Origin of the sequence: Shinella yambaruensis (assembly GCF_022899355.1) — a bacterium.
Taxonomy (GTDB): Bacteria; Pseudomonadota; Alphaproteobacteria; order Rhizobiales; family Rhizobiaceae; genus Shinella; species Shinella yambaruensis.
The window spans coordinates 1-112,763 of sequence record NZ_JALJCK010000002.1 but is presented as its reverse complement, the minus strand read 5'-3'; the positions used below and the strand labels follow the sequence as shown (position 1 = coordinate 112,763).

The following is a 112,763-nucleotide window of genomic DNA, read 5'->3' as shown; positions in this document are numbered from 1 at the left end:
ACATTCTTGAAGTTCTCCATCTGGTCCGGCCGGGCTTCCTGCAGCAGGCCTTCCTTGATCCAGATCTGCACGTAGTTCGCCGAGGGCACGACGACATCGAAACCGTGGCCGCCGGCGCGGACCTTGGCGAGCGCCGTGTCGTTCGAATCGTAGTCGGTGACCGTGACCTTGACGTCGAACTTCTCCTCGAACTTCTTGATCAGTTCCGGATTCGTGTAGTCGCCCCAGTTGTAGATGTTGAGCTGGCCGGCCGCCGAAGCGGCATTCGCCGCGAACAGCATGGCAATCGCCGCCGTCGCTGTCGTCGTCATCCAATTCGTTTTCATTCTCTGTTCCTCTCTGTCGTTGTTCGTCGAGATGATCACTGTTTTTTCCGGTTGATGAAGAAGAAAACCACGACGAGCGCCGTCGAAAGCGCCAGGAAGACCGTGGCGATGGCATTGATCTCGGGTGTCGTCTCGCGCCGGAGCTGTCCCAGCATATAGGTCGGCAGGGTGTCCTGTCCGCCGGATTTCACGAATTCCGTGATGACGACGTCATCCAGCGAGATGACGAAAGCCAGCATGAAGCCGGCGATGACCGCCGGGCGCAGCAGGGGCAGGGTCACGTGCCGGAAGGTCTGCCAGCGCGTGGCGTAGAGGTCGGCCGCCGCCCGTTCCAGCGTCAGGTCCATGCTCTCCAGCCGGGCGCGGATGGGCAGGTAGGCGAAGGGGATGCAGAAGGCGGTGTGCGCGACGACCAGGTAGCCGAGGCCCGAATAGCCGGTCCAGACCTTGATGCGCGAGAAGACGATGAGCAGCGCCACGGCCGTGACGATCTCCGGCACCATGAGCGGCTGGTTGATCAGCGCATATTTGAAGGTAAGGCCGCGATAGGGCGTCGTGCGTGTCGTCGCAAGGGCCGCCATGGTGGCGGCGATCGTGGCGAGGAAGGCCGCCCAGATCGCGATGATCAGCGACCGGATGGCCGCGTCCTGAACGGCCGCGTTCTGCCAGGCCGCAACGAACCAGCGCGCGGAGAACCCATCCCAGCGCGACAGGGATTCCGCGCCGTTGAAGGAGTAGATGACCAGCGCGGCGATCGGCAGGTAGAGCGCGAAGAAGGTGAAGAGGGTGATGAACCCGAAGCCGGGCTGCGAGCGGATGTCGAAATGCGACTTAAACATGGCTCGAACCTCCGCGCGAGGCATTGCGCACGTAGAAGATCAGCGCGACCATCACCAGGGCCATCAGGGTGATCGACATGGCGGCGCCGAGCGGCCAGTTGCGGCCCGATCCGAACTGCATCTCGATGAGGTTGCCGAGCATCATGTTCTTGCCGCCGCCAAGCACGCGCGGAATGACATAGGCGCCGAGCGACGGGATGAAGACGAGGATGGAGCCGGCGATGATGCCGGGCTTGACCAGCGGGATCACGATGCGGCGCAGGACCTGCAGGCGGCTCGCATAGAGATCGTATCCCGCCTCCACCAGCCGGAAGTCGAGCTTCTCGATCGAGGCATAGAGCGGCAGCACCATGAGCGGCAGGTAGACATAGGTCATGCCGAGCAGGTTGGCCGTGTCCGTATACATGATCTGCAGGGGCGAATCGATCACGCCGAGCCAGATCAGGGCATTGTTCAGGAGGCCCTCGTTGCGGATGACCTGCTGCATGGCGAAGGTGCGGATGAGGAGGTTGGTCCAGAACGGGATCGTGACGAGGAAGACCCAGATCTCGCGGGTGTGCGGCGGACGCGTCGCGATGAAGTAGGCGGTCGGAAAACCGAGGATCAGGGTGAGGAGCGTCGTGAAGAACGACAGCTGGAGCGAGCGCCAGATGATCGACAGATGCGCATCCGCAAGGCCGAGCGTGTCGTCGAATATGTCGCGCTGGAAGAAGACCGAGACCCAGCCCTCGAGCGAGAACTCCCCGAACCTGACGTCGCCGTAGTCGCCCTTCGCCATGAAGGAGTAGAGCAGCATCACGAGCAGCGGGCCGACGGCCGCAAAGAAGATGATGAGCAGGGCCGGCGCGCTGAGCAGCCAGCGAGAGCGGATATCCTGTTTCTGCGCCGCCAGAGCGGCTTCCTGTGCGCCGCTCATCGTCAGTCCCTCAGGATCTGGGCGACGTCGTCGCTGAGGTTGATGCCGACCGCTTCATCCTTGGAAAAGCCGCAGGACCCGCTGCGGGCATTCTGCTGGCGCACGGTGAAGGTCGTGCCGTCCTCGAGGCGGATGTGGAAATGCGTGTCCGTGCCGAGATAGACGATCTCGCGGATGATGCCGCGCAGCACCGAGGCGGGCGAGGGGGCTCCGACCTGGGCATGTTCGGGACGGATGACGACCGTCACCTTGCCGCCCGGCGTCACGTCCGCCGGGAAGGTCGCCGGGATCTCCGCGCCGGAGGAGAGCCGCACGCGCGCCCGGTCGCCGGAAACCGCGACGACCTCGGCCTCCAGAAAATTCGTCTCGCCGATGAAGTCGGCCACGAAACGCTCGGCCGGGCGGTCGTAGATGTCCCAGGGCGAGCCCACCTGGCGCACCGTGCCCGTCGACATGACGGCGATGCGGTCGGACATGGTGAGCGCTTCCTCCTGGTCGTGCGTGACGAAGACGAAGGTGATGCCGGTTTCGGTCTGGAGGCGCTTCAGCTCCATCTGCATGGACTTGCGCAATTTCAGGTCGAGCGCGGAAAGCGGCTCGTCGAGCAGGAGCACCTTCGGCCGCGGCGCCAGTGCCCTGGCGAGCGCCACGCGCTGCTGCTGGCCGCCGGAAAGCTGCGTGACCGGGTTGCCGCCGCGTCCTTCCAGATGAACAAGCTTCAGCATGTCATTGACGACGCTGTCGATTTCCGACCGGGGCTTGCCGAGCATCTTGAGGCCGAAGCCGATGTTCTCGGCCACCGTCAGGTGCGGGAAGAGGGCGTAGTTCTGGAAGACCGTGTTGACCGGCCGCTGGTTCGGCAGAAGGCTGGAAATGTCCACCCCGTCGAGCAGGACCTGCCCTTCGGTCGGCAGCTCGAAGCCGGCGATCATGCGCAGGAGCGTGGTCTTGCCGCAGCCGGACGGGCCGAGAAGGGTGAAGAACTCGTTCGACCGGATATCCAGCGTCACGTCGTCGACGGCCTGGAAATTGCCGAACCATTTCTTGATGCCATGCATGCCGATGGCGCCGCCATGGGCCGCGGTCGTTCGGGTCTCAGTCATCGGTTCCCCGTTTATCGTCCGGCGTCCCGAGCTTCCTCCGCCCAGAGCGCCGGCTGTCCTCTGTCCGGCCGCTGATCACGGCTCTTATGTGATAGGCTTGACTTGCTTATGATCACAACAAATCATAATTTGATCAAATCTGTAAAGGGCCATTTTGAGCTTTGCGACTTTATCCGCCCTGCGTGCAAGGGCCGCAAAATTCAGCCCGGAGACGATAAGCCGGCATAGACCGGGTCGACAGACGGGAGGGTTTCAGCATGCTGGTTGCAGCCGGTCGCGAAGCGTCCGAATCCGCCAAGCAATGGGTCTACCGCGTGCTGCGGCGGGCCGTGATGACGGGCCAGTTCGAACCGGGCGATCCGGTGACGATCAACGGGTTGGCCGAAACCCTCGGCGTCAGCGCCATGCCGGTGCGCGAGGCGCTGCACAGGCTGGTCGCCGACGGGGCGCTGGAACTGCTCGACAATCGCCGCGTCCGCGTGCCGGATCTCGACCCGCAGCGCTTCGAGGAGGTGCTGGAGGCGCGGATCGCGCTCGAAACCCGCGCCGCCGAACGCGCCATGCCCTTCATCGACGAGGCACGGCTCGCCCGCCTCCGCGCCTTCGACCAGCAGGCCGACGAGGCGCTGGCGCGGCGCGATTTCGGCCGCCTCGTAGAGGCGAATTTCGACTTCCACCGCTGCCTCTACGAGGCACGGCCCGGCACGGTGATGCTGCCGCTGATCGAATCCCTCTGGCTGCGCCTTGCCCCCTTCATGCGCCGGGCGGGCGAGACCCTGTCGACCACCTACCAGATCGACCGCCACGCCGAGGCGCTCGCCGCCATCGTCGCGCGCAACCCCGAGGCGCTCAAGGCCGCGATCGCCGCGGACATCCGCGACGGCACGGGCCATCTCGGCCACAAGCATTTCGAGCAGATGGGCGTCGGGGGAAGGGCGGTGTGACCCCGCCGGACAACCCCATCCATGATCTTCCTCGGGGGCGCTTGCCGAAAGGGGCAAATCGCCGGTAAAGCTCTCGGCGACCGCCACGCCTGCGCACCGGAGGATGCCATGAACGAGAACAATGTTCTGAAATTCGAACGCCGGAAGCCGCAGCAGGACGACAAGAACAAGCCGCAGGCACCGCCACCGAAGAAGGGCCTGATCTGGATCGCCGTCCTCGTCGTGGTTGCGCTCGTGTGGGCCTACTACCAGTTCATCGCCCCGCAGTCCGTCTAGCATTTCCGCTTTTTTCCACTCGGCCGCGCCATTCTCGATCCCGCCCGGCAGCATATGGAAGTTGCATAAGCTGAATTATGGAACCATCGGCGCATATCCTTAGCCTCCGCGGCAACATGACCGGACGCTTGAGGAAGAGAGGCGGCGAACGATGCCGCCAAGGCAATCGTTCGCTGCCCCCTCATGCCGCTAGAAGCTGGCGCCGACCAGCTTTTCCGTCAGCGCATTGCGATCCTCGATGGATTGCAGGCGCACCGTCAGGGCCGTGCTCTTCACCGGAACCTGCGGCGGCAGGGAGAAGGCGATGCCCGGCAGGTTCTCGGCCGCCCATTGCTTGAAACGGGGCAGCTTGTTCGGGCCACTGATGGGAAATGTATGGCTGTATCGAAAGCGCATGTCTGGCTCTTTCCGAATAGGAGCAGGCGGCGGCGCAGGGATGCGGCCGGCCTTGCTCGACAGGTTTTCATCATGGGTCGGGAGGCGATATCCTGGCGCCGCTCTTGCATTCGCAGTCAGCAGCGCCAGGCCGTCAGCAGTCGGCGGCGGTCCTGCGCAAAGGACGTCGCGCAACGCGGCGGGCCGGGCGTGGCGAAACCATCGCGCTACCTCACCGTCCACCGGCCCGCGGTTCGCAGGGCGAATCTTTCCGCCCGCCAAACGAGCCGAACGGCCGCAGCGCCTCCGGCGCGCCATCGAGCGTCCTCACGAAGGCGGCAAGCTCCGCGTCGCCGAGCCGGTCGGCCGCCGCGGCGAGGGAGAACCAGCGGCGCTGCCTTTGCCCCTTCTCGCGCCAATGGCTCAGCGTGCCGCGCACCTTCATGCCGAACACCGGGACGTGGCAGGGAACTTCCGAGCCGTCGTCCAGCGCCTTCATGTAGCGGTAGAAGGTCACGGGCGAAGGCGAGATATCGCCGATGACGCCGGCCTCCTCGAAGGCCTCCCGGGACGCCGCGGCGACCGCCGAACGCCCCCGCATCGGCCATCCCTTGGGCACGATCCATCGCCCTCGCCTGCGCGAGGTGATGAGCAATATCTTCGGCTCGCCGTCGCGCCGAAGGCGCCAGGGAAGCACCCCGACCTGCTGCAATTCGTCGGGACCGCCGGCCTGCGCGGCAGGGGCGCCGGTGCACGTTGCGCCGCTCATCATCCCCTCCCCCCGCCGGGCCGCAAGAACGCTGCCGTGCGGCGGACGCCGGAGGCGGCACGCACGAGAACGGGCGCCCTGCACCAGGGGCAGCGGCTGGCCGCGCGCGGGAGATGCCGGTCGCAGGTGAGGCAGATTCTGGGGGAATGAGGCAAGGACATGGATATGCTCCATCGGAACGCCGCAAGGGCGAGACGACATGAACCGCACTGTTGGATCGTGTGGGTTCCCGGAGCGGCGGGATCTGCGGCGGCGTTACAGGGTCAAGACAGCCGGCTCCGGGTCAGGGAGCGCGCTTGATCGCGAAGCCTCGAAATTCTGACGGACGTTTCCATGCACATGACCTGCAATTGGCCGTTCAATGCGGCAATTTCAAGAGGGTGCGTCCTTCTGCTGCATGGTGCCGTTCGAGGCGCGGACGCTCCTGTCACCATGACAAGAACGGACATTCTCAAGCGTGCGGCGGCATTCTATGAAACGGGTACCGCATCAGCCGAAAGCCTGCTCCATGACATCCATCGAAATGATCGTCGCCGCCAGATCCCGCCTGCAGGGCCATGCCCGGCGGACGCCGCTCTTGTCCTCGCCCTTCCTGGACGAGATGGCGGGGCGGCGCGTCTTCGCGAAGGCGGAATGCCTGCAGCACACCGGCTCCTTCAAGTTCCGCGGCGGCTGGTCCGCCCTTTCGGGGCTGGCGCCGGAGGTGCGCACGCGCGGCGTGATCGCCTTCTCGTCGGGGAATCATGCCCAGGGCGTCGCCCTCGCCGCCACGCGGCACGGCGTTCCATCCGTCATCATCATGCCCTCCGACGCGCCGAAGCTGAAGATCGAGAACACCCGCGCCTTCGGGGCCGAGGTCGTTCTCTACGACCGCGGCACGGAAGACCGGGACGCCATTGGCGCGCGGCTGTCCGAAGAGCGCGGCCTGACGCTGATCCGGCCCTTCGACGAGCCGCTGGTCATCGCCGGCCAGGCCACGACCGGCCTCGAAATAGCGGAGCAGGCGGAAGAGGAAGGCATAACGACAGCCGACGTGCTGGTGCCCTGCGGCGGCGGCGGGCTGAGCTCGGGCATCGCCCTGGCCCTCGAGGCCACCGCGCCGGGCTTCACCGTGCGCCCCTGCGAGCCGGAAGGTTTCGACGACACCACGCGCTCGCTGGCCGCCGGAAAGATCGTGCGGAACGCCACGATGACGGGCTCGATCTGCGACGCGATCGTCACGCCGGAACCGGGCAGGATCACCTTTCCCATTCTGCAACGTCTGGCCGGGTCCGGCATCGCCGTGACGGAGGAGGAGGTGCTGCGCGCCATGGCGCTCGCCTTCAAGCGGCTGAAGATCGTCGTGGAGCCCGGCGGGGCCGTCGCCCTTGCGGCGGCGCTGTTCCACGGTGCCGCGATCGAAGGCGATGCCGTGATTGCCGTGACCTCCGGCGGCAATGTCGATACGGACCTGTTCGCCGCGGCACTTCGGCGCTTCGGCTGAGGCCGCGGCCGTCCTTCGGCTATACGCCGTCAGGGCCAGCCCTATCCACCTCAGCAAGGGGACGAACCCCGCTCAGAAGCACCTCCGGCAGGGGGCGGGCCTCCCGTCGCGCGAGGTCGAAATAGACCGAGACGACGACAAGCTCGGCACAAAGCTGGTCGTCCGCCTTGTTCGTCAGCCGGTGGCGGGTGGTGAGCGAGGTGCGCCCGACCTTCACGACGGCGCTGCGGACCTCGAACAGGCTGCCGACCGGCAGCTCCCGGCGGAAATCGATCTCGTAGCGGCGGTCCGCCCAGCCCTCCTGCCGCTCGGCAATCCACGTCGCCGAATAGCCGGCCGCGGCGATGAGATGCCAGAATGCCTGGTCGAAGGCGGCGATGTAGTATTGCACGTTCATATGCCCCATCGCATCGCACTGCGCGGGATAGACGACGCCCTGATAGGTCAGAAGCGGCACGGCGGATCTCCTTTGTCCGGTTGAACCCTTTGACGCCCGATAGGCGCATGCAATAGTTGCCGCCCGAAGCATAATTCCGGGGAATGCACATGGCGCGGCAAAGACGGCGTTTCGTCTGGGAAATCGACTGGAACCTGCTCAGGACCTTCATGGTGATCGTGCAGGAGCGCGGACTGACGGCGGCGGGCGAAAAGCTCTCCCTGAAACAGCCGACCGTCAGCAATGCGCTGAAGCGGCTGGAAACCCATATGGGCTGCCGGCTCGTCGAGCGGAACGCCTCGCATTTCGCCGTCACGCCGGCCGGGCAGCGGCTGTTCAGCGAGTGCATCGCGCTGTTCGAGATCGTTTCCGGCCTGCCGCAGCAGATGGAGGAGCAGCCCGGCGACCTTACCGGCCATATCGAGATCGCGCTGGCAAGCCATGTCGTCTGCCCGTTCCTCGACGAGGTGCTGGCCGGCTTCCATACGACCTTTCCGCAGGTCACGCTGTCGCTCTCCGTCGCCTCCAGCCAGGAGGTGATGGCCGCCGTGCTCAACCGCGATGCCGGTTTCGGCGTCTGCCTGATGCAGGAGCGGCATCCGAAGCTCGAATACGACGTGCTCTACCGGGAGAGTTTCGGCTATTTCTGCGGCGCGCGGCATCCGCTGTTCGGCGTGGCGGACCTGCCGTTGCAGGCGCTGCGCCAGGAGCCCTACGTCTCCTTCAAGACGGACCAGATGTCCGGCGCGCTCTGGCCCGTCGCGCTGCTGCGCCAGCAGGAGGGGTTCGAGGGCCAGACCGTCGGCACTTCCTCGCATCTGGAGGAGGTCAAGCGGCTGATCATCGCCGGATTCGGCTTCGGGCCGCTGCCGATCCATGTGGTGGAGGAGGACGTGCGCGCCGGCCGCCTCTGGCGCCTGCCGCCCTATGAGGATCCGCCGGTCATCGACGTGCACCTCGTCTATGACGGCACGGCCCGCCGCAGCCGGGCCGAGACGATCCTGCTTGCCGAACTGCGCCAGGCGATCGCCACGATACCCTTCGCGCAAAGGACCTATCCCGCATAGAGCATTTCCGCTTTTCCCCGAATCGGGAAAACGCTCTATCTGTTTGTTTTCACGCAATTCCGGACGCAAAACCGCTTCGCACTTTTGCTGGAATTGCCCTAGCCGTTTCTCGCACCGAAACCGGCAAGGAAGGCCGTCAGGTTGTCGCCAAGCGCGTCGCAGAGATAACCGCCCTCCTGCACGATGACTGTCGGCAGGCGCAGCGCCCCGATCACTTCCGCGATGCGCGCAAAACCCGGCGTCGAGACCGAGAGGCCACCGAACGGATCCTTTTCGAAGGCATCGAGGCCGAGCGCCACGACGAGCGCGTCGGGCGAGAAGGCCTCGACCCGGCGGATGGCGGCGGCCAGCGCCTCCAGATAGACGTCGTCGCCGGACTTGCGCTGCAGCGGCAGGTTGAGATTGTAGCCGAGGCCGAGCCCCTCCCCCCGCTCGTCGGCATGGCCCCAGAAGAAGGGGTAGAAGCGCACCGGATCGGCATGGATCGAGACCGTCAGCACGTCGGCGCGCTCGTAGAACATGCCCTGCGTGCCGTTGCCGTGGTGCAGGTCGACATCGAGGATGGCGACGCGTTTTGCCTGCCGCAGCAGGTGCTGGGCGGCGATGCCGGAATTGTTGAAGAAGCAGAAGCCGCCGGCGACATCCCGGAAGGCGTGGTGGCCCGGCGGGCGGCAGAGGGCATAGGACCACCTCTCGCCGGCCATGACGGCCTCGGCGGCGGAAACGGCGGTGGAGGCGCTCCAGCGCGCGCTCTCGAAGGTATGCTCGGAGATCGGGCAGGACGTATCGGCCATGTGATAGCCGGCCTGTCCGACCGCCGAGGCGGGGTAGCTGCCGGTGCGGGCGATCGGGTGGATGTTGGGGATGACCTCGGCCGAGGCGCCCTCGATGCGCTGCCAGCGCTCGTGGATGCGGCCCAGGAAATCGATGTATTCCGGCGTGTGCACGGCGGAGACCGGCGCGAGGCCGTGGTCCTTCGGCCGCACGATCTCCATGCCCGCCGCCCGCGCGCCGGCCAGCAGGCGCTCGACGCGTTCCGGCTGCTCCGGGTTCGGCTGCGGCGCGCCGCTGGAGAGGAAGAAGCTCGGATCGTGGCGTTTCTGTTCTTCGGCAAAAAAGGTCTTCATGGCTCTCCCTCGGCGAATGCGTCGAAATCCGCGCCTTTGATCATGTGGATCTGCTCGCTGCGGGAATGGCGGATCCCGAGGCGATTGTAGAGGCCTTGCGCGCGGACATTGTCCACGTCGACCGACAGGCGCATGTAATGGGCGCCGCGCGCCCGGCCGCGCCGCGCGGTGGCGCGCAAAAGCCGCTCGGCGATCCGCCGTCCGCGAAAGGCATCGGCGACGAAGAGGTCCTGAACATAGAGACCGGGCTCGCCTATCCAGGTGGAAAAGCTCGGAAACGCCAGGCACAGGCCGGCAAACGCCGCCCCCGCCTCGGCGATCAGCACCTCGAAGGCCGGCGTTTCGCCAAAACCATGGCGGCGCACGTCCTCGACGGTGGAGACGAACTTCGCCTCCGCGCCCATGTCCACGGCCATCGTCTTCAGGGCCGTGTGGATGGTCTCCGCGTCATCCGCGACGGCCGGCCGGATCGTGATGTCGTCCTGCATGTCCCCTCCTCAGAATGCGACTCGATCGCCGCCCTTGAGGCCGAGCATGGCGCGCGCCTCGTCCGGCGTCGCGACCTCCAGCGAAAGGCCCTCGAGGATCGCACGGATGCGTCGTACCTGATCGGCATTCGAGGCCGCAAGCGCGCGGCCGTCGAAAAGGCTGTCCTCCAGGCCGACGCGCACGCTGCCGCCCATGGTCGCCGCCATTGTGATCATCGGCATCTGCCTGCGCCCGGCGGCAAGCACCGAGAAACGGTAGTCCTCGCCGAACAGCTTGTCGGCGATGCGCTTCATATGGACGAGGTTTTCCGGATCCGCGCCGATGCCGCCGAGCACGCCGAAGACGAACTGCATGAAGGGCGTGCCGGGAACGAGCCCGCGGTCGCGGAAATGGGCGAGCGTGTAGAGATGCCCGACATCGTAGCATTCGAACTCGAAACGCGTGCCGCAGCCTTCGCCGAGGCGTTTGAGGACCGTCTCGATATCGGCGAAGGTGTTGCGGAAGATCGTGCCGCGCGTCGCCTCCAGGAGCTCGGGCTCCCAGGCATGTTTCCATGCCCGCGGCCGGTCGAGCATCGGGTAGAGCCCGAAATTCATCGAGCCCATGTTGAGCGAGCACATTTCCGGCTCGGCGGCGAGCGCCGCCGCCAGCCGGTCCTCCAGCGTCATGACGGAGGAGCCGCCGGTGGTGATGTTGATCACCGCATCGCTCGCCTGCTTGATGACCGGCAGGAAGCGCATGAAAACCTTCGGGTCGGCCGTCGGGCGACCGTCTTCCGGGGCGCGGGCGTGCAGGTGCAGGATAGAGGCGCCCGCCTCCGCCGCCGCGATCGCCTCGGACGCGATGTCCTCGGGCTTGTAGGGCAGATGGGGCGACATGGAGGGCGTGTGCACCGAGCCCGTCACCGCGCAGGTGATGATGACCTTGTTCGATTTCATGGCCGGCTCCTATCTGCCGACCGGCAGCGAAAGCTCGCCGGCAAGCTGCGCCAGCGTCGCATCGAGGATCGTCACGATCTCGCCGACCTGAGCCTCGGTGGTGATCATCGGCGGGCAGACGAGGAAATGGTCGCCCTCGACGCCGCCGCGCGTGCGGCGCGAATAGATGATGAGGCCGCGCTCATAGGCGATGTCGACGACGCGCTGGTGCGCCTCCAATGCCTTGGGCAACGGCGCCATGGTCTTGCGGTCGGAGACGAATTCGGCCGCGAGCAACAGGCCCTTGCCGCGCACGTCGCCGATGAACGGGTAGCGTTCGGCAAGGCCCTCCAGTTCGGCCTTCAGAAGCGCGCCGATGCGGGTGGCGTTGCCGAGCAGATCCTGCCGCTCGATCTCGTCGAGCACGGCAAGGCCTGCAGCGCAGGCAAGCGGGTTGCCGGCATAGGTGTAGCCATGGGCGAAGCCGCCGCGGTCGAGCACCGGCTTCACCAGCCGCGAATGGGCGATCATCGCGCCGAGCGGGCAATAGCCGGCGCCGAGGCCCTTGGAGAGGGCGACGATATCGGGCCGGCAATTCCAATGGTCGCCGCCGAGATAGCGGCCGGTGCGGCCGGCCCCGCTCATCACCTCGTCGTGGATCAGCAGGATGCCGTACTTGTCACAGATCTCGCGGATGCGCGGATAGTAGCTGTCGGGCGCGACGAGCGCACCGGTGGAAGCGCCGCCGATCGGCTCCATGATGAAGGCGAGCACGCTTTCCGCCCCCTCCTCCAGGATCTTCTCCTCCAGCATGTCGGCATAGCGGATGCCGCGCTCCTCCATCGAGAAGTTGTCGCGGTCGAGATAGGCGGTGGGTGCCTTGATGTGCGGCATGTCGCGCAGCATCGGCAGGAAGGGTTTCTTCAGCGCGTCATAACCGGTGACGGCGAGCGCGCCGAGGGTCGAGCCGTGATAGGAGGGGAAGCGCGAGATCACCTTCCAGCGCTCCGGCTGGTCGGTGGCGAGCGCCCATTGCCGGGCGAGCTTCAGGCAGGATTCCACCGCCTCCGAGCCGCCGGAAACGAAGAACACCCGGTCGAGGCCCTCCGGCATGTAGCCGTAAAGGCGGCGCGCCAGGTCTTCCGCCGGCTGGTTCTCGAAATGCAGGCGGTAGGCGAAGGTCGCCCTGTCCATCTGGCGCTTCATGGCGTCGAGCACGTTCCGGTTGGAATGGCCGATATTGACGACCATCGCCCCGCTGGACCCGTCGATGACCTTCCGGCCATGTTCGTCCCAGATGTAGATGCCCTCCGCCCGGTCGGCGAGCGGCCGGCGCATGCGGGACTGGTAGAAGAGGTGGGATGCCGGGCGTTCGCCCGTTGCGGTCAGGTGCTGGCTCATGATCGATCCATGACAGGAGGATGCGGTTTTCAGCGGCCGGGAAATCCTAGCCGTTGAGGAATTTCTTCAGGAAGCTGCGGGTGCGCTCCTGCTTCGGATTGCGGAAGAGCTCGGCCGGGCTGCCCTCCTCCACCACGGCGCCGTCTGCCATGAAGATCACCCGGTCGGCGACTTCGGCGGCAAAACGCATCTCGTGCGTGACGATGACCATGGTCATGTGCTCGCTCGCCAGCTGCTTCATGACGAGGTTGACCTCGTCCACCAGCTCCGGATCGAGCGCCGAGGTCGCCTCGTCGAAAAGCATGACCTTCGGCTGCATGGCGAGCGCCCGCGCGATCGCAACGCGCTGCTTCTGCCCGCCCGAAAGGCGCGCCGGGAAGGCGTCGATCTTGTCGGCAAGGCCCACCTTGTCGAGCATCTTCAGGGCGAGCGCCCGCGCCTCGGCCTTCGCCATGCCCTTCAGCTTGATCGGGGCGATGGTGATGTTTTCCGCGACGCTCAGGTGCGGGAAGAGGTTGAAGTGCTGGAACACCATGCCCATCTGCTGGCGCACGCCGTTGATGTGCCGCTCGAAGGAACGGCGGTCAAGCTTTTGATTTACCTGCACACCATCGAGCCAGACCTCGCCACCGTCGAGCGTTTCGAGATGGTTGATCGAGCGCAGCAGCGTGCTCTTGCCCGAACCGCTCGGGCCGATGACGGCGACGATCTGGCCGCGCGCCACGCTGAAATCGATGCCCTTCAGCACCTCCAGCGGCCCGAAGAACTTTCTGGCGCCGCGCACCTCGATCATCGGACGGGTATCGTTCATCGCGAAAGCTCCACTTTCCGTTCGATCCCCCTGAGGACCGCTTCGAGGATGAGATTGAGACCATAATAGAGGGCGGCGGCCGTCAGGTAGAATTCGAAGGGCCGGTAGGTCTCGCTGATGACGAGCTGGGCGCTGTGCACCAGTTCGGCGATGCCGATCATCGAGACGATGGAGGATTCCTTCAGGAGCGCGATCATCATGTTGCCGACGGCGGGCACCGTACCCCGCACCGCCTGCGGCACGACGATGTAGATCCGCGTCCGCCAGGCGCCGAAGCCGAGCGAGCGCGCCGCCTCCGTCTGCCCCTTGTCGAGCGAGGCGATGCCGGCGCGAAAGATGTCGGCATTGTAGACGGCGAAATGCAGGCTGAGGGCGACGATGCCCGACCAGATGGCCGGAATGTCGATGCCGATCTGCACGAGGCCGAAATAGATGAGGAAGAGCTGCAGGAGCAGCGGCGTGCCCATGAAGAGCCACATGAAGAGGCGCACCGGATAGCGCACGACGGGCGGAGCATAGAGCACGAGAAGGGCAAAGCCGATGCCGGCGAGAACGCTGAGCACGGCGGAGGCGGTGGAGATGACGACGGTCCACCACAGGCCCTTGCCGATCAGCGGCCAGTATTCGGGGACGATGCTGAAATCGAGACCCTGCATCTTCACGCCTCCCCGGCATAGGCGCGGTCGAGACGGTCGACGAGGAGCGTCAGGCCGTAGACCATGATCATGTAGAGCACCGCCGTCACCGCGAAGATCTCGAACGGCTTGTAGGTGGAGCCGATGAAGCGCTGCGCCGTATAGGTGAGTTCCACCACCGAGATGGTGGCGACGAGGGCCGTGCCCTTGACCAGCGCCACGGCATTGACGCCGAGCGGGCGGATCATCAGCTTGGCGGCCTGCGGCAGCACGATCCAGCGCATGGACTGGCCCTCGCCGAAACCGAGCGAGCGCGCCGCCTCCATCTGCCCGCGATCGACCGAGAGCACGCCGCCGCGGATCGATTCGGCCATATAGGCTGCGATGTTGAGGCCGAGCGCGATGGCGCCCGCGGCGAAGGGGTCGAGCTGGATGCCGACCTGCGGCCCGCCGAAATAGAGCAGGAAGATCTGGATGAGCGCCGGCGTGCCGCGAAAGACGCTGACATAGGCCGCGCCGGCAAAGCGCAGGGCCGCGACATGCGAGAGGCGGAGCATCGCGACAAGCGCCGCCACGGCAAGGCCGAGGGCAAGCGACAGCAGGGAGAGCTCGACGGTCGTCCAGGCCGCCTGGACGAAGACTGGGACAATGCGGCCGATGAGAGCGATATCCATTGCCGGATCCTCGGCGATCGGTCAGCCGGCCGGCAGTCTCCCGCCGGGCCGGCCCTTTCATGGGCGGGGAGAGATCAGCGGATGTCCGCGCCGACCCACTTCATGGCAATGGCCTCGTAGGTGCCGTCGGCCATCATGTCGTCCAGCGCCTTCTGCATGGCGGCCTTCAGCTCCGGATTGCCCTTGCGGATGGCGATGCCGATCTGGTCCTCGGTCCCGGCGAATTCCGGCACGTCGAGCTTGGCGACCTTCTCGCCCGTCTCCTTGACGGCGATCGACACCGGCACGGCATCGACGATCATCGCCTGGATGCGGCCGGCCTTCAGCTCGAGGAAGAGTTCCGGCAGGCCCTTGTAGGTGCGGATTTCCCAGCCGCCGCGCTCGCGCGCCCATTTCTCGTGGGTCTCGCCGAGCGTCACGCCGATGGTCTTGTCCTTCAGGTCGTCGATCGACTTGATCTCGGATCCCTCGGTGACGAAGACGCCGCGGCCCGACTTGTAATAGGGACCGACGAAATCGACGGCCTTTTCGCGCTCCGGGGTGATGGTCATGCTGCCGATGACGGAATCGTACTTGCCGGCAAGCAGGCCGGCGATGATGCCGTCCCAGGCGGTGCTGACGCCGGCGCCCTTCACCCCGAGGCGCTTGGCGATCTCGTTGCCGATATCGACGTCGAAGCCGACCGTCTGATTGCTGTCGTCGACGAAGCTGAAGGGCGGATAGGCGCCGCTGTTGGCGAACTTGAATTCGCCCGCGGCCTTGATGGTCTCGAGATCGTCGGCGCTCGCGGCAAGCGGCGTCCCGAGAACGGAAAAGGCAAGGCCCGTGGCCACGGCATAGGACAGGATGGTCTTCAACATGATTGTTCCCCTTGTTGGTGCAGGATCACCGCCGGAGCAATGACGCCCTCAAGGAAAATATGCCGGCAAGCCGATGCATTTCGCAAATAGATATATGAAATGCATTTCATAGAAACCAAGAATGATTCGATCGACATGCCGGTCGCGATAGCCTTGGCGCGGGCGCGCAGCAGGAACGGCCGCCCGTTCTAAGGCTCAGATGGATATGACGGCCTCGGCGCCGATGCCGCGGACAGTGCCGTTCGGCCGCGCCAGGGGGTCGGTGCCGGCGCAAGGCAGAAGACGGACGCTTCTCACGCCGCCCGGCGCCAGATGGAACCAGTTGTCGGCCGGCAGGAAGCCGTCGATCTCGATGGCGACCGACTGGGCGAAGCGGTCGGCCGAAAGGTCGAGCAGCCAGCCTTCCGCATCCTGCCGGAGGACTGCCGTCAGGACGGCGGGAGAGATGGCCTCCGCGCGGCCGCGGGGAAAATGGAAGGCTTCCGCGACGGTGGTCCCGCCCGCATCGACGAGCCGTCCCACCGTCACGTCATGGGACGGCGGGCCGAAGCGGAAGGCATAGGTCGTGTCGAAGAAGGCGCCGAAGAGCGCGGTTGCCGGCAGCGTCTCGGCGGAATGCGGGGAAAGCGTCATCTCCCTGCGGCCGGAGACGACCGGCTGCCGGCCGTGGCGCAGGCAGGAAAGCTCCAGCACCAGATGCCGTTCGTCCGGCCCGTCGTTCAGCACGTGTATGTCGAGCCCGTTCGTGCCTTCGTCGCTGAGCGTGATCTGCAATGGCCGGAAGGCGCGGCGCAGCGCGTGCCAGGCGGATTTCGGCAAGCCCGTCGCATCGATGATGCCCCAGCCGGCGCCGGGCAGGAGATCCTGGAAAGTCCAGACCAGCGCGCCGTTGCATGGGCTTTCCGCGCGGCGCCATTCTGCAAAGGTCGCCTCCATCACCTCGCCGACGACGGCGCGCGAAAGGTCGAGGTAGCGGGCCGGATCCTCGCGGCGCAGCCGCGCCGGTTCAAGGCCGTAGAGCAGGCCGAGATAGTGATCGCGCACATCCTCGAAATCCCAGGAGGCGCCGCGATCTCTCGGCACACGGGCTTTCCAGCGCGGGTCATGCACGGCGGGCACCGGCAGGTGTGCGTCGAGCGTCGCCTGTTCCGGCACATTGGCGAAGGCGAGGCTTTCGGCGGAAAAACGGACCGCCGCGCGGCGCGCGTCCTCCAGAGGCCGGCAATAGGCGCCGACGCCGTAATAGTGCGTGACGCCGGCATTCGGCGAGAAGGGCATGGCGCCGCCGCCCGGGGAGTTCTCCACATAAGGCACATCGGGCCGACGGGCCGCGGCGACGGAGGGCAGGATCTCCCGGGTCAGCGGCCCGGCCCAGGCCGCTTCCGGCAGGCCGAGCATCGCCGCCTGCTGGTCGATCTCGCTGCCGCCGCACAGAACGGCAAGCGACGGCGAGGCGGCTGTCGCCTCGAGGAACTGGACGGCTTCCTTCCGCACCTTGTCGGCAAAGGCCGGGTCGCCTACCGGGTAATCGAAATTGGCGAACTGGAAATCCTGCCAGACCATCAGGCCGAGTTCGTCGCAAAGCGCGAAGAAATCCGGCGTCTCATAGGCCATGGTGCCGCCGATGCGCAGCATGTTCATGCCGGCCTCGGCCGCCAGCCGCAGCAGCGGAGCGTATCGTGCGCGATCGCCCGGCAGGTCGACGATGTCGGCACTGGTCCACACCGCACCGCGGCAGAAAATCTTCACGCCGTTGACGGAGAGCGCGAAATCCCGGCCATCCGCGCCACGATCGATCGTGATGCGGCGGAAGCCGGTGCGGCCGACCGCATGGCGCTGTCCGCCCGCAATCAAGGCCACCTCATGCAGCGCCGGCCGGCCATGGCTGCGCGGCCACCAGGCCTCGACACGGGGAATGGCAAGGCTTGCGCGGAACCGGCCCTCGCCGTCGGGCACGGCCACGGCGGTGACCCCGGCGCATTCGAGGATGGGCGGAGCCGTTCCGTCGAGAGAAAAACGCACATCGAGCCGGCCGGCGCCGTCTTCGTCGAGGCGGGCGGCCAGCTGGACGTCGCCCGGCAAGGCCGGCACGGGCCGCGAGAGGCGGACGGGCCGCCAGGGGCCGGCGGCGTGGACTTCGGGGCACCAGCCCGGCATGCGGCCGAGCAGGGTGGTGCGCACGAGGCGCAGGCCCTGCGGCGTGATCATCTGTGGCCGCCAGCGCGCACGCGGACCGCGCTTCTCCAGATGCGGCTTCAGCGCGCGGAAGCAGAGCGCGAGGCGGTCGTTGCCGGCGAGCATGACAGGAAGGTCGTGGCGCACGAACATGCTGTCGGAGGACAGGACGAGCGCGCCGTTCCACCAGACTTCGGCGATCGTGGCGAGACCGTCGAAATGCAGCACAGCGTCGCCCGGTGCCTCGCCGGCGAGGTCGAGCACGTACCAGGCATCGAGATGGTCGAGCGGGTCGGGCGCCGTGCGGTCGAAGCGGCCGGCGCGCTCCAGCGCCCCGGCGACCGTGCCCGGCACGGTCGCCTCGATGAAACCGGAAAGGCTTTCGAGCGCCGCCGGGTCCGCGGCGGCGGCGGCCGGCGTCAGCACCATGCGCCAGCCGCCGGAGAGGGGCTTTCCGATCGCAGGCATCCGGTCCTCCATCAGCCGATGCGGGCGGCGAGCGTTGCCATCAGCCGGTCCCAGGCCTCGACAGCCGGATCGAGCGCGCTCGCCAGAGGATCGAACCTGCGGCGCGTCACGGCGCGGGCGAGCTGGAACTGCACGGACTTCGCCGTCTCGGAGATTTTCCGGGCCGCATCGGCGGCCTCCTCAAGCCTGCCGTCCGGGGCGATCCAGTCGAGATGGGAGCCGGCAAGCTCGAAATTGGCGCCGAGCTGGCGCAGCGTGTTGAAGGCATATTTGTGGAAGAAACCGAAGGGACGATCGGCCACCGCTTCCACCTGGCTCGGAAAGAGCGTCGCGAAGGCGGCCACCGGGTTTTCCGCCGGGCGGCGGGCAAAATGCGCGGCAAGCAGCCGTTTCGCCTCGCGGCGCAGATGGGTTTCGTCCGGCCGCTTTACCGGGAACTTGGCGAATTCCGTATAGGGCAGGAAAGGCAGGTCGTCGGGGCCGTCATTCAGATGGAACAGGCCGTCGAAGTCTTTCCCCTCCAGCCGGAAGAAGCCGGCATTGTGGAAATAATCGAGCCGCTTTCCTTCAGGGTCCAGCCGGTTGATCGCCACCGTCGTCTTGCCATGCTCCTGGCCATAGGCGACGCCGCGGGTGTCCGGCATGTAAAAGCTGTCCATCTCGACGAGGCAGAGGCGGCCGCGCGCGATCTGCGTTGCGACATGGGTCTCAACCTTGTCGAAGATGGCGAGTTCCGTGCAGCGGATGCCGTACAGGCTTTCGAGGTCTTCCAGCGGGACCTTGAAGAAGGTGAACTGGTCGCCCTCGAAATCCTGGGTCAGGGAGAAGCCGAGCATCGCCTCGGGTGCGGCGCCGAAGGCGTTCAGCACCTCGATCCAGAGGTCGACGTAGCAATTCGTCTCCGGCCACATGCGCTCGGCGTCGTGCAGCGCGTGCGGCCGCCAGGTCTCGGGGTCGGCCCCGGGGAAGACGGCGGCCATGCTCAGTCCCGATATCCGAGCGTCTTGCGGACGGCTTCCGGCCAGGCGGCGATGTCGAGGCCGTGGCGGGCGAAGAGGGCGAGCGCGATGCGCTCCAGGCCGAAGCCGACGCAGGCGGTGTGCGCGACGTCGCCGTTCTCGAGATTGAGACCCCATTTCGCGCCGAAGGCGTCCTGATGGTAGTTGAAGCTCATGCAGGCGGTCGGCTTGGCGGCCGAGGTCACCGGAATGAGCAGCTCGAACTTGAGGTTCTGGTCGCGCTGGTTGTTGGCGAGCATGCGGCCGGCGCGGCCGAAGAACGGGTCGTTGGCCACGTCGATCGTGACATCGAGGCCGACCTTTTCCATCATTTCGAGGCCACGGTCCATCCAGGTCTGGCGGAAGGTCGTCACATGTTCCTGCGTGCCCATGCAGACATATTCGCGCATGCGGAAGAGCTGCTGGCGGGCCGGGTCGTTCGAGGGCTCATGGCGGAAGCAGTAGGACTGGAGATCGTAAAGCCCGCCCTTGGCCGGCAGGCGGCCGCGCTTGGCGATCGTCGGATAGAGCGGATAGCACGCGGCCGGCGTCAGCACGATGTCGGTCGCCTTCTGGTCCTTCGTCCAGTCGCCGCCGACCTCCATGCATTGCAGGAGGCTCATATGGTCGAGTTCGCCGCCGCAGAAGCTGTGCACGGTGCCGGCGAGCTGCGGAAAGCTCTTCATGTAGCCGGAGGTCTCGAAATGCGCACGGTTCATGCCCGGCGGGAAGCGCATCGCTTCCGCGCCGTCGGCGCCGCCATAGGCGTCGATCAGCCGCTCGAAGCGGGCGATGACGTCCTCGAAGGCGCCGCTGCGGCCATAGAGGCCTTCGACGCCGGTATCGATGAGCAGGCCCGAATCGAAGAGCCGGTCGAGAAGAGAAGTCTGCATATCCATGGTGTCACCCGATCAGGCTGGTGTCCTGCTTGTGCACAAGCAGGAGGTTCGACGTGTTGCCGAGGATGCGGTCGTTGGAGATCATCAGCTGGGCGGAATGCGCGTCGCGCAGGTGCCGGCCGAGGCTGAAGGGCGTGCCGTTCTTGTAGCCCATGATGCCGCAGATCAGCATGGCCTGGTTGATGATCGCGAGGATCGTCTCGGAGGAGGCGATCTTCACATTGTTCATCGCGACGGCGAAGCCCATGGAGGAGAGCCGGTCCGGATCCGCCTTGGCGGCTTCGTATTCCTTGAGGCCGGCGATCGTGTTGGATTTCACGAGCTGGAGAAGGTTGGAGGCCTCCGCAAGACGCAGCGCGCCGGGCGGCGTCACGCCGGGGCTCTTGCGGGCGGCGGCGCGGACGAAGGCCTGCGCGCGGGCGACGGCGTTGACGGCGATGCCGTACCAGACGGCGCTCCAGAGAAGGTGCGAGGTTGCGAGCATCGACTGCGCGGCGATCTCGGCGAACGGCTTGGGCAGGATCTGCGCCTTCGGCGCCTCCCCCTTGAAGAGCCAGCCGTCCGAGCAGGTGCCGCGCATGCCGAGCGTGTCCCAGACATGGGTCTGCTCCAGCGTGTACTGGTCCCTGGTGAAGACGGTCATGACCTGGTCGGTCGAGGCGGCGTCCGCATGAGCGCGCGAGGTGATGAGGATCGCGTCTGCATGCGCGCCATAGGAGATGACGGTCGCGTCCTTGGTGAGGCGGCAGGTGTCGCCGTCGATCTCGATGGCGCAGATGCTGTTGCGCAGGTTCCCGCCGATGCCGCCCTCGGTCGTCGCGGAGGCAAGGAGAAGCTGTTCGTCGCAAATGCGGCGCATGAAGGCGCTGTGCCAGGCATCGCCGGCGCCGTGCGAGACGAGGCTCGACAGCTTGATGTGGTGCATGGCGAAGACCATGGCGGCGGCCGAGCAGGCCTGGCCGAGCACCGAACAGACCTCGGCGATCTCCGAGATCGAAGCATCCTCGCCGCCGAGCGCGACGGGCACCTGGATGGAGAGCAGCCGTTCGGCGATCATCGCCTCGACGGCCTCCCGCGGGAAACGACCCTTGGCGTCCACGTCGTCGGCATGCGCTGCGGCCACGGCGGAGACGCGCTCGGCGCGCTCCGCGAGCCCCTTCCCGACGGTGACGGTCATTCGGCCGCCTCCGCATTGCCGACAAGGCCGGCCACCGCCCGCGTGATCGCGTCGATGCTCTGGAAGGACTTGCGGTTCAGCAGATTGTCGGGGAATTCGACGTCGAAGGCATCCTCGATGCCGAGCATCACCTGCACGGAGGCGAAGGAGGAGAGACCGGCCGCGTAGAGATCGGCATCATCCGCGAGCTGGTCGACCGGCGTCGGCAGGCCGCCGTGTTTCGTCAGGATATCACGAATCTTCTGCTTCATGGTCTTCTCCGTCGTTTTTCAATGCCGGCCGGACAGCGGGCTCTTGGCTTATCGTTCCGAAGAGGCATAACCGACGGTTGATAAGATCGACTGAAAGGACATGGATAAGATTTCGTGAAGCCGGCGAGATGCATGGATCGAGACGGGACGTGCCATTGCGGCGCTTCATGAACAAGGCGAGAATAAGCCCGGTTTCTCAAGGCATTGCGGACAAATCCGGGTGTTTCGAAATGATGCGTCCGGGCACCGTAAAAGCTCCGCTAACCATAAACGCAGAACGTGCAGCCAAGAATGCCGAAGGAACCGAAAACATGCCGGAAGCACAGCCCGACGCCGGGCGTTGCCGGCAGGATCGTGCGGATGCGATGATGCCAAACGTCTTCGGCAGCGCGTCCTCCGCTCGACATCGCGCAATCACGTTTTGGACCGCCCTATCAAGCACCAAGCACAAGATGCCCCGGCCACCAATCATGCGTTGCAGACGGGGTGTGATCCCCTCCCCGCACGACAGGCGCTTTCCGAGGAGGTCGCGGGTGGGCTATACCCGTGTCCAGCATCGTTCAGGAGGAGCCGGATGGCCGTCACCGATTTCGCGACCCGCACCTACGACCACAATTTCCGGCTCGATCCCATCGTACGCAGCCTGCTCGACACGGATTTCTACAAGCTGCTGATGCTGCAGATGATCCGCCACCTGCATCCGGATGTCGAGGCGACCTTCTCGCTGATCAACCGGACGAAGACCGTGCGGCTTGCCGAGATCATCGACGAGGAGGAACTGCGGGCGCAACTCGACCATGCCCGCAGCCTGCGTTTCACCAAGAAGGAACTGATCTGGCTGGCAGGCAACAGTTTTTACGGCAAGGCGCGCATGTTCGGGCCGGATTTCATCGCCTGGCTGGCCGCCTTCCGCCTGCCCGACTATGATCTGCGCAAGGTGGACGGGCAGTATGAGCTGCATTTCGAGGGACCGTGGACGCACACCACCATGTGGGAGATCCCGGCGCTCGTCATCATCAACGAGCTGAAATCGCGCGCGGCAATGCGCGACAAGGGGCTTTTTGCGCTCGACGTGCTCTATGCCCGCGCCAAGGCCCGGCTGTGGGAGAAGGTGGAGCGGCTGCGGCACCTGCCGGATCTCGTCATCTCCGATTTCGGCACCCGCCGCCGGCATGGTTTCCTCTGGCAGCGCTGGTGCGTGGAAGCGCTGAAGGAAGGGCTCGGCGAGCGCTTCATCGGCACCTCCAACGTGCTGCTCGCCATGGATGCCGATCTCGAGGCGATCGGCACCAACGCGCACGAGCTGCCGATGGTGGCCGCCGCGCTGGCCGAGGGCGATGCGGCGCTCGCCGCCGCGCCCTACCAGGTGCTGGAGGAATGGCGGCAGCATTATAACGGCAATCTCCTCATCGCCCTGCCCGACGCCTTCGGCACCACCGCCTTCCTCGCCGAGGCGCCGGACTGGGTGGCGGACTGGACCGGTTTCCGCCCGGACAGCGCGCCGCCGATCGCCGGCGGCGAGCAGATCATCCGCTGGTGGCAGGACAAGGGCCGCGATCCGCGGGAAAAGCTGCTGATCTTCTCCGACGGCATGGATGTCGACACGATCGAGGAAACGTACCGGCACTTCCACGGCCGCGTGCGCATGAGCTTCGGCTGGGGCACCAACCTCACCAACGACTTCCGCGGCTGCGATCCGGATGGCGGGACGGGGCTCGACCCGATCTCGCTCGTCTGCAAGGTGACGAGCGCCAATGGCCGGCCGGCGGTCAAGCTTTCGGACAATCCCCTGAAAGCAACCGGCGATCCCGCCGAAATCGAGCGGTATCGCCGGGTTTTCGGTACGAAGGCCGAGCATGCCCGGCCGGTCGAGGTCTAGGGTTCAACGCAATTCCGCACGCAAAACCGCTGTGCACTTTTGCCGGAATGGATTCAGCTTTCCATCGCCTGCGGCGCGTCGCCGGCCTTGCTGATGAGGCCGATGATGCGTTCCACCGCCGAGGGGATCGGCCCGAGCACGGGCTGGTCGAAGCGCGGACGGAGCTTTTCGGCCGCCTGGCCGAGCGGGCCGCCGCCGATGATGACGGCTTCGGCGCCGTCCTCCTCGATGCAGGCCCGCACCGCCCCGGCCAGCGCCTCGCTGAGAAGCGCCGGATCGGCGGCAAGGGCGACGGGGTCGCCCTCGGTGCAGCGGATGCCCCGGTAGAGATGGGCAAGGCCGAGATCGTGCGCCCGCTGGTCGATGGCCTCGACCAGGTCGGGCGTCGAAGTGGCGACGGCGAATTTGCGGCCGCCCTGCGAGGCCTCGATCATCGAGGCCTCGCAGATGCCGACCACGGGAACGGCGACCTTGCGGCGAAGCTCGGCAAGGCCGGGATCACCGAAGGCGCTGACGATGATCCCCGCACAATCCCGCCCGTGCGCGGTGCCGAGCTCCACCACTTCGGCGGCGGAGGCGGCCAGTTGCCCGGGAGTGACGATCATGCCCGGCGCGCGGCGCGCGGTGACGGTCTTCACCACCAGCCGCCCCGCCGCGGAGGCCAGCGCGATGGCGTGCATCATCTCGCTTGTGGCCTCGGAGCTGTTGGGATTGATCAACAGGATATGCGGGGTCATGCTCTCTTCAAGCTCCTGCTTTGGCGGGCTCTGCGACGAGGTTGTCGCTTGCCGTGGCGGCGTCCGCCCGCTGCGTGATGTCTTCCATCGACATGCCGTAGGTTTCCGGCCCGAGGCGGATGCAGATGGCGAAGATGGCGTACATGGCCGCGGCAAGGCCGAACACGCCGCCCATGCCGTAGCTGTCGAACAGGGCGCCCGAAATGGTCGGCACGAAGGACCCGGCGGCCGAACCCGTCGCCAGGATGAAGGCGACGCCGAAGGCGCGGATGCGGGTCGGGAAGAGTTCCGGCGCATAGATCCAGATCGACGTGTTCAAGAGAAGCACGAAGAACTGGAAGAGCGCGCCGAAGAACAGCACCAGATGGATGGTGGTGCCGAGATACATGATGGCGAGCGCGGCAAGGCAGGCGCAGATGGCACCGACGGTCAGGACGCGCTTGCGCGGGAAGTAGTAGCCGAACATCGAGGCCGCGATGGCGCCGAGCACGCTGCCGCTCTGGATGATCATGCTGTAGAGCAGGCTGCCCTGCAGCGTGTAGCCCATAGAGACGAAGATGACCGGCATCAGCGTCAGGACGGAAAGCTGCGCGCCGTAGCTCATCAGGATGGCGATGGACACCGGCACGATGCGGCCGAGGAACGGCGCGCGGAACAGCTCCTTCCAGGCGCCCTTGGCGCTGGGCGCATCCTGTTCGTTCTCCTTCGAGAGATATTCGCGCACCACGAGGTTCTTCGGCCGGAGCGAGCCGGATTCCAGCACCGAGAGCACCTTGTTCGCCTCGTCGATCCGGCCCTGCGCGGCAAGGAAACGCGGCGTTTCCGGCACGTAGCGACGATAGAAGACGACCAGCAGCGCCGGCAGCGCCAGTGAGGCGAAGAGCCAGCGCCAGCTGTCCTCACCCGGGAAGATGCTGAAGATCATCAGGCCATAAACGGGGGCAAGGAAGTTGCCGAAACCGCCCGCGCCGACATTGACGAGCCCGGCCGCCGTTCCGCGGAACTTCGGCGAGCAGAATTCCGACAGCATGGTGACGGCGGTGGAAATCTCGCCGCCGACGCCGAAGCCGACGATGGCGCGCGCGATGCACAGGAACATGAAGTCCGGCGCCAGCGCGCAGGCCGCCGAACCCAGCGAGAACAGCAGCAGGTTGACGGTCAGCATGACGCGGCGGCCGTAGCGGTCGCCGAGGATGCCCGAAAGCAGCCGGCCGATGGCCGCACTGCCGAACGTGATCGTGTTCAGGAGGCCGATATCCGTACCCGTCAGGCCCCAATGCTCCCTCAGGAGCGGGCCGGACACGCCGATCGTGTTCTGTTCGAAACTGTCGAACAGGCAGCCGATCAGCACCAGCGCGATGATCTGCTTGTGCGCGCGCGTCACCCCGATGCGGGTGAGCGCGCCCTCCAGTTGCCGGATGGCCGGCGATGACGTGCCGGACTGCACCATACCTTCTGCTGCCATAGTCTCCTCCTCTTGGCATCAGCATGAAAATCAATTTTCTTATAATACACATATGAAATCTGTTTTTCAAGAAACTTTGCGCCGCATCCCGCACGGCATTCTTGCGAAGTCCGGCAAGTGCGTTACAAGCTTGATTTCGAAGTGAAAGGAATGGCTCAGATGGGCTCTACGGATCGTTCGTTCCTGTTTCGCGTGCGTGACGCGCTCGATGGCCTGCACCCGGCCGAACGACGGCTCGGCGAATTCGTCTGCGATTTCCCCGGCGAGCTCGCCAGCTATTCCGCCTCGGAACTGGCCAAGCTCGCGCAGGTCTCCAATGCAACCGTGACGCGTTTCGTCCGCCGCCTCGGCTATGAGAGCTACGAGGAGGCCCGCCGCCATGCGCGCGACGAGCGGGAGACCGGCTCGCGCCTGTTCCTGTCCACCTCCTCGGATGCCGCCGGCGCCCAATCCGTCGGCGCCCATGTCGCGCAAGGCATCGCCAATCTCGAAGGCACGTTTTCCACGATCACCGACGCGCAGGTAGATGCGATCGCCGATGCGATCCTTGGCGCACGCAAGACCTGGGTGCTGGGCTTTCGCAGCAGCCACGCCTTTGCCGAATACCTGCAATGGCAGATGACGCAGGTGGTGGAGAACATCGTCGCCATCCCCGGCGCGGGCCAGACGCTCGGCGAACATCTCGTCAGCGTGACCGACCGTGACGTGGCGATCGTCTTCGGCCTGCGCCGCCGCGTGGCGCAGATGGAGACGATCCTGTCGGCGATCGAGAAGAGCGGCGCGAAGCTGCTCTACCTGACGGACGAAGGCGTCACCCACCGGGCGAGCGCCACCTGGCACTTCCGATGTCAGACGCTGGCGCCGGGACCGCTGTTCAACCACGTCTCGGTAATGGCGGTCTGCCACCTGATCACGACGCGTGCCATCGAACGCGCCGGCGCTGCCGGCCGCACGCGCCTGCGCGGCATCGAGCGCTTCGGCGATACGCTGGAAGAGCTATAGGCGGCTGGAGCGCGCCGCGCAAAAGTGCAGCGGTTTTGCGATAGCAGCCTGCGAAAAACAAAGAGCCGACGCGCGGGAAGCGAAGCCGGAAGATCGTAACGCTTCAGACCTTCAGCAGCACGCGTTCGGAATAGAGCTCATTGATGACCCGCTCGTCCCATTCGCCCTTGACCTGGTAACACAGGCCACGCTTCCAGACCCAGGCGTGCGGGATGTGCCTGTCCTTTTCCACCTGCAGCGCCAGCAAGGGCACGCCGCGCAGAACCAGCAGGCGCGCAAGCGCGGCCAGGTTGTTGGCGACGAGGTCCATGCTTTCGGCAAAGACGACGCGCGCGAGGGGAACGCGCTTGCGCACGGTCACGTCGAGGACCACCGGATGATAGCGTCCGCCCGCCTCGATCGTCGTCACGATGCAGCCGAGATCGCGGTGCTTGCGCATATCCGGCATCAACGCCTCGGCGATGGCGCCGGGCGGCACCGCCTCGAACGGGACGAGCCTGTCGCGCTTCCGGCCGACGATGGCAGTCCACGGCAGGGCAAGGAGAAGAACCTTGATATCGAACGAGCGAAAGCCGAGGCGAGCGTTGACATCGGCGGCCACGTCGGTCGGCGTCAGGTCCGTATAGATCGCCTGCTTGTCCGCGAGCGCCGCGACGATCAGGCGTACGGCGGACCAGCGGTGACTTTCCTCCACATACCAGCTCGAGAGATTGACGATCCGGCGCCCCGTCAGCGTATCGTGCCGGGGGATGGTCAGCAGAATGCCGACGGGCCTTTCCTCCGCCATCAGGAAGGTGCCGACCGAGGGCTGGCCCATGGTCCTGTTGTGGGCGGCCAGCCTGCGCAGCCCGTGCTGCCAGAAGGCGAGCGAACGGGAAGGAAACCCCTTCACCAGAAGTTTCGCGGCGGCCTCCAGCCGGCCCTCATCTATGGCGCGAAGCTTCAACATGTCCTGTATTGGCAACCGGTTCCATACAAGACGGTTCTAGAGGCGATACCTTCTGAAAGCGTAAACCCAGCCAGCACAGCCAGGGTTTATCCGGCTGATGACGACAATGTGAACGCGAATAGGGCAAGCCGGCTGGAGGGCCCGGGCTAACGCTTGGGATGGCCGGTCGATACCTTTGGAGAACCGGAATAGACGATGCGCCGCCTCGGGACCGCCTGGAACACGTCCGCAGGCTTGAGATCGTCCGCCGCCGCGCTTTCGCTCGCAGGAACCTCGCTGTCGACTACCGGGGCGGGCGCCGAATACCGGACGCGAATCTGGCGCCAGACTTCGGCGACCACGACCAGCAGGACGCCCAGCGCACAGCCGACGAATCCGGCCAGAGCGAGCAGGATCTTCTTTCGCGGCCAGGACGGATATTCGGGCGGCTGCGCCTGACTGATGATACGGGCGACAGGCATGGTGATCTGCTCCAGATTGGCCACCTCCTTCGCCCGGCCCAGCACGTTCTCATAGACCGCACGGGTGGATTTCGCCTCCGTCTCCAGCTCCCGCAGGACGATCAGGTCCTGATCGCTGACATTGGAGGATGTCCGCAGCGTTTCCATCTGGCGCTCGAGATTGGCGACGCGCTGGCGGGCGACGTCCAGCTCCACCTTCTTGCCCTCGCCGATCGCCTGGATCTCGCTGCGGACCAGCGACGAGATACGGGCCACCTCGGCCTTGGCCCGCAGCAGCGAGGGATGTTGCGGCAACAGCGCCGCGGCAAGCGACGCCTCGCTGCGCACGGCGCGGGAATATTCCTCGAGCAGCTGCGTGACACGCGGAGAGTTGACGACCTCGCCGAGGGCGGTCGGTGCCACCTCCCGCTTGAAGTAGCGCTGGATCTCCTCATTGGCCGCCGTGGCGCTGGCAAGCGCGCTGCGGGCCTCGACGAGCTGCGTGTTCAGGCCGCCGAGTTCCTGGCCGACGAGCAGGGTTCCGTCCACCGCGCTTTGCAGCCGCTTCTCGGCGCGAAACTGCTGCACCTTTTCCTCCGCCTCCCGCACGCGCTCGCGCAGGCCGATCAGGCGGCTGTCGATCTGCTCCGCAAGCTGCCGGGAGGAGTTCAACTGGAACTGCTGCTGTTCGCGCAGGTAGGATTTTGCCACGGCCTGCGAGAGGTCGGCGGATTTCTGCGCGCTTTGCGACTTGACCCCGATCGAGATGATGTAGGTCGCGCCCTCGCGCGAGACGGTCATGGCTTTTGCGAGCGCTTCCGTGACCTTGCCCACGCGCCGCTCGGGCGTGTCCGCAGCCGCCTCCTTCGCGAATTCGGGATCCTCGACGAGCTTGTACTCGGTCACCACGGGCTCCAGCACCGCGGCGGACGAGACGATCAGGAGCTGGGTGTCGAGGCCGAGCGCCTCGCTTCCGACCAGCGAGGGCGCGTTGGCGTCCTCGAAGGGCTTGCGGCTGCTCGGATCCACAACGATCCGCGTCCAGGCCGTGTAGATCGACGGGACGGTGAAGACATAGGCGGCCGTCAGCCCCACGGCGAGGAGCGCGACGAGCGCGATGACGGGCAGGCGCTGATACAGCTTGCGGGCAATCGCCCAGGGGTCGATCATCCCGTCGCCGTCTCGGTTTTCAATGGAGGCGTTCGTCATCGACCCGCTCGGTTGAGGTTATGCCGCACCACGCCGTTCCGGCGGCGCACGCGCGAATTCCTTCCTGACTTAATTCATTATGGTTAACGAAGCTTCAAAATCCGGACCGGCGGCTCCCCTCGCCCCGGCGGCCGGCCTGCGCCCAGGCGCCCACCAGCAGAAAAAGCATCCACACCACCGAATAGCCGCGAAACCAGCTGCTCTCCAGGAGGTTGTGGCACAGGGTGACGATCACGATCGACATGAAGAGCCAGGCTTCCGCGATACCGGAGCGCCGGTCGTTGGGCGCACGGCAGACATTGTAGAGAACGCAGGCAAGGAAGGCGACCAGCACCAGCAGCCCCGCCAGGCCGAGCTCCACCGTCACATCGACATAGCCGTTGTGCCCTTGCAACAGGACGGCGACGAAACCCGGGGCTTCGGTCAGAACGATCGATCCCGGGCCGATATCCCAGAACGAGCCGTAGCCCTGCCCGAGCACCGGCCTGCGGCTGATCACGTCGCCAAGGAAATCCCAGATGATGGTGCGTCCGGTGAAGGTCGTGTCGTCGAAGAGCAGCATGGAGAGATCGGCGAAGCTGAAATCCACCAGGTTGGTGACGAACAGGCCGACGAAGAGGCAGGCGAGCAGGCCGAAGAAAAGCGGGAACAGCGCGTTGATGCGCAGGAACCGGCTGGCCGCCACCACCGCGAAGGCAAGGAGCGGGATGAGGAGCGCAAGGCCGAGCGAGGTCTTGGACTTGCTGACGACGAGCTCCAGCACGGCGGCCGCCGCCAGGCCGGCCGCGACGAACCGGCCGAGGCCGCCGAGCCGCATCATGCCATAAAGGCAAAAGATGAACCCGTAGGCGACGATGAGGCCGAGTTCGTTCTTGTGCGTGTAGATGCCCTGATGGCCGAGCCTGCCCGCCGGCAGCAGCAGCACGGCGACGAGATTGAGGGCGATGGTGACGAAGAAGACCGCCATGAGGCGGTCGATCTGGGCCCTGCGATCCTCCACGAGGAAGGCCGGGAGCACGAGGGCGGCGACTACGATGAACTGCAGCGTGGCCCGGCGGAACGCGATGGATGGCACCGGCGACCAGAGGATGCTGGCGAAGGCGAGCACCATATAGAGGCCGACGATCACCACGAGCGGCTGCTTCAGGGCCTCCTCCAGCCGCGCGAGCCGGTGACGGAAGGCGACCGCGATCGAGCCGAGAAGGAGGAGCCAGAAGACCTGGTTCAGGAGGTTGGAGCTCGACGCCGCAGCCGTCGCCGGGTCATCGACGGCGGGCGCCGTGCGGAACACGAGAAGGGGCATGAGGATCGTTGCATAGCCGACCGCGATCGCCGGGACCCAGCCGAGCAGGCCATCGGAACGCGACTGCTCGCGCGTGACGGCTATCCCGTTTTCCACCACTTCGCTCAACCTGATCCTCGCGCGTTGCGGAGCGTGCCACCCGGACGCGAAAGTGCCGAACGCGCTTTTGCCGGAATGGCTCTAGTTGTGCAGTCCGCTTCGGTCGAGGCCGAGCGCCTGTATCACATCCGGATCGATCTTGCGTGATTCATTGTCAAAAACCAACCCGAAACCGGGATAGCCGTCGCCCGCGTTGTAGTCCCAAAGGGCCCAGCCGAAGCCGTTCGCTTCGGCGGCCTTGCGGACATGCTCCAGCCAGAGGATACGGCCCGGAATTTCCGGCAGCCCCTCCGGCTGGCGGGCGACCCCGAATTCGCCGATGATCAGCCGCGACGGCGCGATCTTCTGCGCGTCGACCCATTGCCGCATGGCGGCAAAATGGCCCTGGACATAGGCGTCGTCCACCAGCGGCGGATCGTCATAATAGTTCGCGATCACGCCCCTCGCCTGCTTGAGCGTGTCGCCCGGCACATCGACGCCGGCGCGCTGGCGCGCCGCGATGAGCTGTTTCGTGCGGGCAAGCGCAACGGCCTTGTCGGCGCCGACGCCGGGATAGGCGAGACCGGACATGTGGCGCAGCGGCGCATTGGCGAAGGGAAGGCCCTGGTGCGTGAAGGGATAGGGTCGATAATAGTGCACGTCGACCAGCGTATTGGCGTCATACGGCTCCATCTCCAGATGGGGCAGCGCGTCGGGCGAGGACCAGCATCCCGTCGTCAGGACCAGCGCGAGGTCCGGCGCGATCTCGCGAACGGCCGCATAGAGCAGCGGCTGCATCCGCGTCCATTCGTTGGCGGTCGTCAGCCGGCAGTCCTCCTGGGGCTCGTTCATCAGCCCGAGTGCCGTCTTGTCCGCCGGCAGGTCACGCAGATAGCGGGCGAGTTGCTTCAACCATTCGCCATAGGCGCGGAACGCTGCGCCGTCGGCATCCGCAAGGATCCTCGGCGCCGACCAGTTCGGATCGAAATGATTGGGATGCGCATCGACGAGGACGCCGAAACCGGCGGCCTGCAACCGCCGCACCGTATCGTAGAGCGCGTCGATGAGCAGGCGCCGCTCGGCTTCCGTCACGGCAAGGAAAGGGGCTGGTGCCACCGGCAGGCGGACGAAATCGAAACCGACGGCCCGCAGGCGATGGAGCTCCGCATCGTCGATCCGGGCAAGCGGCCCCTGGAAGGGCGGCCAGAGGAACGCCCCGGGAACCTCAGGATCGTCCATCGGCAGGCTGTGCAGCCGGGCGAGATTGATCCCCCGCCGAAAGGCCGGCGCATCCGCCGCCAGCGTCGCGGTTGCCGCACCGAAAAGCAGGACGGCCAGCAGGGCGAGAGAGCAAAGACGTTTCACAGCAGCCTCATTTCCGTGCGCATCGTTCCGCCGGGCGGGGCAGAACCGCGGAACACCAGTTGGGCGGAGGGCACCTTCACGCCGAAGCACGGCGAACGCCAGCCGAGCCGCCCGGCCTCCCGTCCACTCTCCAGCGTGGCCGCCCAGCCTTGCGGCCCGGCAAGCCGCATCAGCGGCAGGCCGTCGGCCACGAAGTCGAAGGTGCCGGGCCGGTCGGTCGCCCGGATGTCGACGCCCTCCCCCGACAGGAAGGAAATCGCGACGGTCTCGGTCGGCGCCGCCGCACCGTCGAGCCGGTCCTCGATATGGAACGTGTCGGCGGAGAGGCGCCGCAGCAGGCGGGCATGCGCGACGCCGAAGCGCGCGCGGTAGCCGTCATGGGCGGCGGCGCAGGAAAAGGCATCGAGGCGCTCATCCACCACAAGCCCGCGGGCCTGCGCCTTGGTCTTCCAGTTGAAGGCGCCCGAGACCAGGCTGGAGCTTTCGCCGCCGATCGACAGCGTGTTGTGCAGGGGCGTGCCCCGGAAGGCATCGCGCCAGGCGCCGCCGGCGTGATAAAGATAGGTTCCGGCATCCGCAAGCAGCGCCTTGCCGCCGTAGTCGAGCCAGACGGCGAGCGTATCGGCATGGCCGTGCGCGGCGATCGACAGGAAGCCGAGCGGCCCGTGATCCATGGCAAGAACCAGCTGCCGCCCGTGCACCCGGTCGCGCAGCACCGTGTAGCCGCCCTCCGGGAAGGTACGCACGCCCACGCCCTTCACCGGCGCCAGGCGGCGACCGAAGACGAGATCGCGCAGGTGCGGCGGCGCGGCCGGCGGGGCGATGTCCGGCCGATCGCAGACCGCCGCCGCCGCCGAGACGACGGAGGCGACATAGTGCCGGTCCGCGTCGGGATCGCTGACGATCACGCGGCCCTCGTCGTCGTCGCCGATGCGCGGCACCGCGCCGTTTTCGTCCATGAACCAGGTGAGCGCCTCGCCGACGGCGGCGAGCTTTTGCAGCACCGCCTGCGGCAGCGGGTCGCCCGCGGCCTGCCCCACGCGCGCGGCCGTCAGGTAGAGCTCCAGCGTGAAGGCGGTGTAGGTCGGCGATTGCTCGGCGCCGATGCCGTCGGCATGGAACTGGCGGTCGGCTTCCTCCGCCAGCACGCGGCGGGCATAGGCGCGCCAGCTCTTCGCCGCCGGCAGGTCGGGGCAGGCCGTGGCGATGACATAGAGGCCGACGGCCTCCGCGATCAGGTGGTTGTTTGCCGAGGAAAACCGGGACGGATAGCGCCGGAGCCAGGTGCCGGTCGCGGCGAGGAAGGCGCGGATGGAACGGCGGGCGGCCGGGGAGAAGGCGTCGTCACCGACCAGCCGCGTCGCGACAAGCACGCTGATGGCGCGCAGGGCCAGTTCGATGCCGGACGGCCAGTTGATGCCGTGGAAGGGCGGATTATCTGCGATCCAGCCCGCGATCTCATCCGACACGAACGCGCCGAGCTCCGCCCGGCCCGTGCGGGCGGCAAGCGCCGCGATCGGCTGCAGATATTGCAGCCGGTTGATCTCCCAGACATATTTCACATCGCCATAGACATCGCTATGCCGGTAGTTGATGTCGAAGCAATAGCGGTCCCTCGGCCATTCCCGGCGCGAGCACGGATCGAAATGCCAGAGCGAGGCTTCGCCTGCCGGCGGCCATTCCCGCCCGAGGAAATGGTGCCGCCGGGCCATCGCCAGCTCCGCGACACGGTCCCAGCGCGCAAGCAGGTCAGCATCGGCCAAGGCGGGATCGATGGCGACGGGAAAGACGGGAAGCGGTCCGTCCCCCACATCGAAGCGCGCCCAGCCCGGCTGCACCAGCCGGGCGGACCGTTTCCTCGCCAGCTCGCCGACCCGGTGCGCCACTTCCGCCGTGGACATGGCGGACAGGCGCCGGGCATACCAGGCAAGGCGGCTCGAAAGGCGGCCGGCCGTCATCGCCCGGCCTTCGCGCCGATCTTCTCGTACAGGCGCTCGTAGGCGGCGAGCAGCACCGGCGCCGAATGCTCCCAGGAGAAGGAGGTAAGGATGCGCTTGCGCCCGAGTTCGCCCATGGCCTCGCGCCGTTCGGGATCGTCGAGCAGCGCCACGATCCTTTCACCGAAGTCCCGCACGTCGTCAGGCTTCGCATAGAGCGAGGATTCGCCCGCCGACACCCGCCCTTCCCGCGTCTCGAACTGCACGATGGGCTTTTTCAGCGCCATGTATTCGAGGATCTTGTTCATGGTGGAAAGGTCGTTCATCGGCGTGACGCGGTCGGGGTTGATGCAGACGTCCGCGGTGTTCAGCATGTCGAGCATGATGTCGTCGGGGGCGCGGCCCGTGAAGGTGAAATAGCGCGACAGGCCGCGCTTCTCCACGGCCTCGATGATCGTCGGCAGCTCCGGACCGCCGCCGACGATGCCGAAATGGATGTCCGTGCGGTGCAGCGTGTTGACGATGTGGTCGACCGCCTCGACCAGCAGGTCCATGCCCTCCTGCTGCCCGATGACCCCGACATAGCCGACGAGAAAGGCAAAGCCCTTTTTCAGTTCCTCTTTCGGCGGACGGATCTGGAGCTTTTCCATCTTCGGCCCCGAGCGCACCACGAACACGTCGTCCGCCGCCATCCCGCCCCGCCGCATGGCGATCTCGCGGTAGGATTCGTTGGTGGCGATGGAGACCGTGGCCGAGCGGAAGGTCAGCCGTTCGAAAAAGCGCGTCACGCGGTGCAGGAAGCCGCGCTTGCCGAACTTCGCCTCGAAGAGTTCCGGGCAGATGTCGTGATGGTCGAACAGGAACTTCACGCCGAACGGCCGGAAGAGCCAGGCGATGAGGAAGATCAGGTCCGGCGGGTTGCAGCCGTGGATCACATGGAACCCGTGCCGGCGGCGGATCTTGAAGGCCAGTCGCGCTTCATGGAAAAGCGCGGAGGAATATTCCCGCAGGTAGCCGAGCGCGCCACGCGCGTCGATCGGCAGCGGGTGGCGATAGATGTGCACGCCCTCCCGCTCCTCGTAAAGCGCTTCGAAACCCTTGCCGGTGGGGCAGATGACCGAAACCGCATAGCCGGCGGCGCGAAGCGTCGTCGCCTCCGACCAGACGCGGCGGTCGAAGGGCACGGGCAGGTTTTCCACGATGATCAGCACGCGCCGGTCGAACGGCCGGTCGACCGCAGCCTCGACCTCCTTACCAGTTAACACCTTCATAGCGGTCCTCCAGCTCGTTCACATTCTTCAGTCGCACGAGGTCGTAGAGCCGCTGGTCGGGGCGCATTCGTGCAGGAAGGCTCTCGAATTCCGGATCGGCGTTGCCGACGATCAGCACGTCGCCGTGCGCCGCGACCCGGTCGAAATCATCGACGAGGATCGACGAGATATGCGGGATGACGTTCAGGATGTGATCGCGGTTGGCGCCGTAGAGCCGGGCGAAATTGACGAAGCGGTCGTAGATGAGGATATCCATCCCCTTGCCGAGCAGGCGCTCCACCAGCGTCACCAGCGGGCTTTCGCGCAGGTCGTCCGTGCCGGATTTGAAGCTGATGCCGAAGATGGAGATCTTGCGCCGGCCATGGGCCATGATCTCGTTGAAGGCGCGGGTGACCTGTTCGTCGTTCGAGCGCAGCAGGCTGTTGAGCAGCGGCAGCTCCAGGTCCAGCTCGCGGCCCTTGTAGGAGAGCGCCCTAACGTCCTTCGGCAGGCACGATCCGCCGAAGGCGAAGCCCGGCATCAGGTAGCGCGGCGAGATGTTGAGCTTCTCGTCCTTGCAGAAGATCTTCATGACCTCGTGGCTGTCGACGCCGACGGCCTTGCCGATATTGCCGATCTCGTTGCCGAAGGCCACCTTGACGGCGTGCCAGGCATTGTCGGCATATTTGACCAGCTCGGCCACGTCGACGGAGGTCAGGAAGCGGGGCGCCTCGATGCCGTCATAGATCGAGGCGATCGTTGCCGCCACGGCTTCGGTCTCGCCGCCGGCGACGATCTTCGGCGGGTTGTCGTAGTCGAAGACCGCGCTGGCCTCACGCAGGAATTCCGGGTTGTTGCCGATGGAGAGCGCGGCATCCTCGCCGGCATGCTGGCGCAGGGTCGGGATGATGAGGTTGCGCATCGTGCCCGGCAGGACCGTTGAGCGGATGACGACCGTATGCGGGCGCTTCTTGCGCGCGACGGCGGCGCCGATCTCCTGGCAGACGCGCACGACGATATCGGTGTCGAGCGAGCCGTTCTTGCGGCTCGGCGTGCCGACGCAGATCAGCGACATGTCCGTGGCGCGCACCGCCTCGTCGACATCGGTGGTCGCGCGCAGCCGGCCGTTCTCGATGCCGGCGCGGATCAGTTCGCCGACGCCCTCCTCGACGACGGGCGAGTTGCCGCTGTTGATGATATCCACCTTGAGCTGCTGGTTGTCGACGCCGATGACGTCATGTCCGTCCCGCGAAAGGCAGGCTGCCGTCACGGCTCCGACATAACCAAGGCCAAATAGCGAAATCTTCATGCGAACCTCTGCAATGGTGCCGTTTGCCGGCGTGATGACGAACGCCGCTGCCGGACCTGCGTCCTAGCGGCAAAACCTTTCGGATACCCTATCCCGGTGTGTGAAGGCCGGCTTCACGCACCACGAGCGGCATTTTCCCGCTTTTCTCCCGCGCGATCGCCTCGCAGAAGCGGATTTCCACCCGCATCGTCCCGGGCAGACGCGGCGCGAACTTCGCGGCGATCGCCGCCTTCAGCGTCTCGTCCGCAGGCCCCTCGGCAACGGCGAGCACCAGCACGCGGTCCGGGTCGGTCTGGCGCAGCTGCATCTGCACGAGGCCGTCGATGGAGCGCGGAATGTGGTTCATGCCGATCAGCCGGCTGCCGTCGGGGGCGATCAGATAGTCGCTTTCGCGCCCCTCGATGCGGGCGAAGGGCCGGATGCCGAGCGCCACCTCTTCGGCGCCCTGCGCGTCGGCGGCGTCAGCAGCGAGCGCGATGTCCCCGGTGTCGTAGCGCAGCAGCGGCTGCGCCTCGTTGCGCAGATTGGTCGCGACGATGCGAAAGCGTCCGCCGCCCTCGCCCTCCGGCTGCAGCTCCACACGGCCATAGGCCGGCATGAACCGGTAGGCCGACGCCTTCAACGCATAGGCGAAGCAGACCCGCTCGGCCTGGCCGTAATAATCGGCGACGCAGGCGCCGAAGAGCCGTTCCGCCCGCGCGCGCAGCTCGTCCGTCAGCACCTCGGAAGAGGTCAGCACGACCGGCACGTCGAGCCGCCAGCCCCGGCGCTCCATGCAGGCGGCAAGCATGTCGAGCGCCGAGGGATAGGCCCAGATGACGCCCGGCGAAAACTCCTTCAGCGCGGCAAAGAAGGTTTCCGCCGTGGCGGTGTTCAGATGGGCGACGGAGAAGTTCAGGATCCGCCCGCCGCGCTCCACGCGCCAGTAGGGCGGCGTCCGGTCGGACGGGTCCTTGATGGCCTCGCCGCGCAGCACGGCGATCCTGTCGCGCCGGAAGTCGCCGCCGGCGAGCGCAACCACATGGTCGATCGCCGCCTGCTCGAACACGACGGAGGCGAAACTGCGCTTGATGGCGAGCGGAATGCCGGACGAACCGCTGGTCGCCGCCGCCGTGGTTAGGAAACCGGACGAGGAGCGGTAGCGGTCGGGACCCGAGCGCAGCATCTCCTTCGTCAGGAGGGGATGGGCATCGAGGGATTTGCCCCGCCAGGCCGCATAACCGGGCAGGCCGGAGGCGGCCGCGAGGGTCCGCTCCACGAGGCGCTGCTGGAGCGCCCTGCGGCCGTCGATATCGCTGTCGTCGAAAGCGGCAAGCTCCCGCCGATAGGCGTGATAGAGCGGCGGGAAGCGGCGCACCAGCGCATCCCCGAGGGACGCCATCCTGAGCCGGGCGATCGCGTTCGTCATCGGCCGTTGTCCGCGTTCGCCACGACACGGCTTATGAAATCGTCATAGGCCTTGACCATGTAGTCCATCCTCAGGGTTTCGCGCCGGGCGGCGGCGTTTGCCGCAAGGCGCTGCTGTTCCTCCGGCGCAGCAAGGAAAGCCGCGAGCCCCTTGTGGAAATCGGCCTCGTCGCCGGCGATCAGCAGGCTGTCCTCCCCCTCCGTCAGATATTCGATCTCGGGGCTGTGGAAGTCGTGCTTGCGCGTGATGATGGGGCGGCCATGGGCGAAGGCGTGGTTGATGGCGAGGCCGAGATAACCGGGGATGACGACCGCGCGGCAGAGCTTCATGGCCTTGGCGATGCGCAGGTCGGACGGGTCGATCGCCCCGGCGAAGCGGATGTTGCGCGCCCCGCCGGCAAGCGCCTCGAGCCTGGCGCGCTCCTCGCCGTCGCCGATCACCAGCACGTCCACCGGCCGCCCGTCCACTTGGGGAGAGGCGACGGCGAAGCGCACTAGGCTGTCCACCTCCTTGCGTGGCACGAGACGGCCGACATAGAGCAGCACGTCGGAACCCGGCCGCAGGCCGAACTCGGCGCGGATCTCGGCGTCGTCGAACGCTGCGGCCTTGTCGGCGAGCACGATCTGCTCCTCGACGTCGATCGTGTTGCGCACGACCTGGATCCGGTCGGCGGGCACGCCGATCGACAGGAGATGCTCACGCCCCTTCTCGGTATAGGCGAGGTAGCCGTCGCCAAGCCGCGCGAGCCGGTCGGCGGCCCAGCGGGCGATCCGGTCCTTGAGCGGAGGCCGCGCGCCGCCCTCCTCCCACGAGCCGTAGGCCTTGCGGTAGCCGAAGCCCCACCAGAAGACCGGCCGCCTGCGCAGCTTGGCAAGCGCAAGGATGGCGAAGCTCGACAGGAACTTGAACTCGTGGCCGATGACGACGCCGTCGAACCGCCCCTTCACATAGCGCGAGACCGCCGCCTGCCAGATCAGCAGCGCCTTTTTCAGCCGCAGCTCCACGGTGCCGACTTCGACATTGGCGAAGGGAAAGGGCGGCTTGGCCACTTGCAGCGAGGTGTTGGACGGCGGCTTGCCGTGGAAGACGACATACTGGTTGCGGGAGGTCTCAGCCAGCCGCACGTAGAAGCCGCGCCGGTAGACCGGAACGCAGCCCTGGTGGAAGATCGCCACGCGATAGGGTTTTGCGGGTTTCTGCAGCATCACGTCCCCCCTCCGCTGCGGCCGTAATAGCCGGCCCTCTGCCAGAACGTCAGCTTGCCCAGCGCCGACATGACCTGCATGGCGTTGCGTGCATAGAACTGGCGGCTGAACGGATAGCTCGCCGCCGCGAGCGGCGAAAAGACGACGAGCTGGACGAGCGCCTTCACCGCCACCGCAAGGAAGGTCGACACCGGCCGCGGCGCCCAGGCGATCCTCACATGGGTCGTGTTGCGCGCGGTGACGAGCTTGCGGCGCAGGAAGGCCGGCAGCGACGCCTTCGACTGCGGCCAGAACTCGTGCACGGTCGCATCCGCCACCCAGATGATCTTGCGCCCCTTGCGGTAGAGGCCATGGGTGAATTCCGTGTCCTCACCGCCGGACCGGCCGAGGCGCGGGTCGAAGGGCGGGGTGCCGTCAAAGCAGGTGGCGACGCGCAGCATGATATTGCCCGTGCGCGCGGCCTGCAGCTGGCCGCCGGTCGCCATGGCCTCGCGCTTTCCGAAGAAGAAGGGCGTGGGGTCCCAGCCGAGCGCCGGCTTGTTCTCGAAGACCGGCAGGACGGGCCCGGTGCCCATGTCAGCCTCATGGGCGAGCAGCGCGCGGTGGAGGTTCGCCAGCCAGTCGGGCTCGGCGGTCTCGTCGTCGTCGATGAAGGCGATGAACTGGCCCTTCGCGGCGGCCACCCCGGCGTTTCGCGCATGGGAAATGCCGCTTCGTGCCTCGTGGACGTAGCGCAACGGCGGTTCGAGGCCCGACAGGCTCTCCACCCAGGCTCGCGCGTTCGCGTCCGGCGTGTTGTCGACGACAATCATCTCGAAGGCGTGCCCGTCGGCAAGGCGCTGGGCGTAGACGGATGCGATCGTCCGCCGCGCCATCACCTCCCTGTCAAAGGTGCACATGACTACCGAAATCAAGGTCAAGCGCTCCATCCTTCCTGCCGGCCCGTTGGGGCTGCGGTTTCCGGCGCCTTCGCAACCGACAATCGCATACGCCGTTCCCCAAGCTGATGACGGTTCGTGTCTAACACGGCGTTAATTTCGGCCGTCCAGTTCCCTTTCGGTGCAGGTTTCGTGGTTGCTTGGTTAATGTGCGCGAAACGAAAACGATCAAATGCGAAAGAGGTCGGCTACCAGCGATAGCGCAACCGACGCGCGATCCGATAGGCGAGGCCCCGGGCCTTCGCGCCGGGGCGCGCGAGCGGCAGGAGGCCACTCCGGGGATCGAAGGTTTCGGTCAGCGACCGGCGCGGGCAGAACCAGACGTCGCGATAGGCAAGGCCCGTGGAGCTCGTGAAGACGCGGTCGTAGCGCTCCGCCTTCAGCCGCCGCAAGACCGAGCGGTCGAACCCGCCGAAGGGGATCGAGGCATAGGCGACCGGCGCGCCGAGCACATCCTCGATCTTCCTACGGGCATCCACCAGTTCGCGCCGATATCCCGCCTCGTCGAGGGAACGCCAGTCGACGTGGTCGTGGCCGTGGCTGCCGATCGTCATGCCGGCCGCGGCGATATCGCGAATCTGGGCGGCGGAGAGATAGCCCTTCTGCCCGATCCGGCCGGCGAGAACGAAGAAGATGCCGCTCCGGCCATGATCCGCCAGCACCGGCAACGCGACGTCATAGTCGGAGAGATTGCCGTCGTCGAAGGTGACATGCGCCTCGATCCCGGTCTTCGCCTCCAGGTCGTCGAGGCCGGCGATCGTTTGGCGGAAGACCTCTTCCGTCACGAAATAGCGCAGCTCCCCTTCCGCGGGCGGCACGATCGGCGCGCCGATGCCGTGGAAGGTGAGGTAGAGCGTGTTCGCAAGCATGGCGTCTCCGGCGGCAACAGGGCGAGCGTCCTCCATCTACGCCGCAAAGCTCAAGAAACGGTTTACCGGCCCTGCCGCCATTGCGCGCAATCCGCCATTGTTCTAGACGTAGCGCCGTGATCGGGCGGCTGCCGGGCCGTTCCCGGGCGCCACGGGGGCAGAGCGCAGGGTGATTGGATGAAACGGATCGTGGCGCTTGCCGACAAAGTTCGCGGTTCGCTTCTCGCCCGGAACACGATCGTCTACACATTCAATTTCGGCATGCAGCTGGTCATCCAGTTCGGCTACTTCATGCTGCTGTCCCGCTATCTCGGCTCATCCGAATACGGTGTCTTCGTCGCGCTTTCGAGCATCAACGGCATCGGCGTGCTGCTGGTGGGGCTGGGCAGCGACCATGTGATGATCCAGCGCGTTGCCGTCGACCCGGCGAGCTTTTCGCGCTCTCTCGGCCACAGCGTCGCGATGTCCGCCCTGACGGTGCCGATCATCGCCGTCCTTGCCGCCGTCATCGGCCATTATCTCGTGGGCGACCATGTGCACGTCGCCTCGCTCCTCGCCTTCGTCGTGGCCCATCTCGTCTTCGGCCGCATCGTCGCCGTCTGCGCCAGCGCGTTCATGGCCTTCGACCGGGCAAAGCTGCAACTGCTCGTCAATGTCGGCCTTGCGGTGCTGCGCGCGCTCTTCCTGGTGGCGGCGATCCTCTACCAGAAGGACCTGACGCTCGACGACTGGGCCTGGTGGTATCTTGCGGCCTCGGCGCTGGGCGCCCTGGTGGCCATGGTGCTGGTGGCCGTCGTCTGCGGCCTGCCCTCCCCGGGCGTGATCCGCGCGGACATCTCGCTCGGCCTGCAATATTGCCTGGAGTTCGTGGCGATCGGCAGCGTCGCCGATATCGACAAGCCGGCCGTCGCCCAAACGCTCGGCCCCGACATCGCCGGCCAGTATGCCGCAGGCTTCAAGATCGTCGATGCGGCATCGGCGCCGATCCGCGCCCTGCTCTACGCGACCTATACGCGCCACTTCCGCAACGCGTCCGCCAGCGCCACCGAAAGCGTGCGCTTCGGCCTGCGTCTCGTTCCGTTTTCCCTGGTGATCTCGGTTCCGATCGCGATCTTCCTCTATTTCGTGGCTGACTACATCCCCTATCTCATCGGCCACGATTTCGACGGCACGCCGGAGATCATTCAACTGCTGGCGCTGTATCCGCTGCTGATGGGCCTGTCGGGCATCGGCGCCGATATCCTGCGGGCGGTGGGCAAGCAGAAGCTGCGCATCACCCTGCTCATCCTCACGGCCCTCATCATGGTGCCGGCGATCATGGCGGGCGCCTCGCTCGGCGGCCTGCTGGGCGCGGGGCTTGCCCGTCTCGCCGTGCAGGTCTCCCTCGTCGGCGCGACCTGGATGTTCCTGGCGAAGGACAGGACCGTCTAGAGCACCGCCGTCAGGCCCGCCATTACACCCGATCTTAAGCTTTGCCCGGCACAACGGATGGATGATGCATCTTTAAATCGTGCGCCGGAGGGACGGAATGTCCGCGCGCCCGGTCAAGCCGACATCCGCGATGGCACGGTCCCGCGGGTCGCCTTCGGCGCGACGCGGCGTTGCGCAGCGGTGGACTGGGGACGAGACACGCAATGTCGGCAAACGCCAACAACGGCGCGGCCACCGCCGCGGAAAGAACATCCGAAGCCGGCGAGGCCGCCTGCCCCGTCGCCTTTTCAGGCCTTCCGGGGCTCTTCAAGCCTGCATCGGGCGCATCGCCGGCACGCGATGTCGCGGTTCTCTTCCTCAGCCCCTGGGGAATTGACGAATTGTGCACCCGGCGCTTCTTCCGCATCACCGCCGAGGTGCTGGCCGAAGCCGGCGTCGCGAGCCTGCGCTTCGATTATCCCGGCACCGCCAATGCGCTTGATGCCCCCGATGCCGTCATCGACGTCGATTGCTGGGTGGAGGCCGCCCGTGCGGGGGTCGAGGCCGTACGCCGTTTCTCCGGCGCGGACAACGTCGTCCTGCTCGGCTTCGGCCTCGGTGCGGCGATCGCGCTCAAGGCAAGCCCCCATGTGGAAAACCTTGCCGGCCTCGCGCTGCTCGCACCCGTCGTCGCCGGCCGGCGTTACCTGCGGGAACTCTCCGTCTGGTCGGCCGTCGTCGACGAGGGGGTGGGCGTCGCCCCGCATATGCGCGATACCGCGCCCGGCACGATCGCCGGGCTGACGATGCCGCAGGGCATCGTCGACACGCTCGCGACGCTCAATGCCGACGCCTTCGACGACAACCCGGCCGGGCAGATCTTCTTCGCCGCGCGGCCCGACAACACGGCGGACCGCCAGTTGCGCGACCGGTTGGCGAAAGGCGAGGCGGCGATCCGGGACTTCACCTTCCGCGGCTATGACAAGCTGGTCTCCAATCCGCTCGGGCAGGAAATCCCGGCCGACTTTCTCGAAGCCTTCCCGGACTGGCTGAAAGGCCTTGCCGCCTTCGAAACGCCCGCCCGCCATCCCCCGAGGCTTCCGGCCGGCCCCGCCGTCCTCGCCGTCGGCGCGGTGCGCGAGACGGCCCTGCGCTTCGGGCCCGGTGGGCGGCTCATCGGAACGCTCACCGAGCCCATGCAGGGCGATACGGGCACGACGGCCGTGCTGCTGACCACCGGCTACGACCACCAGGGCGGCTGGGCGCGCTCGGGCGTCGACCTCGCCCGCCATCTCGCCCGGAAGGGCGTCGCCTCGTTCCGCTTCGACAGCGCCGGCGTCGGCGACAGCCCGCCCGTGCCCGGCCGCCGCGCGCAGGTTCTCTACGATGAACCGCAGATCGCCGACATGGCATCGGTGCGGCAATATCTCGACGGCATCGGCAGGACGGGCCCGGCCATTCTCTTCGGGCGTTGCAGCGGGGCCTATGTCGCCTTCCGCGCGGCGGCGCAGGACGAGCGGTGGGCCGCGTGCATCTCCGTCAATCCCTATGCGTTCCGCTGGTTGAAACCGCCGAGCGAGGCGATCGTCTCCAGCGCGCCCCGCGCCCTTGGCGACTATTCCCAGAAGGCGCTCCAGCTCGACACGTTCCGTCGCCTCGTCTCCGGCGACATCGACCTGCGCGCCGCCGCACGCAACATCGGCCAGCGCATCGCCCAGCGCCTGTCCAAGCGTCTCGCGCCGGTGCTCGGTCCGCTTCTGGCAACCGAGCGGCTCGAGCGGGCCGTCCACGGCGACTTTCGTGCCCTGTCGCAGCGGCCGGGCCGGACATGCCTCGTCTACAGCGTCGACGATCCGGGCCTCGACAATTTCCATGTCCATTTCGGCAGGCAGGCGGAGGGGCTGGCCGCCTACCCCAATATCGAGCTCCATATCCTGCCGGATACCGACCACAACGTGACCCCGCGGGCGAGCAGGGAACGGCTCTTCCACATCGTCGAACAGGCGGCGATATCGCTTTCGCGCGCCCGCTGAACGGTCGCATCGAAAGACCGGCCGGCAGCATGCGAACTGTTTACCTTGTTTGGCTTCAGGAGCCGCCGGCGCCCGGCGCGCGGGCTTCCGTTTAGCCTTTCTGAAGGAGTCGGGACTAGAGACTGGCATCACGGAACAGGATCGCCACGCAGGATATGCTCAAGCTACGCGCCATAGGCCATGACGGATTGGACGCCGCCTCGGACCTTCTCACGAAGGGCTTTCCGTCACGCACGCGCGACTTCTGGCGGCGGGGGCTGAAGCGGCTTCTCGACCATGAGGGCACGGCCGGCGCCGGGCCGATCGGCAACTTCCTGATGGCGGGCGAGACCCCCATCGGCATCCTCCTGACGATCACGAGAAGCGACAAAGGGACCGGGCGGAAGGTGATCAACCTTTCCAGCTGGTATGTCGAGGAAAGCCACCGCTGGTATGCGCCGCGCATGCTGCTGGCGGCCATGTCGGACAGCCGGGCGACCTACACGGACCTGACGCCCTCGAAGGCCGCGACCGAGCTGAACAACCGCCTCGGCTTCCGCACGATCGACTACGACCTGCCGCTGTTTGCCCTTCCCTGGCTGGCCATCGCCGGCCGCAGGCGGGGCAGGCTCGTGGCGCTCGACGCGGTGCCGGCGGGCGCCATTGCCGAGGCGCTGATGCGCGACCTCAGGGCGCACCGGGACCTCGGCTGCATCGTGACGGTGATCGAGAGCGGCGGGCGCCACCATCCCCTCGTCTTCGACGTCATCCGCAAGAAGCGCATTCCGCTCGCCCGGGTGATCTACGCCGAAAGCAGCGATCTCGTCACCGACAACCTGGCGATCCTGGCCCGCCTGCTGCTCCGGCATGGCGTGCCGCTGCTCTGCCTGCAATTGCCGCGCGGCCGGCATGTCCCCCATGCCTGGCGCTGGAAAAGCGGGCTGCGCTACCAGGTCAAGGGCGAATGGGACGAGCGGATCATCGATGAACTCTACTCCGAACGCGTGCTGCTCAAGGTTTAGCCGCGACCGGTCTTCACGAAGGGAAAAGCCATGCTGGACAATGTGACTGCCGCCCCGGACATCGAGGCAGAAATCTACGGCTACATCACCAAGCGCTTTCCCGCGCTTGCGCCGGTGACGCCGGATACGCCGCTGCTCGACGGGGCCATCGATTCCCTGGGCTTCCTCGAACTGATCATGTTCCTCGGCGAACGCTTCGGCATTTCGATGGAGGACGACGGTTTCGACTTCCAGGAACTGGGAACGCCGGCAAGCCTCGTCAACTTCGTTTCGCGGGCGCGGACGTGATCAAGGCCCCCGTCCTCCTCCATCACCTGCTCGCCCCCCACCGGCAAAGCGACAGGCCTGCGCTGATCGACGGCGACCGGCAGCTCGACTACCGCGCCTTTCATGGCGGGGTCGAGCGTTTCGCCTCGGCGCTGCGGCACGCCGGCCTGGAGCGCGGGGACCGCGCCGCCATCTTCCTGCCGCGCGGCCTCGAGGAATGCATCGCCATCTTCGCCGTCAGCCGGGCGATGGGCGTCTTCGTTCCGATCAACGCGCTGCTGCGCGGCCAGCAGATCAGCCATATCGTGGCCGATTGCGCGGCGCGTGTCGTGATCACCAACCGGGACCTCGCGCCGATGGTCGCCGCGAGCCTTGAGGGTGTTTTCGAGACGCGCATCCTTCTCGTCGAGGAGATGGCGGAGGCGGAGCCCGCCGCGTTGCGCGACGACAATATCGGGGAGGACCTTGCGGCGATCCTCTATACGTCCGGCTCCACCGGACGACCGAAAGGCGTGATGCTGTCGCATCGCAACCTCCTGGCGGGCGCCCGCATCGTTCGCACCTATCTCGCCATCACGCCGGACGAGCGCATCCTCTCCGTCCTGCCGTTCAGCTTCGACTACGGCCTGAACCAGCTTCTGACGGCAGTGGAGCAAGGCGCGCTGACGGTCATCCTGACCTTCCGCTTCGGCGACGAGATCGTGCGGGCGCTGCGCGACCACAGGATCACCGGCCTTGCCGGCGTGCCCACCATCTGGGCGATCCTGACCAAGGCCTCGCCGCTCCTGCACAAGACGGAGCTGCCGCATCTGCGCTACGTCACCAATTCCGGCGGTGCGGTCCCCTCGCAGACGGTCGCCAACCTGCGCAGGATGCTGCCGGCGACGAACGTCATCCTGATGTACGGCCTGACGGAGGCCTTCCGCTCGACCTACCTGCCGCCGGAAGAACTCGACCGCCGCCCCACCTCGATCGGCAAGGCTATCCCGGAATGCGAAATCTTCATCGTGACAGAGGACGGCCGCCGCGCGAAACCGGGCGAGCCCGGCATTCTCGTCCACCGCGGACCCACCGTCTCGCTCGGCTACTGGAACCGGCCGGAGGAAACCGCGCGGGTGCTGAAGCAGAACCCCTTCCGGTCCAGGGACCAGGGCGGCGACATCGTCTGCTATTCGGGCGATCTGGCGGTGGAGGACGAGGACGGCTTCTTCAGCTTCATCGGCCGCAACGATGCGATGATCAAGTCCTCGGGCTATCGCATCAGCCCTTCCGAGGTGGAAGAGGCGATCATGGCGACCGGGCGCTTCCGCCAGGTCGCCGTCATCGGCCTGCCGGACGACTTTGCCGGACAGAAGGTCCATGCGGTGGCCGTCGCGCTGGAATCGGATGTCGAGACCGCCCCCGTCTTGCAGGCGGTCGCCGGCACGCTCGCCGCCTACATGGTGCCGCGTGACCTGGAACTCGTCGAGACGCTGCCGGTGACGCCGAACGGCAAGGTGGACTACCGGCAACTCGTCAGGGAGCGCGCGAACAATGGCTGATCCGGCAGGCAAGGCGACAAACCACGGCTATGCGCTGGCAAGGCAGCTTTTCGACATCCGCGGCGACGACCTCCATGTCGGCGGCCTTGCGGTCCGCGAGATCGTCTCGCGCATCGGCTCGCCCGCCTACATCTATGACGGCGGCGGCATGCGGCGGGCCTATCGCCGGCTTGCCGCGGCGCTCGACGGCTTCGCCTCCATCTACTATTCGGTGAAGGCCAATCCGGCGCGCAGCGTCATCCGGCTCTTCGTCGAGGAGGGCGCCGGTGTCGAGATCGCCTCGCTCGGCGAATATCGCGCGGCGATCGCCGCAGGCGCGGCACCCGGGCGGATCCTCTTTGCCGGACCCGGCAAGCGCCGCGCGGAACTGGAAGCGGTGATCGAGGGCGGCATCGGCGAGATCCATATCGAGGGTCTCGACGAGATCGAGCGGATCCGCGCGATCGGCAAGCGCGTCCATGCCTCCATCCGCATCAATCCGGTTCCGGACGTGCAGGTCGGAGCCATGCGGATGGGCGGCAAGGCGACGGCCTTCGGCTTCGACGAGGAAGACCTCGACGCGGCGATCGCCGCGGTGACGGCCGCGCCGAACATCGACCTCGCCGGCATCCACGTCTACGGCGGCACGCAGATCCTCGATGCCGAGGCGCTCATCGGCGGCTGGCGGCACGCCATCGACCTTGCGTCGCGTGTCGCCCGCACGACCGGCAGGCCGTTGCGCACCGTCGACCTCGGCGGCGGCCTCGGCATCCCCTACTATGCCAACGACAAGCCGCTCGACCTCGACGCCGTGGCCGCGGCCGTTCCGGAGCTGACGGCGCGGATGCGCGCCGAGCCCCTGCTGGCCGATGCCCGCGCCATCGTCGAGCCCGGCCGCTTCCTCACCGGCGAAGCCGGCCTCTATGTCAGCGAGATCAACGCGCTCAAGACCTCCCGCGGCGTGCGCTTTCTCGTGCTGGATGGCGGGATGAACCACCATCTGGCAGCCTCCGGCAATCTCGGCCAGGTCATCAAGCGCAACTACCCCGTCGTCGCGCCGGCGCGCATGACGGCCGAGCCGGACCAGCCCGCAACCGTGGTCGGCCCGCTCTGCACGCCGCTCGACACGCTCGCCCGCGACACCGGCCTGCCGGAACTGCGCGCCGGGGACCTCGTCGCCGTCCTGCAATCCGGCGCCTACGGCCTGACGGCGAGCCCGGTGAATTTCCTCTCCCATCCGCAGCCTGCCGAAGCGCTCGTGGAAGAGGGAAAAATCGAAACAATAGACCGATTCCGCTCGATGGATGTTTTACCGAACCGCGAGGAGACGTAACATGATAACGAGGAATTATAAGCGCTTCAAAAGAATGCTGACCGAAGATTTCCAGGTCTATCTGAAGGCTTCGGACAAGAAACCAATTCCGCAGCAGGTTTCCGAGATCTATCAACTCTACACACTGTACGGCTACCTCCCCTATCAATACCTGAAACACAGCCTCTATCTCAGGCGGTTCGGCAAGGAAATCTACCGGTATTTCCCGACGGAGCTCCTGCACATCGCGCGCGACACGGCGAATGCGGCAGCGGACCCGACGATCGTCGAGGACAAGCTGCTCTTCGAGACCACTATCCGCGCGGCCGGTCTGGGAACGACCAACACCCTCTTCCGGCTGCGGCGCGATGCCATCAGCGACATGGCCGGCAAACCGGTTTCCCATGACGACTTCGTCCGGGCGATCGACGCCATGGACCTTCCCGACGGCATCATCGTCAAGCCGCTCACGGGCGGTTCGGGCAGCGCCGTGTTCAAGCTGCGTACCCGCGACGGCCGCCTGCTGCACAAGGACGAGGTGCTTGACCAGGCCCGGTTCAACCACCTCGTCTTCAACACCAACAACGGCTTCCACTGGACGGACTTCATCGTCCAGGAAACGATCGACCAGCATCCGGAGCTTTCCCGGTTCAACCCGACCTCCGTCAACACGGTGCGCATCGATACCTTCGTCGACGCGGCGGGAACCGTCCATTTCAATACCGCCGCGCTCAAGGTGGGCATGCCCGGCAGCATCATCGACAATTCCGGCATCGGCGGCTACATGATCGCCGTCGATATCGAAACCGGCCGCCTCATGACGGGCGCCAAGCGCGAGCCGAAATACGGCGGCCAGTATTACGATATCCGCTCGACCTTCGGCATCGACCCGGCGACATTCACCATGCCGTTCTGGCGCGACGTACGCGAGGCGGTGCAACGGGCCGCCCAGACGCTCGCGCCTTTCCGGTCGCTGGGTTGGGACATCGCCATCACGCCGTCCGGTCCCCTCATCATCGAAGCCAATGCCGACTACGGCATAGAAGTCCTGCAGGAGCTTGCAGGCGGGTATGTCGACAAGGCGCTCGGCCAGTCCTATCTCGACCGCCATCCGGCCAGAAAGGAACGCATCCTCGAAGCCCTGCAGTAGCACACCGGCAGAAACGGGGGATGTGAAGGAACAGGTTCAGATATTCTTTAGATCTCTCCCGGAGAATTCGGGAGCGCATTGGGGCAGCACGATTGCCGGGGGGCAGGACATGGTATTGAAGTTGATACTGGCGTCGATGGTGGGGGTGGCGATACGCACGCGCTATTCCGAGATCACGACGGCGAAGGGGATCGTCACCGCCGCGCTCGACGAACTTGAAATGGCGCCCGCGCCGATCGAGCCCTCATGGATCATCGCCGGCAACCCGGAGGCGCGCCTTTCTCTTCACTCGCGTTCCGCCGACCAGCAGGCGACGACCGCCATATGGGACTGTACGGCCGGCACCTTCCGCTGGTATTTCGGATGGGACGAAACGGTCCTCATCCTGGACGGCGAGGTGCGGGTCACCGGCGAGGACGGCGCCGAGCGCGTGCTGAAGGAGGGCGACATCGCCTATTTCCCGGCAGGGTCCTCGGCGATCTGGCACATCGACGACTATGTCCGCAAGATCGCATTCGGCCGCCGCGAATTTCCCGGCTCCGTCAACATGGCATTGAAACTGCGGGAGAAATTCCGCCGATAGACAGCAGGCCCTTCCCCATCGAAGCCGGCTGCGCCGTCCGTCCATCCGTTCAGAGGTATTCATGGTCGACATCACGGTTGCCGGCATCGGTTATGTCGGCCTTTCCAATGCCGTGCTTCTCGCACAGCACAACGACGTCCTTGCCTATGACATCAGCGAACAGCGCGTGGCCAAATTGAATGCGCGCGTCTCGCCGATCGTCGATGCGGAGATCGAGACCTATCTGCGCACGCAGCCCCTGCGGCTGAGGGCAACGGCGGACAAGGCCGAAGCCTTCGCCAAGGCCGATTTCGTGGTGGTGGCGACGCCGACGAACTACGATCCGCACAGCAACTATTTCGACACGAGCAGCGTCGAGGCCGTCATCGAGGACGTGCGGCGCGTCAACGCCGGCGCCACCATCGTCATCAAGTCGACCGTGCCCGTCGGCTATACCCAATCATTGCAGGCGGCGCGCGACGACCACCGCATCCTCTTCTCGCCCGAATTCCTGCGCGAGGGCAAGGCGCTCCACGACAACCTCCATCCCTCCCGCATCGTGATGGGGGGCGACACGCCCGAGGCCCGCCGGTTCGCGGGCCTGCTCCAGGAAGGAGCGATCAAAAAGGACATCCCCCTGCTGTTCACCGGCTCCGGGGAGGCCGAAGCGATCAAGCTTTTCGCCAACACCTATCTCGCCATGCGGGTCGCCTATTTCAACGAGCTCGATTCCTATGCCATGACGCATGGCATCGACACGCGCCAGGTCATCGAGGGGGTCGGGCTCGATCCGCGCATCGGCACGCACTACAACAACCCTTCGTTCGGCTATGGCGGCTATTGCCTGCCGAAAGACACGAAGCAGCTGCTTGCCAACTTCAGCGAAGTGCCGCAGAACCTCATCCGGGCCATCGTGGACGCCAATACGACGCGCAAGGATTTCCTGGCCGACGACATCGTCGCGCGCAACCCCGAGGTGGTGGGCGTCTACCGCCTTGCCATGAAGAAGGATTCGGACAATTTCCGCGCCTCCTCCATCCAGGGCATCATAAAGCGCATCAAGGCAAAGGGTATCCCGGTCATCGTCTACGAGCCGGATTTCGAGGGGGACACGTTCTTCCGCTCCGAAGTCGTGCGCGATCTCGCCGACCTCAAACGCCGCGCCGACCTCATCATCGCCAATCGCCTCGCCGAAGAACTCGAAGACGTCCGGGACAAAATCTACACGCGCGACGTGTTCGGAGCAGACTGAGGCAGTCCGCGATCATCGCATCTGGAACGGAAAAATCAGCCGACGAGGCCGAAGACCACGGCGCCGACGAAGAGAAAGGCACCGGTAATGACGATCTGGTTCACGAGGGCCTGCTGTCTGGCACGGCGGGCCCTGCGGTCGTTGGCGATGCCGAAGGGCAGATAACCGGGGCGGCCTTCGAGTTTGGCGTTGCTCATCCATCATCCCTTGTTGTGAAGGCTCTCTTCAGTCGGCCTTCGGGTGCGGACGATCATGTCCGTCCCGTTTTCTGAGGAGAGTTATATATTATCCCTATAAGATTGATAGAGTATATTTTCTCATTTTCGCCGCAATCGTAAATTCGCTTTTCCCCCTCCCGGGGCTGCGTCTTCCGCCGGGAACGGGGCCTTCGTTGCCGGGTTGCCGTCCCCTCGGTTCTGGGCCATAACTCCCCTCCCACCGATCCGGAGGCCAACCGTCATTGCGAGCGTTGCGGGCCGTGCGTGAACACCGCGCCACGGCAGATTCCCCCCGCGCCCGTGACGACCCCGGCACGGGAAACAACAATGCGGACCGATCAAAAAGGAGAACGCATCATGGGCGCAACGGGACATCCAGGCACAGCATGGCGCAAGCGCGACTACCATCGCCAGTGGCTTTGGCGCGAAGCGAACCGCCTCTTCGATTTCTTCCAGAACCGGGCCTTCAATCCGCTCGGCGGGTTTCATGAACTCGATGCCGAAGGCCGACCGCTCAACCCCGGAAACCCCGTGCGCGGTATTCATTCCACCGCACGCATGGTGCATTGCTTTGCCATCGGCAGCCTGCTCGGACGTCCCGGCTCCGACGATATCGTCGACCACGGCATGAAATACCTTTGGGAAAAGCACCGGGACGCGGAGCGCGGCGGCTATCACTGGTCGCTCGACAATGCCGGCCTGCTCGATGCCAGCAAGCAGGGTTACGGCCATGCCTTCGTGCTGCTGGCCGCCTCCAGCGCCAAGGTCGCCGGCCATCCGGATGCCGACCACATGATCGCCGACGTCACCGAGGTTCTGGAAAAGCGTTTCTGGGAAGGCAAGCACGGCGCGATCGCGGAGGAATTCGAGACGGACTGGACGGCGGTGCCCGGTTATCGCGGCCAGAATTCCAACATGCACCTGACGGAAGCCCTGATGGCCGCCTACGAGGCGACCGGCGAGAAGACCTATCTCGACAAGGCGGAAAGCGTCGCCGACCTCATCATCCGCCGCCGCGCCGGCGAAAACGGTTTCCGCGTGCCGGAACATTTCGACGAGAACTGGGTGCTGGACAAAGAGTATCGCGGCAACGAGATGTTCCGCCCCTCCGGCACCACGCCCGGCCATTGGCTGGAATGGGCGCGCCTCATCCTTCAACTCCACGCCCTCGGCGGCAGGAAACACGACTGGATGCCGGAGGCGGCGAAAGCCCTCTTCGCCCAGTCCATCGCGCTCGGCTGGGACAAGGAGAAGGGCGGCTTCTTCTATACGCTCGACTGGAACGACGAACCGGTCAACCGGAGCAAGCTATGGTGGCCGATGGCCGAGGGCGCGGGCGCGGCGGCATTCCTTTGCGAGCACCTGCCGGGCGACTTCCACGAGACCTGGTACCGGAAAATCTGGGACGCCATCGCGCGCCATTTCCTTGATCAGGACCGCGGCGGCTGGCATGAAGAGCTGACGGAAGATCTTGCGCCGAGCTATACCCTGTTCGCCGGCAAGGGAGACATCTATCATGCGCTCCAGGCCTGCCTGATCCCGCTCTATCCGGCGACAGGCAGCCTGACGAAGGGCATCGCCGAGGCTGGCGGCCGCTAGAGCAATTCCAGCAGAAGTGCACAGCGGCCTTGCGTCCGGAAATCGCGTAGAAGGGGCCGCCCACCCCTGCTTTACGGCGGCGGGCAGACGGGAGCCGAATGATCGACATACCGGACCAGATCTCGACCATATGGATCGCCGCCGCCATGGCGGCGTTCCTCGTCAAACACTTCCTGGCGGACTTCGTTTTCCAGACGGACTGGATCGCCATGGGCAAGGAGCGGCGAGAGGGCTGGTTGCTGCCGCTTGCCATCCATGCGGGCCTGCACGGCGCCATTACCGCCCTTCTGTTTCTCCTCGTTGCGCCGCCGCTCGCCTGGCTCGGCCTTGCCGACGCCCTCGTGCACGGTACGATCGACCGGATGAAAGGCGTCATGGCCCGCCGCCAGGCACTCACTCCAAAGCAGACGGGCTTCTGGTGGCTTCTCGGCGCGGACCAGACGCTGCATCACATGACGCACCTCGCCCTTGCCGTCGTTCTCGCCGCCGCCGGCTCCGCCGGATAGGACGCCGTCGTCAGGCCGCCGCGCTGGTGCGTCCGGCCGGCAGGGCCTCGCGCAACAGCAGGTCCGTCAGGGCGAACTTGTCCGCGAACCAGCGGTCCGCCGCATGCCACATGGCCGGCGTCAGCCGGATGTCGTGGCCGCCGCGCGCCGTGGTGGTCAGGAGGCCGGCATCGCGCGCCGCCTCGACGATGCGGCGGACATGGGTGCGCGACACGCCCGTCTGCATAGCAAGCCGCTGGTAGCCGGAGCCGATGACGGCATCGCCGCCGTCCCGGCCGCCCCGCAAGAGAAGCAGCAGGATCATATAGCCGCAATCATGGGCGAAGAACGGCGCCAGCGGCAGATGGCGGCGGATGAGCCGGCTGAGGCCCGGCAGATGCGGCAGCGTCGCCCGGCGCATGGCACGGTGCAGATCCGGCTCCAGCGGCCCGCTCCGCCCCTCCGTCGGCGAAAGCCCGAGCGCCGACAAACCATCGACGAGAAGACCGAGAATGCCGGCATCGCGCGCCAGAAGGGCCGCGCTCGGAACGAGCAGCCGCACGCGCCGGTCCGATGCATGCGGCTGCTGCGTGAGGAAACCGTATTTGCGCAGACAGGAAACCTGGGCCTCGACCCGGTTGCGGCTCGCCACGCCGAGTTCCGTGACCTCGCGCTGGAGCCGCCCGAGCGTCAGCCAGGTGGAGGATTGCCCCATGTCCTGGCCCGCATGCAGCGAAAGCGCGGCGAGATAACAGAGGAACCGGCCCTCCTCCAGGATAAGCCGGTTGAAGAGGTGGTTGCCCTCATAGAGGGCGAGCTTGCCGGCCACCAGCCGGTCCCGCGCCGCGGCAAAACCCGGCGCATTCAGGAATTCGAACGGCGGCACCTGGAAGACCAGCGCGCTGTCGGCAAAGGAAACCTGATCCATACCTCTTCCTCGATCCGGAACGATGCGCCCGCCGTCGTGTTTGCCGCAGCACCGCGGGCCCGAATGGACCCTTTATTTTCCATGGGGTTGCAGCCCGATGAAACTGTCAATTGTATTAGGAATGCCAATGGTCATTATGAGACAGGAGGCCAAAAGAATGAGACGCCGTGCCAAGCCTGCAAATCCGGCACGACGGCGAATTTCCGGGAACCTTCGCCCGTTCCGCCTCTTGGATAGGCAAGACCGCCCGTTACCGAACCGCCGCGAGAGAGAATGAGCCCCGCCGCCAAGTTGCCCTCCAACTCCGTCCTTGCCGAAGCCGGCGCGCACTGTCGCCGGGAAAGCCAGCTCTTTGCCGAAACGCTCGACCCCGTCTTCCGCACGACCATGACGACGCCGGAGCGGATCGACGATTTCCGCGCCAGCCTCTCCACCTACTTCATGGGCCCTGCCCTGTTCTTCGCCGCCGAAATGCTCGGCACGACCTATCGCTTCGCGCGCGACCCCGGCCGCATCGCCCGCAGCGGCCTCGACCTCATCTTCGTGCAGGTGACGCTCGATGGCTGCGACCGGCGCACGGTCGCCGGCGAGACGGTGCTGGTGGAGGCGGGCGACATCTCCCTCTTCGACCTGTCGCGTCCCATGCAGGCAGAGACGCAGCATTGCCGCAATCTCACGCTCGTGCTGCCGCGCCACCTGCTCTTCGCCAAGGAGGCGCAGAACGACGCCCTGCACGGCCTGCTCCTCAAGCGATCGACGAGCACGGCCCGGCTGGTCGGCAGCCATCTGCGCGCTCTTTTCGCGGACCTCACGGACATCACCCCGGCCGAGGCGCCGGCCATCGTCACCGCCACGGCCAATCTCGTCACCAATCTCGTCGGCCCGCAGGTCGCCGAGCGGAGCCAGCCCTCGCCCACGGTGCGCGGCGCCGTCATCATGGAAATCCGTCGCTACATCGAACAGAACATCGCCCTGCCGGATCTCGGGCCGGACCACCTGTGCAAGATGTTCGGCCTGTCGCGCGCCTCGCTCTACCGGCTGTTCGAGCCGATCGGCGGCGTCACCGACCATATCCGCACCCGGCGCCTGCGCGCCGCCTTCGACATGCTGGCGAACGAGCGCAAGCGCACGGTCGGCGAGATCGCCTATGCCTGCGGCTTCTCCGATACGTCCGCCTTTTCCCGCGCCTTCCGCCACCAGTTCGGCATGAGCCCGAGCGAGGTGCGCGAGATGGGCGACCGCAGCGCGCTGCCGAAGGGCTCCGCGGAAAAGCAGGCGGCCGCCTCCGTGCACGACTGGCTGCGCATCGTCAGCGCGCTGTAGCTTCTCCGGCAGGCATCTTGTCGTTTGACACTTGAAATCACATCAACCAATATGTGATCACATTTCTTGAGGACTTGCTGGAGAACGGGATGGAGAGGGCGAACCTGGAGGCGCGCGCCCGCGCGCTCATCGAGGCGGAGGCAGAGGTTTTTCGCGCGCGGCGGCCGCGTTCGGCGGCGGCGCATGACGAGGCGGCATCCGGTTTCTTCGACGGCGTGCCGCAGCACTGGATGCTCGACTGGCCGACGCCCTTCCCCCTCGTCGTCGATGAGGCCAGCGGGGCGGAGCTCGTCGATCTCGACGGCAACCGCATCGTCGACGTCTGCCTCGGCGACACCGGCGCCATGTTCGGCCACGGCCCCGCCCCGGTTCTCGAAGCCCTGAAGAATGCCGGCACGCGCGGCCTCACCACCATGCTGCCCTCCTCCGACGCCGCAGCGGTCGGTCGCCTGCTTGTGGAGCGCTTCGGCCTGCCGCGCTGGCAGCTCGGCGCTACCGCCAGCGACGCCAACCGCTTCGCCATCCGCGTCGCCCGCGCCGTCACCGGCCGGGCGAAACTCCTCGTCTTCGACGGCTGCTACCATGGCGCCGTGGACGACACGCTGGTGGATCTCGTCGACGGCAGGACCGTTTCCCGCCGCAACCTGCTCGGCCAGGTGCGCGATCTCGGCGAACTCACCGTCTCGATCCCCTTCAATGACGAGGCGGCGCTGGAAAAGGCGCTCGCCGGACACGACATCGCCTGCGTGCTCGCCGAGCCCGTCATGACGAACTGCGGCATGATCCCGCCCGCTCCCGGCTTCCATGCCGCGCTGCGGCGCCTGACGCGCGCGGCCGGCACGCTGCTGCTCATCGACGAGACGCACACCATCTCCACGGGCCTTGGCGGCTACAGCAAGGTGCACAGCCTCGAACCGGACCTCATGGTGATGGGCAAGCCGATCGGCGGCGGCGTGCCGGTCAGCGTCTGGGGCATGACCCAGGCGATCTCCGACAGGCTGCACGTCATCCGCCGCGAACAGAGCGGCCACGGCCATTCCGGCATCGGCACGACGCTGTCGGGCAGCGCGCTGCAGCTCGCCTGCCTGCGCGCCTGCCTCGAACAGGTGATGACCGAGGAGGCCTATCGCATCATGCAGGCGCGCGCCGACCGCATCGAGGCCGGCTTCAAGGCGGCCATCGCCGCCGCGGGCCTCGACTGGACCGTCGCGCGCGTCGGCGCGCGGCTGGAGGTCGTCTTCTCGCCGGTCCCCGTGCGCAACGCCGCGGAGGCGCGCGCCGCCGCGTCGGACACGATCGAGGCGGCCCTGCATCTTTCCATGCTGAACCTCGGCTACCTCCTGACGCCCTTCCACAACATGGTGCTCGTCAGCCCCGCCCTTTCGGAACAGCAGGCCGACGGTCTCGTCGCGGCCTTCGCGACCGTCACCGGACGCCTTGCGGAACGGAGGGCCGCCGCGTGAGCCGCGACATCGCCACCCGCCCGCCGGAGGCCGCCGACATTTCGGAAGCCGAAGCGTTCCTTGCCGCGCATCCCGAAATCACCGCCTTCGACCTCGTCCTGATCGACCTCAACGGCATCGCGCGCGGCAAGATCATCCGGCGGCACGAGCTGCTGGCGATCTTCCGCTCCGGCCGTCACCTGCCCGGCTCGATCCTCGGCCTCGACGTGACGGGCGAGGACGTGGAGGAAACCGGCCTCGTCTGGTCGGATGGCGATGCGGACCGGCGCGCCTGGCCGGTTGCCGGCTCGCTCGTTCCCCTGCCCTGGACTTCCCCGCCGCGCGGCGAACTGCGCCTCGCCCTCTTCGAGCTCGACGGCACGCCGATGGCGGCCGACCCGCGCCATGCGCTGGCCCGCCAGGTGAGGCATCTGGAGGCAGACGGTTTCCACCCCGTGCTCGCCTACGAGCTGGAATTCTACCTGCTCGACCGCGAGCGCGCGGCCGACGGCACCTTCCAGCCGCTGCGCCTGCCGCTTTCCGGCGAACGGCCGGATGGCATCCAGGTCTATGGCGTCACCGAGCTCGACCGGCTGGAGCCCTTCATCGACGCCGTCTATCGCGGCGCGGAGGCACAGGGCCTGCCCGTCGAGACGATGATCTCGGAATATGCGCAGGGCCAGTTCGAGCTGACGCTGCGCCACGGTGCGGCGCTGCGCGCCGCCGACGACCTTGCCATGCTGAAGCGCCTCCTGCGCGCCCTCGCCGTCCGACACGGCATGATGGCCTGCTTCATGGCAAAGCCTTTCGCCGGCCGTGCCGGCTCCGGCATGCATGTGCATGCGAGCCTTGCCGATGCCGGGGGCGTCAATCGTTTCGCCGACCAGGGCGACGCGCTCTCGCCCCTCCTGAAACAGGCCGTCGCCGGCCTGCTGGAAACGATGCACGAATCCATGCTCGTCTTCGCCCCGCATCTCAATTCCTGGCGCCGCTTCTCCGCCCAGAGCTATGCGCCGACGACGCCGACGTGGGGCACCAACAACCGCAGCGTCGCGGTGCGCATTCCGGCCGGCTCCCCCGCCGGGCGCCATCTGGAACAGCGCGCCGCCGGCATCGATTCCAACCCCTATCTCGTCGGCGCCGCCGTGCTTGCCGGCATGCGCAAGGGCATTGTCGACCGGGCCGACCCCGGCCCCGAAACGACGGCCTATGCGGAGAATGCCGGCGACGCGCTGCCGCCGGACTGGCGCAGCGCCATCGAGACGGCCGCCCGCTCCGCCTTCCTGAAGGAGGCGTTCGGCGAGCGGCTGCACCACGTCCTCCTCGCCCTCAAGCGCGCCGAATACCGCCGCTTCGCCGCGGAAGTCACCGCACTCGAACGCACGCTCTATGGTGAAGTCGTCTGATCATGAAAACCTTCTATACCGCCGATCATCACCTGCATCACAGCGGCATGGAACTGTCCTTCGGCCGCATCGTCGAGACCTTCGAGAAGCCGGAGCGTGCCGAAATCGTTCTCAGGCGCGTCAAGGAGGTCGGCCTCGGCCCGGTGATCGAGCCCCCCGCCTATGACCGCGCAGCCATCGAGCGTGTCCACACGCCGGACTATCTCGATTTCCTGCAGAACGTCTTTGCCGAATGGCGCGCCGCCGGCCGCGACGGCGAGGTCTGGCCCTATAGCTGGCGTCACCGCTCGATGCCGATGCTCGACGCCCCGCCGTCCGGCCTCGATGCGCGGCTTTCCTATTATTCCTTCGACATGGCGGGCTCGATCACCGAGACCACCTGGCAGGCCGCCAGGCGCGCCGCCGACACGGCGCTTGCCGGCACCGATGCCGTGCTGTCCGGCGAACGCGCCGCCTTCGCGCTCTGCCGCCCGCCCGGCCACCATGCCGGCCGCGATTTCTTCGGCGGCTACTGCTATCTCAACAATGCCGCCATCGCCGCCCAGCGCTTCCTCGACAACGGCCACGCCCGCGTCGCGATCTTCGACGTCGACTACCACCATGGCAACGGCACGCAGGAGATCTTCTACGACCGCGACGACGTTCTGCTGGCGAGCCTGCACGGCGACCCGGATTTCGAGTTTCCCTTCCACCTCGGCTATGCCCGCGAGCGCGGGGCCGGCCGGGGCGAGGGCTTCAACCTCAACTATCCCCTCCCCGCCGGCACCGGCTGGCTCGAATGGCAGGCCGCCTTCGAGGATGCGCATGCACGGATCGGCGCCTACGCCCCGACCGCCCTCGTCATCTCGCTCGGCGTCGATGCATTCAAGGAAGACCCGATCTCGCAGTTCAAGCTGGAAAGCGAGCATTTCCTCACCATCGGCCGCCGCATCGCCGACTTTGCCCTCCCGATACTCTTCGTCATGGAAGGCGGCTACGCGGTGGACGCCCTCGGCATCAACGCGGTGAATGTCCTGCAGGGGTTCGAGGGCGCCTGACGGTCAAAAGGTGTCTGGCCATTCCCCCGCGCCATGCTGCACGAAGAGAACGTCGATTCGGGTTTCCAGCACACGATAGGCGACGATATAGGGTGTCCCCGGCACGACGAGCTCTCGCGTTCCCGCGATCTCGCCGGGCCGCCCGATGAAGGGATTGTCGGTCAGTAGGCGCCGGGTGCGGCTGTGGATAGCCGTTACGGTGCGCGCTGCAGCGGCAGGATTGCGCTCGGCGATGTAGTCGCCTATCGCCTCAAGCTCCCGAAGATAACGGCGGGTCCAGACGACCTTCGCCATCGGCGATCAGCGCGCTGCATATTTGTTGAGGACGAGCGCGATCTCGTCCTCGCTCGCAAAGTCGCCGCGCTCCGCATCGGCAAGCCCTGCCTCGACGCCCTCGATCCATTTTTCCTGCCAGGCAAGCGAGCGGCCATGCGCCAGCGCATCCTCGATGATCTGCCCGCGGGTCAAGGACGACCGTGCCGCCAGCGCATCGATGCGGCGATCAAGGTCCTTGGAAATGTCGTCACGCTTGGCCATGCCGCATTCTCGCATGAACCCTGCTGCCCCGCCAGCCCCGCTCAAAGATCGGTGTGCAGGTTCTTCCGCGACAGGTTCTTCACGTCGCGTTCGCCGCAGAGCGCCAGGGTGACGTCGAGTTCCTTGCGGATGATCTCGAGCGCGCGGCGCACGCCCGCCTTGCCGCCGGCGCCGAGGCCGTAGAGGAAGGGGCGGCCGATATAGGTGCCCTTGGCGCCGTAGCAGAGCGCCTTGAGGACATCCTGGCCGGAGCGGATGCCGCCGTCGAGATGAACCTCCATCCTGTCGCCGACGGCATCGACGATGCGCGGCAGCATGCTGATCGAGGAAGCGGCGCCGTCGAGCTGGCGGCCGCCATGGTTGGAGACGATGATGGCGTCGGCGCCGCTGTCGAGCGACATGCGCGCGTCCTCCTCGTCGAGGATGCCCTTGAGGATGAGCTTGCCGCCCCAGCGGTCGCGGATCCATGCGATGTCCTTCCAGGACAGCTGCGGGTCGAACTGTTCCGAGGTCCAGGAGGAGAGCGAGGAGAGGTCCGTCACGCCCTTGGCGTGGCCGACGATGTTGCCGAAGGTGCGGCGCTTCGTGCCGAGCATGTCGAGGCACCAGAACGGCCGTGTCGCCATCTGCCAGACGTGTTTCGGCGTGAAGCGCGGCGGGGCGGAGAGGCCGTTGCGCAGGTCCTTGTGGCGCTGGCCGAGGATCTGCAGGTCGAGCGTCAGCACCAGCGCCGAGCAGCCGGCCGCCTTGGCCCGGTCGATGAGGTTATGGACGAAATCCTTGTCCTGCATCACGTAGAGCTGGAACCAGAAGGGTTTCGACGTGACGGAGCGCACGTCCTCGATCGAGCAGATGCTCATGGTGGACAGCGTGAAGGGCACGCCGGCCTCCTCCGCCGCCTGCGCGGCGAGCATCTCGCCATCGGCATGCTGCATGCCGGTGAGCCCGGTCGGTGCGAGCGCGACGGGCATCGACACCGGCTCGCCGATCATCTCGCTGGCCAGCGAGCGGTTGGTCATGTCGACGAGCACGCGCTGGCGCAGCTTGACCTTGTGGAAATCGTCCTCGTTGGCCCGGTAGGTGCCCTCCGTCCAGGCGCCGGAATCCGCGTAGTCGAAGAACATCTTCGGCACGCGGCGGCGCGCCCGGTCCTTGAGGTCCGCGATCGTCAGGGCCTGGTCTACGCTCATGCTGTCTGTCCTCGCATCATCCGGCTTTTCGGGATCGCATTCTTTTACGAGGGGGCGCACAGGCCTGCAACGGCTTCCTGCCGGTTTCGGCAGGAAAGATGCATCCTCATATGAATGAGATATTCAGGAATAAGGAATGGTGCGGCGGCGCTGTCAATGCGCATTTCCTGACCGGTAGCCGGAGCCGCAAGGAAAATCGCCCTACCGGCAGACCGGGAGGGCAATCGCATATGGAATGCAGTCATCGCCCCAGATCCCTTCTCCCCCGGGGGGGAGAAGGTGCCGGCAGGCGGATGAGGGGGAGGTCGAAGGCGTAAAGGATTTGTCCGAACCACCCCCCTCATCCGGCCCTTCGGGCCACCTTCTCCCCGCGGGGGAGAAGGGGTTACGGCATCGTCTTGCCCCACATGCGATTGCCCTGCGGTAGGCCAGGAGGCCGAAAGCTTACTTGGTGGCGTAGAACTTCGCCATGTCGGGCAGGCGCTTGATGCGGATGCCGGAGGCCTTGCCCGCGGTGCGGAAGGCTTCGAAGCGCTCCTTGCAGACGTCCGCCATCAGGGCGGTCGCCGGCTTCAGGTAGTTGCGCGGGTCGAAATTGTCCGGCTTCTCCTTGAAGTTCTTGCGGATGGTGCCGGTCATGGCAAGGCGCAGGTCCGTGTCGATATTGACCTTGCGCACGCCGAGCGGGATGGCCTTCTGGATCTCGGCGACCGGAACGCCCCAGGTCTGCTTCATCTCGCCGCCATAGGCGGTGAACAGATCCTGCAGGTCCTGCGGAACCGAGGAGGAGCCGTGCATGACGAGATGCGTGTTCGGCAGCTTCTTGTTGATCTTCGCGATCGTGTCGATCGACAGGATGTCGCCGTCCGGCGCGCGGGTGAACTTGTAGGCGCCGTGGCTGGTGCCGATGGCGACGGCCAGCGCGTCGACGCCGGTCCTGGAGACGAAGTCGAGCGCCTGGTCCGGGTCGGTCAGCAGTTCCTCGCGGGAAAGCTTGCCCTCGAAGCCGTGGCCGTCTTCCTTGTCGCCGGCACCCGTTTCCAGGTTGCCGAGACAGCCAAGCTCACCTTCGACCGAAACGCCGGCCGCGTGCGCGATCTTCACGACCTCCGCCGTCACGTCGACATTGTATTCGTAGCTGGCGACGGTCTTGCCATCGGCGAGCAGCGAACCGTCCATCATGACGGAGGTGAAGCCGTTGGTGATGGCCGAAATGCAGGTGGAGGGCTGGTCGCCGTGGTCGAGGTGAAGGCAGACCGGGATATGCGGATATTCCTCGGCCGCGCCGAGGATCAGGTGGCGCAGGAAAGCATCGCCCGCATAGGCGCGCGCACCGCGGCTCGCCTGCAGGATCACCGGAGAATCCGTCGCATCCGCCGCGCGCATGACCGCCTGGATATATTCCAGGTTATTGACGTTGAATGCGGGCAGTGCGTAGTCGTTCTCCGCTGCGTGATCGAGCAGTTGCCGCATGGTGATCAATGCCATTCCTGTCCTCCTTTGGATGCCGGTTTCTCGGGTCGGCGGCACTATTCACAGATCGTTCCGCCATATGCAACAGGCCGGAAAGACCCTATTCCAAGCCAAATCGATTAAATGTGACAGGCGCAACAAATTTCCCGTGGACATGACGAAAATCCGGCCCGCGCTGGCGGGCCGGATCAAGAAATGCGTTGCGATTCAAATAAGTAGGACAAATGCCCGGCGGCTGGGCAATCGCCGCCGGCGCAACTGTCACTCGTCGTCGCTCGGCTCTGGCGCCTGGAAGCTGCCGCGCTCGCCGGAGATGATCTCGCGCTTGCCGACATGGTTGGCGGGGCCGACGAGGCCTTCCTTCTCCATGCGCTCGACGAGGGAGGCGGCGCGGTTGTAACCGACGGCAAGGCGCCGCTGGATATAGGACGTCGAGCACTTGCGGTCGCGCATGACGACCTTGACGGCCTTCTCGTAGAGGTCGTCGCCGTCTTCCGCCGCGATATCGCCCTTGTCGAACACCGCGCCGCCGGCCGCCGGCTTCTCGTCCTCTTCTTCCTCTTCCTCGGCCGTCACGGTCTCCAGATATTCCGGGCGACCCTGGGCCTTCAGATGCAACACGACCTTTTCGACCTCCTCGTCTGAGACGAAAGGACCATGCACGCGGGAAATCCGCCCGCCGCCGGCCATGTGCAGCATGTCGCCCTGGCCGAGCAGCTGTTCGGCGCCCTGCTCGCCGAGGATGGTGCGGCTGTCGATCTTCGACGTCACCTGGAAGGAGATACGCGTCGGGAAGTTGGCCTTGATCGTGCCCGTGATGACGTCGACCGAGGGGCGCTGCGTCGCCATGATCAGGTGGATGCCGGCGGCACGCGCCATCTGGGCGAGCCGCTGGATCGCGCCTTCGATCTCCTTGCCGGCGACCATCATCAGGTCGGCCATCTCGTCGACGATGACGACGATATAGGGCATCGGATCGAGAGCGAGCTCCTGCTCCTCGTGGATCGCCTCGCCGGTTCCCTTGTCGAAGCCGGTCTGGACGCTGATCGAGATCGTCTCGCCCTTGTCGCGCGCGGCGGCGACGCGGTTGTTGTAACCGTCGATATTGCGCACGCCGAGGCGGGACATCTTCCGGTAACGGTCCTCCATCTCGCGCACCGCCCATTTCAGCGCCATGACGGCCTTCTTCGGATCGGTAACGACGGGGGTCAGCAGATGCGGGATGCCGTCATAGATCGACAGTTCCAGCATCTTGGGGTCGACCATGATCAGGCGGCATTCTTCCGGACGGAAGCGGTAGAGCAGCGACAGGATCATCGTGTTGATGGCAACGGACTTGCCCGAGCCGGTGGTGCCGGCGACGAGCAGATGCGGCATCTTGGCGAGTTCCGCGATGACGGGTTCGCCGCCGATGGTCTTGCCGAGGCAGATCGGCAGCTTGAAGCCGGTCTTGGCGAAATCCTGGCTCTCGATCATCTCGCGGAAATAGACGGTCTCGCGGGTCGCATTCGGCAGCTCGATGCCGATGACGTTGCGGCCGGGCACGACCGCGACACGCGCCGACAGCGCCGACATGGAGCGGGCGATATCGTCGGCAAGGCCGATGACGCGGGAGGATTTGACGCCGGGCGCGGGCTCGAATTCATAGAGCGTGACGACCGGACCCGGGCGGACATGGATGATCTCGCCGCGCACGCCGAAATCTTCCAGCACGCTTTCGAGGAGGCCGGCATTCTGCTCCAGCTGTTCCTGGGTCAGCACGTAGCCGACGGTGCCCGGAGGCTCCTGCAGGAGTTCGCGCGGCGGATATTCGTAGGCATCGCCGGCCGGCGTCGCCATCATGACCTGGAACGGCCGGGCGCGCGACAGCACCGAGGACGGGGTTTCGCGCACGGGCTCGACAGCAGCAACCGGGGTGACGGCCGGCGTGGCGGCAACCGGGCCGGGCTGGACCTCGGCGACGACCGGAACGGGTTCAGCGACCGTCTCGACGACCGGGGTCGCGACGACCGCCACGGGCTCCGCCTTCACCTCGGCAACAGGAGCAAGTTCGACCGCCGCAGTCCGGGCAACAGCCGGGCGGCATTCGACGACGCGGAAGAGCGAGGCGATGGAGGGGACTTCCTGACGCACCCCCGGAACCGCGACGGGCTTCGGCACGGCCACGGCGGCCGGCGCGGGAACGGGCATCGGCATGCGCACCACGGCGACGGCCGGCCTCGCCGGACGCTCGACCGCATCCTCGTCCGGCACCAGCGTCTCCCAGAAGGCGTGGTCGGAGAGATTGGCAAAACGGCTGATTGCGGTACGCACGTCGGTCTTCTCGGCTGGCTTCGTGGTGGAAATGGCCGGTTTGGCGACGGGGACGACCGCCGCTGCGGCAACGGGTGCCGGCAGCGGGCCGGCCGGCTTGAACACGACGGCGGCATCGGCAGGCGTTCCGCTCGTGCCCGCGGCGACCACGGCCTGCACCAGCGGCGGCACCGGCTCGACAACGGCTGCCGCTGCGGCAGCCTCGGCCTGCTGCGCCTCGGAGCGGCGGCGGCGCTCCTCCAGCGCCTCGCGCAGGCGCTGCAGCAGTTCCGTCTGGGAAAGCGGCGCCATCTCGGCGGGCTGAGCCGCCGGCTGGACGGCCTGCTCGACCGCCGGCTCGGCCTGCTGCATCTCTTCCGCGGCCGCCTCCTCGATCCTGGCGGCGACCTTGTCGGGGGTACGCGTGAAGCGGACATTCGGCGCCATGTAGAAATGGCTCTCCCAGCTTCCGTCGGCATACTGGCCGGGGTCGTAGCTCCGCAGCACCGGCGAGCGGAAACGCGGGCGATAGTCCTCGTCGTTGGCGACCGGCTCATCGGCCGCATGCCAATCGTCGGCCTGCGGGAGGGATTCCGGCAAGGCATTGTTTTCGCGGGAATAATACGGCGCTTGTTCGCCGGCTCCCTCTTCGGTTTCAAGGATGGGGTAGAAGTTTGTTCTGGAAATACGCATGAACCTGCAAACTCGACGATCATTGCCGATAGGGATGCGTAGATGGTTAGGAAATGAAGGTTAACATTGTCTTTGGACGGGACCGAAATCGTGTTCACGATCCCGTTTCATTCCACCCGCTGGCCCTGCGTCCCGAAGAGGTGAAGCCGCTCCTGCGGCAGGTCGACGCGGACCGCCGGGCCGGGATCCAGCATCGCCCGGTCGAGCGTAAAAATTTTCATCGGGACATCGTGGATGCTCACATGCATGATGATGCCGAAGCCCGTCGGCTCGATGAGGTCGACCTTCGCCTCCAGCGCGCCGTGCGCATCGAGCACCACATGCTCGGGGCGGATACCGAGCGTCGCCGTCGCGCCTGGTTCGATGCCGGCCCTTTGCGGGACGGGCAATGTCACCCCGTTCGCCAGCCGCAGCTCCGCCTGGTCGCCTGATACGAGATAGCAGCCCTCGAAGAAGTTCATGCCCGGCGAGCCGATGAAGCCCGCGACGAAGAGATTGGCCGGCCGGTCGTAAAGATCGAGCGGCGTACCGACCTGCTGGACGACGCCGGCATGCATGGCGACGATCCGGTCCGCCAGCGTCATGGCCTCGATCTGGTCGTGGGTGACGTAGATGGAGGTCGCATGAAGATCGCCGTGCAACTTCTTGATTTCGGCGCGCATCTGCTCGCGCAGGCGCGCATCGAGATTGGACAGCGGCTCGTCGAAGAGAAAGGCCTTCGGCTGGCGCACGATGGCGCGGCCCATGGCGACACGCTGGCGCTGGCCGCCGGAAAGCGCGCGCGGGCGGCGCTCCAGCAGCGGATCGAGGCCGAGTTTCGCAGCGGCCCCGCCGACGGCACTGGCGATCTTCTCCTTGGCGGTGCGGCGGAGCTTCAGGCTGTAGCTCATGTTGTCGGCGACGCTCATATGCGGGTAGAGCGCGTAGGACTGGAACACCATGGCGATGTCGCGATCCTTCGGGGCAAGGTCGTTGACCCGCCTGCCATCGATGCGGATGTCGCCGGACGTAACGTCCTCCAGCCCCGCGATCATGCGCAGCAGCGTGGATTTCCCGCAGCCCGAGGGGCCGACCAGCACGATGAACTCGCCGTCGCGGATGGTGAGATCGACGCCGTGCAGCACGGAAAAGGTGCCGAAGCTCTTGCGGATGTCCTGGATGTCGATGGAAGCCATGGAAGACCCTTTCAGCCTTTTACCGCGCCGGCCGTCAGGCCCTGCACGAGGTAGCGCTGGATGAGGAGGAAGAAGAGGCAGGCCGGAATGAGCGCGAGAATGCCCGCCGCCATCATCTGCCCGAAATCGACCGAGAATTTCGAGACGAAGGTGAGAAGGCCGACAGGGAAGGTCGCCGCGTCGTTGCCGGAGATCAGCATCAGCGCGAAGAGCAGTTCGCTCCAGGCGGCGGTGAAGACGAAGCCGAGCGTCGCGGCGATGCCGGGCAGCGTCAGCGGCAGGATGATCTGGCGGAAGGCGACGAACTGCGTCGCCCCGTCGATCATCGCCGCCTCCTCCAGGTCCCTCGGAATGCCGTCGAAGAAGGACTGCATGAGGAAGGTGGCGAAGGGCACGTTGAAGGCGGTGTAGACGATGACGAGGCCGGTCAGGCTGTTGGTGAGGCCGAGCGGCGAGAGCATCTTGAAGATCGGCGCGACCAGCATGACCAGCGGGAACATCTGCGTGACCAGCATCAAGGCGACGATCCAGTACTTCGCCCGGAAACGGAAGCGCGACAGGGCGTAGCCGGCGAGCGAGGCGAGGATCGTGACCGCCACGGCCGTCGAGCCGGCGACGATCAGGCTGTTCTTGAAGAAGGTCGGAAAGGCGCTATGGGCGATGACGAACGTATAGTGCTCAAAGGTGGCGCGCGAGGGCCACATGCGCACGCCCTCGCTGTAGAGCAGGTCGTTCGGCGTCACCGAGACCTTGAGCAGCCAGAACAGCGGGAAGAGCGCGACGACGATGTAGGCGAGGATCGCGAGCCGGTGCGCCACGGTGAGGAAAGGCTTGCTTCTCATGGTCTCACCCCTTGTTCAGCAGCGTCTGGCGCAGAAGCACGATCAGCATGGAATAGGCGAGCAGCAGGACCAGCAGCACGAGGGCGATGGCCGAGGCGTAGCCGAAATCGAGGCGCTTGAAGGCCTGCGTGAAGATGTAGCTGGCGACGATCTGCGTGCGGTCGGCCGGCCCGCCATTCGTCATGACGACGATGAGGTCGGCGAAATTCGAGATCCAGACGGTGCGCAGCAGGATGGTGATGGCGATTGTGGGCGCGAGGAACGGCAGGGTGATCGAGAGGAAGCGCTGGACCGGCCCTGCCCCGTCGATGCTGGCCGCCTCGTAGAGATCGCGCGGGATCGCCTGGAGCGCGGCAAGCAGGGTGATGGCGAAGAAGGGAATGCCCCACCAGACATTGGCGGCGATCGGTCCCCACATGGCGAGCTGCGGGTCGGAGAGGATGTTGTTCGGCGCATCGAGAATGCCGAGCGCATGCATCCAGTGCGGCAGCGGGCCGATGACCGGGTTGAACAGCCAGGCCCAGTTGAGGCCGGCAAGGAAGCTCGGCACGGCCCAGGGCAGGAAGACCAGCGCCTGCGCCAGGCCGCGGCCGGCAAAGGGCTTGTCCAGGAGCAGCGCGAGGATGAGGCCGAAGATGAACTGCAGGAAGACCGAGGCGCCCGTCCACCACAGCGTGTTGCGCAGCGCCCGGAAGAAGGCTTGGTCCTCACCCAGCGCGCGAAAATGATCGAGCCCGATGAAGCCGCCGGAAAACGGGTTCAGCAGCTGGATATCGCGGAACGCATAGGAAATGCCGAGCACCAGCGGCACCAGCATGACGGCGATGATGAGGATCAGCGCCGGCGCGCTGTAGAGATAGGGTTCCGATGCGTCGGCAATCCGCTTCCTGAGCGGCCGCACGGCGTGCGGATGGGCGGCAAGGGTCATCGTCTCGCTTCCGTTGAAGGTGGCGGGGCGTTCCAAACAGTGTCTCCGGGCGGAGCCTCGTGTCTCCGCCCGGAGCGCTCCTCAGCCTATTTCTTGGCGAGGAACTTTTGCTGGGCCTTGGTCAGGTAGTCCGCCCACTGGTTGGCAAGGTCCTCCGGCGTGATGTCGCCGAGAAGGGCTTCCTGCGAGGTCTTGATGACCAGCGAATCCTTGAAGAAGGCGAACTCTTCCAGATGCGTCGGCATCACGGTCGGCACGGCGTCCTTGTCCTCCAGCTCGGCGAACCAGCCCTTGAACTGCTCGCTGGCATAGAACGGGTCCTTCTCCGCGGACGTGTGCACCGGCAGCGCGCCCGTGCGCTTGTTCCACTCGATATTGCCTTCCGGCCCTTCGAGCGTCTCGATCAGCTTCCAGGCGAGATCCTTGTTGGCGCTGGAGGCGAACATCGACCAGCCGGCGAAACCGATCGTCGGGAAGGTCTTTCCGGCCGGTCCCTTCGGCATGGTCATGATGCCGTAGTCTTCCGCCTTCATGCGCTCGGCAATGGCGATGAGCGCGTCCGGATCCTGGTCGAGGAAGGCGCAGGTGCCCGAATAGAAGCCGGCGACGATCTCGTTGAAGCCCCAGTTGACGCTGTCCTTCGGGGCGTAACCGTTCTTGTAGAGGTCGATCAGGAAGGTCAGGCCCTTCACCCAGCCTTCGCTGTTGAAGGTGGAGGTGCCGTCCTCGTTGAAGAATTTATTGTCGCCGGCCATGGTGGCGCCGAACATCACCCAGCCGTTGAGCCCGCCCGGACCGCCGCGCAGGCAATAGCCGTATTTGCCGGGCAGCGCCGAAACCTTCTTGGAGGCCTCGGCGAATTCGTCCAGCGTCTTCGGCGGCTCGGAAACGCCGGCCTCTTCGAGCAGCTTCTTGTTGTAGAACATGGCGCGCAGGTAGAAGCCGTAGGGCAGCATATAGGCCGTGTCGTCGATGTCGCGGCCGAGCTCCAGGGCACGCGCCGTCAGGCCGGACGTGTGCTCCCATTTGGCAAGATACGGCTCCAGGCTCTCCAGCATGCCGTTGTTGGCATAGAGCGACAACCAGGTGTCGGGCATTTCCATGACGTCCGGCACCTCGCCGGCCGAGACCATCGTGGCGAACTTCTGGAAGGCCTCGCCCCAGGGCAGCGAGATGATCTCGACCTTGGTGCCGGGATTTTCCGCCTCGAATTTCCCGACGATGGATTTCAGCGTCTCGGTGCGCTCGGGGCTGGTGATCACCTCGACGAGTTTGAGCGTCGTATCGGCCAAGGCGCTCGACGCCATCAGGGTGGTGATGAGTGCTGCAGTCAAAAGTCTCTTCATGGTCGTTCCCTCTTTTCTGGTTCTGCTTCGAAGTTTGACGTCAGGTTTCGGTCGCGGCCGTTATCGCCGCGTCCAGATCACTCCACAGGGCCTCGGTTCCCTCCAGGCCGACATGGAGACGCACGGACCGCGCATCGATGCCGAAGGCATGCGCGGAATTCGGCTCGGCTTTCTGCTGAAGAACCACCTCGCCCGGCACGATCAGGCTCTCATGCCCGCCCCAGGAGACGCCGAGCTTGAAGAGCGTCAGGCGGTCGGCGAAGGCGCGGATGTCGATGCCTTCACGGAAGGTGAAGGAGAAGAGGCCCGACGTGCCGGTCAATCCCGGCGGCAGGCGGTTGGCGAGCGCGGGATGGAAGACCTTGTCGACGATGTCGAGCGCCTGCAGGCGCCTGGCGATTTCAAGCGCCGAGGCCTCGTGCGCCTTCATGCGGATCGGCAGGGTGCGCAGGCCCCGCACCAGCAGCCAGGCGTCGAAGGGCGAGAGCTTGCCGCCGAGATAGGGATAGGCCTCCGAGCGGATGCGGCCGACCAGCTCCTTCGAGCCGGCGACGACACCGGCGACGACGTCGCTGTGGCCGCCGAGATATTTAGAGGCCGAATGCAGCACGAGATCGACGCCGAGCGTCAGCGGCCGCTGGAAGACGGGGCTCGCCCAGCTGTTGTCGATGACGCTGACGATGCCGTGGCGCCGGGCAAGGGCGGCGAGCGCGCCGACATCGTGCGCCTCCATCACCCAGCTCGTCGGGCTTTCGAGATAGAGCAGCTTGGCGCCCGGCAGGGCTTTTGCCACCGCCTCCTCGTCGCGCCCGTCGACATAGGTCACCTCGATCTTCATGCGCTTGAGATGCGTGCCGAACAGGCGGAAGGCATCCGGATAGCAATGGCGCACGGCGACGATGCGGTCGCCCGGCTCGACGAAGGAAAGCACGGTGGAAGAGATCGCCGCCATGCCGCTCGCAAAGCCCAACGCGTCCTCGCCGCCTTCCAGCTTTGCCAGCATCTCCTCGAAGGCGCGCACCGTCGGGTTGAGGCCGCGCGTATAGATCGGCCGCACGATCTCGCCGCGATAGGCGGCCACCATCTCGTCATAGTCCTTGAAGGTAAAGAGCGAGGTCTGCACGATGGGCGGCACCACCGCGTCGAAGGCGTTCGCCTCGTCATGGGCCACGGTGAGGGCGGCAAAGTCGAACGGATCGGCGCCGTTGATCATCGGGACATGTCCTTGATGTCTTCCTCGACGACGGCGAGGATCTTCAGGGTTTCCGCCCGCGCCGCCTCGGGATCGCGGGCGGCGATGGCGTTGAAGAGCGTGCGGTGGAACGGGAAGGAACGGCGGGCGAAGTCCGGCCGGTTGAACGGCTTTTCCCAGAAACGCTCGAAGGCGCCGCGCATCTGTTCCAGAAGCTGCTTGAACAGCGGATTGTGCGTGGCATCGTAGATGGCGAGGTGGAAGGCGAGGTCTTCCGGCCCGGACGTGCCCTTGGAGAGATGCACCCGCTCCATCTCGTCGAGCTTCGCCTCGATGACGGCGACATCCTCCGCCGTGCGCCGCCGCGCGGCCACCATGCCGGCCTCGCATTCGATGCCGCGGCGCACCTCCAGCGTCTGGAGCAGCACGTCGCGCAGATGCGCCGCATCGAAGGAGAGCGGCATGTGCACCGTCGCCGTGGTGATCGGCTTCAGGAGATAGGTGCCGCTGCCCTTCCGGCTCTCGATGACGCCGAGCGCCTGGAAATGGCGGATCGCCTCGCGGATCGTCGAGCGGCCGACCGCCAGCGCCGCCATCAGCTCGCGTTCGGCCGGCAGCCGGTCACCGGCCGCAAGGCTGGCGCGGTCGATATAGGAGGCGAGCGCCTCCGTCACCTGCCGCGCCCGGTCGATGGGCGGCAACGGCTCGATCTGCGGCCTGTCGCTCGGTTCGCCTGGCATGATGCCAATTCCCCTGTTTCGCGTCAGCTTCTCAAATTGGTCTGACATCTTAGCATTATGCGGCGCGCCTCGGCTGTCAAGCGCCAATCATCCATGAGCAGCTTCATCGCCCATGAAAAACGGGCCGATCAGAGATCGGCCCGTCCGGGAATGACGATGGAATGGAAAGCCTCGCGGCTAATCGCCCGCGGCGGGCTGCCCCTCGGCCTCCCGTTCGAGCGGCGCCTCGGCCGGCACCTCCGGATTGCCCTCCGCCCGGTCGCGATGCAGGGCGGCGCGGGCGAGCAGCATCAGCGTGACGGGCGTCGTCACCGTCACGAAGATGCCGATCAGGATCTCGTGCACGACGGGACGGGTGGCGAGCACGGTGAAGAAGATCATCGAGGCCATGACGATGCCGCCCGTGCCCCAGCTCGTGCCGAGCGTCGGTGCGTGGATGCGCTCGTAGAAGGTCGGCAGGCGGGCAAAGCCGATCGTGCCGGTGAGCGTCAGGCCGGCGCCGACGACGAGGAAGAAGGAGACGGCCAGCGCCGCCCAGGCCGGCAGGTCGCCCGCATGTTCGATCACGTTCATTCGATCACCTCCCCGCGCATCAGGAACTTGGCAAGGGCGACGGTCGCCACGAAGCCGAGCATGCCGATGACGAGCGAAGCCTCGAAATAGATGACCTTGCCGGTGCGCATGCCGAAGACCATGAGCAGCAGCATGGAGTTCACATAGAGCGTATCGAGCGCCAGCACGCGGTCCTGCGCGCGCGGGCCGCGGAACATGCGCAACGCCGCAAGCGCCATGGCGATGGCGAGGAACACCTGCGCGATGGTGACCGACCAGGCGAGGATCGTGTGGCTCATTTGAAGATCTCCATCAGCAGCGCCTCGTAGCGGGTCTTGATCAGCGCCTGCCACTCCGCCTCGTCGACGAGGTCGAGGACGTGGATCAGCACCGTCTTGCTGAGCGAATTGTATTCCAGCCAGGCCGTGCCGGGCGTGCTCGTTATGACGACGGCAAGCACCGCCAGCGCCGTCGGGTTTTCAAGCTCGATCGGCACGGTGATGAAGCCGGACTTGTGCTTGCGCCGGCCGCCGGTCAGCAGGATCGAGGCGACGGCGAGGTTCGAGCGCAGGATATCGTAGAGCACGATGCCGACGAGCTTCGGCAGCAGATACCATTTCGGCAGGCGCGGCTTTACGGGGCGAAGCGCCGCCATGCCCCAGGAGGCGAAGACCGACACGATGCAGCCGAGGATGAAGTGGCCGGGCGTGAAGCCGTTGAGGGCGAGCCACATGATGACGAGCGAGGCGCTGAGCAACGGATAGGGCAGCATGTCAGATCCCTCCCCCGCCGTCCGGTCCGCTGGGTTCGGCAACCCCTGCGCGGCGTGCATTGATCACGGCGTCGATATAGACGGCCGGCTGCTGCAGGTTGCGGATGGTCTCCTCCATATAGCCCATCGCCGGACCGGCCTTGATGGTGAGCGCCAGCGTCAGCGCGATCAAGAGCATGACCGGCGCCATCTCCATGACGAGGACGCGCGGCACGGTGCCCTCCATCGAGGCCCAGAAGGTGCGGATGCCGGCGCGGGTCATCGAGATCAGCGCCGCCAGCCCCGACAGGATGAGCAGGCCGACGATCCACCACGCGGACGCGGCGATCGGCGCTTCGCTGTTCGCACCCGTTCCGATCATGCCCGACAGCATGGCGAATTTCGCGACGAAGCCGGAGAGCGGCGGCAGGCCGGAGAGCAGGATGCCGCAGGCGGCAAAGCAGATGCCGAGCACGGCGATCGTGCCGGGCATGGTGACGCCGACCTCGACCTCCTCGTCCTCCTCGTCCGCATCGCCGTAAGCCTCCATGGTCACGGCGAGAACCGAGGCGCCCGCATCCTGCCCGCGCTCGACGAGTTCGATCAGCATGAAGAAGGCGGCGATCGTCAGCGTGGAACTGACCATGTAGAACAGCGCGCCGGCCGTCACCTGGCCGTTGCTGAAGCCGAGGACGGCCAGCAGCGTGCCGGAGGAGACGAGCACGGAATAGCTCGCCAGCCGCCCGAGCGCCTGCGAGGCGAGAACCCCGATCGTGCCGAAGGCGATGGTCGCCATGCCGCCGTAGAGCAGCACGTTGAGGCCGAGGCCGGCCGAATCCCCCTGCCCGAAGACGAGCAGCGAGAGCCGGAGGATGACATAGATGCCGACCTTGCTCATGATGGCGAAGATGCCGGCGACGGGCGCCGTCGCGGCGCTGTAGGCGCCCGGCAGCCAGAAGTTCAGCGGCCACATGCCCGCCTTGATCAGGAAGACGATGCCGAGGATGCCGGCGCCGGCCTCCAGCAGCATGCGCCGCTCGCCCTCGATCTCGCCGATGCGCACGGCAAGGTCCGCCATGTTGAGCGTGCCGGCCGAGCCGTAGATGGCGCTGACGCCGATCAGGAAGCAGAGCGCGGCGGCAAGATTGACGGCGATATAGTGCATGCCGGCCTTGACGCGCATGGAGCCGGAGCCGTGCATCAGGAGGCCGTAGGACGCGGCGAGCATCACCTCGAAGAAGACGAAGAGGTTGAAGAGATCCCCCGTCAGGAAGGCGCCGTTGAGGCCCATCAGCAGGAACTGGAACAGCGAATGGAAATGCGCACCCGCCGCATGCCAGCGGGCAAGCGCGAAGACCAGCGCCGGGATGGCGAGGATCGAGGCGAGGACGAGCATCAGCGCCGAGAGCCGGTCGACGACGAGCACGATGCCGAAGGGCGCCGGCCAGTTGCCGAGCAGGTAGACGCCCTCGAAACTGTCCGGGCCGTTGTTCGCCAGGCGGAACAGGCTGATGGCGATCGCGGCGAGCGCAAGGCACGACACGACGCTGATCATCGCCTTCAGGACGCGGTCGCGCTCGTCGAAGAACAGGAGGAGCGCGCCCGCGACGAGCGGGATGACGATGGGCGCGATGATGAGGTGTTGCTGCCAGCCGCTCATTTCGGCTGCTCCCTGCCGTCGACATGGTCCGTGCCGGTGAGGCCGCGGGCGGCGAGCAGCACCACGAGGAAGAGCGCCGTCGTGGCAAAGCCGATGACGATGGCGGTGAGCACCAGGGCATGCGGCACCGGATCGGTCATCGTCGAGATGTCGACGCCCTCCTCCAGCAGCGGCGCGGCATTGGATTTCACCCCGCCGACGGCGAAGATGAAGAGGTTCACCGCATAGGACAGCAGCGAAAGGCCGATGATGACCTGGTAGGTGCGCGGGCGCAGGATGAGCCAGACGCCCGAGCCCGTCATGATGCCGATACCGATCGAAAGAACGAGTTCCATCAGGCCTCCTCCGCCTTGGGGGCTTCGAGATTGCGAACCCGATGCATGCGTATGGACTGGTGCGCGAGCGCGATGAGGATCAGCACCGTCGCGCCGACGACGAGCGAGAAGACCCCGAGGTCGAAGAACAGCGCGGTCGCCGCCGGCACCTTGCCGATGAAGGGTATCTCGACATATTGCGAATAGCTCGTCAGGAACGGATAGCCGAACGCCCACGCGCCCATGCCCGTGATCGCGGCCAGCAGCAGGCCGACGCCCATCCAGCGCAGCGGCAGGATGCGCAGCCTGTCCTCCGACCAGCGCACGCCGCCGCCCAGATATTGCAGCAGGAAGGCGATCGCCATGGTGACCCCGCCGGCAAAACCGCCGCCCGGCAGGTCATGGCCGCGCAGGAAGAGATAGATGGCGAAGGTGATGATGACCGGGAACATCCACTGCATGATGACCGAAGGCACCAGCAGGTAGTCGCGCACCGTGTCGCCCGCCGAGCGCTCGGGGCGTTCGGCGTCATAGGCGGCCTGGATAAGCTGCTGCTCCGGCTTCTCGATGCTGTCCGGCGCGGGCCGGAAACGGCGCAGGAGCGCGAAGACCGTCAGCGCCACGATGGCCAGAACCGCGATCTCGCCCATCGTGTCGAAGCCGCGGAAATCGACGAGGATGACGTTGACGACGTTTCGCCCGCCCCCTTCCGTATAGGCCTTTTCGAGGAAGTAGCTGGCAATGGCGTCCGGCACCGGCTGGTTCATGATCGCGTAGGAGAAGACGAACATGCCGAAGCCGCAGGAGACCGCGAGCAGGAAGTCGCGGAAGCGGCGGCTGCGGGCCGACAGGGTGACGGAGTTGTCGACCTTCTCCGAGCGCTTGGGCAGCCAGCGCAGGCCGAGCAGCAGCAGGACCGTCGTGACGATTTCCACGACGAGCTGCGTGATGGCAAGATCCGGCGCGGAGAGCCAGACGAAGGTGATGCAGGTCGTGATGCCCGCGCCGCCGAGCAGGACGAGCGCAGCAAGGCGATGGTATTTCGCCTGATAGGCCGCACCCAGCGCGCAGAAGGCGCCGATGCTCCAGATGGCGGCGAAGATGGGATCGATGTCGCCGAAGACCAGCGGCGTCGGCGCGAAGCCCGCCATGTAGAGCGGCACGACGCCCGCCAGCAAGCCGGCCGCCGCGACGAGGCGCAGCTGCGGCTGGAGATTGCGGGTGCTGAGGCGGCTCTCAAGCCAGCGCGCCCATTTCCAGGAGACCGTGACGAGCACGCGCTCGAAGATGCGCTGGCCGCCGAGATGGCGGAAGAGCGGCGGGCCGTCGTCGCATCTGGCAAGATAGTCCTTCAGCACCGCGTAGAGCGCGGCGCCGCCGATGAGCGCGATCATGCTCATGATGAGCGGGGTGTTGATGCCGTGCCAGACGGCGAGGCTATATTCCGGCGTGCGCGTGCCGAGCACCGAGACGACGGCCGAATGCAGGAACGGGCCGATCGAGAGCGACGGGATGATGCCGACGACGAGGCAGGCGAGCACCAGGAACTCGATGGGGAAGCGCATCCAGTGTGGCGGCTCGTGCGGCTTGGGCTTCGGCAGGTCGGTCGGCTCGGGGCCGAAGAAGACCATGTGGATGAAGCGGAGCGAATAGGCGACCGAGAAGGCGCCGGCAAGCGTGGCGACATAGGGCAGCATGCGGTCGAGCACGGAATCGGCATGCGTCTCAACCGCCTCGGCGAAGAACATTTCCTTGGAGATGAAGCCGTTGAGCAGCGGCACGCCGGCCATCGCCGCGCTCGCCACCATGGCGAGCGTGCCCGTTATCGGCAGGTACTTGAAGAGCCCGCTCAATCGTCGCATGTCGCGCGTGCCGGTCTCGTGGTCGATGATGCCGGCGGCCATGAAGAGCGAGGCCTTGAAGGTGGCGTGGTTCATCATGTGGAAGATCGCCGCGACGGCCGCAACCGGGCTGCCGAGGCTGAGCAGCGTGGTGATGAGACCGAGATGGCTGATCGTCGAATAGGCGAGCAGCCCCTTCAGGTCCTGCTGGAACATCGCGAAATAGGCGCCGAGGATCAGCGTGCTGACACCGGCGATGCCGACCAGCATGAACCATTCATAGGTGCCCGACAGCGCCGGCCAGAGCCGCACGAGCAGGAAGACGCCCGCCTTCACCATGGTCGCCGAATGCAGATAGGCCGAGACGGGCGTCGGCGCGGCCATCGCATTGGGCAGCCAGAAGTGGAACGGCACCTGCGCGCTCTTCGTCAGCGCGCCGATGAGGATCAGCACCAGCGCCGTCAGGTAGAGCGGATGCGCCTTGATCTGATCGCCGGACGAAAGCACAACGTCGAGATCGTAGCTGCCGACGATATGGCCGAGCACGAGGAGGCCGGCGAGCAGACAGAAGCCGCCGATGCCGGTGATCGTCAGCGCCATGCGCGCACCGTCGCGGGCGGCGGCATTGTTGTGCCAGTAGCTGATCAGGAGGAAGGAGAAGATGCTGGTCAGCTCCCAGAACACCGAGAGCAGGATGACGTTGCCCGATAGCACGATGCCGAGCATCGAACCCATGAAGGCAAGCAGGAAGGAGAAGAAGCGCGGGACCGGATCCTCCTCCGACATGTAGTAGCGCGCATAGAGCACGATGAGGCAGCCGATGCCGGTGATGAGCATCGCAAAGAGCCAGGCGAAGCCATCCATTCTAAGCGTGACGTTGAGCCCGAGCTGCGGCAGCCATTCGAGATCGAGCCGGACCCTGCCGCCGTCGCGCACCGCGGGATAGAGCGCGGCGGTCAGCACCAGGCTGACAAAGGCCACGGCACCGGACATGCGCGCGGCAAGGACCCTCGAATCGGTCCGCAGCAGAATGGTCGCCGCAAGGCTTCCCGCGAAGGGAAGGCAGACCAGCAGGACCAGAGTCATTTCACCTGTCATCGTTTGATCGATCGCTTTCGAACGTCAGAGCTTCTCATGCGCCGGCACGCCGGCGATATCGGGAAGACCGCGCGCGACCGACGGGACGATCGGAGCGGTCGTCAGGCGAGATTCAACGGAGGGGCACGCGCCCCGCGCATCTCCATGCGGCCGATGCCGGAGCCAGAAGGCGCGACGACGGCCATGGCGGCCATCACGCCCTTCGGGCCGAAAGCCTCCCCCGCCGGCAGGCAGGCGGGATCGGCACCTGCGCTGTCGAGCGGCGTCATTTTCCCGGCAACGATGCGTTTGCGGCATTCGGCATCGGGAAGCGCCGAAGGGTGGCCTGCAGTCTTCTGGATACCGTAACGAAGCATCTTCGAACCGGCACCGGTGGCAGAAGGCACCGAGAGCATGGATATCAACAGCAAAAGACAGGTAAGCGCCGTGCAGAAGAGGCAAAAAGCCCGACGAACAGGTCGATGCTGTTGCCCTGTCGCTGCCAAACGCCCTGCCTTTCGAATCCGTCGCCCGCATTGAATATTCTCTCATCCGGACAATACGTTGGCAGGATTGGCGCTGTCCACCCGCAAGCATGAAACTTTTCCGGAATTACGCCGATTTGCCGCGGCCGGCAGCATGTTTTTGCTTTCCCTGCCCGCAGGTCGTCATCCTGTCGCACCCCCGCGCGCTTGATGCCATGCCGCTTTGGGCGCATTCTAGATGAGCGAATCGCATGAAGCAGACCTGCTCCCATGGGCGATGCCCGGAGCGCACGGTGCGCCGAATATCTGGACCCGCCGGTCGATATCTTCCCGGCCGTCCAGCGAGTTCCGTGTCCCGATCCTGCCCCTCTCAGCGGCACATCGGCGGCACGGCGTCAGTTCACTCTCGAACGGGGATTAGCGATGACGGATGCGCGAAGGGAATGGATCAGCAAGCGGGCCTATACGCTCTGGGAAGAGGCGGGAAGGCCCCACGGCCATGACGCCGAGCATTGGGAACAGGCGGTGCACGAGCGCGACGAATTCGAACGCGTGGCGCTCACCCCGGAGACCAGGCAGGCCGGTGCCAGGAAGCCGCTGATCGAGATCTCCGAGAAGGCACAGGCGAAAAAATCCGAAGCGGCCAAGCCGCGGAAGAAGGCCGAAGCCGCGGCGGAAAAGCCGATCGCCGCCAAGGCCGTCGCAAAGGCGAAATCCGTCAAGGCCACGACGAACGGCAAGCAAGCCTGACCCTCGTCACGCGGCAGAAACGGCCATGCCGGTACAGCCGGCATGGCGTGTCGGTTTCATTTCCCGCGGACCTCCGGCCCCCATGGCATCCTCGGCAGTCGGCGATTGGATCGAGATATTCCTCCAGCCGAAGCGGCATCGTTTCAGCGCTGGACAATGCGGCAAAGACAAGAGACCGGATCGCGTCCGGTAAGCCGGCTTTCACCGGGCATGCTTCAGGTCTTGTCCGATCCGTACCCCACGCCCTCTCACGCTCCGGCCCTGCGCGCCGATCCTTTCCCGTGAGCCGTTCCCTCGCCGCTGCGGCATCGGCGCCCTTGGAGACGGCGCCGCGACGCTCTATGTGAACGGTCGATGCGGACTGAAACGAGGATTCCCGGTGCGATCGATCTATATGGCGGCAGGCCTGCTGATGACGGCGATCGGCATTGTCGGTGTGTTCCTGCCGCTCTTGCCGACAACACCGTTCCTGCTCGTTGCGGCCTGGTGCTTTTCCCGTTCCTCGCCACGCCTCGAACGGTGGCTGCTGAACCACGGCACCCTCGGCCCACCGCTGACGAACTGGCGGCGCGAGGGGGCGATCTCGGCGCGCGCAAAGACGATCGCCATCTGTCTCATCGTCGCAAGCTACGGTTTCTTCTATTATCGCACGGCGCCGTCGCCTCTTCTTGCGGTCGTGGTCGGTCTCGTGCTCTCGGCTAGCGCCCTTTTCATCCTGACCCGCCCCTTGCCGCAAAAGAGGTGACCGCCCGATGGCAACGCACCACGCTCCGGTCATCGTCTGGTTCCGCAAGGACCTGCGCATCGACGACAATGCGGCGCTGGCCGCCGCCGCCGAAACCGGTCGTCCCGTCATCCCGCTCTATATCCTGGAGCCTGCGGAGGCCGGAACCGGCCCGCTCGGCGCCGCCCAGCGCTGGTGGCTGCACCATGCCCTTGCCGCGCTTGCCGGCAACCTTTCCGGCCTCGGCGCGCCGCTCGTCCTGCGCAGCGGGCCGGCCGATGCGATCCTCGACGCGCTGATCGCCGAGACCGGTGCCGACACCATCCACTGGAACCGCCGGCACGATCCACCGGGCACGGCGATCGACCGTGCGATCAAGGCCTCATTCAAGGCGCGCGGCCTTGCCGCCATCAGCTTCGCCGGCCAGTTGCTGCATGACCCAACACGCCTGCTGACGGGAGACAAGAAGCCCTTCCGCGTCTACACGCCCTTCTGGAAGGCGCTGGAACGGGCCGGCGAACCCGATGAGCCGATCGACCCGCCGGCACGGCTGGTCGCCCTTTCCGAAGCCGCAGCGTCGGAGCGCCTGGAGGACTGGCGCCTCACGCCGGCAAGACCCGACTGGGCCGCGCGCTTCCGGGAGGTCTGGACGCCGGGCGAAGCGGCCGCGCGAGACCGTCTCGAAGCCTTCGTCAACGGCGCGATCGACGGCTACGGCACCAACCGCGACCGCCCCGCCCTCGACGCCACCTCGATGCTCTCGCCATATCTGGCGCTCGGAGAAATCTCCCCGGCCCGCATCTGGCACGCCACGCGCGGGCTTGACGCGCCGACCGGCGATCTCGTCCATTTCCGCAAGGAACTGGCCTGGCGGGAATTCTGCTACCACCTGCATTTCCACTTTCCCGCCCTTGCGGAGAAGAACTGGAACGACCGGTTCGATGCGTTCCCCTGGAAGGAACGCGGCGAGGCCTTCACGCTCTGGACGCGCGGACTGACCGGCTATCCGATCGTCGATGCCGGCATGCGGCAGCTCTGGCGGCACGGCTGGATGCACAACCGCGTGCGCATGATCGCGGCCTCCTTCCTGATCAAGCACCTGATGATCGACTGGCGGCACGGCGAGAAATGGTTCCGCGACACGCTGGTGGATGCCGATGCGGCGTCGAACGCGGCGAACTGGCAATGGGTCGCCGGCTCGGGCGCGGACGCCTCGCCCTTCTTCCGTATCTTCAACCCCATCCTTCAGGGCGAGAAATTCGATCCGGACGGCAGCTATGTGCGGCGCTTCGTGCCGGAACTGGAAAACCTGGATGCCGCCTGGATCCACAAGCCCTTCGCCGCACCGGAGGCCGCGCTGAAGAGCGCCGGCGTCGATCTCGGCAGGACCTATCCGAAGCCCATTGTCGACCATGGCCGCACCCGCGAACGGGCGCTTGCCGCCTTCAAGGCGCTGAAGGCGGACTGAGCCGGAGCCCAAAAGCATTTCCAGCAAAAGTGCGAAGCGGTTTTGCGTCCGGAAATGCGGCAAAACAAGGAGATAGAGCGTTTTCGCGATTCGGAGAAAAGCGGAAATGCCCTAATCGTTCCGTGCAAGGGCGGAGGCAAGCAGCCGCACGAAGGCATCGCCCGCCTCTTCCAGCGCGCCGCTGTTGTCGATGACGACCGTATCGGCAGCGGCGATCTCGGGCACGGCGCGATCGAGCCGGCGGGCGATGGCCTCGGCGCTTTCCCGGCCTCGGGCGGCGAGGCGCGCGGCGAGGATGTCGGCGCGGGCGGTGATCTGCACGATTTTCAGCCGCCCGTAGGCCGCGGCGAAGGCGGGCAGCGCCGACCGGCTGCCATTGGCGACCAGCGTCATGCCCTCCGAAAGTTGGTCGAGGGTTTCGCGCGGAATGCCGTAGGAAAGGCCGTGCGCATCCCAGGAGACCGCAAAGGCGCCGGCAGCCGCCCGCGCCTGGAAACCGGCCGCATCGACCGCCTCATGCGCCTCCCCGCCGGCATCCGGCGGGCGGGTGATGACGCGGCGCACGAAGCCGAGGCGCGGCTCGCCGGCAAAATGCCGGGCGGCATAGGACATGACGCTGTCCTTGCCCGCGCCGCTGGGGCCGACGACGACGACCATCGTGCCGGCCGCAACCGGCAGCGGCTGCGCTCCAGCAATTTCAGCCTTCCTGTTCACGCGACCCGCCTGCCCTGCCGCCAGACCGAGCGCACGACCGGAACGCCGGAGGGACGGCGCACGCGCACGAGATCGGCGCGCAGGCCCCTGGCGATGGCGCCGCGATCGTCGAGGCCGACGGTGCGGGCCGGCGTGGTGGAGACCATGGCGATCGCCCGCGGCAGGTCGATGCCCTCGACCTCGTCGGCGAGGATGAACGGCGCATGCATCAGGCTGAAGGGCACGTAGTCGGAGGAGAGCACGTCGAGCACGCCCATCGTGGCGAGGTCGCGGGCGGCGATATTGCCGGAATGCGACTTGCCGCGCACGATGTTCGGCGCGCCCATCAGGACGCTCATGCCGGCGCCGTGCGAGGCCTTGGCGGCATCAAAGCTGGTCGGGAACTCGGCAAGGCGGATGCCGTAGCCGATCGCCTCCTCGACATGTTCCAGCGTCGCGTCGTCATGGCTGGCGACCGAGATGTCGCGGGCCGCACAGGAGGCGGCGATGGCATCGCGGTGCGGCTTGGCATAGCGGGCGGAAAGGTCCTGCTGGCGCTTGCAGAAGGCGGCGAATTCGTCGTCGGTCAGGCCGCGCTTCTTCTTGTAGTAGAGGATGTACTGGTCCAGCGTCTGGAACTGGCGCTGGCCGGGTGCATGGTCCATCAGCGAGACGAGGCGGACCAGCGGGTCGTCCTCGAATTCCGCGTAGTGGTCGAGCACGTTGTCGGTCGAGACCTCGCAGCGCAGGTGGATGAGGTGCTGGGCGCGCAGGCGGTCCTCGTCCTGCGCGTCGGCAATGGCATCGGCCATGGCGCGCATTTCGCCCTGCTCGAAGCCGCCGTCCTCGTCCGAGCCCATGCGCAGGCAGTCGAAGACGGTGGTGATGCCCGAGGTGACGACCTGGGCGTCATGCGCCTGGATCGCCGCCGTCAGGCCCCAGCGCACGCCGGGGCGCGGCGAGTAGTGGGCTTCGAGATGGTCGGTGTGCAGTTCGACGAGGCCGGGCAGGAGGAAGTCGCCCTCCATGTCCTCGCCGGCGGTGGAGGGACCTTCGGAAATATCCGCGATCAGGCCATCGCGGAGCACCAGCGTGCCATCGAGGATCCGGTCCTCGAGCACGATGCGGGCATTGGAAAGAACGGTTTCGCGGGTCATGTCAGGCGGTCTTTCTGTTGGCTCCGGCTGTCAGCGGGAAGAGCGAATGGACGGTGAAATCAGCGCCGCGCGAGGGTTCGCGGAAGAGCGCCAAACCCTCGATCGCCAGCGGACGTTCGTGGAAATCGGAAAAATGCGCAAGCAGCGCGGCCTCGACGGCCGCGCGGCGCTCCACGGGGACGCGTCCTGTCAGCGTCATGTGGAAGCGGAACGTGTCGAAAACATAGGGATAACCCCATTGCACGAGGTTCTGGCGCTCTTCGGCGGTGAGTTCGTCCGGCTTGCGACGGGCGATGTCGGCGGAGGTGAGCGGGGCGCGAAAACGCTCGAAGCGGCGCACCACCTCGCCGGCAAAGGCCTGCAGCGGCTCGCAATCATCGCCGGGCACCAGCGCGAAGAAGGAGCCGAGGCGGCCGACGACGGCCTGCGGAATCTCGAAAGGCTCGACCTCGGCGGCGAAGCGGCCGATTTCGGCCAACAGTTCCGCTTCGCTGCGCCCCTCGGCAAGCGCGAAAGGCGCCTTCAGCGTGGCGTGGAAGCCATAGCGGCGCGGATCGGCCGTCAGGCCGGCAAGCGCGGCCGCATCGAAGCCGTTCACGGCCGGCTGCTCCAGCGCCGCCCCCGTAAATGCATTGCGCCCCAGCCAGCGCTGGGCGGCAAGGGTCAAGGGGTCGCTTGCGGGCGGGGTGAAATAGAGGGCGTAACGCAATGGCTCATTCCTGTGGCAGTCATTTGACGCCGCCGGACCGGCGGCGTCGGCACTTGAAGGGATTCGTGTGGCAGCATCATGCCGCCACGCCAGGTCTTTCGTCGCTCAATGCGCCGGCTTGCCCATCAGGCGCGAGCGCAGCGCGTTGGATATACCGTCGAAGACGAAGACGACGATGAGGATCAGCAGCACCATATAGGCGACATTCTCCCAGTCGGAATTCGTGCGCATCGCTTCCCAGAGCTTGAGGCCGATGCCGCCGGCGCCGACCGCGCCGATGATCGTGGCAGAACGGGTGTTCGATTCCCAGAAATAAAGCGCCTGGGAGGCAAAGAGCGGCATGACCTGCGGCAGCACGCCGAAGCGCTGCACCGCGGCCGGCGCCGCGCCGACCGACTTCACGCCTTCGCGCTGCTTGTCGTCGATATTCTCCAGCGCCTCGGAATAGAGTTTTCCGAGCGTGCCCGTATCCGTGAAGAAGATCGCCGACATGCCGGCGAGCGGCCCCGGGCCGAAGGCACGGGTGAAGAACAGCGCCCAGATCAGCATGTCGACCGAGCGCAGGAAATCGAAGAGGCGCTTCGTCACCTGGTTGGAGATCCAGCTGCGCGTGATGTTGCGCGCGGCGAGGAACGCCAGCGGGAAGGCGAGCAGCATCGCGAAGAGCGTGCCGACGAAGGCCATGACGATGGTCTGGAGCAGCTTCGTCCAGACATCGAGATGCTGCCATTCCGCATTGTAGAGGATGTTGCCCCAGGCAAGCGACAGGTTCGACTGCTTCGGGTCTATGCGCTCACCCGACGTCACCAGCGAGAAGACCTCCGATAGCGGCTTGCCGTGGAAGGGCGAGTTCGTGTCGAACAGGAAGTTCGCCCAGCCGAAGAAGCGCTTGCGGATCGAGATGTCGTCCGGCTCGATCTCGCCCCAGCCGGCGACACCGAAGGAAAGCGTGATCTTCTCGCCCGGCGCCTTCTGCGTCGCCCAGGCCGGCAGAGCGCCTTCCACCGTCATATCGGAGCCGGCGATATCGACGAGCAGGGTCTCGCCGGAATGCCGCACCGTTACCCGGTCCGGCACGACCTCGACGCTCGTCGAGGAATTGAGCGTGATCTTCGCGCGCCTGACCACCTCCTCCTCGCGGGTGGTCGCGGTCGCCATGGCATTGGCGGCGGCGGCCGAACCGCCGATGGTGCCGCCCGTTCCCATGAAGCCCATCGAGGCGGGCTTTTGGGCAGTGTCCGCCGCAGCGCCGGTCGAGGGCGTGGTGCGGATCATCGTGCCGCGCTCGATCTCGACCCAGTCGGGCTCGGCATTCGGCCCGAGCGGGGAAAAGCGCGGATAGGTCAGCTTCATCGCGCCGTCGGGATCGATGGTCACTTCCGGGCGCACCTCGTAAGAGACCCAGTCGGCGAGATAGGTGCCGGCAATGTTCCAGTTCGCCGTGCCGAGCACATGGCCGATGGCGAAGAACCACCAGCAGTAGAGCGCATAGAGCACGAAGCCGCCGGCGATGACGGCGACGCGGAAACGCTGCCAGAACGAGCGGTGGAAGACGGCCGGGTGGCGTGCCGCGATCTCATCCATCTGAGCGGGATTGAGGGTCGTCATGGCGCTCTCCTATTGGGCCAGCCGGAAGGCGTGGTCGCCGACGAGCCTGCGGCGCAGCCAGGCGGAAAACTGGTCGACGGCGACGATGGTGACGAGCAGCAGGAGCACGATGGCGAGCGTCTTGGCCTGGTGCCCCTGGCCGATGGACAGACGCAGCAATTCGCCAATGCCGCCGCCACCGACGGCGCCGATGATGGTCGAGGCGCGCACGTTGATCTCGAGGCGCAGCAGGAAGTAGCTCATGAAATTCGGCAGCACCTGCGGCACGATGCCGAACCAGACGCGCTCCACCCAGCTCGCACCGACCGCGCGAAGCCCCTCCTCCGCCTTCATGTCGGCATTCTCGACCACCTCGAAGAACAGTTTGCCGAGCGCCCCGACCGTGTGGATCGACACGGCGATGACGGCAGGCAGCGGGCCGAGCGAGAGGATGGCGAGGAAGAAACCGGCGAGCACGACTTCCGGGAAGGCGCGCAGGATCTCCATGAAGCGGCGCACGAAGCCGCGCAGCAGGCGATTGGCGACGAGGTTCTTCGCCGCGAGGAAGCAGAGCAGGAATCCGAAGACCATGCCGATGATGGTGGAGAACAGCGCGATGTTCAGCGTCTCCAGCATCTTGTGGAAATATTCCGGCACATAGAGGCTCCCGGTGATGTAGAGCCGCCCCTCCGGGTAGTTGTACTTGAAGCTGCCGTCGTCATAGGGCGACGGCAGGTCGAACAGCGCGCGAAAGACCTCCAGCCCGTCGCGCGGCACCATGTCGCCGACGAAATCGAAGAAATGCGGCAGCCGGTCGAAGAACTTTCCGGCATTGGTCTCGTTGGCGAACCAGAGCGAACCGGTGAGCGCCATGGCGAGGATGGCAAGGCCGAGCCAGGTATAGAGCCTGCGGCGGGCGTTCAGCTCCTGCCAGTGCCGCTCGATGAGCGCGCCCTTCTCGCTGAAGCCGTCGTGAAGCGTGTTCATGGCCATGGTCTGTCCGTCTCGGCAGAATTCTGTGTGCGCTCGTCTGATCGTCGATAAGTCCGCAACCTCTCCTCTGTCATGGTCGGGCTTGACCCGACCATCCACGCTCCGGATGCGGCGTGGATCCTCGGGTCAAGCCCGAGGATGACGTCGAGAGTGGGGTGACGACGTCAGCAAAAGGCGCCGGCCGGGTTGCGGCCGGCGCCGGATACTGTTTGGCGATCAGCCGCCGATCGTCGCCTTGCGGGCGTCGATGATCGGCTTGTAGAAGTCGACATTGACTTCCGTGAACGAGGTGAAGTCACCGCCCATGACGGCGGCAAAGCAGGCGGCGTCCTTCTTTGGCAGGTCGAGCATGAACTGCTTGAACTTCGCCTTGGTCTCGTCGGCCATCGAGGTGCGAACGACGATCGGGCCGTTCGGGATCAGCGGCGACTTCCAGAGTTCGACGAGCTCGTTCATGTCGAGAATGCCCTTCTCGACCATCTTGTGCAGGTTGCCGGAGGTGTAACCGTCCTTCCACTCGCCGACGCCCGAACCGAAGGTCGTGCCGGCATCGAAGGTGCCCTTCATGACTTCGAGGACGAGGTTCTCGTGGCCGCCGCCGAAGCCGGTTTCACCGAAATATTCCTTGACCGGGCCGCCGATGGCTTCCGGCAGCGTGACGAGCGGCACGAGGTAGCCGGAGGTGGAATCCGGATCGGCAAAGCCGAGCTTCTTGCCCTTCAGGTCTTCGAGCTTGGTGATGCCGGAATCCTTGCGGGCAACCATGATCGAGTGGTAGCCGGTCGAGCCGTCGGTCTGGACGGTCGTCAGGATCGGCTCGACGGCGTCGGCCTTGGCGAGGTAGATCTTGGCAAAGCCGGACGCGCCGAGTTCGGCATAGTCGAGCGTGCCGCCGAGCAGGCCCTGGATGACGCCGTCATAGTCGGCGGCCGGGAAGAACGAGACCTTCTCGAAGCCGAGCTCGGCCTTCAGGTGATCGCCGAGGCACTGGTAGTTGCGCAGGCGGTCGGCTTCGTTCTCGCCGCCGATGATGCCGACGCGGAATTCTTTGAGGTCTTCAGCCTGTACATGGCCGGCGAGCGCGATGAGCGCGACGGCGCCGAGAAGAGCTTTCTTCAGCATGGTCTTTCTCCTGTTTGACCGGCTTCGCCGGGCTCTTGAAAAATGATGGCCCTTCACGCGGGCCGATCGATCCCGGTCGGCTCAAAGGCCGGCCAGTGCCAGCGGTGTCGGGCCGGCGGATTCCTTGGTGTTGTCCTGGCGGGCCGGGTTGCGGATCGCCGTGGAGGTGACGCTCTCGTCGATCGCCGCCCCATCGGCGCCCGTGCCGTAGATCGTGCGCACCGCCTCGGCGTCGAGGTCGCGCGCCGGACCGTCGAAGACGACGCGGCCATGCGCCATGCCGATGATGCGCTCACAATAGGCGCGCGCTGTATCCAGCGTGTGCAGGTTGGTGATGACGGTGATGCCCTCGCGCTCGTTGATGTCGCGCAGCGCGTCCATAACGATCTTGGCGTTGAGCGGATCGAGCGAGGCGATCGGCTCGTCGGCGAGCAGCATCTTGGGGGCCTGCATCAGCGCCCTTGCGATCGCCACGCGCTGCTGCTGGCCGCCCGAAAGCGTGCCGGCCGGCTGGAGCGCGGTCTGCTCGATGCCGAGGCGCTCGAGCGCGGCGATCGCCATGATGCGCTCCTCGCGGGTGAAGAGATTGAGGATGCTCAGGACGGCCGAACGGTGGTTGAGGCGGCCGAGCAGGACGTTGGTGAGCACGTCGAGGCGCGGCACGAGGTTGAACTGCTGGAAGATCATCGCACAGTCGCGCTGCCAGTTGCGCAATGCCGCACCGCGCAGCGCGGAGACCTCGACGTCATTGAAGTGGATGGAGCCCTCGCTCGGATCGGCAAGGCGGTTGATCATGCGCAGCATGGTGGACTTGCCGGCGCCGGAGCGGCCGATGACGCCGACCATCTGGCCCTGCGGAATGTCGAAGGTCACATCGTCGACCGCAACGCGCTCGCCGAAGCGGCGGGTGACATTCTTCAGTCGAAACATGGTGGATCCCTTTTTTCCCGTGTCGGATCGAGGCCGGGCCAAGGGCCGGGTCTCGTCGTTTCCGGGACTGGCTCTAAACGCTGTTGATGAAGGGGCAATGTCAGTTTCATGTCGGAAAGATAACAGTCCACAGGCCTGGATTTCCGGCATCGGAAGGGCCTCCTCACCCGCCGTGACGGGCAAGAAAGGCTTCTGCGTCAAGTTTGCGAAAATCGTCGAGGGCGGTGCGCAGCCGGGCATGATCCCAGTCCCACCAGGCGAGTTTTTCCATGCGTTCCGCAATGCTTCGGGAGAAACGTTCGCGGATCGGTTTCGCCGCGACCCCGCCGACGATCATGTAGGGTTCGACGTCCTTCGTGACGACCGCGCCCGAGCCGATGACGGCGCCGTTGCCGATCGTGACACCCGGCAGGATGGTCGATCCATGGCCGATCCACACGTCATGGCCGATGGTGACGCGATGCGCGCGCCGCCATTCGAAGAAATCGCTCTCGTGGTCCGCGTCGGGCCAATAGTCGTTGGCCCGGTAGGTGAAATGGTGCAGCGTCGCCCGCCACACCGGATGGTTCGTCGCGTTGATGCGCACCGAGGCGGCGATGTTGGCAAACTTGCCGATCGTCGCGCACCAGACCGAGCCATCCTCCATGATATAGGAATAGTCGCCGATCTCGGCCTCGCTGATGCGGCAACGCTCGGCGATCTCGGTGTAACGGCCGAGCATGCTGCCGGCGACGTTCGCCGTCGGGTGGACCAGCGGCGTTTCGGACAGCCTCGTCATGCCGCGGACTTTCGCGGCGAGAAGGCGGAGACGTCGACGATGCGGTCGGCGACCTTTTCGCGCACATCCTCGTCGTGGAAGATGCCGAGAAGGGCCACGCCGGCGGCCTTCTTCTCCGCGATCATCTCGACGACCACGGCGCGGTTCGTCGCGTCGAGCGAGGCGGTCGGCTCGTCGAGCAGCAGGATGCGGTGATCGGTGATGAAGCCGCGGGCGATGTTGACGCGCTGCTGCTCGCCGCCGGAGAAGGTGGCGGGCGGCAGTTGCCAGAGTTCGCGTGGCAGGTTGAGCCGCGCGAGCATCGCTTCCGCCGTCGCCTTCGCCTCGGCCGCCGCGACGCCGCGGGCCGTGAGCGGCTCGGCGACGACATCGACGGCCGCGACGCGCGGCACGGTGCGCAGGAACTGGCTGACATAGCCGAGCGTCGCACGCCGGACGGCAAGGATCGTGCGCGGATCGGCCGTGGCGAGGTCGACCAGCCTGCCCTCGTGGTCGACGAGAATCTGGCCGCTGTCGACGGCATAGTTGCCGTAGACCATCTTCAACAGCGAACTCTTGCCGATGCCGGACGGGCCGCCCAGCACGACGCATTCGCCGGCCTTCACCGAGAAGGCGACGTTCGAGACCACCGGCAGGCGGATGCCGTCGCGAAGATGCATGGTGAAGCTCTTGGCCACTTCGGAGACAACGAGAGGGGTCGGCATGTCATTTTTCCTTTCGACGCATGGTCCTGTCCGAAAACCGGCGGCCACTTTCCGGGTCCATGCTCTCAGACCTGCAGGATCGAGGAGACGAGGAGCTGGGTATAGGCTTCGCGCGGATCGTCGAGCACGCGGTCGGTCAGCCCCTGCTCGATGACGACGCCGTCCTTCATCACCATCATGCGGTGCGAGAGCAGGCGCGCGACGGCAAGGTCGTGCGTGACGATGATCGCCGAGAGACCGAGGTCCTGCACGAGACCGCGCAGGAGATCGAGCAGGCGCGCCTGCACCGAGACGTCGAGGCCGCCCGTCGGCTCGTCCATGAAGACGAGGCGCGGTGCGGTGACGAGGTTGCGGGCGATCTGCAGACGCTGGCGCATGCCGCCGGAAAAGGCGCGCGGCTGGTCGTCGATGCGGTCGACGCTGATCTCGACGCGGCCGAGCCAGTTGCCTGCCGTCTCGCGGATGTTGCCGTAGTGGCGTTCCCCGACGGCCATCAGCCGCTCGCCGACATTGGCGCCGGCCGAAACCGCCATGCGCAGCCCGTCCGCCGGGTTCTGGTGCACGAAGCCCCAGTCCGTGCGCATCAGGAAGCGGCGCTCGGCCTCGCTCATGCGGGAGAGGTCGCGCATCTGCCCGTCACGCATGCGGTATTCGACGGAGCCGGAGGTCGGCATCAGGCGGGTGGCGAGGCAGTTGAGCAGCGTCGTCTTGCCCGAGCCGGATTCGCCGACGATCGCCAGCACCTCGCCCGGCCAGAGATCGAAGGAGACATTTTGGCAGCCGATGCGGGCGCCGTAGAATTTCGAGATGTCGCGGACTTTGAGAAGGGGGGCGTCGGTCATCGGGTGGCCTCCGTGGTGCTGGGGGCCGTGGCACCCCCCTCTGTCCTGCCGGACATCTCCCCCTCAAGGGGGGAGATTGGATGGAGTGACGTGCCGCCCATCTTCAGCGATTCGATTTGAGCAAAGTTCCGGCCGCTTGCCGATCTCCCCCCTTGAGGGGGAGATGTCCGGCAGGACAGAGGGGGGTGAGCGCTACTCATTCCGCAGCCTCCTTGTCATAGGCCAGGTGGCCGCGATGGCCGGCGGAGCACCGTTCCTCGCAATGGTCGGTGTCCGAGCAGACGAACATCCGGCCGCCCCTGTCGTCGAGCACCACCTCGTCGAGATAGACATTTTCGGCGCCGCATAGCGCACAGGGCTTGTCGAAGGTCTGGATCTCGAAGGGATGGTCCTCGAAATCGAGGCTGACGACCTCGGTATGGGGCGGCACGGCATAGATGCGCTTCTCACGCCCCGCGCCGAAAAGCTGGAGCGCCTCCGACATGTGCATCTTCGGATTGTCGAATTTCGGCGTCGGCGACGGGTCCATCACGTAGCGGCCCTCCACCTTCACCGGATAGGCATAGGTCGTCGCGATATGGCCGTTGCGGGCGATGTCCTCGTAGAGCTTGACATGCATCAGGCCGTATTCTTCCAGCGCGTGCATCTTGCGCGTCTCGGTCTCGCGCGGCTCGAGGAAGCGCAGCGGTTCGGGGATCGGCACCTGGTAGACCAGCGTCTGCCCGGCCGTCAGCCTCTCCTCGGGAATGCGGTGGCGCGTCTGGATGATCGTCGCCTCCCGCGTCTTCGTCGTCACCGCCACATTGGCGACCTTCTGGAAGAAGGCGCGGATGGAGACGGCGTTGGTCGTGTCGTCCGCCCCCTGGTCGATGACCTTCAGCACATCCTTCGGCCCGAGGATCGCCGCCGTCACCTGCACGCCGCCGGTGCCCCAGCCATAGGGCATCGGCATTTCGCGCGAGGCGAAGGGCACCTGGTAGCCGGGAATGGCGATCGCCTTCAGGATCGCCCGGCGGATCATGCGTTTCGTCTGTTCGTCGAGATAGGCGAAATTGTAGGTTGCGAGGTCTGCGGTGCTCATTCTGCGGCCTCCGGAAGATCGGTGTTCTGCGCGGCCTCGTATTCGCGCCGCATGCGGCGCACGAGATCGAGTTCGGCCTGGAAATCCACGTAATGCGGCAGCTTCAGGTGCTCGACGAAGCCGGTCGCCTGCACGTTGTCGGAATGGGAGATGACGAATTCCTCGTCCTGTGCCGGGGCGACGATATCCTCGCCGAATTCCTCCGCCCGCAGCGCCCTGTCGACCAGCGACATGGCCATGGCCTTGCGCTCGCTCTGGCCGAAGACGAGGCCGTAGCCACGGGTGAACTGCGGCGGGTTCTTCGCCGAACCCTTGAACTGGGCGATCATCTGGCACTCCGTCACCTGGATGCGGCCGAGCGAGACGGCAAAGCCGAGTTCCGGCATGTCCAGCTCCACCTCGACCGCGCCGATGCGCACCTCGCCGACGAAGGGATGGGTGCGGGCATAACCGCGCTGGGTGGAATAGCCGAGCGCCAGCAGGAAGCCCTCGTCGCCGCGGGCGAGCGCCTGCAGGCGCAGGTCCCGCGCCATCGGGAATTCCAGCGGCTCGCGCGTCAGGTCGCCGGCGATGTGGCCGTTAGGCAGGCTGCCGTCGTCCTCGACGAGGCCTTCACCGGCCAGGATGTCGGAGACGCGCATGACCGGCTCGCCGGCCTCCTCGCGCTCCAGCGGCGCCTCCACCGCTTCGTCCGTCAAAAGCGAGGGATCGAGCAGGCGGTGCGTATAGTCGAAGGTCGGCCCGAGGAGCTGGCCCCCCGGCAAATCCTTGTAGGTGGCCGAGACGCGGCGCTCGACGATCATATCGCCGGTCTCGACGGGTTTCGAATAACCGAAGCGCGGCAGCGTCGTGCGATAGGCGCGCAGGATGAAGATCGCCTCGATCATGTCGCCGCGGGCCTGGCGGACGGCGAGCGCCGCGAGCGCCCGGTCATAGAGCGATGCTTCCGCCATCACGCGGTCGACGGCAAGGCCGAGCTGGGCGACGATCTGCTCGATGCCGATGGCCGGCAGCGAGCGGTCGCCGCGACGGCGGTCGGCGAGAAGGCGGTGGGCGTTGGAGATGGCGGCTTCGCCACCCTTGACGGCAACGTACATGGTCTCACGCCTCCTTCACGCCAAGCGCGGTGGTGCGCGGCAGGCAGAGGAGCTCTCCGCCCGCGACCAGGATCAGGTCGACGCCCCGCGGAAAATTCTGTCGGTTCTCCGACCAGAAATGCGGGAACATGTCGGGAAGGCCCACCGGCGCGATCTCCATCTCGGTGCGGATGCCCGGGCCCTTCAGCACGAGCGGCCGCCCGCCCTCGAAGGAAGCGATCTCGACCACGAGCGTCGTCGAACGATCCGGATATTCCTGCGTGCCCTGGGCGAAGAGGCTGGGATTGGGCAGCATGGCGTCCTTTTCCACGAAGGCGAAGCGTGCGTTCTGCCGCTCTTCGGTCACCGGCGCGCCGGCATTGAAGGCGAGCCAGCCCGGCAGCGCCGACCGGGAAAGCGTCGGGGTGAGCCAGACGGCGGTATCGTGGTCGCAGAGCGTCAGCGCGATGGCGCCGGCCGTCGCATTCAGCGGCGCGGGTGGCACGACGGTCGCATCGATGCGGCCGATCGTGCCCGGCCGGGCCATGCAGTCCATCAGCGTGCGGAAGGCGGCCTGCGCCTCGAACACCGGCTCCTTGAAACCGCCGGCAAAGGCGAGCGTATCCAATGTCATCAGTCCTCTCCGCGAACCATGGTGAAGAAATCGACGCGCGTGGCGGCCGTCTGGCGTGCCTTTTCCGCATCCTCGCCGGCGATGCGCGCGGCGACGGCGTCAAGCAGCGCCGCCACCTCGGCCCTGCGGGCCGGCTGCTGGAAGAGCGCATCGAAGATCGCCGCGAGCCGCGCCTTCGCGCCATCCGTGCCGAGCGCCTGGCCGTGGCCGACCGTGCCGTCGTCGAGGCGGACGCTCGCGCGGGCCACCGTCGCCTCGCCGAGATTGAACGGCGCGCCACCGCCGCCGATGCGTCCGCGCACCATGACGAGCCCCGTTTCCGGGCCGCGCACGGGCTGGGCGGCCGGCTTGTCGTCGAGCGCGTCGAACGCGGCCTGCAATTCGGCCCGGCTCGCCTTCGCGAGCAGGCCCATCGCCCTCTGCCGGTCGCCGGTCGCGGCGGTCTCGGCGGATTTCTGAATGGATGCCATTGCCTCATCTCCAAATGTCTATTAATCTAGACAACCGAACATCTTGAGTTTCGTCTTAATCGGCGGGAATGACAAGGGTGTGACAGTGTGATGTGACAAGGGGTTTCGCGGGGGCGGAAATGGTGGAACGGCAATCGGGCGTGGCGCTCTGGCGGCAGATCGCGGATCGCATGCGCCTGGCGATCAACAATGGCGACTTCGACGAGACCGGCATGATGCCGCCGGAAATGGCGCTGGCCGCCCGCTTCGGCGTGAACCGGCACACGGTGCGCAGCGCCATGGCGGCGCTTGCGGAAGAGGGCATCGTCCGGCCGATCCAGGGCATCGGCACGCGCATCGAACGGCGCGACCGGCTGCGCTTCCCGATTTCCCGCCGCACCCGCTTCTCGCAGGGCCTCGGCAACCAGACGCGCAATCTGGAAGGCCGGCTGCTCGCGGCCGCAACGGAGGCCGCGCCCGCCGCCGTCGCCGCGGCGCTCGGCCTTGCGCCCGGCGCCCCCTGCGTGCGGCTTGAAACGGTGAACAGCGCCGACAGGCGCCCGGTCTCCTGCGGGACGCACTATTTCCCGGCCGATCGCTTTACCGGGATCGACGCGGCCTACAACAGGACGCGCTCCATCACCGCCTCCTTCCAGGAGCTCGGCGTGTCCGACTATGTGCGCCGATCGACCGAGATATCCGCCGTCCATGCCGAAGGCGACGACATCCGCCACCTGAAGCTCTCGCCCGGCGCGATCATCCTCGTGGCGACGGCGGTCAACACCGACCTCGACGGCGTTCCGATCCAGTTCTCGCGCACGCGCTTTGCCGCCGACCGGGTTAAGCTGACGGTGGAGCCGGAACCGGACGCGGCTGCTTCCGGCAGCAAAGGATGAAACGGCGGTAAAGCAGCGTGCGCAGCCTGTTGCGCAGGTCCGCCGTGCGGCGCTGGGCCTTTGCGATGGGCGCATGCGAGCCGATCGTCATGTCGCGGAATCCTGCCGCCGCCAGCAGCGGCAGCACGCGCTCGACGGTCAACCCCTCGCCGAAGGGCAGCCGCTCCATGATGTCGGCATGGCGCGCGCTCATCGCCCCGTCATAGTGGGGATCGGCGCCGACGACCTTGTCGATGACGGCGATGGCCCGGCTCGCCAGCCGGCCGAGCCGGGTCGGCGCGGCCCAGTCGCCGTCGAAGAACAGAAGCGTGCCGCCGGGCTTCAGCATGCGGTGCCATTCCGCAAAGGCCTCGGCTGGGGTCGTCAGCGTCCAGACGAGATGGCGGCAGACGATCGCATCGTAGCTCTCGTCCGGCTCCATCGGATTTTCCGCATCGGCGAGCAGGAAGCGAAGCCCTCTCGCCCCGGCATGTTTTTTCCGCGCCACCGCCAGCATCGCCTCGGAGAAATCGAGCGCCGTCACCTCATGGCCGAGGAAGAGGAGGAGACGCGTCACCTCCCCCGTGCCGCAGGCAAGCTCCAGCACGCGGCGCGGTTCGGGACCGAGGTTTTCGCGGATCGCCGCCGCCCAGGCGTCGAATTCCGGCCCTTCGGGAATACGATGGCCGAAGGCAAGGTCGAAGGTTTCGGAGCGGCGCGACCAGTAGTCGCGAATGTCCTCCTTGAGGTGGCTGTTGGCGCGCGGGCCGTGCATCACCGCCCCTCGCCGGCATCGATGCGGGCAAAGATATCGTCGAAGCGCGGCCGGGCGCGGGCCGGCACCTCGACCTTGCGGATCGCCTCCGTCAGCTCCGCTTCACCGACCTTGACCAGCATGACCATGCCCATGCCGAAATGCGGCGAGCATTTGATGCCGTAGTAACCCGGCTGGTCGAAGGTCACCTCAATCTCCTCGTTGATCTTGCCCTTGAAGCCCGCATAGCCCTCGGGAACCATGCCCTCGATGCTCGCGGCATTGTGGCTCTTGTGGGTGGCGATGAATTTGACGCTGTCGCCCGGCTTGATCGCCAGAAAATCAGGCTCGAAGACCATCGAACCCCGTTCGCCGCGATTGCGCATCTCGACGCGAAACGTTTCGGCGGCGGCGGGAGCGGCGTGGAGGAAAGCGGCGAAGGCCGCAGCTAGGAGGAAACGGGTTTTCATCATGCCTCTGCAACGAGCTTGAGTTTGGCCGGCCGCGGCTCCGGCCGGCGATAGCGGATGAAGCAGCCGCCGGCGCTGTCGCGCTCGACATCGACGGTGACACCGAAGACGTCGGCGAGGCGCTGCGGCTCCAGCACCTTGGCGGGCGTGCCGAGCGCGACGATGCGGCCGCCCTGCATGACGGCGATGCGATCGCAGAACATGGCGGCGTGGTTGAGATCGTGCAGCGCGGCGACGACGGTCAGGTCCTGCTCGCGCACCAGCTGGAGCAGGCTGATCTGATGGCCGATGTCGAGGTGGTTTGTCGGCTCGTCGAGAAGGAGGATCGGCGCCTGCTGGGCGAGCGCGCGGGCGATATGCAGCCGCTGGCGCTCGCCGCCGGAGAGCGTGTGCCAGAGCCGGCGGGAAAAGTGCGCCATGTCGACCTCCTCCAGCGCACGGTCGACGATGGCGTCGTCCGCCCGCGACCAGGGCGTCAGCGCGCCGAGATGGGGCGTGCGGCCGAGTTCGACCGCCTGGCGCGCGGTGATGCGCTCGGTGGTCTCGGCCTGCTGCTCGACGAAGGCGATGCGCCGGGCGATCGCCTGCCGGCCATGGGCGGAAAGCGGTTTGCCGTCGAGCGTCACCGCGCCGGCCTGCGGCCTGCGGATACCGGCCATCAGCGCCATCAGGCTGGTCTTGCCGGAGCCGTTCGGGCCGATGATGCCCAGGAACTCGCCGGGGTGCACGTCGAGCGAGACATCCGACAGGATGGTCGTGCCGCCGACCGACCAGCAAAGGCCTTTTGCCGAGAGCGTCACAGGGCCGATCTCCTCTGGCTGAGGATGAGCGCGAAGGCCGGCGCGCCGAACAGGGCGGTGATGACGCCGATAGGCAGCACCTGGCCGGGGATGATGATGCGCGACAGCACGTCCGCGGCGATCATGAAGATGGCGCCGATCAGCGCCGAGGCGGGCAGCAGCAGCCCGTGCCGGACGCCGACGAGCATGCGCGCGACATGGGGAATGACGAGGCCGACGAAGCCGATCGAGCCGACCATGCTGACCATGCTGGCGGTCATGACGGCGGAAACGGCGATCAGCACGACATAGACGCGGCGCACCGGAATGCCGAGCGAGGCCGCCGATTCCGTGCCGAACGTGAAGGCATCGAGCGCGCGGGCATGCCAGAGGCAGACGAGAAGGCCGAAAAGCGCGACCGGCACGGCCAGCCCGACATCCGGCCAGCGCACGCCGGAAAGGTTGCCGAGCAGCCAGAACATGATGGCGCGCGCCTGCTCGGCATTGGCCGCCTTGGTGACGATGAAGGAGGTGAGCGCGTTGAAGAGCTGCGACCCCGCGACGCCCGCCAGGATGATCGCGCCCGTGCCGCGGCCGGCGCGCACGGCGAGCGCGCTGACGAAGCCGAAGGCGATGAGCGCGCCGATGAAGGCCCCGATCGGCAGCGTCAGGAGACCGGCGCCGAAGCCGAGGATCGCGATGCTCACCGCCCCTGTCGAGGCGCCGGCGGAAATGCCGAGGATGTAGGGATCGGCCAGCGCGTTGCGCAGCAGCGATTGCAGGATGACGCCGGAAAGCGCCAAGGCCGAGCCGCAGCAAGCGGCGACGATCGCGCGGCTCAGCCGGTAGTTCCAGATGATGCCCTCGTCGATCGGCTCAAGCGCATAGCCCGCCTGCCACAGGCGGTTCGCCAGGGTCTTCGCCACGATATCGAGCGGAATGGCCGTCTCGCCCACCGCCGCGCCCACCCCGAGCGCGGCGACGAGCAGCACGAGCGCCGCGAAGGCGGCGCCCGCAAGAAGCAGGATGGGGCGATCGGCCGTCACTTTGCGAGGCCAGCCTTCTCGACGGCGTCGGCGAGCACCTCGATGCCTTCGATCGTGCGGATCGTCGGGTTCATCGCCTGGGCATCCATGTCGACGACATGGCCGTTCTTGACGGCCGGCATGAGGCTGGCGACCGGATCGGACTTCAGGAACTGGTGCTTGACGGCGACATCGTCGGCCGGAAAGCGGCGGCGCTCCATCTTGCCGGCGACGATGATCGTCGGATCGGCCTTGGCGATGGTTTCCCAGCCGACCGTCGGCCATTCCTCGTCGCTCTCGATGACATTCCGGATGCCGAGCGCCGACAGGATGTAGCCCGGCGCGCCATTGCGGCCGGCGACATAGGGATCGATGTCGAGTTCGGCGCTGGAGAACCAGAAGACGGCGGAGAGCTTGCCGTCCGCCGAGGCGATCTTCTGGCGCGCCGCCGCCTCGCGGGCCTTGAGGTCGGCGATGACCTTCTCACCTTGATCCTGAACATCGAAAATCTGCGCCAGCTCGCTGATTTCCTTGTAGATCAGGTCCATGGTGAAGACGGTCTTGCGCACGCCGTCGCCGCCGCCGGAATTGTCCTTGCCGACGCAATCGGCAGGCGAGGTATAGACCGGGATGTTCAGCTCCTCGAACTGTTCCGGCGTCGCGACGATGCCCTCCGGGCCGACATGCCACTGGAACTGCGCCGTGACGAGGTCCGGTTTCTTGGCAACGACGCTCTCGAAGCTCGGGTCGTTGTCGGCAAGGCGCTCGACCTTGGCATTGACCTCCTCGTAGCCGGCCAGAACCGGACCGATCCAGACGGCCGTGCCGACCATGCGCTCGCCGACGCCGAGCAGGTAGAGGATCTCCGTTGTGCTCTGGCCGAGCGAGACGGCGCGCTCCGGCGCCTTTTCGAACGTCACGCTGCGGCCGCAGTTCTCCAGCGTCAGCGGATATTGCGTCGCGGCCGCCTGCACGGCGCCCGAGGACAGGACGAGCACGGCGGCGCCGGCCAGCGCGGAAATGAAGGTTGCGGCGCGTGCGGCCGCAGGCAGAGTGGTCATGGGTGTCTCCCGGATGAGTGAAAGCGTGCGGGCTCAGCCGACGCGCCGACAAAGGCGGATCGATTGCGGTCGGGAGAAAACGAATGGGATTCCGCCGTCGCCGGCAGCCAGGGTCGTCATAGGGTCTCCTGTTCCGGGCATCCCCGCCCGTGACTTGGAAATTGGCTCGACGACGGCAGGTCTCCTGGCTCACGGATATCTGCTGCCTGTCTGCCTTCCCGCGGGAGAACCGCAGTGGCATGACGCGAAGACGCGTCCTAAGGACAGGCGGCAATCCGCCTACAGTTGCGGGGGCAGCCACGGAATGGGTCCCTGTTGGGTCGTCCGCACCGTGTTCCCTATTAATCCCCTGGGAGTCATCCTTCGGGGAACCGTCTCCCCATCCTTAGTCCGCCGTGCTCGGCAGCGTCAAGGCGCTCAGCTCTCGAAATCCCCGAAGACATCCTGGAGGTGGGTGAGCGTGTCGACGCGCTCGCTCACCTCGTCGCCCTTCAGGACGATGATGTTGCTGAGCATGAGGTCCATGACGGCGGTCATGGTGGCCGCGCCGTCCCAGAGCGGTCCGTGCGAACCGGGCACGATGAGGCAGATGTCGGAGACCTCCGGCCCCCAGGGGCAGAACTCGTCGGTAAGCAGAACGACCTTCACGCCGGCCCGCCGCGCCTCCAGCGCGAGCGGCCGCGCCTTGGCGGCAAAGCGGCGCACGTCATGCAAGAAGAGCAGCCGTCCCTCGACGGAGCCGTCGAGCAGTTCCGCATAGGTGCCGTTGAGGCCGTCGACGAACTGCACGCGCGGGCGCGTATAGGAAAGCTGGCTGGCGAAATACTGGGCGATGCCGCGCACGTTCTGATAGGCGGCGACATAGACTTCCGTTGCGCCGATCAGCGCGTCGATCGTCTGCTGCCATTCCGGCGCGCTGGTGATGGCGTAGATCTGGCCGAGATTGTCGATCTGCTGCTGGATGAGGCCGGCAAGAAGCTTTCCCTCCTTGCGGTCCTGCTCCAGCGAGGCGACCGGTCCCTTGACCTCCCAGGCCGGGTTGGAGCCGCCGCGACGCAGTTCGCTCTTCAGTTCGTCGAGCCCGTCGAAGCCCATCCGGCGGAGATAGCGCCCGATGGTCATCGGCGAGACCTGAAGGCGCTGGGCGATGGAGCGCGCCGTCTCGAAGGGCAATTCGGCGATGTTGCGCTCGATATAGTGGGCGATCAGCCTGTCGGATTTGGAGCGCCGGAGGTCGTCGGACCGAACGAGCTTCAGAATGCGTTTCGACACGTCGCCCCCTTCTCCAAACTCCCGCCCGCCGAAAGACGGGCGGGGATCGCGCGCGTTCACTGCGCCGTCTTGATGCGCGTCCAGACGCGGTCGAGCTGGCGCAGTGCCGGGCCCAGGTCCTCAAAGATCTGGAGACGCGCCATCGTCTCGGCCGGCGGGTTGATTTCCTTGCTATTCTTGATCTTTTCCGGGGTCAATTCCCGCGCCGGCACGTTGGCCGTGCCATTGGTCTGCTGCGCGACGTTGAGCGCGGCGATTTCCGGGCGGGTGTAGAACTGCAGGAACTTGATGGCGTTCTCCTTGTTGGGAGCCGTCTTCAAGACGCAGACGTCCTCCTGGTACATGGTCGCGCCCTCCTCGGGGATCACATAGCCGAGGTCCTTCTCGTCGCCGAAGACGTCGACCATCGCGCCGACGAAGAAGTGGCCGGCCGCGACGTCGCCGGATTGCACCATCGGCCGCGTGTCATAGGTGAAGGCCGCGACATGGGGCTTCATGGCGATGATCGTCTCGGCCGCCTGCTGCAATTCCGCCGGATCGGTGGAGTTGATCTTGTGGCCGTTCAGCATGAGGCCGACCGCCAGCACCTCGCGCATGTCGTCGAGCAGGGTGAATTTCAGCCCCTTGGCCTTCACCGTCTCGATCAGGTCCTTCCAGCCCGTGACGTCCTTGCCGAGGATCGTGCGGTTATAGAAGATGCCGACCGAGCCCCAGGCATAGGGCAGGCAATATTCGCCCTTCGGGTCGCTTTTCGCGCGCAGGAAGGCGGGATCGATGTTCTTGAAGCCCTCGAACGTGTTGATGTCGGTCTTTTCCAGAAGCTCGAGCTTGGCCATGATGTCGTGCATGTGCACGGAGGGGAAGACGATATCGTACCCTGTCGCGCCGCCCTGGATCTTCGCCAGCATTTCCTCGTTGGAGGAATAGGTCGAGAGGTTGACCTTGATCTGGGTCTCCTCCTCGAACTTCTTCAGAACCTCCGGATTGATGTATTCGCCCCAGTTGTAGATGTTGAGTTCGGCGGCGCTTGCCATGCCCGCCGTCGCCACGAGGGCGGCGAGCGAGAGGGCGGTGCGGCGCGTCCATGCCCCAAGGCCGGATGCGCCGGCGCGATAAGACTTCGTCATCGAATGATCTCCTCTGATGGTTTGGCCCGTCGTGGCCCCGGTGCTTTCCTTTGCACCGGATGTTCCCGTCCCGGCTTCTTTCGGCCGTTGACTTGGATGGCTAAATGGTATCCAACTATCTAAATCGCACAAGCGTTATTTTAATAACATTTTGGGGAACGACGATGCGAGATTCGATAGTCCGCCTGGAGAAGGCGGCGAAAGCCTTTGGCACGCCCGAAGGACAGACGGTGACGGCGCTCGACGCGATCGACCTTACCGTGCGCCGCAATGAATTCCTGACGCTGCTGGGCCCGTCCGGCTGCGGCAAGACCACCCTCCTCCAGGCGATCAGCGGCTTCGTGGAGCTCGATTCCGGCCGCATCCTGATCGACGGCGAGGACATGACGGACCGCCCGCCCTATCGCCGCCCGGTCAATACGGTGTTCCAGAACTACGCCCTCTTTCCCCATATGACCGTGGGCGAAAACACCGGCTATGCGCTGGAAGTGGCGGGGATCGCGCGGCCGGAGCGGGCCAAGCGCGTCGCCGAAGCGCTGCGCATGGTCGGCCTCGACGGCATGGAGGGCCGCAAGCCGCGCCAGCTTTCCGGCGGCCAGCAGCAGCGCGTGGCGCTCGCCCGCGCCATCATCGCCCGCCCGAAGCTGCTTTTGCTCGACGAACCGCTCTCCGCCCTCGACAAGAACCTGCGCCAGGCCATGCAGATCGAGCTGAAGACGCTCCAGCACGACCTCGGCATCTCCTTCATCTTCGTCACGCACGACCAGCAGGAGGCGCTGACCATGTCGGACCGCGTCGCCGTGCTGTCGGGCGGCCGCATCCAGCAGCTCGATACGCCCCGCGCCATCTACGACCAGCCGAAGAACAGTTTCGTCGCCACCTTCGTCGGCGCGAGCAATCTCTTCGAGGGCCGGGCGGAGGGCGCGCGGCTCGTGACCGGCGACGGCCTGTCCATCGCCCACGCGAAGGCGGGCGCAAGCGGCGCGGCGACCGCGCTCATCCGCCCCGAACAATTCTTCCTCGCGCAGCAGGGGGACACCGCCCCGAGCCTCGACGTCGACCTCGAACAGATCGTCTTCGTCGGCTCGACCTTCGAGCTTTTCGGCCGCACGGCGACCGGCCGGCGCGTCATCGCGGAAATCCCGGCGGCGCGCCGCAACCTCGTCGGCGAGATCGAGCAGTCGCGCCGCGCCCGCCTCGCCTATGATCCCGCGGCGGTCCACCTCATCCCGGCGGAGGCCGCCTGACATGTCGTCGATCGCCTTCCGTCGCCGCGCCCAGCTCGGCCTGCTGCTCGGGCCGGTCTCGCTGTTCCTCGCCGTCTTCTTCCTCGGCCCGCTCGCCATCATGATCGTGACGAGCTTTTTAGCCCCCGGCCTTTACGGCGGGGTGGAATGGACCTGGTATCCGCACAATTACGGCCGCATCCTCGGCTTCGCCGATCCGATGTTCGAGGATTTCGATCCGGTCTATATCGCCATCTTCCTGCGCTCGCTGAAGATCGCCGCGCTGACGGTGGTCGCCACGCTCCTCGTCTGCTATCCGGCCGCCTTCTGCATCAGCCGGCTTTCCGAGCGCTGGAAGAATTTCTGCCTGTTCCTCATCACCCTGCCCTTCTTCACCAGCCTCATCGTGCGGCTGTTCATCTGGGTGCTGATCCTGCGCCAGACCGGCCTCGTCAATTCCGTCCTGCTGAACACCGGCGTCGTCGCCCGGCCGCTGGAGCTGATCTATACGGACGGGGCGATCGTGCTCGGCATGGTCTATGTCTTCATCCCCTTCATGTTCATGCCGGTCTATGCCAGCGTCGAAAAGCTCGACTGGACACTGGTGCGCGCCTCGCTTGATCTCGGCGCGGGGCCGATCCGCACCTTCCTGCGCATCATCCTGCCGCTGACGGCGCCCGGCATTGCCGGCGGGGCGGTGATCGTCTTCATCCCGGCGCTCGGCAATTTCGTCGTGCCGGCCATTCTCGGCGGCGCCAAGGTGATGATGCTCGGCAATCTCATCGAGCAGCAGTTCCTCGCCGCGCGCAACTGGCCCTTCGGCTCGGCGCTCGCGATGATGGTGATGAGCGTGATGCTCGTCCTGCTCTGCGTCTATGTCATCGTGTCCGGCCGCCGCGGCATCGATGCCGCGACCGGGCGCTGAGGAGGTTTTTTGATGAAGATCTTCGCCTCCCTCGCCCGCGGCAGCCTGATCGCCTACACCGCCCTCTTCTTCGCCTTCATCTATATCCCGCTGGCGCTGATCGCGGTCTATTCGTTCAATTCCAACCCGATCAACATGATGACCTGGACCGGTTTCACCACCGAATGGTACGCCCAGGTCCTCGGCTTCAAGACGACGGTCTCGGAAAACGCGCTCTATATCGAATCCACCGACCAGCTCGTCCAGGCCGTCTGGAACAGCCTGATGATCGCCGCCTCCACCACGACCATCGCCACCATGCTCGGCACGGCGATCGCCATCGCCCTCTACCGCTTCGATTTCTTCGGGCGGCGCTTCTACCGCACCGTGATGTTCATGCCAATGCTGATGCCGGATATCGTGCTCGGCATCGCGCTCCTGATCTTCTTCGTCAATGCCGGCGTCAACCTCGGCCTGAAGACGATCATCATCGGCCAGTGCACCTTCCTGATCTCCTATGTCTTCATCGTCGTCTCCGCCCGGCTCGCCGGCATGGATCGCACGCTGGAACACGCCTCGGCCGATCTCGGCGCCAACGAATGGACGACCTTCCGCAAGGTGGTGTTCCCGCAACTCCTGCCGGGCATCGTCGGCGGCGCGCTGCTCGCCTTCATCATCTCGATGGACGATCTGGTGATCACCTATTTCATCGCCGGCGTCGACGTGACGACCCTGCCGATGTTCATCTTCGCCATGCTCCGGCGCGGCATCAAGCCGGAGATCAACGCCATCGCCGTGATGATGCTGACCTTCTCCTTCGTCGTCGCCTCGCTCGGCCTCTACCTTCGCTCCCGGCAGAAATGACCATGACCCATACCGCAAAACCCCGCGCCCGCGCCCTCGGCCTGCCCTTCACCGGCCGCACCGGCCCGTTCAACGCCATCACCGATGTGGAAGGCATCACCGTCGGCTTCCGCACCATTGTCGAGGAAACCCCACGCCCCGGCCGCAAGCTCCCGGTGCGCACCGGCGTCACCGCCATCCTGCCCCATAGCGAGAGCCCGACGCCCGTCCCCGTCTATGCCGGCGTGCACCGCTTCAACGGCAACGGCGAGATGACCGGCACGCACTGGATCGAGGACGGCGGCACGTTTCTGGGTCCCGTGATGATCACCAGCACCCACGGCGTCGGCATCACCCATCACGCGACGATCCGCTGGATGCTGGAGCGCTACGCCTCGACCTACGAGGTCGGCGACTTCCTCTGGCTGATGCCGGTCGTCGCCGAGACCTATGACGGCGTGCTGAGCGATATCAACGGCATGCCGGTGACGGAAGCGGATGCCCGGGCAGCTCTGGAAAACCTTTCCTCCGGTCCCGTCGCGGAGGGTAATTGCGGCGGCGGCACGGGCATGATCGCCTATGGCTTCAAGGGCGGCACCGGCACCGCCTCCCGCGTCGTCACGGTCGGAGACAAGGACTATACGATCGGCACGCTGGTGCAGGCCAACCATGGCCAGCGCGACTGGCTGACGGTCTGCGGCGTGCCGGTCGGAAAACATCTCCAGGACAACACGCCGCAAAGCCAGCTCAAGGAGCGCGGCTCGATCATCGTCGTCATCGCCACGGACCTGCCGATGGCCCCGCATCAGCTGAAGCGCCTCGCCCGCCGCGCCGCCATCGGCATCGGACGCAACGGCACGCCCGGCGGCAACAATTCCGGTGATATCTTCCTCGCCTTCTCCACCGCCAATCCGCAGCCGATGGCGCACCGCGCACCGGCCTTGCTCGCCCTCGACATGGTCAATGACGAACATCTCGATCCGGTCTATCTGGCGGCGGTGGAAAGCGTGGAGGAGGCCGTGGTCAATGCCATGCTGGCGGCAAAGGACAGCGGCGGCACGCCGCACGACCGTCTGCGCGTCGACGCCATCAGGCATGACGAACTGGTCGCGGTGATGAAGCGATATGGCCGGCACGCGGATGCGCCGGTCACCTGATCCTCGGCGCGGTCAGTTGCCCGTGCCGTCGGGCGTCACGCGCTGGCTGTCGCCGCCCGTTCCCGAATCCTGATTGGGATCGCGGTCCGTCGGAACGGTCTCCCCGCCGCCGGGAACGCTGTTGTCTATCGTATCCTGGGTCGGCGTCTGCGTGCCGCTGGAAGTGGAGGACGTCTGTTCCGTATCGACCGTCGGATCGGCGCTTTCACCCCAGATCTCCACCGCGCCCCAGACGAGGAAGGCGAGCGCCAGACTGATGCCAAGTACTTTCAGCATCGGCCGGCCAAGCCCGCCCTGGCGGGTTTCCCGCGCGGCGTAGCCCTTCCGGGCCGGCTCATGGGTGCGGGTCAGCGGATCGCCGCGTTCGTCTCGCTGGTGGGTCATGGCGGTCACTCCCTGAAGATCGTGTCAGGGAAGGAACTGGCGGTGGCGGCGAAAGTTCCCGGAACCGCCTCAGGCCTCCGCCGGCCCGTCCAGCCCGAGCCCTTCGAGAAGCCGCCGCTGGCGCAGGAACAGATGGGTCAGCGCGGTGACGTCGCCGGCCGCCGGCTGGTGCGTCATGCCGTCGTCCACCGCCTCGACGATGGCCTCCAGCGTGTCGAAGATTTCACGCGAGACGCCGTGCAGCTCGGAGAACCGCGGATCGGCGACGGCGGCGGCAAGCGTCGCGGCCGTCACGCGGCCGATGCCGCGCGGCACCTTCGCCCCGGCGTCGATATAGCCCTCCGGCAGGTCCCCTTTGAGATTGCGGACGCGACGATAGCGGATGACGTCGAGAATCTGGTCCACGGCCTGGCAGGCGCCGGCGACGCGCGAGGGGTGGTCGGTATCGGCCGCGGCGTGCGGCAGAAGTTCGAGCTTTCCGGGATGCCGGGCAGCGAGTGTCAGATAGGGCAGCATCGGCCCGCTGAGCGTGCCGCTTGACGCATCCTTGAAGAGGTCGGCGTCGATGGCGGCGTGGCGCACCTGGCCGGAGGCGAGCGCCCGGTCGAGCGCGCCGGCATCCACCACCTCGCCCCGGTCGTAGTTGACGACGACGGCGCCGCGGTTCATCGCCGAGAGCACGGCATCGTCGACGATGCCGGCATTGGCGTAGGCGCGCCGCACCGGATCGAGCCGCCCGAGGCCGACATGGACGGTGAGCACGTCCGATCCCGTCGCCGCCTCCGCCGGAGAGGCCGCATAGTCGAACCCTTCCGCCTCGATCCACTGGCGGTGTTTCGCGCGCGCATGGATCGCCACCCGCATGCCGAAGGCGCAGGCGAGCCTGGCCACCTCGCGGCCGATATTGCCGTAGCCGATGACCGCCATGCGGCGTCTCTCCAGCTTGGCGGTCGGATAGGACTTGAGGTCGCGGCCGGTATCGAAATCACCGCTCGCCACGCGCTCGTGCAGAAGATCGACGGGCAGGTCCGGCGTCACCTTCAAGAGCGCCTTCATCACCATCTGCGCCGTCGCGCGGCTGTTGATGCCGGGCGTATTCATGAGCGGCGCGATGCCGCCTTCGCCATTGCCGCCGCCCCAGGAGAGCGAGCCCATATTGCCGGTGCCGGCACCGATGCGCACGCTGCCGAGCGGAAAGACCGCCAGCCGCGGAATGAAGGTCGCCGCGGCGATGAGCGCGTCATATTGCCCGCGATCCGTCTGCGCCAGGATATCCGCCTCGGTGCTGAGGTCGGGCTGGTAGAAGAAATGGATGCCCGGCGGCAGCGCCTCGCCCGCGAAGGCCGCGTCGTGGAAGACGCCGCCGCTTTGCGCGACATGCGTCGCGACCTCGCTGAAATCCGGACGTCCCTCGCCATCGAACCGCAGGCCGACGAGATCGGCGATCAGGACCCGGTAGGCACGTTCGGGATCGTCCAGCCGCGTCCCTTCCTGCAAAGCCGCGTTCCGATCCTGCATGGCGCCCTCCCCGCTCGTCTTTCTTCATTTCCGTAGAAGAGTTTTCCGGGGCCTGCAAGCGCCTGCACATACCCGCCCTGCCTGCGCACGGCAGACACTTTAAATCGATCACTTTAAATCGATTTTTTACAAATGACAGACCGATCCCATCCTTTGTCACTTTTCATACTTGACATATGTCGACACTAAGGTGTAATTTGTAAATACGCGATGGAGAGAGCATCGCTCCTGAAATGCCGGGAGGAAGACATGCAGCCACTCTTGAAGGTGGAGGGACTGAAGAAGTCCTTCGGCGGCGTCGCCGCACTCCGCGACGGCCGCTTCGAACTTGCGGGCGGCTCCGTGCATGCGCTGTGCGGCGGCAACGGCGCCGGCAAGTCGACCTTCCTCTCCATCCTCATGGGCATTCACAAGCGCGACGGCGGCACGATCCTGCATCGCGGCAAGCCCGTCGAATTCAACAGTCCCGCGGAAGCGCTCCACTCCGGCATCGCCATCATCGAGCAGGAACTGAGCCCGGTTCCGCATATGACGGTGGCCGAAAACATCTATCTCGGCCGCGAACCGTCCACCCGCTTCGGCGGCATCGATTTCAAGACGATGAACCGCAACGCCCAGGCGCTGCTGGACCGCCTGGAATTCAACATCTCCGCCAAAGAATACATGATGAACCTCTCGGTCGCGCAGATGCAGCTGGTCGAGATCGCCAAGGCGCTCAGCCACGAGGCGGATGTCATCTTCATGGACGAGCCGACCTCGGCGATCGGCGAGAAGGAGGCCCAGCACCTGTTTTCGGCGATCGAGCGCCTGAAGGCCGAGGGCAAGGGCATCGTCTACGTCTCGCACCGGCTTTCCGAAATCTTCCAGATCGCCGACAGCTACACGGTCTTTCGCGACGGCGGCTTCGTCGGCGCGGGCAAGCTCGCCGATATCGACCGCCCCGGCCTCATCCGCATGATCGTCGGCCGCGAGCTCGGCGAGGAGTATATCAAGACCAACACGCCGACCGAGACCGCCGGCCTCGAAGTCTCCGGCCTTTTCGCGCCCGGCAAGATCGAGGACATTTCCTTCACCGCGCGCAAGGGCGAGATCTTCGGCATCTACGGCCTGATGGGCTCTGGCCGCACGGAAATCTTCAATTGCCTCTTCGGCATGGACCGTCCGTCATCCGGCGAGATCCGCCTTGACGGCCAGGTCGTCAGCATCCGCCAGCCCTCCGACGCCATGGCCGAGGGCATCGCCTTCGTCACCGAGGACCGCAAGGTGACGGGCCTCAACCTGACGGACAGCGTGCGCAACAACATCTGCCTCGCCAGCCTGCCGGAAATGAGCCCGGCCTTCGTGATGCGCAGGAGCGAGGAACAGGCGGCCAGCGCCGACATGATCGCCCGCTTCGCCATCAAGGCCGCGCGCGACACGATGCCGGTCTCCGGCCTTTCCGGCGGCAACCAGCAGAAGGTGGTGCTCGGCAAATGGTTCCTGCGCCAGCCGCGCGTCCTGCTGCTCGACGAGCCGACCCGCGGCGTCGACGTCGGCGCCAAGCGCGAAATCTACCGCATCATCTGCGATTTTGCCGCGAGCGGCGGCACGGTCGTGATGATCTCCTCCGAAATCGACGAAATCCTGGGAATGTCCGACCGCATCCTCGTCATGCGGCAGGGACGATCCGCCGGCATTCATGACCGGCAGGAAACGGATGCCCAGTCCCTCGTGCACCTGTCGACCTGACCGGAACGAGACCCGACCGACGCATCCAACCCCGCATGGCAAGAGGTGACATCCGTGTCCAGTATCGAGAACAAGACCGCCAGCAGCTGGCTGAATTCCGATCGCCGCCGGCTGATCGTGCAGGAATACGGCATCTTCCTCGCCTTCCTGCTGCTCGTCGGCATCCTGTCGGTGTCCAACCAGTTCTTCCTGACGCCCGGCAACATTTCCAACGTGCTCCTGCAGACGTCGATCAACGGCGTGCTCGCCATCGGCATGACCTTCGTCATCCTGACACGCGGCATCGACCTTTCGGTCGGCTCGGTCGTCGCGTTGGCCGGCATGGTGAGCGCCAGCTTCGTGACGAGCTCGGCAACGGCCGGCATCGCCGGCGCGCCCTATCCGATGGTGGTGGCGCTCGCCGTCGGCATCCTTGTCGGCGTCGGCTGCGGCGCGCTGGTCGGCTTCATCGTCTCGCGCTTTTCCGTGCCCGCCTTCGTGGCGACGCTCGGCATGCTCTCGGCCGCCCGCGGCGCGACCCTCATCTATGGCGGCGGCAAGCCGGTGCCGGCGCTCTCCCCGGAATTCCGCTGGATCGGCACGGGCAACATCCTCGGCATTCCGATGCCGGTCATCCTGCTCGCCGTGGTCTTCCTCGTCTCCTGGTGGGTGCTGACCCGCACGCGCTTCGGCCGCTACATCTATGCCGTCGGCGGCAACCCGCATGCGGCCAAGACCTCCGGCCTCAACGTCACGCGCATCCGCTTCATGGTCTATGTGATCTCGGGCGCGCTGTCGGGCCTTGCCGGCATGATCCTCTCGGCCCGCACGGGCTCCGCCCTGCCGCAGGCCGGCATCGCCTACGAACTCGACGCCATCGCGGCGGTCGTCATCGGCGGCACCTCGCTTTCGGGCGGCGTCGGCCGGGTGACGGGAACACTGATCGGCGCGCTCATCATCGGCGTCATGAACAACGGCCTCGATCTGATGGGCATCCAGTCCTACTACCAGCAGGTCCTCAAGGGTGCCCTCATCGTCGGCGCCGTCATGCTCGACCAGAAGCGAAACCAGGGCGTCTAAAGCAGTTCCAGCAGAAGTGCGCAGCGGTTTTGCGTCCGGAATTGCATGAAAACAAAGCGCTAGAGCATTTCGATGCTCTAGCCCGACAGGAACCGGGCGCCCTACAGCGCCCGTGGACGAAACGGCACGCCGAAGTGCGGCCGGAATTCTCAAAGGAGGAGAATGACATGAAGAAACTGATGATCGCGCTCGCCTCGGCGACCGCCCTGCTCGCCTCGTCCGCCATGGCCCAGGAAAAGCTGAAGATCGGCGCGGCCCCCTACGGCCTCAACGCGGAATTCATGCAGATCTGGTCCGCCGCGCTCGAAGAGCACCCCGCCGTCAAGAGCGGCGAAGTCGAGCTCACCGTCTTCGACGGCCGCTATGACGCGCTGGTCCAGCAGGAACAGTTCAACACGATGATCACGCAGAAGTTCAATGCGATCATCTTCGTGCCGATCGACATCGAAGCCGGCGCGACGGCCGTGCAGGCCGCCAGCGACGCCGGCATTCCGGTCGTCGGCTCCAACACCCGCGTGAACTCCGACCTGCTCGCCGCCTATGTCGGCTCCGACGACACGATTTCCGGCTACATGGAAGCCAAGACCGTTCTCGACAAGATCGGCTGCAAGGGCAATGTCGTGATCATCGAGGGCCCGATCGGCCAGTCCGCGCAGATCTCGCGCCTCGAAGGCAACCAGAAGGCGCTCGCCGAGTGCCCGGACGTCAAGGTCCTCGAGCAGCAGACCGCCAACTGGTCGCGCGCCGAAGCCCAGACGCTGATGGAGAACTGGCTGACCTCCCATCCCGGCCAGATCAACGGCGTCATCGGCCAGAACGACGAGATGGCGCTCGGCGCGATCGAGGCGATCAAGTCGGCGGGCCTGAAGACCGACGATTTCGCGATCGCCGGCATCGACGGCATCACCGACGCGCTGACCGCCGTCAAGGAAGGCACGATGACCTCGATCCTCCAGGACGCCCGCGCACAGGCCCAGGGCGCGCTGGACCTCGCGATCTTCCATGCGAAGAAGGGCGACTACAAGCCGCAGTCCGACATCTGGGCGCAGTATCCGGACATGCCGTTCAACGACGGCAAGGACAAGGAATACAATGTTCCGTGGACGCCGGTCACGACCGAGAACGTCGACAAGCTGCTGGACATGCGCAAGTAACAGGCAAAACCGCGGGGCGGCCCCGCCGCCCCGCTCTCTCCAGGATACGAAGGCTGAACCGATGACCGACACACCTCCCAGGATCGACCTCAACTTCCCGCTCGACGGCAAGATCGCGCTCGTCACCGGCGGCGCATCCGGCATCGGCGCGGCCATCGCCACGGCCTTTGCGGCCAAGGGCGCGAAGGTCGCGGTGCTCGACATCAACGCCGACATCGCCAAGGCCAAGGCGGAAGAGCTCGGCGGTGCGGCGAAGCCCTTCGTCTGCGACGTCTCCGACCCGGCCTCGGTGGAAAAGGCCGTCACCGACGTGGCCGCAGCCTTCGGCGGCATCGATATCGCGGTCAACAGCGCCGGCATCGTCGCACTGGCCCCGGCCGAAGACCTGACGCTTTCCCAATGGGACAAGACGATCGACATCAACCTCAAGGGCAGCTTCCTCGTCACGCAGGCGGTCGGCCGCCGCATGATCGCCAACGGCAAGGGCGGCAAGATCGTCAACCTCGCCTCGCAGGCCGGCACGGTGGCGATCGAAGAGCACGTCGCCTATTGCGCCTCCAAGTTCGGCGTCATCGGCATGTCGAAGACCTTCGCCGCCGAATGGGGCAAACACGGCATCACCGTCAACACGATCTCGCCCACCATCGTGCTCACCGAACTCGGCAAGAAGGCCTGGGCCGGCGAGAAGGGCGACGCCGCCAGGAAGCGCATCCCGACCGGCCGTTTCGCCTTCCCGGAAGAGATCGCCGCCGCCGCCGTGTTCCTGGTCTCGCCGGGCGCGGACATGATCAACGGCGCCGATCTTCTGATCGACGGCGGCTACACCATTCTTTGAGCCCGGACCGGCTCTCGCAATTCTCAAGGAGTTACCATGCAGCGTTTCATCAACGACCCTGACCTTGTTGTCGAGGATACCGTCAAGGGTTTTGTGAAGGCGC

The 112,763-nt window shown here is 66.1% G+C and carries 108 protein-coding genes, 1 pseudogene and 1 riboswitch (1 of these 110 running past the window's edge); of the genes and pseudogenes, 33 read left to right on the top strand and 76 right to left on the bottom strand.

Annotated elements, in window-relative coordinates; genetic code table 11:
- The 4 genes in view from MUU56_RS04455 to MUU56_RS04440 are tightly spaced (at most 35 nt apart) and all read right to left on the bottom strand, a layout consistent with a single transcriptional unit that may run on beyond the window.
- Positions 1 to 326, bottom strand: partial view of an ABC transporter substrate-binding protein gene (locus tag MUU56_RS04455; protein WP_244766113.1) — the start only. Its footprint begins 715 nt before the window's first position; only the first 326 of its 1,041 coding nucleotides appear in the window; its start codon is at positions 324 to 326; the stop codon falls past the left edge of the window.
- Between the two features lie 35 nt (positions 327 to 361).
- Entirely contained in the window at positions 362 to 1,165 is an 804-nt protein-coding gene (locus tag MUU56_RS04450; protein WP_244766112.1) for an ABC transporter permease, read from the bottom strand.
- Complete coding sequence (locus MUU56_RS04445) at positions 1,158 to 2,081, bottom strand: ABC transporter permease (protein ID WP_244766111.1); 924 nt, start codon at positions 2,079 to 2,081, stop codon at positions 1,158 to 1,160. The genes MUU56_RS04450 and MUU56_RS04445 overlap by 8 nt, the downstream gene beginning before the upstream one ends.
- Positions 2,082 to 2,083: 2 nt before the next feature.
- Positions 2,084 to 3,184 (bottom strand): ABC transporter ATP-binding protein, encoded by a 1,101-nt coding sequence (locus MUU56_RS04440; RefSeq protein WP_398431545.1) that lies wholly within the window; start codon positions 3,182 to 3,184, stop codon positions 2,084 to 2,086.
- A gap of 257 nt (positions 3,185 to 3,441) precedes the next feature.
- Between MUU56_RS04440 and MUU56_RS04435 the strand changes: the two genes are divergently transcribed.
- Together MUU56_RS04435 and MUU56_RS04430 are read left to right on the top strand one after the other, a co-directional pair.
- Positions 3,442 to 4,128, top strand: a complete 687-nt coding sequence (locus tag MUU56_RS04435) for a GntR family transcriptional regulator (protein ID WP_244766110.1) — start codon at positions 3,442 to 3,444, stop codon at positions 4,126 to 4,128.
- Between the two features lie 108 nt (positions 4,129 to 4,236).
- Entirely contained in the window at positions 4,237 to 4,404 is a 168-nt protein-coding gene (locus MUU56_RS04430) for a hypothetical protein (RefSeq protein ID WP_244766109.1), read from the top strand.
- Positions 4,405 to 4,593: 189 nt separating this feature from the next.
- Here MUU56_RS04430 and MUU56_RS04425 read toward each other — a convergent pair whose 3' ends face one another.
- Entirely contained in the window at positions 4,594 to 4,800 is a 207-nt protein-coding gene (locus tag MUU56_RS04425; RefSeq protein ID WP_244766108.1) for a hypothetical protein, read from the bottom strand.
- 211 nt (positions 4,801 to 5,011) lie between these two features.
- Positions 5,012 to 5,548 carry an NUDIX hydrolase gene (locus MUU56_RS04420; RefSeq protein WP_244766107.1) on the bottom strand — a complete coding sequence of 179 codons (537 nt, stop codon included), beginning with the start codon at positions 5,546 to 5,548 and terminating at the stop codon, positions 5,012 to 5,014.
- A gap of 508 nt (positions 5,549 to 6,056) precedes the next feature.
- On the opposite strand from MUU56_RS04420, the gene MUU56_RS04415 reads away from it, so the two are divergent.
- On the top strand, positions 6,057 to 7,031 hold the full coding sequence (locus tag MUU56_RS04415) for a threonine ammonia-lyase (protein ID WP_244766106.1): 975 nt from the start codon (positions 6,057 to 6,059) through the stop codon (positions 7,029 to 7,031).
- A 19-nt stretch (positions 7,032 to 7,050) separates the two neighbouring features.
- Here the strand turns inward: MUU56_RS04415 and MUU56_RS04410 are convergent, their stop codons facing one another.
- Entirely contained in the window at positions 7,051 to 7,488 is a 438-nt protein-coding gene (locus MUU56_RS04410; RefSeq protein ID WP_244766105.1) for an acyl-CoA thioesterase, read from the bottom strand.
- Between the two features lie 89 nt (positions 7,489 to 7,577).
- Between MUU56_RS04410 and MUU56_RS04405 the strand changes: the two genes are divergently transcribed.
- Entirely contained in the window at positions 7,578 to 8,534 is a 957-nt protein-coding gene (locus tag MUU56_RS04405; RefSeq protein WP_064333299.1) for a LysR family transcriptional regulator, read from the top strand.
- A 98-nt stretch (positions 8,535 to 8,632) separates the two neighbouring features.
- Here the strand turns inward: MUU56_RS04405 and MUU56_RS04400 are convergent, their stop codons facing one another.
- The 13 genes from MUU56_RS04400 to MUU56_RS04340 form a co-directional block, all read right to left on the bottom strand.
- Entirely contained in the window at positions 8,633 to 9,661 is a 1,029-nt protein-coding gene (locus tag MUU56_RS04400; protein WP_244766104.1) for a histone deacetylase family protein, read from the bottom strand.
- Positions 9,658 to 10,149 (bottom strand): GNAT family N-acetyltransferase, encoded by a 492-nt coding sequence (locus MUU56_RS04395; RefSeq protein WP_244766103.1) that lies wholly within the window; start codon positions 10,147 to 10,149, stop codon positions 9,658 to 9,660. Before MUU56_RS04395 ends, MUU56_RS04400 begins: the two co-directional genes overlap by 4 nt.
- 9 nt (positions 10,150 to 10,158) lie before the next feature.
- On the bottom strand, positions 10,159 to 11,088 hold the full coding sequence (gene kce / locus MUU56_RS04390; RefSeq protein WP_244766102.1) for a 3,5-dioxohexanoate:acetyl-CoA acetone transferase: 930 nt from the start codon (positions 11,086 to 11,088) through the stop codon (positions 10,159 to 10,161).
- A gap of 9 nt (positions 11,089 to 11,097) precedes the next feature.
- On the bottom strand, positions 11,098 to 12,468 hold the full coding sequence (locus tag MUU56_RS04385) for an aminotransferase family protein (protein ID WP_244766101.1): 1,371 nt from the start codon (positions 12,466 to 12,468) through the stop codon (positions 11,098 to 11,100).
- Between the two features lie 46 nt (positions 12,469 to 12,514).
- Positions 12,515 to 13,279: an amino acid ABC transporter ATP-binding protein gene (locus tag MUU56_RS04380; protein ID WP_280530939.1), complete on the bottom strand. Its 765-nt coding sequence runs from the start codon at positions 13,277 to 13,279 to the stop codon at positions 12,515 to 12,517.
- Positions 13,276 to 13,935, bottom strand: a complete 660-nt coding sequence (locus MUU56_RS04375; RefSeq protein WP_244766100.1) for an amino acid ABC transporter permease — start codon at positions 13,933 to 13,935, stop codon at positions 13,276 to 13,278. Before MUU56_RS04375 ends, MUU56_RS04380 begins: the two co-directional genes overlap by 4 nt.
- Before the next feature lie 2 nt (positions 13,936 to 13,937).
- Complete coding sequence (locus MUU56_RS04370; RefSeq protein WP_244766099.1) at positions 13,938 to 14,588, bottom strand: amino acid ABC transporter permease; 651 nt, start codon at positions 14,586 to 14,588, stop codon at positions 13,938 to 13,940.
- 74 nt (positions 14,589 to 14,662) lie between these two features.
- Positions 14,663 to 15,445, bottom strand: coding sequence for an ABC transporter substrate-binding protein (locus MUU56_RS04365; RefSeq protein ID WP_398431657.1), 783 nt, complete (start codon positions 15,443 to 15,445; stop codon positions 14,663 to 14,665).
- Positions 15,446 to 15,643: 198 nt separating this feature from the next.
- Positions 15,644 to 18,103, bottom strand: coding sequence for a glycoside hydrolase family 2 protein (locus MUU56_RS04360; RefSeq protein ID WP_244766097.1), 2,460 nt, complete (start codon positions 18,101 to 18,103; stop codon positions 15,644 to 15,646).
- A complete protein-coding gene (locus MUU56_RS04355; protein WP_244766096.1) occupies positions 18,103 to 19,071 on the bottom strand; it encodes a DUF1839 family protein in 969 nt (322 codons plus the stop codon). Before MUU56_RS04355 ends, MUU56_RS04360 begins: the two co-directional genes overlap by 1 nt.
- A 2-nt stretch (positions 19,072 to 19,073) precedes the next feature.
- Entirely contained in the window at positions 19,074 to 19,988 is a 915-nt protein-coding gene (locus tag MUU56_RS04350; RefSeq protein ID WP_244766095.1) for an amino acid--[acyl-carrier-protein] ligase, read from the bottom strand.
- A 4-nt stretch (positions 19,989 to 19,992) separates the two neighbouring features.
- Positions 19,993 to 21,165, bottom strand: coding sequence for an acyl-CoA dehydrogenase family protein (locus MUU56_RS04345; RefSeq protein WP_244766094.1), 1,173 nt, complete (start codon positions 21,163 to 21,165; stop codon positions 19,993 to 19,995).
- Complete coding sequence (locus tag MUU56_RS04340) at positions 21,162 to 21,416, bottom strand: acyl carrier protein (protein WP_244766093.1); 255 nt, start codon at positions 21,414 to 21,416, stop codon at positions 21,162 to 21,164. The genes MUU56_RS04345 and MUU56_RS04340 overlap by 4 nt, the downstream gene beginning before the upstream one ends.
- Positions 21,417 to 21,990: 574 nt before the next feature.
- On the opposite strand from MUU56_RS04340, the gene pncB reads away from it, so the two are divergent.
- Positions 21,991 to 23,295 (top strand): nicotinate phosphoribosyltransferase, encoded by a 1,305-nt coding sequence (gene pncB / locus MUU56_RS04335; protein ID WP_244766092.1) that lies wholly within the window; start codon positions 21,991 to 21,993, stop codon positions 23,293 to 23,295.
- A gap of 53 nt (positions 23,296 to 23,348) precedes the next feature.
- On the opposite strand, the gene MUU56_RS04330 is transcribed toward pncB, so the two are convergent.
- Positions 23,349 to 24,032: an aspartate/glutamate racemase family protein gene (locus MUU56_RS04330; RefSeq protein ID WP_244766091.1), complete on the bottom strand. Its 684-nt coding sequence runs from the start codon at positions 24,030 to 24,032 to the stop codon at positions 23,349 to 23,351.
- 7 nt (positions 24,033 to 24,039) lie between these two features.
- Entirely contained in the window at positions 24,040 to 25,497 is a 1,458-nt protein-coding gene (locus MUU56_RS04325) for an MFS transporter (protein ID WP_244766090.1), read from the bottom strand.
- A gap of 159 nt (positions 25,498 to 25,656) precedes the next feature.
- Between MUU56_RS04325 and MUU56_RS04320 the strand changes: the two genes are divergently transcribed.
- A complete protein-coding gene (locus MUU56_RS04320) occupies positions 25,657 to 26,499 on the top strand; it encodes a MurR/RpiR family transcriptional regulator (protein ID WP_244766089.1) in 843 nt (280 codons plus the stop codon).
- Positions 26,500 to 26,602: 103 nt separating this feature from the next.
- Here the strand turns inward: MUU56_RS04320 and MUU56_RS04315 are convergent, their stop codons facing one another.
- The 11 genes from MUU56_RS04315 to MUU56_RS04265 all read right to left on the bottom strand — a co-directional run bounded on the left by MUU56_RS04315 (position 26,603) and on the right by MUU56_RS04265 (position 40,759).
- The gene (locus tag MUU56_RS04315) at positions 26,603 to 27,448 is read right to left on the bottom strand and encodes a hypothetical protein (RefSeq protein ID WP_244766088.1); all 846 of its coding nucleotides are present in this window, start codon (positions 27,446 to 27,448) and stop codon (positions 26,603 to 26,605) included.
- Between the two features lie 146 nt (positions 27,449 to 27,594).
- Entirely contained in the window at positions 27,595 to 29,097 is a 1,503-nt protein-coding gene (locus tag MUU56_RS04310) for a GumC family protein (protein WP_244766087.1), read from the bottom strand.
- Positions 29,098 to 29,191: 94 nt separating this feature from the next.
- Positions 29,192 to 30,499 carry an O-antigen ligase family protein gene (locus MUU56_RS04305; RefSeq protein ID WP_342346178.1) on the bottom strand — a complete coding sequence of 436 codons (1,308 nt, stop codon included), beginning with the start codon at positions 30,497 to 30,499 and terminating at the stop codon, positions 29,192 to 29,194.
- 81 nt (positions 30,500 to 30,580) lie between these two features.
- Entirely contained in the window at positions 30,581 to 31,843 is a 1,263-nt protein-coding gene (locus MUU56_RS04300) for a glycoside hydrolase family 5 protein (protein ID WP_244766085.1), read from the bottom strand.
- On the bottom strand, positions 31,840 to 33,801 hold the full coding sequence (locus MUU56_RS04295) for an alginate lyase family protein (protein WP_244766084.1): 1,962 nt from the start codon (positions 33,799 to 33,801) through the stop codon (positions 31,840 to 31,842). Before MUU56_RS04295 ends, MUU56_RS04300 begins: the two co-directional genes overlap by 4 nt.
- Positions 33,798 to 35,051 carry a glycosyltransferase family 4 protein gene (locus MUU56_RS04290; protein ID WP_244766083.1) on the bottom strand — a complete coding sequence of 418 codons (1,254 nt, stop codon included), beginning with the start codon at positions 35,049 to 35,051 and terminating at the stop codon, positions 33,798 to 33,800. Before MUU56_RS04290 ends, MUU56_RS04295 begins: the two co-directional genes overlap by 4 nt.
- Positions 35,032 to 36,339: a nucleotide sugar dehydrogenase gene (locus tag MUU56_RS04285; RefSeq protein ID WP_244766082.1), complete on the bottom strand. Its 1,308-nt coding sequence runs from the start codon at positions 36,337 to 36,339 to the stop codon at positions 35,032 to 35,034. The genes MUU56_RS04290 and MUU56_RS04285 overlap by 20 nt, the downstream gene beginning before the upstream one ends.
- 88 nt (positions 36,340 to 36,427) lie before the next feature.
- Positions 36,428 to 37,747: a phenylacetate--CoA ligase family protein gene (locus MUU56_RS04280; RefSeq protein ID WP_244766081.1), complete on the bottom strand. Its 1,320-nt coding sequence runs from the start codon at positions 37,745 to 37,747 to the stop codon at positions 36,428 to 36,430.
- Complete coding sequence (locus tag MUU56_RS04275) at positions 37,744 to 38,952, bottom strand: glycosyltransferase family 4 protein (RefSeq protein ID WP_244766080.1); 1,209 nt, start codon at positions 38,950 to 38,952, stop codon at positions 37,744 to 37,746. The genes MUU56_RS04280 and MUU56_RS04275 overlap by 4 nt, the downstream gene beginning before the upstream one ends.
- On the bottom strand, positions 38,952 to 39,872 hold the full coding sequence (locus MUU56_RS04270; protein WP_244766079.1) for a glycosyltransferase family 2 protein: 921 nt from the start codon (positions 39,870 to 39,872) through the stop codon (positions 38,952 to 38,954). The genes MUU56_RS04275 and MUU56_RS04270 overlap by 1 nt, the downstream gene beginning before the upstream one ends.
- A 206-nt stretch (positions 39,873 to 40,078) precedes the next feature.
- A complete protein-coding gene (locus MUU56_RS04265) occupies positions 40,079 to 40,759 on the bottom strand; it encodes a polysaccharide deacetylase family protein (protein ID WP_244766078.1) in 681 nt (226 codons plus the stop codon).
- Positions 40,760 to 40,936: 177 nt separating this feature from the next.
- Between MUU56_RS04265 and MUU56_RS04260 the strand changes: the two genes are divergently transcribed.
- From MUU56_RS04260 to MUU56_RS04220, 9 genes are all read left to right on the top strand, one after another.
- Positions 40,937 to 42,190: an oligosaccharide flippase family protein gene (locus tag MUU56_RS04260; RefSeq protein ID WP_244766077.1), complete on the top strand. Its 1,254-nt coding sequence runs from the start codon at positions 40,937 to 40,939 to the stop codon at positions 42,188 to 42,190.
- Between the two features lie 203 nt (positions 42,191 to 42,393).
- Positions 42,394 to 44,202: a serine aminopeptidase domain-containing protein gene (locus MUU56_RS04255; RefSeq protein WP_244766076.1), complete on the top strand. Its 1,809-nt coding sequence runs from the start codon at positions 42,394 to 42,396 to the stop codon at positions 44,200 to 44,202.
- Positions 44,203 to 44,357: 155 nt separating this feature from the next.
- Entirely contained in the window at positions 44,358 to 45,203 is an 846-nt protein-coding gene (locus MUU56_RS04250) for a hypothetical protein (RefSeq protein WP_244766075.1), read from the top strand.
- A gap of 30 nt (positions 45,204 to 45,233) precedes the next feature.
- Positions 45,234 to 45,491, top strand: coding sequence for an acyl carrier protein (locus tag MUU56_RS04245; protein WP_244766074.1), 258 nt, complete (start codon positions 45,234 to 45,236; stop codon positions 45,489 to 45,491).
- Positions 45,491 to 47,011 carry an AMP-binding protein gene (locus MUU56_RS04240; protein WP_244766630.1) on the top strand — a complete coding sequence of 507 codons (1,521 nt, stop codon included), beginning with the start codon at positions 45,491 to 45,493 and terminating at the stop codon, positions 47,009 to 47,011. Before MUU56_RS04245 ends, MUU56_RS04240 begins: the two co-directional genes overlap by 1 nt.
- Positions 47,004 to 48,323, top strand: a complete 1,320-nt coding sequence (locus MUU56_RS04235; RefSeq protein ID WP_244766073.1) for a type III PLP-dependent enzyme — start codon at positions 47,004 to 47,006, stop codon at positions 48,321 to 48,323. Before MUU56_RS04240 ends, MUU56_RS04235 begins: the two co-directional genes overlap by 8 nt.
- A gap of 34 nt (positions 48,324 to 48,357) precedes the next feature.
- Positions 48,358 to 49,452, top strand: a complete 1,095-nt coding sequence (locus tag MUU56_RS04230) for a sugar-transfer associated ATP-grasp domain-containing protein (protein ID WP_244766072.1) — start codon at positions 48,358 to 48,360, stop codon at positions 49,450 to 49,452.
- A 109-nt stretch (positions 49,453 to 49,561) separates the two neighbouring features.
- Positions 49,562 to 50,035, top strand: a complete 474-nt coding sequence (locus MUU56_RS04225) for a cupin domain-containing protein (RefSeq protein ID WP_244766071.1) — start codon at positions 49,562 to 49,564, stop codon at positions 50,033 to 50,035.
- Positions 50,036 to 50,096: 61 nt separating this feature from the next.
- Complete coding sequence (locus MUU56_RS04220; RefSeq protein WP_244766070.1) at positions 50,097 to 51,266, top strand: nucleotide sugar dehydrogenase; 1,170 nt, start codon at positions 50,097 to 50,099, stop codon at positions 51,264 to 51,266.
- A gap of 35 nt (positions 51,267 to 51,301) precedes the next feature.
- Here MUU56_RS04220 and MUU56_RS04215 read toward each other — a convergent pair whose 3' ends face one another.
- Entirely contained in the window at positions 51,302 to 51,463 is a 162-nt protein-coding gene (locus MUU56_RS04215; protein ID WP_244766069.1) for a hypothetical protein, read from the bottom strand.
- A gap of 378 nt (positions 51,464 to 51,841) precedes the next feature.
- Between MUU56_RS04215 and MUU56_RS04210 the strand changes: the two genes are divergently transcribed.
- Positions 51,842 to 53,083, top strand: a complete 1,242-nt coding sequence (locus tag MUU56_RS04210; protein WP_244766068.1) for an AGE family epimerase/isomerase — start codon at positions 51,842 to 51,844, stop codon at positions 53,081 to 53,083.
- A 98-nt stretch (positions 53,084 to 53,181) separates the two neighbouring features.
- Positions 53,182 to 53,589 (top strand): DUF3307 domain-containing protein, encoded by a 408-nt coding sequence (locus MUU56_RS04205; protein ID WP_244766067.1) that lies wholly within the window; start codon positions 53,182 to 53,184, stop codon positions 53,587 to 53,589.
- 10 nt (positions 53,590 to 53,599) lie between these two features.
- Here the strand turns inward: MUU56_RS04205 and MUU56_RS04200 are convergent, their stop codons facing one another.
- Positions 53,600 to 54,496: a hypothetical protein gene (locus MUU56_RS04200; RefSeq protein ID WP_244766066.1), complete on the bottom strand. Its 897-nt coding sequence runs from the start codon at positions 54,494 to 54,496 to the stop codon at positions 53,600 to 53,602.
- A gap of 273 nt (positions 54,497 to 54,769) precedes the next feature.
- Between MUU56_RS04200 and MUU56_RS04195 the strand changes: the two genes are divergently transcribed.
- From MUU56_RS04195 to MUU56_RS04180, 4 genes are all read left to right on the top strand, one after another.
- Complete coding sequence (locus MUU56_RS04195; protein ID WP_244766065.1) at positions 54,770 to 55,819, top strand: helix-turn-helix domain-containing protein; 1,050 nt, start codon at positions 54,770 to 54,772, stop codon at positions 55,817 to 55,819.
- Between the two features lie 89 nt (positions 55,820 to 55,908).
- Positions 55,909 to 57,282 (top strand): transaminase, encoded by a 1,374-nt coding sequence (locus MUU56_RS04190; RefSeq protein ID WP_244766064.1) that lies wholly within the window; start codon positions 55,909 to 55,911, stop codon positions 57,280 to 57,282.
- The gene (locus MUU56_RS04185) at positions 57,279 to 58,667 is read left to right on the top strand and encodes a glutamine synthetase family protein (protein ID WP_244766063.1); all 1,389 of its coding nucleotides are present in this window, start codon (positions 57,279 to 57,281) and stop codon (positions 58,665 to 58,667) included. Before MUU56_RS04190 ends, MUU56_RS04185 begins: the two co-directional genes overlap by 4 nt.
- Before the next feature lie 2 nt (positions 58,668 to 58,669).
- Complete coding sequence (locus MUU56_RS04180) at positions 58,670 to 59,704, top strand: histone deacetylase family protein (RefSeq protein ID WP_244766062.1); 1,035 nt, start codon at positions 58,670 to 58,672, stop codon at positions 59,702 to 59,704.
- A gap of 3 nt (positions 59,705 to 59,707) precedes the next feature.
- Here MUU56_RS04180 and MUU56_RS04175 read toward each other — a convergent pair whose 3' ends face one another.
- The 18 genes from MUU56_RS04175 to MUU56_RS04090 all read right to left on the bottom strand — a co-directional run bounded on the left by MUU56_RS04175 (position 59,708) and on the right by MUU56_RS04090 (position 78,813).
- Complete coding sequence (locus tag MUU56_RS04175; protein ID WP_244766061.1) at positions 59,708 to 59,998, bottom strand: type II toxin-antitoxin system RelE/ParE family toxin; 291 nt, start codon at positions 59,996 to 59,998, stop codon at positions 59,708 to 59,710.
- Between the two features lie 6 nt (positions 59,999 to 60,004).
- Positions 60,005 to 60,241 carry a CopG family ribbon-helix-helix protein gene (locus tag MUU56_RS04170; protein WP_244766060.1) on the bottom strand — a complete coding sequence of 79 codons (237 nt, stop codon included), beginning with the start codon at positions 60,239 to 60,241 and terminating at the stop codon, positions 60,005 to 60,007.
- Positions 60,242 to 60,282: 41 nt separating this feature from the next.
- Positions 60,283 to 61,431 carry an alpha-hydroxy acid oxidase gene (locus tag MUU56_RS04165; RefSeq protein ID WP_244766059.1) on the bottom strand — a complete coding sequence of 383 codons (1,149 nt, stop codon included), beginning with the start codon at positions 61,429 to 61,431 and terminating at the stop codon, positions 60,283 to 60,285.
- Positions 61,432 to 61,875: 444 nt separating this feature from the next.
- Positions 61,876 to 62,919 carry a class II fructose-bisphosphate aldolase gene (fba, locus tag MUU56_RS04160; RefSeq protein WP_244766058.1) on the bottom strand — a complete coding sequence of 348 codons (1,044 nt, stop codon included), beginning with the start codon at positions 62,917 to 62,919 and terminating at the stop codon, positions 61,876 to 61,878.
- Between the two features lie 246 nt (positions 62,920 to 63,165).
- On the bottom strand, positions 63,166 to 65,889 hold the full coding sequence (locus tag MUU56_RS04155) for a DNA translocase FtsK (protein WP_244766057.1): 2,724 nt from the start codon (positions 65,887 to 65,889) through the stop codon (positions 63,166 to 63,168).
- Positions 65,890 to 65,996: 107 nt separating this feature from the next.
- The gene (locus MUU56_RS04150; RefSeq protein ID WP_244766056.1) at positions 65,997 to 67,064 is read right to left on the bottom strand and encodes an ABC transporter ATP-binding protein; all 1,068 of its coding nucleotides are present in this window, start codon (positions 67,062 to 67,064) and stop codon (positions 65,997 to 65,999) included.
- A gap of 11 nt (positions 67,065 to 67,075) precedes the next feature.
- Entirely contained in the window at positions 67,076 to 67,906 is an 831-nt protein-coding gene (locus tag MUU56_RS04145) for a carbohydrate ABC transporter permease (RefSeq protein ID WP_244766055.1), read from the bottom strand.
- Positions 67,907 to 67,910: 4 nt separating this feature from the next.
- On the bottom strand, positions 67,911 to 68,834 hold the full coding sequence (locus tag MUU56_RS04140) for a carbohydrate ABC transporter permease (RefSeq protein WP_244766629.1): 924 nt from the start codon (positions 68,832 to 68,834) through the stop codon (positions 67,911 to 67,913).
- Positions 68,835 to 68,920: 86 nt separating this feature from the next.
- Entirely contained in the window at positions 68,921 to 70,180 is a 1,260-nt protein-coding gene (locus tag MUU56_RS04135; protein WP_244766054.1) for an ABC transporter substrate-binding protein, read from the bottom strand.
- Between the two features lie 40 nt (positions 70,181 to 70,220).
- Entirely contained in the window at positions 70,221 to 71,393 is a 1,173-nt protein-coding gene (locus tag MUU56_RS04130) for a PLP-dependent transferase (protein WP_244766053.1), read from the bottom strand.
- A complete protein-coding gene (locus MUU56_RS04125; RefSeq protein WP_244766052.1) occupies positions 71,390 to 72,112 on the bottom strand; it encodes a FadR/GntR family transcriptional regulator in 723 nt (240 codons plus the stop codon). The genes MUU56_RS04130 and MUU56_RS04125 overlap by 4 nt, the downstream gene beginning before the upstream one ends.
- A gap of 177 nt (positions 72,113 to 72,289) precedes the next feature.
- Positions 72,290 to 72,685: a monovalent cation/H(+) antiporter subunit G gene (mnhG, locus tag MUU56_RS04120; protein ID WP_244766051.1), complete on the bottom strand. Its 396-nt coding sequence runs from the start codon at positions 72,683 to 72,685 to the stop codon at positions 72,290 to 72,292.
- Complete coding sequence (locus tag MUU56_RS04115; protein ID WP_244766050.1) at positions 72,682 to 72,963, bottom strand: K+/H+ antiporter subunit F; 282 nt, start codon at positions 72,961 to 72,963, stop codon at positions 72,682 to 72,684. Before MUU56_RS04115 ends, mnhG begins: the two co-directional genes overlap by 4 nt.
- Positions 72,960 to 73,436: a Na+/H+ antiporter subunit E gene (locus MUU56_RS04110; protein ID WP_244766049.1), complete on the bottom strand. Its 477-nt coding sequence runs from the start codon at positions 73,434 to 73,436 to the stop codon at positions 72,960 to 72,962. The genes MUU56_RS04115 and MUU56_RS04110 overlap by 4 nt, the downstream gene beginning before the upstream one ends.
- A gap of 1 nt (position 73,437) precedes the next feature.
- Positions 73,438 to 75,075 (bottom strand): monovalent cation/H+ antiporter subunit D, encoded by a 1,638-nt coding sequence (locus tag MUU56_RS04105; RefSeq protein WP_244766048.1) that lies wholly within the window; start codon positions 75,073 to 75,075, stop codon positions 73,438 to 73,440.
- Positions 75,072 to 75,410, bottom strand: a complete 339-nt coding sequence (locus MUU56_RS04100) for a Na+/H+ antiporter subunit C (RefSeq protein ID WP_244766047.1) — start codon at positions 75,408 to 75,410, stop codon at positions 75,072 to 75,074. The genes MUU56_RS04105 and MUU56_RS04100 overlap by 4 nt, the downstream gene beginning before the upstream one ends.
- Entirely contained in the window at positions 75,410 to 78,316 is a 2,907-nt protein-coding gene (locus tag MUU56_RS04095) for a monovalent cation/H+ antiporter subunit A (protein ID WP_398431571.1), read from the bottom strand. Before MUU56_RS04095 ends, MUU56_RS04100 begins: the two co-directional genes overlap by 1 nt.
- Positions 78,317 to 78,429: 113 nt before the next feature.
- Positions 78,430 to 78,813 (bottom strand): hypothetical protein, encoded by a 384-nt coding sequence (locus MUU56_RS04090; RefSeq protein ID WP_244766045.1) that lies wholly within the window; start codon positions 78,811 to 78,813, stop codon positions 78,430 to 78,432.
- A gap of 402 nt (positions 78,814 to 79,215) precedes the next feature.
- On the opposite strand from MUU56_RS04090, the gene MUU56_RS04085 reads away from it, so the two are divergent.
- The 3 genes from MUU56_RS04085 (at position 79,216) to MUU56_RS04075 (ending at position 81,734) form a co-directional block, all read left to right on the top strand.
- On the top strand, positions 79,216 to 79,542 hold the full coding sequence (locus MUU56_RS04085; protein ID WP_244766044.1) for a DUF2934 domain-containing protein: 327 nt from the start codon (positions 79,216 to 79,218) through the stop codon (positions 79,540 to 79,542).
- Positions 79,543 to 79,921: 379 nt separating this feature from the next.
- On the top strand, positions 79,922 to 80,287 hold the full coding sequence (locus MUU56_RS04080; protein ID WP_244766043.1) for a YbaN family protein: 366 nt from the start codon (positions 79,922 to 79,924) through the stop codon (positions 80,285 to 80,287).
- Between the two features lie 7 nt (positions 80,288 to 80,294).
- A complete protein-coding gene (locus tag MUU56_RS04075; protein ID WP_244766042.1) occupies positions 80,295 to 81,734 on the top strand; it encodes a cryptochrome/photolyase family protein in 1,440 nt (479 codons plus the stop codon).
- 111 nt (positions 81,735 to 81,845) lie between these two features.
- On the opposite strand, the gene phnN is transcribed toward MUU56_RS04075, so the two are convergent.
- The 14 genes from phnN to phnG all read right to left on the bottom strand — a co-directional run bounded on the left by phnN (position 81,846) and on the right by phnG (position 94,510).
- A complete protein-coding gene (gene phnN / locus MUU56_RS04070) occupies positions 81,846 to 82,391 on the bottom strand; it encodes a phosphonate metabolism protein/1,5-bisphosphokinase (PRPP-forming) PhnN (RefSeq protein ID WP_244766628.1) in 546 nt (181 codons plus the stop codon).
- 53 nt (positions 82,392 to 82,444) lie between these two features.
- Positions 82,445 to 83,584 carry an alpha-D-ribose 1-methylphosphonate 5-triphosphate diphosphatase gene (locus tag MUU56_RS04065; protein WP_244766041.1) on the bottom strand — a complete coding sequence of 380 codons (1,140 nt, stop codon included), beginning with the start codon at positions 83,582 to 83,584 and terminating at the stop codon, positions 82,445 to 82,447.
- A 1-nt stretch (position 83,585) separates the two neighbouring features.
- Complete coding sequence (locus MUU56_RS04060; RefSeq protein ID WP_244766040.1) at positions 83,586 to 84,293, bottom strand: DUF1045 domain-containing protein; 708 nt, start codon at positions 84,291 to 84,293, stop codon at positions 83,586 to 83,588.
- Positions 84,294 to 84,398: 105 nt separating this feature from the next.
- Entirely contained in the window at positions 84,399 to 85,901 is a 1,503-nt protein-coding gene (phnE, locus tag MUU56_RS04055; RefSeq protein WP_244766039.1) for a phosphonate ABC transporter, permease protein PhnE, read from the bottom strand.
- A gap of 9 nt (positions 85,902 to 85,910) precedes the next feature.
- On the bottom strand, positions 85,911 to 86,867 hold the full coding sequence (gene phnE, locus MUU56_RS04050; protein ID WP_244766038.1) for a phosphonate ABC transporter, permease protein PhnE: 957 nt from the start codon (positions 86,865 to 86,867) through the stop codon (positions 85,911 to 85,913).
- A gap of 222 nt (positions 86,868 to 87,089) precedes the next feature.
- On the bottom strand, positions 87,090 to 87,995 hold the full coding sequence (phnD, locus tag MUU56_RS04045; protein ID WP_244766037.1) for a phosphonate ABC transporter substrate-binding protein: 906 nt from the start codon (positions 87,993 to 87,995) through the stop codon (positions 87,090 to 87,092).
- Positions 87,996 to 88,076: 81 nt separating this feature from the next.
- A complete protein-coding gene (gene phnC, locus MUU56_RS04040; RefSeq protein ID WP_244766036.1) occupies positions 88,077 to 88,925 on the bottom strand; it encodes a phosphonate ABC transporter ATP-binding protein in 849 nt (282 codons plus the stop codon).
- A 163-nt stretch (positions 88,926 to 89,088) separates the two neighbouring features.
- Entirely contained in the window at positions 89,089 to 89,703 is a 615-nt protein-coding gene (locus tag MUU56_RS04035; RefSeq protein ID WP_244766035.1) for a DapH/DapD/GlmU-related protein, read from the bottom strand.
- On the bottom strand, positions 89,700 to 90,407 hold the full coding sequence (phnL, locus tag MUU56_RS04030; protein WP_244766034.1) for a phosphonate C-P lyase system protein PhnL: 708 nt from the start codon (positions 90,405 to 90,407) through the stop codon (positions 89,700 to 89,702). The genes MUU56_RS04035 and phnL overlap by 4 nt, the downstream gene beginning before the upstream one ends.
- Positions 90,408 to 90,472: 65 nt before the next feature.
- Positions 90,473 to 91,249: a phosphonate C-P lyase system protein PhnK gene (gene phnK / locus MUU56_RS04025; protein WP_244766033.1), complete on the bottom strand. Its 777-nt coding sequence runs from the start codon at positions 91,247 to 91,249 to the stop codon at positions 90,473 to 90,475.
- Positions 91,250 to 91,445: 196 nt separating this feature from the next.
- Positions 91,446 to 92,330, bottom strand: a complete 885-nt coding sequence (locus tag MUU56_RS04020; RefSeq protein WP_244766032.1) for an alpha-D-ribose 1-methylphosphonate 5-phosphate C-P-lyase PhnJ — start codon at positions 92,328 to 92,330, stop codon at positions 91,446 to 91,448.
- Entirely contained in the window at positions 92,327 to 93,427 is a 1,101-nt protein-coding gene (locus MUU56_RS04015) for a carbon-phosphorus lyase complex subunit (RefSeq protein ID WP_244766031.1), read from the bottom strand. The genes MUU56_RS04020 and MUU56_RS04015 overlap by 4 nt, the downstream gene beginning before the upstream one ends.
- Positions 93,428 to 93,431: 4 nt before the next feature.
- The gene (gene phnH / locus MUU56_RS04010; protein WP_244766030.1) at positions 93,432 to 94,040 is read right to left on the bottom strand and encodes a phosphonate C-P lyase system protein PhnH; all 609 of its coding nucleotides are present in this window, start codon (positions 94,038 to 94,040) and stop codon (positions 93,432 to 93,434) included.
- Positions 94,040 to 94,510, bottom strand: a complete 471-nt coding sequence (gene phnG, locus MUU56_RS04005; RefSeq protein ID WP_244766029.1) for a phosphonate C-P lyase system protein PhnG — start codon at positions 94,508 to 94,510, stop codon at positions 94,040 to 94,042. The genes phnH and phnG overlap by 1 nt, the downstream gene beginning before the upstream one ends.
- Before the next feature lie 119 nt (positions 94,511 to 94,629).
- Here phnG and phnF point away from each other — a divergent pair, with 119 nt between their 5' ends.
- Positions 94,630 to 95,385 carry a phosphonate metabolism transcriptional regulator PhnF gene (phnF, locus tag MUU56_RS04000; RefSeq protein WP_244766028.1) on the top strand — a complete coding sequence of 252 codons (756 nt, stop codon included), beginning with the start codon at positions 94,630 to 94,632 and terminating at the stop codon, positions 95,383 to 95,385.
- On the opposite strand, the gene MUU56_RS03995 is transcribed toward phnF, so the two are convergent.
- The 7 genes from MUU56_RS03995 to MUU56_RS03965 all read right to left on the bottom strand — a co-directional run bounded on the left by MUU56_RS03995 (position 95,330) and on the right by MUU56_RS03965 (position 101,852).
- Entirely contained in the window at positions 95,330 to 96,139 is an 810-nt protein-coding gene (locus MUU56_RS03995; RefSeq protein WP_244766027.1) for a class I SAM-dependent methyltransferase, read from the bottom strand. The two genes, phnF and MUU56_RS03995, sit on opposite strands and share 56 nt — an antisense overlap.
- The gene (locus tag MUU56_RS03990) at positions 96,139 to 96,591 is read right to left on the bottom strand and encodes a pseudoazurin (RefSeq protein WP_398431581.1); all 453 of its coding nucleotides are present in this window, start codon (positions 96,589 to 96,591) and stop codon (positions 96,139 to 96,141) included. The genes MUU56_RS03995 and MUU56_RS03990 overlap by 1 nt, the downstream gene beginning before the upstream one ends.
- Entirely contained in the window at positions 96,588 to 97,388 is an 801-nt protein-coding gene (locus tag MUU56_RS03985) for an ABC transporter ATP-binding protein (protein ID WP_244766025.1), read from the bottom strand. Before MUU56_RS03985 ends, MUU56_RS03990 begins: the two co-directional genes overlap by 4 nt.
- The gene (locus tag MUU56_RS03980; RefSeq protein ID WP_244766024.1) at positions 97,385 to 98,413 is read right to left on the bottom strand and encodes a FecCD family ABC transporter permease; all 1,029 of its coding nucleotides are present in this window, start codon (positions 98,411 to 98,413) and stop codon (positions 97,385 to 97,387) included. Before MUU56_RS03980 ends, MUU56_RS03985 begins: the two co-directional genes overlap by 4 nt.
- A complete protein-coding gene (locus MUU56_RS03975; RefSeq protein ID WP_244766023.1) occupies positions 98,410 to 99,453 on the bottom strand; it encodes an ABC transporter substrate-binding protein in 1,044 nt (347 codons plus the stop codon). Before MUU56_RS03975 ends, MUU56_RS03980 begins: the two co-directional genes overlap by 4 nt.
- 157 nt (positions 99,454 to 99,610) lie before the next feature.
- Positions 99,611 to 99,844, bottom strand: a riboswitch (cobalamin riboswitch).
- A 26-nt stretch (positions 99,845 to 99,870) separates the two neighbouring features.
- On the bottom strand, positions 99,871 to 100,725 hold the full coding sequence (locus MUU56_RS03970; RefSeq protein ID WP_244766022.1) for a MurR/RpiR family transcriptional regulator: 855 nt from the start codon (positions 100,723 to 100,725) through the stop codon (positions 99,871 to 99,873).
- A gap of 56 nt (positions 100,726 to 100,781) precedes the next feature.
- Positions 100,782 to 101,852 (bottom strand): polyamine ABC transporter substrate-binding protein, encoded by a 1,071-nt coding sequence (locus tag MUU56_RS03965; protein ID WP_244766021.1) that lies wholly within the window; start codon positions 101,850 to 101,852, stop codon positions 100,782 to 100,784.
- A gap of 164 nt (positions 101,853 to 102,016) precedes the next feature.
- On the opposite strand from MUU56_RS03965, the gene MUU56_RS03960 reads away from it, so the two are divergent.
- Genes MUU56_RS03960 through MUU56_RS03945 form a run of 4 tightly spaced genes read left to right on the top strand, consistent with a single transcriptional unit; the run spans position 102,017 to position 105,982 of the window.
- Entirely contained in the window at positions 102,017 to 103,099 is a 1,083-nt protein-coding gene (locus MUU56_RS03960) for an ABC transporter ATP-binding protein (protein WP_244766020.1), read from the top strand.
- 1 nt (position 103,100) lies between these two features.
- Positions 103,101 to 104,003, top strand: a complete 903-nt coding sequence (locus MUU56_RS03955; RefSeq protein ID WP_244766019.1) for an ABC transporter permease — start codon at positions 103,101 to 103,103, stop codon at positions 104,001 to 104,003.
- A 12-nt stretch (positions 104,004 to 104,015) separates the two neighbouring features.
- A complete protein-coding gene (locus tag MUU56_RS03950; RefSeq protein ID WP_244766018.1) occupies positions 104,016 to 104,846 on the top strand; it encodes an ABC transporter permease in 831 nt (276 codons plus the stop codon).
- Positions 104,847 to 104,848: 2 nt separating this feature from the next.
- Entirely contained in the window at positions 104,849 to 105,982 is a 1,134-nt protein-coding gene (locus MUU56_RS03945) for a DmpA family aminopeptidase (RefSeq protein WP_398431587.1), read from the top strand.
- 12 nt (positions 105,983 to 105,994) lie between these two features.
- On the opposite strand, the gene MUU56_RS03940 is transcribed toward MUU56_RS03945, so the two are convergent.
- The gene (locus MUU56_RS03940) at positions 105,995 to 106,366 is read right to left on the bottom strand and encodes a hypothetical protein (protein WP_244766016.1); all 372 of its coding nucleotides are present in this window, start codon (positions 106,364 to 106,366) and stop codon (positions 105,995 to 105,997) included.
- Between the two features lie 69 nt (positions 106,367 to 106,435).
- Positions 106,436 to 107,848, bottom strand: a pseudogene (locus tag MUU56_RS03935) (NAD(P)-dependent oxidoreductase); the annotation flags it as partial.
- A 285-nt stretch (positions 107,849 to 108,133) separates the two neighbouring features.
- Here MUU56_RS03935 and MUU56_RS03930 point away from each other — a divergent pair.
- The 4 genes from MUU56_RS03930 to MUU56_RS03915 all read left to right on the top strand — a co-directional run bounded on the left by MUU56_RS03930 (position 108,134) and on the right by MUU56_RS03915 (position 112,660).
- On the top strand, positions 108,134 to 109,612 hold the full coding sequence (locus MUU56_RS03930; protein ID WP_244766015.1) for a sugar ABC transporter ATP-binding protein: 1,479 nt from the start codon (positions 108,134 to 108,136) through the stop codon (positions 109,610 to 109,612).
- A gap of 54 nt (positions 109,613 to 109,666) precedes the next feature.
- Entirely contained in the window at positions 109,667 to 110,671 is a 1,005-nt protein-coding gene (locus MUU56_RS03925; RefSeq protein ID WP_244766014.1) for an ABC transporter permease, read from the top strand.
- 167 nt (positions 110,672 to 110,838) lie between these two features.
- Positions 110,839 to 111,825: a substrate-binding domain-containing protein gene (locus MUU56_RS03920; RefSeq protein ID WP_244766013.1), complete on the top strand. Its 987-nt coding sequence runs from the start codon at positions 110,839 to 110,841 to the stop codon at positions 111,823 to 111,825.
- A 61-nt stretch (positions 111,826 to 111,886) separates the two neighbouring features.
- Positions 111,887 to 112,660, top strand: a complete 774-nt coding sequence (locus MUU56_RS03915; protein WP_244766012.1) for an SDR family oxidoreductase — start codon at positions 111,887 to 111,889, stop codon at positions 112,658 to 112,660.
- Positions 112,661 to 112,763: the final 103 nt, after the last annotated feature.

Coding starts and splice junctions, on each gene's coding strand:
- MUU56_RS04450 (WP_244766112.1), bottom strand. CDS start 1,165: ATGTTTAAGTCGCATTTCGACATCCGCTCGCAGCCCGGCTTCGGGTTC.
- MUU56_RS04445 (WP_244766111.1), bottom strand. CDS start 2,081: ATGAGCGGCGCACAGGAAGCCGCTCTGGCGGCGCAGAAACAGGATATC.
- MUU56_RS04440 (WP_398431545.1), bottom strand. CDS start 3,184: ATGACTGAGACCCGAACGACCGCGGCCCATGGCGGCGCCATCGGCATG.
- MUU56_RS04435 (WP_244766110.1), top strand. CDS start 3,442: ATGCTGGTTGCAGCCGGTCGCGAAGCGTCCGAATCCGCCAAGCAATGG.
- MUU56_RS04430 (WP_244766109.1), top strand. CDS start 4,237: ATGAACGAGAACAATGTTCTGAAATTCGAACGCCGGAAGCCGCAGCAG.
- MUU56_RS04425 (WP_244766108.1), bottom strand. CDS start 4,800: ATGCGCTTTCGATACAGCCATACATTTCCCATCAGTGGCCCGAACAAG.
- MUU56_RS04420 (WP_244766107.1), bottom strand. CDS start 5,548: ATGAGCGGCGCAACGTGCACCGGCGCCCCTGCCGCGCAGGCCGGCGGT.
- MUU56_RS04415 (WP_244766106.1), top strand. CDS start 6,057: ATGACATCCATCGAAATGATCGTCGCCGCCAGATCCCGCCTGCAGGGC.
- MUU56_RS04405 (WP_064333299.1), top strand. CDS start 7,578: ATGGCGCGGCAAAGACGGCGTTTCGTCTGGGAAATCGACTGGAACCTG.
- MUU56_RS04400 (WP_244766104.1), bottom strand. CDS start 9,661: ATGAAGACCTTTTTTGCCGAAGAACAGAAACGCCACGATCCGAGCTTC.
- MUU56_RS04395 (WP_244766103.1), bottom strand. CDS start 10,149: ATGCAGGACGACATCACGATCCGGCCGGCCGTCGCGGATGACGCGGAG.
- kce (WP_244766102.1), bottom strand. CDS start 11,088: ATGAAATCGAACAAGGTCATCATCACCTGCGCGGTGACGGGCTCGGTG.
- MUU56_RS04385 (WP_244766101.1), bottom strand. CDS start 12,468: ATGAGCCAGCACCTGACCGCAACGGGCGAACGCCCGGCATCCCACCTC.
- MUU56_RS04380 (WP_280530939.1), bottom strand. CDS start 13,279: ATGAACGATACCCGTCCGATGATCGAGGTGCGCGGCGCCAGAAAGTTC.
- MUU56_RS04375 (WP_244766100.1), bottom strand. CDS start 13,935: ATGCAGGGTCTCGATTTCAGCATCGTCCCCGAATACTGGCCGCTGATC.
- MUU56_RS04370 (WP_244766099.1), bottom strand. CDS start 14,588: ATGGATATCGCTCTCATCGGCCGCATTGTCCCAGTCTTCGTCCAGGCG.
- MUU56_RS04360 (WP_244766097.1), bottom strand. CDS start 18,103: ATGGAGGACCGGATGCCTGCGATCGGAAAGCCCCTCTCCGGCGGCTGG.
- MUU56_RS04355 (WP_244766096.1), bottom strand. CDS start 19,071: ATGGCCGCCGTCTTCCCCGGGGCCGACCCCGAGACCTGGCGGCCGCAC.
- MUU56_RS04350 (WP_244766095.1), bottom strand. CDS start 19,988: ATGGATATGCAGACTTCTCTTCTCGACCGGCTCTTCGATTCGGGCCTG.
- MUU56_RS04345 (WP_244766094.1), bottom strand. CDS start 21,165: ATGACCGTCACCGTCGGGAAGGGGCTCGCGGAGCGCGCCGAGCGCGTC.
- MUU56_RS04340 (WP_244766093.1), bottom strand. CDS start 21,416: ATGAAGCAGAAGATTCGTGATATCCTGACGAAACACGGCGGCCTGCCG.
- pncB (WP_244766092.1), top strand. CDS start 21,991: ATGGCCGTCACCGATTTCGCGACCCGCACCTACGACCACAATTTCCGG.
- MUU56_RS04330 (WP_244766091.1), bottom strand. CDS start 24,032: ATGACCCCGCATATCCTGTTGATCAATCCCAACAGCTCCGAGGCCACA.
- MUU56_RS04325 (WP_244766090.1), bottom strand. CDS start 25,497: ATGGCAGCAGAAGGTATGGTGCAGTCCGGCACGTCATCGCCGGCCATC.
- MUU56_RS04320 (WP_244766089.1), top strand. CDS start 25,657: ATGGGCTCTACGGATCGTTCGTTCCTGTTTCGCGTGCGTGACGCGCTC.
- MUU56_RS04315 (WP_244766088.1), bottom strand. CDS start 27,448: ATGTTGAAGCTTCGCGCCATAGATGAGGGCCGGCTGGAGGCCGCCGCG.
- MUU56_RS04310 (WP_244766087.1), bottom strand. CDS start 29,097: ATGACGAACGCCTCCATTGAAAACCGAGACGGCGACGGGATGATCGAC.
- MUU56_RS04295 (WP_244766084.1), bottom strand. CDS start 33,801: ATGACGGCCGGCCGCCTTTCGAGCCGCCTTGCCTGGTATGCCCGGCGC.
- MUU56_RS04290 (WP_244766083.1), bottom strand. CDS start 35,051: ATGAAGGTGTTAACTGGTAAGGAGGTCGAGGCTGCGGTCGACCGGCCG.
- MUU56_RS04285 (WP_244766082.1), bottom strand. CDS start 36,339: ATGAAGATTTCGCTATTTGGCCTTGGTTATGTCGGAGCCGTGACGGCA.
- MUU56_RS04280 (WP_244766081.1), bottom strand. CDS start 37,747: ATGACGAACGCGATCGCCCGGCTCAGGATGGCGTCCCTCGGGGATGCG.
- MUU56_RS04275 (WP_244766080.1), bottom strand. CDS start 38,952: ATGCTGCAGAAACCCGCAAAACCCTATCGCGTGGCGATCTTCCACCAG.
- MUU56_RS04265 (WP_244766078.1), bottom strand. CDS start 40,759: ATGCTTGCGAACACGCTCTACCTCACCTTCCACGGCATCGGCGCGCCG.
- MUU56_RS04260 (WP_244766077.1), top strand. CDS start 40,937: ATGAAACGGATCGTGGCGCTTGCCGACAAAGTTCGCGGTTCGCTTCTC.
- MUU56_RS04255 (WP_244766076.1), top strand. CDS start 42,394: ATGTCGGCAAACGCCAACAACGGCGCGGCCACCGCCGCGGAAAGAACA.
- MUU56_RS04250 (WP_244766075.1), top strand. CDS start 44,358: ATGCTCAAGCTACGCGCCATAGGCCATGACGGATTGGACGCCGCCTCG.
- MUU56_RS04245 (WP_244766074.1), top strand. CDS start 45,234: ATGCTGGACAATGTGACTGCCGCCCCGGACATCGAGGCAGAAATCTAC.
- MUU56_RS04235 (WP_244766073.1), top strand. CDS start 47,004: ATGGCTGATCCGGCAGGCAAGGCGACAAACCACGGCTATGCGCTGGCA.
- MUU56_RS04230 (WP_244766072.1), top strand. CDS start 48,358: ATGCTGACCGAAGATTTCCAGGTCTATCTGAAGGCTTCGGACAAGAAA.
- MUU56_RS04225 (WP_244766071.1), top strand. CDS start 49,562: ATGGTATTGAAGTTGATACTGGCGTCGATGGTGGGGGTGGCGATACGC.
- MUU56_RS04220 (WP_244766070.1), top strand. CDS start 50,097: ATGGTCGACATCACGGTTGCCGGCATCGGTTATGTCGGCCTTTCCAAT.
- MUU56_RS04215 (WP_244766069.1), bottom strand. CDS start 51,463: ATGAGCAACGCCAAACTCGAAGGCCGCCCCGGTTATCTGCCCTTCGGC.
- MUU56_RS04210 (WP_244766068.1), top strand. CDS start 51,842: ATGGGCGCAACGGGACATCCAGGCACAGCATGGCGCAAGCGCGACTAC.
- MUU56_RS04205 (WP_244766067.1), top strand. CDS start 53,182: ATGATCGACATACCGGACCAGATCTCGACCATATGGATCGCCGCCGCC.
- MUU56_RS04200 (WP_244766066.1), bottom strand. CDS start 54,496: ATGGATCAGGTTTCCTTTGCCGACAGCGCGCTGGTCTTCCAGGTGCCG.
- MUU56_RS04195 (WP_244766065.1), top strand. CDS start 54,770: ATGAGCCCCGCCGCCAAGTTGCCCTCCAACTCCGTCCTTGCCGAAGCC.
- MUU56_RS04190 (WP_244766064.1), top strand. CDS start 55,909: ATGGAGAGGGCGAACCTGGAGGCGCGCGCCCGCGCGCTCATCGAGGCG.
- MUU56_RS04180 (WP_244766062.1), top strand. CDS start 58,670: ATGAAAACCTTCTATACCGCCGATCATCACCTGCATCACAGCGGCATG.
- MUU56_RS04175 (WP_244766061.1), bottom strand. CDS start 59,998: ATGGCGAAGGTCGTCTGGACCCGCCGTTATCTTCGGGAGCTTGAGGCG.
- MUU56_RS04170 (WP_244766060.1), bottom strand. CDS start 60,241: ATGGCCAAGCGTGACGACATTTCCAAGGACCTTGATCGCCGCATCGAT.
- MUU56_RS04165 (WP_244766059.1), bottom strand. CDS start 61,431: ATGAGCGTAGACCAGGCCCTGACGATCGCGGACCTCAAGGACCGGGCG.
- fba (WP_244766058.1), bottom strand. CDS start 62,919: ATGGCATTGATCACCATGCGGCAACTGCTCGATCACGCAGCGGAGAAC.
- MUU56_RS04155 (WP_244766057.1), bottom strand. CDS start 65,889: ATGCGTATTTCCAGAACAAACTTCTACCCCATCCTTGAAACCGAAGAG.
- MUU56_RS04150 (WP_244766056.1), bottom strand. CDS start 67,064: ATGGCTTCCATCGACATCCAGGACATCCGCAAGAGCTTCGGCACCTTT.
- MUU56_RS04145 (WP_244766055.1), bottom strand. CDS start 67,906: ATGAGAAGCAAGCCTTTCCTCACCGTGGCGCACCGGCTCGCGATCCTC.
- MUU56_RS04140 (WP_244766629.1), bottom strand. CDS start 68,834: ATGACCCTTGCCGCCCATCCGCACGCCGTGCGGCCGCTCAGGAAGCGG.
- MUU56_RS04135 (WP_244766054.1), bottom strand. CDS start 70,180: ATGAAGAGACTTTTGACTGCAGCACTCATCACCACCCTGATGGCGTCG.
- MUU56_RS04130 (WP_244766053.1), bottom strand. CDS start 71,393: ATGATCAACGGCGCCGATCCGTTCGACTTTGCCGCCCTCACCGTGGCC.
- MUU56_RS04125 (WP_244766052.1), bottom strand. CDS start 72,112: ATGCCAGGCGAACCGAGCGACAGGCCGCAGATCGAGCCGTTGCCGCCC.
- mnhG (WP_244766051.1), bottom strand. CDS start 72,685: ATGAACGTGATCGAACATGCGGGCGACCTGCCGGCCTGGGCGGCGCTG.
- MUU56_RS04115 (WP_244766050.1), bottom strand. CDS start 72,963: ATGAGCCACACGATCCTCGCCTGGTCGGTCACCATCGCGCAGGTGTTC.
- MUU56_RS04110 (WP_244766049.1), bottom strand. CDS start 73,436: ATGCTGCCCTATCCGTTGCTCAGCGCCTCGCTCGTCATCATGTGGCTC.
- MUU56_RS04105 (WP_244766048.1), bottom strand. CDS start 75,075: ATGAGCGGCTGGCAGCAACACCTCATCATCGCGCCCATCGTCATCCCG.
- MUU56_RS04100 (WP_244766047.1), bottom strand. CDS start 75,410: ATGGAACTCGTTCTTTCGATCGGTATCGGCATCATGACGGGCTCGGGC.
- MUU56_RS04095 (WP_398431571.1), bottom strand. CDS start 78,316: ATGACTCTGGTCCTGCTGGTCTGCCTTCCCTTCGCGGGAAGCCTTGCG.
- MUU56_RS04085 (WP_244766044.1), top strand. CDS start 79,216: ATGACGGATGCGCGAAGGGAATGGATCAGCAAGCGGGCCTATACGCTC.
- MUU56_RS04075 (WP_244766042.1), top strand. CDS start 80,295: ATGGCAACGCACCACGCTCCGGTCATCGTCTGGTTCCGCAAGGACCTG.
- phnN (WP_244766628.1), bottom strand. CDS start 82,391: ATGGTCGTCGTCGTCGGCCCCAGCGGCGCGGGCAAGGACAGCGTCATG.
- MUU56_RS04065 (WP_244766041.1), bottom strand. CDS start 83,584: ATGACCCGCGAAACCGTTCTTTCCAATGCCCGCATCGTGCTCGAGGAC.
- phnE (WP_244766039.1), bottom strand. CDS start 85,901: ATGACGACCCTCAATCCCGCTCAGATGGATGAGATCGCGGCACGCCAC.
- phnE (WP_244766038.1), bottom strand. CDS start 86,867: ATGAACACGCTTCACGACGGCTTCAGCGAGAAGGGCGCGCTCATCGAG.
- phnD (WP_244766037.1), bottom strand. CDS start 87,995: ATGCTGAAGAAAGCTCTTCTCGGCGCCGTCGCGCTCATCGCGCTCGCC.
- phnC (WP_244766036.1), bottom strand. CDS start 88,925: ATGTTTCGACTGAAGAATGTCACCCGCCGCTTCGGCGAGCGCGTTGCG.
- MUU56_RS04035 (WP_244766035.1), bottom strand. CDS start 89,703: ATGACGAGGCTGTCCGAAACGCCGCTGGTCCACCCGACGGCGAACGTC.
- phnL (WP_244766034.1), bottom strand. CDS start 90,407: ATGCCGACCCCTCTCGTTGTCTCCGAAGTGGCCAAGAGCTTCACCATG.
- phnK (WP_244766033.1), bottom strand. CDS start 91,249: ATGACCGACGCCCCCCTTCTCAAAGTCCGCGACATCTCGAAATTCTAC.
- MUU56_RS04020 (WP_244766032.1), bottom strand. CDS start 92,330: ATGAGCACCGCAGACCTCGCAACCTACAATTTCGCCTATCTCGACGAA.
- MUU56_RS04015 (WP_244766031.1), bottom strand. CDS start 93,427: ATGTACGTTGCCGTCAAGGGTGGCGAAGCCGCCATCTCCAACGCCCAC.
- phnH (WP_244766030.1), bottom strand. CDS start 94,040: ATGACATTGGATACGCTCGCCTTTGCCGGCGGTTTCAAGGAGCCGGTG.
- phnG (WP_244766029.1), bottom strand. CDS start 94,510: ATGGCATCCATTCAGAAATCCGCCGAGACCGCCGCGACCGGCGACCGG.
- phnF (WP_244766028.1), top strand. CDS start 94,630: ATGGTGGAACGGCAATCGGGCGTGGCGCTCTGGCGGCAGATCGCGGAT.
- MUU56_RS03995 (WP_244766027.1), bottom strand. CDS start 96,139: ATGCACGGCCCGCGCGCCAACAGCCACCTCAAGGAGGACATTCGCGAC.
- MUU56_RS03990 (WP_398431581.1), bottom strand. CDS start 96,591: ATGATGAAAACCCGTTTCCTCCTAGCTGCGGCCTTCGCCGCTTTCCTC.
- MUU56_RS03975 (WP_244766023.1), bottom strand. CDS start 99,453: ATGACCACTCTGCCTGCGGCCGCACGCGCCGCAACCTTCATTTCCGCG.
- MUU56_RS03965 (WP_244766021.1), bottom strand. CDS start 101,852: ATGACGAAGTCTTATCGCGCCGGCGCATCCGGCCTTGGGGCATGGACG.
- MUU56_RS03960 (WP_244766020.1), top strand. CDS start 102,017: ATGCGAGATTCGATAGTCCGCCTGGAGAAGGCGGCGAAAGCCTTTGGC.
- MUU56_RS03955 (WP_244766019.1), top strand. CDS start 103,101: ATGTCGTCGATCGCCTTCCGTCGCCGCGCCCAGCTCGGCCTGCTGCTC.
- MUU56_RS03950 (WP_244766018.1), top strand. CDS start 104,016: ATGAAGATCTTCGCCTCCCTCGCCCGCGGCAGCCTGATCGCCTACACC.
- MUU56_RS03945 (WP_398431587.1), top strand. CDS start 104,849: ATGACCCATACCGCAAAACCCCGCGCCCGCGCCCTCGGCCTGCCCTTC.
- MUU56_RS03940 (WP_244766016.1), bottom strand. CDS start 106,366: ATGACCCACCAGCGAGACGAACGCGGCGATCCGCTGACCCGCACCCAT.
- MUU56_RS03930 (WP_244766015.1), top strand. CDS start 108,134: ATGCAGCCACTCTTGAAGGTGGAGGGACTGAAGAAGTCCTTCGGCGGC.
- MUU56_RS03920 (WP_244766013.1), top strand. CDS start 110,839: ATGAAGAAACTGATGATCGCGCTCGCCTCGGCGACCGCCCTGCTCGCC.
- MUU56_RS03915 (WP_244766012.1), top strand. CDS start 111,887: ATGACCGACACACCTCCCAGGATCGACCTCAACTTCCCGCTCGACGGC.